We start from the raw sequence: 112516 nt of genomic DNA on the forward strand, positions 1-112516 counted from the left end.
CATCCGCCAGATCCGTGGTCCAAACCAGGGCTGAGTTACAATTTCGGGTCCGGGTTGACCGTGTGGCCATCGACCGCAATCACCTGTCCTGAAACCAGACGTGCCGCATCTGAGGCAAGGAAGACTGCCATATTGGCGACATCCTGCGCTTCGACGAAGCGCCCCATTGAGGTGCCCGAGGCATAGCCCCGATAGACCTCATCACGGGTCATGCCCTTGGCTGCGGCCTCGCGGGTCAGGACGCCCTCCATCCGAGGGCCTTCAACTGCGCCCGGACAAATGGCATTGGCACGGATGCCATAGGGCCCCAGCTCCATCGCCAGTGTTTTCATCAACCCGATGACCGCCCATTTTGCCGACGCATAGGGCGCCCGGAACGGGTAGCCATGTTGCCCGGCTGTCGACGAGGTCAGAATGATACTGCCCGCCCGTGCCGTTTTCATCAGCGGCGCTGCATATTTTGCCGCCAGAAAAGCACCGTCCAGATTGACCGCGACACAAGCACGCCACGCGTCCAGATCAATATCCTCAATGGCATTTGTCGGGCCGGCAATACCGGCATTGGCGCAGAGCACATCCAACCCGCCCGTCGAACGGACGGCGTCAAATACCGTGCGCATGTCTGCTTCGTCCGCAACATCGGCTCGGTGCCTGGTCCAACGTTCGGGCAAAGTATCCAACGCCGCCTGATCGATATCAGTAACCCGGACGTCATAGCCAACCGCGTCAAACGCCTCGGCCATGGCCAGGCCGACGCCTGACGCGCCAGCCGTCACCAGAACCCGGCGCGTCATGAAGGCTTCCTGATCGCTGCGCCTGCGCCCTCGGGATAAGGCAATCCGGCCTGAGCCTCTGCAACCCGCGCCATAGCCGCTTCGATTTCAGCGGATGGCGCGCTCGGGCGGCGGGTTTCCAGGCTGACATGCAGCAGAAAACTTTCACCCGTGGCCAGCAGCTTGTCGCCCTCATACATGCTGTGGAACACATGCAGCTTCTTGCCCTGCCCCAACAGCATCTGCGTGCGCACGGCGATTTTTGCACCGGCATGAGCTTCATCCACATAGCGAATGTGGTTCTCCGCTGTGAAATAGCTGCCGCCCGAGGCGATGTAATCCGCATCGCATCCGATGATTTCCATGAACCGATCGGTGGCGGCGGCAAAGGCCTCCAGATATTTCGCTTCGTTCATGTGGCCGTTGTAATCCGTCCAGTCCAGCGGAACGGCCCGCGACAGGGTCAGGATGGGCTGGCTCAGATCCGCTTGATCCAGCGTCGGCAACGCAACGGGTTTCAACCGTGCGTCATGTTGGTTCAGCACCGCCCCCGCGCCGTAATTCTGCGCCTTGAGGGCCCGCATCATACCAACAAGGTTGTTATCGCGAATGCGTTCCAATTCTCGGATCGAATGCATCCCGGATTGTGCGTCAGATTGATTGGCGATCAAATCGACCAGTTCGTCAGTGAACTCAGGAACATCCATCAACTTGGTCCACGGCCATTTCAAAGCAGGCCCGAACTGCGCCATGAAATGGCGCATCCCCGCCTCGCCCCCGGCCACGCGGTAGGTTTCGAACAGACCCATCTGCGCCCAGCGGATGCCGAACCCCATACGGATGGCCTCGTCAATCTCTTCGGTCGTCGCAATGCCATCCTTGACCAGCCACAGCGCCTCGCGCCAGACAGCTTCCAGGAACCGGTCGGCAATATGCGCATCGATCTCTTTCTTGACGTGCAGCGGGAAAAACCCGAGCGATTTCAACAGGTCCTGCGCCTGTTTGATCATCTCGGGCGGGTTCTTATCCGTTGGTACAAGCTCGATCAAAGGCAGCAGGTAAACCGGGTTGAAGGGGTGCGTCACCACGATCTGCTCGGGGCGCAGCGCCCCGTCCTGAAGTTCGGACGGCTTGAACCCGCTGGTCGAGGATCCGATGATCGCGCCCGGATCGCAAGCCTCCTGCAAGCCTTTGTAAACCTTCAGTTTCAAATCCAGTCGTTCTGGCACACTCTCCTGTATCCAACGCGCACCCTTAACCGCTTCGGCCATGTCGCTGTGAAAGCTCAGCGAGCCCTCGGCTGGCAACGGAACGTCACTCAGCCCCGGCAAGGACCGTCTTGCGTTGTCCAGCACCTCGCCAATCTTGCGTTCCGCCTCGGGGTCGGGATCAAACACCCGCACATCCCAGCCATTGAGCAGGAACCGCGCGGCCCATCCACCGCCGATAACTCCGCCCCCAATAATTGCTGCCGTTTTCATGATTTCCCACCTACTGGCTGCGCGTGTTTCATCTTTTTAGAAATACTCCGGGGGCTTGGGGGCTGGCCCCCAAAAAACCCGCGTGTCCATTATTTTGCAACAGGTGCCTGCTTGGTCAGCCCCAGCTTCGCACGTACTTCGTCAGGGCCGATCACGCGCGCGCCCATATTCTCGATGATGGATCCTGCACGTTCCACCAGTTGCCAGTTCTCGGCCATTACGCCCTTATCCAGCCACAGGTTGTCCTCAAGCCCAACGCGCACATTGCCGCCCGCCAGAACCGAAGCCGCGACAAACGGCATCTCGTTCCGTCCCAGCGAAAACGCGCTGAAGGTCCAGTCATCCGGCACGTTGTTCACCATCGCCATAAAGGTATTCAGATCATCCGGCGCGCCCCACGGTACCCCCATGCACAGTTGGACCAGAGCGTTGGGTGCCAGAATCCCTTCCTTCACCAGTTGCTTTGCAAACCACAGGTGGCCAGTGTCAAAGGCTTCGATCTCGGGTTTGACACCCAGGTCGGTCATCATCTTGCCCATGGCGCGCAATGCCCCGGGCGTATTCGTCATAACATAATCTGCCTCGGCAAAGTTCATTGTGCCGCAGTCCAGAGTGCATATTTCGGGCAAACATTCTGCAATATGCGCCACGCGTTCCGACGCGCCGACCATGTCCGTGCCCGCGGCCACTGGAAACGGGTTTTCAACACCGCCGAACACGATATCGCCGCCCATCCCGGCCGTCAGATTCAATACGACGTCCACATCAGCGTCGCGGATGCGGTCCGTTACCTCGCGATACAGATCCAGCCGGCGGCTTGGCGCACCGGTCTCGGGGTCGCGCACGTGGCAGTGAACCACTGCCGCCCCGGCCTTGGCGGCGGCAATCGCGCTGTCGGCGATCTGCCGCGGTGACCGCGGCACATGCGGGCTGCGGTCCTGCGTTCCGCCCGAGCCGGTTACGGCACAGGTAATGAAGACTTCGCGGTTCATTTCCAGAGGCATGGTGTTTTCCCCAAGTTATACCCGGTTCTGCCTTGGGTTTTCCCCAGGCTTTTCCCCGGATTCCGATTTGCGTTCTGACCCGACTCTGGCGCAGCTTTGGGAAACCCACTTGGCAATATGCGAATCAAACTTGATGAAATCCGCAAAAAACATACTGCAACCGGAACACCGCGCCCTAAAAACTGCGGTGCTTGTACTGGACGAATGCAACACGCTCAGCTTTGCCTCTGCGGTGGACCCGATGCGGGCCGCGAACCGTCTGGCGGACCGCCCGGCCTTTGATTGGGACTATGTGACCGCAACGCCAGAGCCCGCGGTGCTGACCAGTGCGTTGCAAGTGCCCGGTATTCCACTGGCCCGGTTGCAATCCTGCGACCTGATGATCGTGGTCGCCGGGTTCCAACTGGCCCGCCACGCCACCCCAAGCCTGCTGGCTGGTCTGCGGCGCATCGCAGGCACAGGCGCAACGATGGCAGGCATTGATGGCGGCCCGTGGCTCCTGGCCGAGGCCGGGCTACTGGATGGCCATCTGGCAACAACCCACTGGGAAGACCTAGAAAATTTTGCCACGCGGTTTCCCGAAGTTGATGTGCGCACCGACCGCTTCACCGTTTCGGGCAATCGACTGACTTCGGGTGGCGCAATTCCGGCTGTCGAGATGATGCTGCACATCATCGCCGCCCGTCATGGCGCAAGTTTCGCCGCGCGCGTTGCGGGCCTGTTCCTTTACGATGGTGCTCCCGACCCTGGAAAACCGCAAAGCCGCACAGGCGCGCCACATCGCCACACGGCGCTGACCGCCAAGGCCAACTCGATGATGCAGGCGTCACTGGATGATCCTCTGCCGCTGGCCTACATCGCAGACCGCCTGGGCACCAGCCCACGGACGCTGCAACAACAGTTCCGACTGCGCCTGAACACGACGCCGCAGGACCACTATCTGCAGCTGCGCCTGGCCGAGGCCCGCCGTCTGGTCACCGACACCGACATGCCACTGATGGATGTGGCGCTCGCCACCGGCTTTGCCTCGCAATCCAGCTTTGCCCGCGCTTTCCGCACCGCCCACGGTCAATCGGCCCGCGACCTGAGACACGAACGCGCGCATCCCACCCATCACTGACCGGATCCTTCTTCATCTGGCCAAAAATATCCCGGGGGCGTCGCCAAAGGCGACGGGGGCAGAGCCCCTAAAACGGCATCGGGTGCGCCCGATGTGCCCTACTGATCTCGGCCAACACATGCTTGGATAATTCAAGATCCACGCCCGCCAGAATATGATCCAGCTGTGCAACGGTCGTGGCCCCGAAGATTGCCGACATCATGAACGGGCGCGTCCGGCACCACGCCAACGCCATATGCACCGGATCCAGACCATGCCGTGCGGCGATTTCCAGATAAGCTGCAACCGCCTCGAAAACACGACCGGATTTCCGGCCTCCCATCTCAGGCACAAAGGACATACGCGATCCGTCGGGAACGCAGTCATTTTGGTACTTTCCGGTCAGAAAGCCTGCCGCCAACGGGGAAAACGCCATCAGCCCAACATCTTCATGCACACTCAACTCACCCAGGTCGGTGTCAAAATGGCGGCACAGCAATGAATACTCGTTCTGCACCGATGCCACGCGCGGCGCCCCCATCTGGTCGGCCAGCCGCAGCCATTGCGCGGTTCCCCAAGCGCTTTCATTCGACAGGCCAAAGGCACGGATATTGCCCTTGTCTACCTGAGCCTGCAATGCCTCAAGGCATTCTTGCATGTTGCTCAGCACTTCATCTGTGTTTTCGCCAGACGGCGCATAATCCCAGTTCTGCCGAAACATATAGCTGCCCCGATTGGGCCAGTGAAACTGATAGAGGTCAATGTACCCGGTCTGCAAACGTCGCAAAGACCCCTCAACTGCTTCGGGTATTGTGCGGGCAGTGATCGGCGCACCATCGCGGACAAAGGACAGCCCCGCGCCGGAATGCTTGGTTCCCAGAACATAATCGCCCCGGCGGGTAGGATTGGCGGCATTCCAGTTTCCCAAAATCTCTTCGGTGCGCCCGATCGTTTCTTTCGCGACAGGGTTCACCGGATACATTTCCGCCGCGTCGACAAAGTTGATCCCCGCGTCCAACGCCATATCCATCTGCCGGTGCGCATCCGTTTCAGACGTTTGAGAGCCAAATGTCATCGTACCAAGGCACAGATCGCTCACCATAATTCCGGTACGGCCCAAAGGCTTTTTCTGCATTGTCGTATCTCCTGAAAATTGCGGGCCGGTCAGGCTTCAGCCTTTTTTTCCCACCGCCCGGACTCCTCCGACCAGTATTGTGCGGAGCATCCGGCATCCGTCAGCGCTTTCCACTGCCCGCGCGCGTGTTGTACCGCCATGTCGTCATTGCCATCGAACAGGATACAAACTCGTTCCAGCGCGGCGACTTCTTCCGCTTCAACCGGCGCGCCATCCACAGCCATGATACAGGTCGCACCATTTCCCGCCACGGCGCTGGTGGTCAGCAGGATCGGCTGGTCCGCGTCATGCGGACCGCCTGCGCGACCATGCGGCAGGAACCCGTCCTCGGGGCCCAGCCACAGTTTTTCATCCAGCCAGTCCATCCGCGCAGGGTCAGTACCCCGCACGGCTATCCGCCACCCGGCTTGCCGCGCCTTGTCCAGCAGCGCGGGCAAGGTATGCTCCAGCGGCTGGCGGGTCAGGTGGTAGAAATAGACAGCGCCCATATGCTTACTCGAAATTGTCCTGCACAAACCGGCTCAGCGCGCGCACGCCCCAGCCGGTGGCGCCTTTGGGCGCATAAGAGGTCTCTTCAGCCACCGAGGCGACGCCTGCAATGTCCAGATGAATCCACGGCGTTTCCTCTTTTACGAACCGCTGGAGGAACTGCGCGGCGGTGACTGAACCGGCGGGGCGACCGCCCACGTTCTTCATGTCGGCAATGCGCGATTTCAGCAACTTGTCATAGGCGTTGCCCAATGGCATCCGCCAAGCGCCTTCATCCTCGGCCTTGGCAGATTTCAGGAAGGCATCACAGAACGTGTCATTGTTCGAAAAGACACCAGCGTTTTCATGGCCCAACCCGATGATGATCGCACCGGTCAAAGTTGCCAGGTCAATCATACCGACCGGCTTGAATCGTTCCTGCGCGTACCACATCACGTCACACAGAACCAAGCGGCCCTCGGCGTCGGTGTTGATGATCTCGACCGTGTCGCCCTTCATCGACCTGACCACATCACCCGGACGGGTGGCGTTACCTGATGGCATATTCTCGACCAGACCAACCAGCCCCACGACATTGGCTTTTGCCTTGCGCTTGGCCAGCGCGCGCATGGTGCCCGCAACAACGCCGGCGCCGCCCATGTCCATGGTCATCTCTTCCATGCCGACAGCGGGTTTGAGCGAGATACCACCTGTGTCGAACACCACGCCTTTTCCGACCAAAGCCAGAGGCGCGTCGTCCTTGGCCCCGCCATTCCACTGCATCACCACGACTTTCGAAGGGCTGTCCGAGCCCTGCCCGACGCTTAGCAATGTGCGCATCCCCAACTCGGCCAGCTTGTCTTCGTCCAGCACTTCGACCTCAAGACCCAGCTCCTGCATCTCAACCAGACGGTCCGCGAATTCGGTAGTGGTCAAAACATTTGCCGGTTCATTGGTCAGATCGCGCGTCATCCGAACGCCATCAGCAATTGCATAGAGAGGTGCAAAATCTGCCTCGATCTCTACAGGCTTTGCGTGGCTGATTGTCACTGTGCCAGCCTTCTGGCTTTCCTTGGTTTTATGCGCGTCGAATTCATAGCTGCGCAGAACAATCCCCAGTGCCAGATCCTCGGCCCGCGCCTGATTTCCCACCATCACCAGCATGTCCTTGCCGCCTGCCAGCTTAGCCAGCGCCGCACCTGCCTTACGGGCTTCGGCGGCCTCGGGGCGACGTGGCAGAACCAGAACATCCAGCGCCTCAGCCGCCATCCCTGTGGGCCATGCCATCGAGATGACATCACCTGTCTTGGACTTTCCGAAACTCTCGCTTTCAACAAGCCGCGCCAACCCGCCCTTCGTCAGACGGTTTGCCCGGCGGGCTGCCGGGCTCATCTTACCGTCATCCGGAATGATGATGGCGATGCGCCCTTTGGCCTGCGCCATAGCCTCCAGGTCAAATTCCTGAAAACGGATCGGTATCAGACTGCTCATTGTACACTCCTCGAATTCTGTTCCCCAAGACCTAGCCCGCGGGGCACGCATTGACCAGATAGCAGTTTTCCCCGCCTTTCAATTGCATTAAGGTCCCGAAAAAATGACCGGCAGGCTCGGGGGAGAAAGACGTGGTACGAGAGGGCAGGCATACGCCGTCGCGCACAGCATTGCGCAGGCGCGATATCAGCCCGACGCCCCGCACTACAGGCGCAGCGGGGTTGTGCCTATGATCCTGGACCGTTATTTCGCTCGCCGGTTCCTGCAAAGTTTCATGGTCATCGGAGGTATTTTCCTGACCTTGATGATTCTCATCGATCTGATCGAACAGATTCGCCGCTTTGACGATTTCGACCTGTCTTTTGCCCAGTTGCTGCACCTCACACTGCTGAATACACCAGCCGCCATCAGCGAAATGCTGCCTTTGCTGGTCATCCTGTCCACCATCGCGCTGTTCGTTGGGCTGGCACGTACGTCCGAACTTGTGGTGACCCGTGCAACTGGCCGCTCGGGCATCCGCGCTTTGGTCGCCCCTGTCCTGTTGTCGCTGATCATCGGCGCTCTGGCCGTTGCACTTTTGAATCCCATCGCAGCGGCCACATCCGAAGAGTTCCGCCGCTTGTCGGATTCATACCGAAACAACGGCAGTTCGGCCCTTTCGATCAGCAGCGAGGGCCTGTGGCTGCGCCAATCCGCCGAGAATGGGCAGGCCGTTATCCACGCCCGGGCCACATCGAACCAAGACAAGCTGCGGCTGGACGGTGTTACCGTCATCACCTTTGGGCGGGATGGCAAACCAACCCAGCAAATTGTTGCGGATCGGGCAGAGTTGGAAGACGGGAACTGGGTTCTGTATCAGGCAAAAATCTGGGCCTTGCAGGATGGGCAAAACCCTGAATCCAATTCAGTTGTGCACGAGCGTCTGGAGCTGCCGACCTCGCTGACCCGACAGCGGATCATGGATACGTTTGGGCAACAGGATTCGGTTTCTGTTTATGACCTGCCCCAGTTGATCAGCGACCTGCGCGAGGCGGGATTTTCGACCAAACAATATGAGGTTTGGCTGCAGGTACAGCTGGCCCGGCCTTTCTTTCTGATCTCGATGGTTCTGATCGGGGCCGCGTTCACCATGCGCCACGTTCGGTTCGGCGGCACAGGGATCGCCGTCCTGACAGCCGTCCTGCTTGGATTTGCCATCTATTTCGTGCGCAATTTCGCGCAAATCCTCGGGGAAAACGGACAATTGCCCATCTATATCGCTGCCTGGGCACCGCCCTTTGCCGCAATTCTGCTGTCTCTTGGTCTGCTACTGCATGCGGAGGACGGCTGATGCGGCATATCGTTCCTGTGTTGCTTACCAGTGCACTGGCTTTGTCCGTCCCGGCGGGAACTGCAGCACAGACATCCCAAGGCCAGCCACAACCACAGGGTACACAAGCGCAACAAGAGCCTGCCTTGCTGGTGGCCGACAAGGTATTCATCACGCCTGAGCGCAAACTTGTGGCTGAAGGCAATGTCGAAGCCTTTCAGGGCGACACCAAATTGTCCGCCCATCGTATCACATATGACCGCGAGACTGGCGAGCTGACACTGGAAGGCCCCATTCGTATCGATCAGGGTGGTCAAACCACCCTGTTGGCGGATTCAGGGCAACTGGACAGCGGAATTCAGAACGGACTGCTGATCGGTGCACGCATGGTGTTTGAACAGCAGGTACAGATCGCCTCGGTTCAGGCGAAACGGGCCGCAGGACGTTATACGCAATTCAGCAAGGTTTCAGCCACATCCTGTCATGTCTGCACCGACGGCAGGCCGCCTCTGTGGCAGATCAGGGCGCGCAAAGTCACGCATGATCAACTGGAACGGCAACTATATTTCGAAGGCGCGCAGCTTCGGGTCCTGGATTATCCGGTATTCTACTTTCCCTATCTGCGCTTGCCCGACCCAACGCTAGAGAGGGCAACCGGCTTTCTGGTTCCTTCGATCCGCAGCACCTCGCAATTGGGCACTGGCGTTCAGGTTCCGTATTTCTTCAAACTTGGCGATCACAAGGACCTGACACTTACGCCTTACGTCTCAGCCAAGACGACAACCCTGGGATACCGCTATCGTCAGGCCTTTGTGAACGGACGCATTCAGGTGGAAGGCGCTTATACACGGGATGATGTGCAACCCGATCAGGATCGCGGCTACCTGTTTGCCACCGGCTGGTTCAATCTGAAGAACGATTTCCGTCTGACCTTCAATCTGGAAACTACATCCGACGATGCCTATCTGGCCGATTACGGCTTGCCGGATCTGGACCGCTTGCGCAGCGAAATCGCACTGGAGCGGATCAAGCGCGATAGTGCGTTCAAAACCGGCCTGATCTACTACAAAACACTTCGGGACAGCGAAAATCAGGACGAAATCCCGTCCCGCGTCTTCGACCTCAACTATGAAAAACGCTATTTTCCCAGCACGCTAGGGGGCGAGGTTCGGCTGGCATTCATCGGTCATGCGCACGAACGCACCAGCGATACAGATGTTGTTGGTCGCGACATGGCACGGGCCACCTTCGATGCCGAATGGCTACGCAGCTGGACTTTCTCATCGGGGTTGCGGGTCGATACCACGTTTGGGGCGTCGGTTGACACTTTCAACATTCGTCACGACAGCAACTACCCCGACAACGTGACCCGATCTACGCCGCGCGCGGCTTTGACTCTCCGTTATCCAATGACCCGGCGCGAGGAATCGGGGGCTGTTCAGTTCCTCGAACCGATTGCGCAGTTCGGATGGACACATGTATCGGACACCGATGTTCCGAATGATGAAAGCACTTTTCAGGAATTCGATCAGGGTAACCTTCTGTCCCTCTCGCGGTTCCCTGCTGAAGATCAGCGCGAGAACAGTGCCACTGGTGTGGTTGGCCTGAACTGGGCCCGGTATGGCGCGGGTGGCTGGCAGGCCCAAGCGACTGTGGGCCAAGTGTTTCGGGCCGACGCCGATCCAAACTTCACGCTGACATCGGGATTGCAGGGCACATCGTCGGATTTGCTGGTGGCCGGGCAGATCAGCACGGCCAATGGCTGGTCACTTGCCGGACGCGGTCTGATCGACGGGGATTTCAGCTTTGTCAAAGCCGAACTGCGCGGCGCATGGGCATCCGAAAATGCCGGCCTGTCTGGTAGCTATATCTGGCAGGAACCGGACCCGGCGGAAAACATCACCGAAGAAATCTCGGAAATTCTGCTTCTCGGACGCTACCAGGTCGATCAGAACTGGCTGACCAATGCCCTGGCGCGCTACGATCTGGCTGAGTCGGAGCCGATCCGGCTGGGTCTGGGTGTGACCTATCAGAACGAATGCGTTCGGGTTAACATGTCCGTAAGTCGGCGCTTTACTTCAACATCCACTATTGAGCCTTCGACAGAATTCGGCTTTACCCTTTCTTTGACAGGGTACGCCCTTGAAGGCGGTGGCAAGACATACAAGAGAACATGCAGTTGATATCAGGTTTCTCCAGGTTTCTCCGTTCCGGTTGGCTTAAACCGGTCACACCGGCACTGGTTGCCGCAGTTTTTGCAATCGCGCCTCTTCAGGGAAGCGCGCAAAGCCTGTTCTCACCCGCGATCCGCGTCAATCAGGATATTGTCACCTGGTACGAGCTTGAACAGCGCCTGCAATTCCTGAATGTTCTGGGTTTGCCCGGTGGTAACGAAGCTGACGTCAGGGATGCCCTGATTGATGAAAAACTGCGCAGGCAGGTCATGCGCAGCGCCGGCGTACAAGCGACGCCCGAGGCCGTTCAGCTGGGCATCGACGAATTCGCCTCGCGCGGACAATTGTCATCCGAACAATTCCTGAAACTTCTCGGCGACGCGGGCGTCGACCCTGAAACGGTCCGGGATTATGTCGCGGATCAACTGGCATGGCGCGACTACATCAGCTCGCGCTATCTGTCGCAGGCGCGCCCGACCGAGGATGAGATTGATCGCGCGCTGGGCCAGACGGGCGGTGGCGGATTGCAGGTCCTGCTGTCCGAAATCATTATCCCGGTAAACCCGCAAACGGTTGCCCAGACCGAGCTTTTGGCCGAAGAAATCTCGCGCCTTGAAGGGCAGGACGCGTTTTCTGCTGCCGCGGCCCAGTATTCCGCAGCCGCAACACGGGGTCAGGGCGGACGTCTGGAGTGGCTGAACATCTCGAACCTGCCCCCGGCGCTTCAACCTGTCATCCTGGGGCTTCAGACCGGTGAAATCACCGACCCGATCACCCTTCCGAACGCGGTTGCCCTGTTTCAGATGCGGGGCTTGCGCGAAGTCGCAACCGGCGCTCCGCGTATTTCAAAGTTGGATTATGCCGCCTATTACCTGCCGGGCGGGCGCAGCGCCGAAACCCTTTCGCGGGCCGCGAAGTTGAAAGAAGAAATCGACACTTGTGATGATCTCTATGGCATTGCCAAGGATCAGCCCGCCGAAGTTCTGGACCGGGTCGAAGCCGCACCTTACGAGGTGCCCGGTGATATTGCCGTGGAACTGGCCAAGCTGGACCGGAACGAAGCGTCGGCGACTCTGACCCGCAACAATGGTCAAACGCTTGTGTTTCTGATGCTGTGCAACCGCACGCGGGATCTGGGCGAAGACACCTCTCGGGGCGATGTCGCCAACGCGCTGGCGCAGCAACGTCTTCAGGCCTTTGCGGCCAGTCTGGTGGAGCAGCTGCGGGCTGACGCTGTCATTACTCAGGAATGATGCGGCCCGTCGCGCTCAGCTGCGGCGAACCGGCCGGTATCGGTCCGGAAATCGCGGCCAAGGCGTGGGCTGAACTGCGCGATGCCTGCCCGTTCTTCTATATCGGGGACGCCAGCCACCTTCCAGCAGGCACACCCGTTGCTAAAATCGAACACCCAAGTCAGGTTGCTGAAGCCTGTGGCCGGGCCCTGCCCGTTCTTCAGATGGATTTTCCCGCCGCGAACGTATTCGGCCAGCCGAATCCGGCCAACGCGCCATCGGTGGTTGATGCCATCGAAACTGGTACCGAACTGGTACAGACCGGTGAGGCCGCAGCACTTTGCACCGCACCGATCAACAAGAAAGCTCTGATTGACGGCGCAGGGTTCACCTTCCCTGGCCATACCGAGTTTCTGGCAGCCCTTTCCGGAACCCGCCGGGTAGTCATGATGCTGGCCAGCGAGCAGTTGCGCGTCGTTCCCGCGACAATTCACATTCCATTGTCACAGGTTCCCGCAGCACTTACCCCTGATCTTCTGCGCGAAACGATTGAAATCACCGTGCGCGGTTTGCGTGATCAGTTCGGTATCGCGCATCCCCGCATCGCAGTTGCAGGCCTGAACCCGCATGCAGGTGAAGGCGGCAAGATGGGCACAGAGGAGCTCGACTGGATTGCTCCGATGCTGGCTGATCTGAACCCCGAGGACGCGACGATTACAGGCCCCCACCCTGCGGATACGCTGTTTCACGCAGCCGCCCGCGCCCGCTATGACGCCGCCATCGCCATGTATCACGATCAGGCCCTGATCCCGATCAAGACGCTGGATTTCGACCGGGGCGTGAATGTCACCCTTGGCCTGCCGTTCATCCGTACCTCACCCGACCACGGAACAGCACTGGACATCGCGGGGAAAGGCATCGCCAACCCCTCCAGCCTTATCGAAGCCCTGAAACTTGCCCAACGCATGGTAAAAAGCTCTTGATCCTTCACCTGGCTGAAAATATCCCCGCCGGAGGCACAAAAATCTCGGGCACAGCCCCTTTCACAGGCGCCAAGGTATTCCGATCATGAGCGCTATAGACACGCTTCCCCCTCTGCGCGAGGTCATCGCAACCCACCAGCTTTCGGCGCGCAAATCGCTGGGGCAGAATTTCCTGTTGGATCTGAACCTGACTGCCAAGATCGCCCGACAAGCCGGCGATTTGTCAGAATGCGATGTGCTTGAAATCGGCCCCGGTCCCGGTGGGTTGACACGAGGCCTGCTGTCCGAAGGCGCGCGCAAGGTCGTGGCCGTCGAAAAAGATACACGGTGCATTGCCGCCCTGAACGACATCGCCGCCGCGTATCCGGGTCGGCTTGAGGTGATCAACGGCGACGCACTGGAGATCAACCCGCTTGAATATCTGACACCGCCAATCCGCGTCGCCGCCAACCTGCCCTACAATGTCGGCACCGAGCTGCTGGTGCGTTGGCTGACACCGCCCGAATGGCCCCCATTCTGGCAGAGCCTGACGCTGATGTTCCAACGCGAAGTGGCCGAGCGTATTGTTGCCCAACCCGGCAGCAAAGCGTATGGACGCCTTGCCATCCTTGCCCAATGGCGGGCAGAGGCACGTATCGCCATGTTGCTTCCCCCCGGGGCCTTCACTCCGCCGCCCAAGGTTTCAAGCGCCGTGGTCCACCTGACCGCCTTGCCCGAGCCACGCTATCCCGCCGATGCCGCCACCCTGTCGCGCGTCGTGGCTGCCGCCTTCAACCAACGCCGCAAGATGCTGCGCGCCTCACTCAAAGGCATTGCCCCGGATATCGAAGACCGCCTTCTGGCCGCAGGTATCAAGCCCACGGACCGTGCCGAGCAAGTCCCGCTGGAAGCGTTCTGCGCTTTGGCGCGCGAAGTTAAGAAAACCTGATCAAACGAAAAAGCCCCGAGTTAAACCTCGGGGCTTGGTTCTTTTGACATCGGCTTTATTCTGCCGCCTCCGGTGCGTCCCCCGTGTCGGCAGGAGCATCCTCTTTTGCCTCGGGCGCAGCTTTGGGCTTCCGGGCGCGTGGCTTACGCGCGGGTTTTTCCTTGCGCGGAGCCTCTTCCGGTGTTTCAGCCGCCGGGGTTTCTTTGTTTTCCGGGGTCTCCACCAGACCGCTATCGGGCTCTGAAACTTGCTGAGACAGGTCCATTACATCAGGCTGCGGTGCTTCGGCCGGATCAGCCTGGCGGGTCGCTTCGCGTTCCTGACGTTCGGCACGTTCACGGTCGCGCTCGGCCTGGCGTTCGCGGTTCTGGCGCTCCTGCTCTTCACGGCGCGCGTCAATCTCGCGCTGCGCTTCGCTCAGCATCCGCAGGTAGTGTTCCGCGTGTTGCTGGAAGTTTTCTGCCGCCACGCGGTCATTCGACAGCTGAGCGTCACGTGCCAACTGGTTGTATTTATCAATAATCTGCTGCGGCGTGCCACGGACCTTGCCTTCGGGACCCGAGCTGTCAAAAACCCGGTTTACGACGTTGCCGCCAGAAGGACGATTGCGGTTATTCTTGGCCCGCGAACGGGGTTTGGAAGATCTCATCTTACTTTACGTCAGCCTTATCTATGCGATGTCGTTCAACCCGTGTTTTGCACTGCTCTAAGGCGTTTGCCGTGACGGGAAGTCGACTTTTTGGGCTTGGCGTCAGGGGTGCGCTGCAACAGCGTCAACCTCGCCGACTAATCCTGAGTAAACATGTCCTGACGGCGCAGACAAGAGGAATCTCGGGTTTTCACCAGCTTTTTTGTTCAGGTCGGCGTTTTTTGCCGCAAACCCGCCGCTCATCCCGGCATTCTTGCGCCGACGACACGATCGCGACCGTCCAGATCGGGGATTACCCGGACGTCCACCAACCCAGCGGCATCGAACAAGGCTGACACTTTTGCCGCCTGCGTCGGACCGATTTCGACAAGAATTCGCCCGCCCGCCAACAGAAAATCCGGGGTCGCCGCCGCGATCCGACGATACGCGCCCAACCCGTCCCCCTCATCCGTCAGGGCCATGCGCGGCTCGTGCTCACGCACTTCGGGCGACAGTTCTTCCATCTCACACACTGAGATATACGGAGGGTTGGAAACAATCAGGTCGAATTTGTCTTCAATGTTTTCGAACCAGTTTGATCGAAGGATCTCAATCCGCGTCTCTACCTGATGCTGAACCGCATTGGCACTGGCTTGCAGGCAGGCGGCTTCGCTCAGATCAACACCCACGCCCGTGGCACTGCTGCGTTCGGCCAGAAGGGTTATCAGGATACACCCCGAGCCCAGCCCTAGGTCGAGGACATGATCAAATGGTTCGCTCAACGCCGCTTCGATCAGGGTTTCAGTTTCTGGGCGCGGATCAAGGACATCCCGGCTGACGCGGAACCTGCGGCCGTAAAACTCCCGCTCACCCAACAGATGCGACACCGGAACCCGGATGGCCCGCAAGGAGATCAACTGGTCATAACGCTCGGCGATTTCGGGCTGTAATTCTTCCGGGGCAATCAGTGTCACGCGACTGGCTTCAATCCGTGCAGCGTGGGCCAGCAACAGACGCGCGTCGCGTGCCGGATCGTCCACACCGGCCGCACGCAGACGCGCTGTCGCTGCCACCATGGCCTGTGCCGCTGTTTGCAGACCTGTCATTGTGCCATCTCAGCCAGCAGCCGGGCCTGATCATCCGCCGTCAGCGCATCAATCACCTCGTCCAGATCACCCTGCATCACCTGATCCAGCTTATATAGCGTCAGGTTGATCCGGTGGTCGGTCATGCGCCCCTGCGGGAAGTTATAAGTACGAATGCGTTCCGAGCGATCCCCCGTGCCCACCTGACTGGCACGATCTGCCGAGCGTTCACTGTCAATCCGCTGCCGTTCCAGATCGTACAAGCGCGTCTTCAGAACCTGCATGGCGATCTCGCGGTTGCGATGCTGGGACTTCTCGGAACTTGTCACCACCAATCCCGTCGGAAGATGCGTGATCCGCACTGCCGAGTCGGTCGTGTTCACGTGCTGTCCGCCCGCGCCCGAGCTTCGCATCGTATCGATTCGGATATCATTGGCGTCGATCTGGATGTCTACATCCTCGGCCTCGGGCAGAACCGCCACAGTCGCCGCCGAGGTGTGAATGCGCCCGCCGCTTTCGGTTTCGGGCACGCGTTGCACCCGATGGACGCCGGATTCGTACTTCAGTCGCGCAAAGACGTTGTCGCCTTTGATATGGGCTACTACTTCCTTGATGCCGCCCAGATCCGAGGCCTGTTCTTCGATAATCTCGAATTTCCAGCCACGCGCCTCGGCGTAACGCTGATACATGCGCAACAGGTCACTTGCGAACAAAGCGGCCTCGTCCCCGCCGGTGCCAGGGCGAATTTCCAGCATCGCCGGACGGGCATCTGCCGCATCCTTTGGCAACAGTGCCAGTTGGAGCGCGTTTTCCGCCTTGGGGATGCGGGCCTGCAACTCGGGGATTTCCTCCTCGGCAAGCTCTTTCATGTCCGGGTCAGTCAGCATCGCCTGCGCTTCGGCCAGATCCCCCACCAGCTGTCGCCAGGCCATGATCTGATCGACCACAGGCTTGAGGTCGGAATATTCTTTGGCCAGCGCCGCAATATCACCACCCGATGCGCCATCTGCCATGGCAGCTTCGAGGTACTGAAAACGCTGGGTGATCTGTTCAAGACGTTCTTCGGGGATCATCCCGGCGGTGTCTCTCATCCGGGGGCTTTGGTCAAGGGCAACGTCATGCTAAGCTCGCGGCCATGAAACGGTTTTTTCTTACTCTGCTGCTGACAACCACGCCTGCCCTCGCCGATTACATCGGCCCTGACGGCAAGACGCGGGATTGCTATTGCACCGACACATCCGGGTCTCGCATCGAACTGGGTGAGATGATCTGCCTTCAGGTCGACGGACGCATGTTCACCGCGCAATGCCAGATGTCCCTGAACGTTCCTATGTGGCGCGAGGTTCAGGAAGGGTGTTTGTCGTCTGGATTACACTCGGACTGGCCAAATTTGGATACACCACCAGATGGTGACAACGCTCTCTGAGCGCTACAAGTCTTCCCACTTGCTCAAATTGTATGCCCTGCGTTGGAACAGTCTTAGTGCGACTGTTAGCAAAGTAAGTGGTACGGCGGCCAACACTGCGGGGCCAAATATATTGGGAAGGCAAAAGTTCTCACCAAGAATGACAGTTACCCCGGCCTGAAACGAAGCAACTATCAAGGTCACCAAGACAAACACAGCAACATTGGTTAATGGCGATGCCCAATACAGAAAGGGTCTTGGTTCAAAGCCAAGGGCTTTCAATCGTTCAAGCTCAGACTCAATTCTTATGTGCTGCTTAACACCGGCCTGCTCAATTTCAGCCAATGCATTATGGAACTTTTTCTCATAGTCACTCATACGTCCAATCTAGGAACTTTCCCCTTGGTTTCAATCTATTGAAGTGCCGCCAACCACCCATCGACTCGCGCCCTGTTCACCCCGAAATCCTTACGACCAAACCGCAAGCGGCCGTGAATGCGCAGGGTGTCTCCGTCCTGCTGAGCCGTGGTGTAGTCGGGAAAGCCGATCCATTTCGTGCGGGTGATATAGGTGATCATGCCCTCGCTGACCGAGCCGGCCAATACCGTAGTGCGCGGCGTGGTTTGGGCAATCTCATCAAGACGCTGCAACCCGTCGGGGCCGGTTTCAACAACGCGCAACACACCACCGGGCAAGTTCTGGCTTTCGGTCGAAACCAAAGCGACGTGCCACCGCGCAGGGTCTGACGGTGCCAGCCGGACATAGGCGCCCGCCCCAACCACAAGCGCAACCACCGCCCACAAAGCCATCCTTCTCATCCCGCTCTATCCTTTTTGGTGAACCCTAAGCGGAACAAAACCGGCGGCAAGACATTCCACCGCGTCTTACCGCGACGTCACACCCGGCAGGATACACAGCATCTCATAGATCAGGTTGGCTGCTGTCAGTGCAGTGTTGCCCGATGGATCATAAGGAGGTGAGACCTCGACCAGATCGCATCCCACTACGTTTACCCCATGCAGTGCATGGATCAGTTGCAGCGCTTGCGGTGTCGTCAGACCAGCGATTTCCGGCGTGCCGGTGCCCGGAGCGTATGCGGGATCTAGGCTGTCGATGTCATAGGAGATGTAAACCGGGTGGTCCCCAATGATCTTGCGAACCTGCGATCCGATCTGGGTCAGATTCTGCTGCCACAGCTCCCATGCGGGGAACTGGCGGAAGCCCCAATCCTTGGCTTCGGTAAAATCCGAGGCTGCATAACCCGAGCCCCGAATGCCGATCTGGAACGTCTTGTCGGGAACAATCAACCCCTCTTCATAGGCGCGGCGGAAAACGGTGCCGTGGGTTTCGCGTTCACCGAACATCTCGTCATTCACATCGGCATGGGCGTCCACATGCACCAACGCCACGGGACCGTGTTTGGCCTTGATGGCTCGCAGGATCGGCAGGGTGATCGAATGATCGCCCCCCATCGCCACAGGGATCACGCCTTTCGCCAAAATGGCGTCATAGCTTTCCTTGATGATCCTGAGGCTGTCTGCAAGCGAGAAGGTGTTGATCGCCAGATCCCCAATATCGGCTATCTGCAAGCTGTCGAACGGGGCCGCTCTGGTGGCCATGTTATAGGGTCGGATCATCGCGCTTTCGCCGCGGATCTGCTTGGGGCCAAAGCGCGTGCCCGACCGCCACGACGTGCCAATATCCATCGGCACCCCCAACACCGCCACATCCAACCCCTCAAGCGAGGTGGCCTGCGGCAGGCGCATGAATGTGTTCGGCCCGGAAAACCGGGCCAGATCATTCCCGCTAAGTGGTTGGTTGAATTCGGTCATGTGCGTAATGGTCCCGTCCCTGTTCGTCACTTGATCCAGCACATACCTTAAGCATGGCTAACTGTTGGTTAACGTGAACCCTTGCGGGTTTACCCATCTGCTTTATCCAGCTTGTTCCACCCCAACAGGCAAATGATCTGCGTCGCCACATGGGCCCCAGCAATCGCTGTCGCACCTGAGGTGTCAAAGGGCGGCGATACTTCGACAACGTCCCCGCCCTTGATATTGATCCCGGCAATGTCGCGCAGGATGATTTGCGCCTGAATCGAGCTTAACCCACCCCAGACTGGCGTGCCCGTACCAGGGGCAAAAGCCGGGTCAAGACCGTCGATGTCAAAGCTGAGGTAAACGGGGCTGTCACCAAGAATGTTCTTGATCTTCTCTGCCACTGCAGCTGGCCCCGATTCATAAACCTCGCGCGCATCAATGATGTTCACGCCCAGCGTATCCTCGTTCGTCGTGCGAATACCCACCTGGACCGAGCGTTTCGGATCGACAATGCCCGACTTTACAGCCTTGTAGAACATTGTCCCGTGATCCACGCGGGACATGTCGTCGTCGGCCCATGTGTCGGTATGCGCATCGAACTGCAGCAGGGACATTGGCCCGAATTTCTCGGCATAGGCCTTGAGGATCGGAAAACTGATATAGTGATCGCCACCCAGCGCAACCGACGCCACATCAGCAGCCAGAATGGTTCGGATGTGGTCGGTCAGCGTGTCAGGAAAGGCCGGGATATTGGCGTAATCATAAGCCATATCGCCATAATCCACGATCGCCAGTTCACTCAGCGCATCAAAGGGCCAGCCATAAGGCGCATCGGGCGACTGAAGCGCGCTGGCCTCACGGATCGCCCGAGGGCCAAGGCGCGTGCCGGGCCGGTTTGTAACCGCTTGATCAAACGGCACGCCAGTAACGGCGATGTCCACTCCCTTCAGGTTCTTGGTGTAAAGCCGCCGCAGAAAAGACGTCGCCCCGCCGAACGTATTTTCATAAGACAACCCCTTGAGGTCCGGATTGGTGAATGCCTCATCCACCTGGTTTCTTGCGTCTTCCAGTGCCATGTCTTCTGTAGTCCCTTTCCCGAACCTTTATCAGCTCAACGGCTGCGCTTTTTCCACGATCCGCGCGAAAAACGACGCGCCCACCGGTGCGATTTCGTCGTTAAAGTTGTATTTCGGATGATGCAGCCCTGCGCCTTCGCCCTGCCCTAGGAACAAATAAGCACCGGGGCGCTTTTGCAGCATGTACGAGAAATCCTCGGCCCCCATCTCGCGCCCGGTATTGCCGGTGACGCGGTCGTCACCGGATATTTCACGCGCCACCTCGGTCGCAAAGCCCGCCTTTTCGGCATCATTGATGGTGGCTGGGTAATCGACATTGTATTCCAATCGCGCCTCGACCCCATAGGATTTGGCTTGTCCTTCGACAATCTCGGCCATGCGCCGCATCACCATCTGCTGGACGTTCGGATCGAACGTTCGAACGGTACCGTTGATATAGGCCGTATCCGGGATAACGTTGTTGACCGTGCCGGTGTGGATTTGCGTGACCGAAACGACAAGATCATCCAGCGCATAATGGTTGCGGCTGACAATGGTCTGAATGGCCTGCGCAATCCCACAGGCCGCCATAACCGGATCACGGGTTTCATGCGGCATGGCACCGTGGCCGCCGACACCCTGAATATGCACTTCGAACGTATCGACAGCCGCCATGATCGGCCCCGGCGTGGTATAGAATGTCCCTACGGCAAATCCCGGCGCGTTGTGCAGCGCATAGACCTGCGAGATGTCGAACCGGTCCATGATGCCTTCTTCGACCATCACACCAGCACCACCGCCATCTTCCTCGGCGGGTTGAAAGATCAGCGCCACGCGACCGCTGAAATTTCGCGTCTCGGCCAGATAACGTGCCGCGCCCAGTAGCATGGTAGTATGCCCGTCATGGCCGCAGGCATGCATCTTTCCGGGGTTCTGAGAGGCATAGTCAACGCCCGTTTCCTCGGTAATTGGCAACGCATCCATATCGGCGCGCAAGCCAATCGTCGGCCCGTCGCCCTGCCCGTTGATGATCGCGACCATCCCGGTCTTTGCGATCCCCTCATGCAACTCATCAACCCCGAACTCACGCAGACGTTCGGCCACAAAGGCTGCCGTTTCATGGCATTCGAATTCCAACTCGGGGATGGTATGCAGATACTGGCGCCATCTGGTCATGTCGGCAGAGAAATCGGCAATTCGGTTGACGACGGGCATCTGGGGTGGACTCCTGATCGGGACTGCGGAATGGATGCATCTGACACCGGAATGAAAGGGTTCGCAATGGCTGAAAATCCTCTGATCCATGACAGCAATGCAGGTATCGAACGGCTGCTGGAAATCATGCGCCGCCTGCGCGATCCGCAATCCGGCTGCCCGTGGGATATCGAACAGGATTTCGCGACCATCGCCCCCTATACGATCGAAGAGGCCTATGAGGTCGCTGACGCCATCGAACGCGAAGCCTATGACGAGCTTAAGGGAGAGCTGGGGGATTTGCTGTTCCAATCCGTGTTTCACGCCCAAATGGCAGAAGAAGCAGGACATTTCACCTTTCAGGACGTGGTGCGCACCATGTCCGACAAGATGGTCAGCCGCCATCCGCATGTGTTTGGCGATGAATCCCGCGACAAGTCGGCCGACCAGCAAACCAAAGATTGGGAAGCCATCAAAGCCGCCGAGCGGGCGGGCAAAGAACAAAAAGGTGCACTGGACGGTGTGGCCGCAAACCTGCCCGCCCTGTTGCGCGCGCATAAGCTGCAAAAACGTGCCGCTCGGGTGGGGTTCGACTGGCCTGACGCCAGCCATGTGCTGGCCAAGATCACCGAAGAAGCCGCCGAACTGGAAGAGGCGCGCGACAAAATGGATACCGACGCGCTGGAAGACGAGTTCGGCGATCTGCTGTTCGTGATGGTCAATCTGGGCCGTCATCTTGGCATCGAACCCGAAGCCGCCCTGCGTCGCACCAATGCCAAGTTCACCCGTCGCTTTGAAAAGGTCGAAGCCCGGCTGGCCGAACGGGGCAAGACCCCCACGCAAAGCGATCTGGCCGAGATGGATGCGCTGTGGGACGAGGTCAAAACGGAAGAGCATCGCGCCAATGGCAAACTCCCGCCGGTGGATGCACTGGCGGCGACCAGAAACGGGTAGACAAGCGATCCGACACTTGCGAGTGTCCCACCTTCACGACCCCCGGAGACGCCCATGCCCCCTCGCAAGATCATCATCGACACCGATCCCGGACAGGATGACGCCGTCGCCATCCTGCTGGCGCTGGCCAGCCCGGACGAGATCGAGGTTCTGGGTATTACGGCCGTCGCGGGCAACGTCCCGCTCGCCCTCACGGCCAAGAACGCCCGAATCGTTTGTGAATTGGCCGGACGTACGGATGTGCCGGTTTATGCGGGCTGCGACAAACCGCTGAACCGCCCGCTTGTAACCGCAGAACATGTGCACGGAAAAACCGGGCTGGATGGCCCGGTCCTGCCGGATCCGCAGATGCCCTTGGCTGAAGGTCACGCTGTGGACTTCATCATCGACACCCTGCGCGCTGAAGAATCTGGGACGGTGACCCTGTGTCCACTGGGGCCGCTGACAAACATCGCGACTGCATTTCGCAAAGCCCCAGATATTATCGACCGCGTGCAGGAAATCGTCTTGATGGGCGGGGCATATTTCGAAGTTGGTAACATCACCCCCACCGCTGAATTCAACATCTATGTCGACCCAGAAGCTGCTGATATCGTTTTTAAATCCGGAAGGCCAATCGTTGTCATGCCATTGGATGTCACACACAAAGCGCTGGTGACCAAATCACGAAACGACGCGTTCCGCGCATTGGACAGCAAGGTTGGACATGCCGTGGCCGAGATGACGGATTTCTTTGAACGCTTCGATAAAGAGAAATACGGCAGCGCAGGCGCCCCCCTGCACGACCCTTGCGTCACTGCCTATCTGATCCGCCCCGAGCTGTTTTCGGGTCGCCACGTGAATGTCGTGATTGAAACAGGGTCCGACCTGACCCTGGGCATGACCGTTGCGGATTGGTGGGGTGTCACCAACCGCGCACCAAATGCGTTGTTCATGGGGGAAATCGACGCTGACGGCTTTTTCACCTTGCTGACAGAAAGGCTGGCCAGATTATGAGCGCCGCCCTCCGCCTTGCGCGCCCCGAAGATCTGGATCGCCTTATGACGCTGGTCACCGCCTTTCATACAGAGGCCGGGCTGACACAGGACGCGGACAAGACACGCAATGCCCTCGCCCCCATGCTGGATGGAATCCCTCATGGCTGTGTCTATCTGATCGGGCCCGGGCGCGCGCCTTTGGGATATATCATCCTGACCTTTGGCTGGTCAGTCGAGTTCGGCGGCATGGACGGTTTCGTGGACGAGATCTATATACGCCCCGCCGTTCGGGGCCGCGGCATTGCCACCGAGGTTCTTTTGGACCTGCCCAAAGCTCTTGCCGGGGCAGGCCTGATGGCTCTTCATCTGGAAGTCGACCGAAACAATGAAACTGCCCAAAAGCTCTATCTGCGCACCGGGTTCAGACAACGTGACAGGTATATGCTGATGAGCAAGGTACTTTAGCGCGACTCGCCGCGGAAGATATTTGCCGGATTCATGTCCTGAACCGGGTCAGTCGACGAAACCTGTTCTCCGGTTATCGGATACGTTCCTGGACCCGCGCAGGCGGACAATACTGTGATGGACGCTGTGGCGATTATCAGAAGGAATTTGGATACAGACATCGTAGTCTCCTTTCTGCAATGAAGACAAACTACGGCATTCGGTGTGGACGTGATAAGTAACAAGTTCACACATAAGAATAGATAAGCCATCTTTTTATTGTCAAACACCTCCAAAACAGACGGATATATCCCTGAAAACTTTAACTTTTCTCAGGCCCGTGTGTGTCTTTCTCAAATAGCGGCATCTCGAAAAAAAGCAGGTGGTCGCGTGCGATTTCAGGAGTTTGGTAATAGGCGTCGCGCAGGTGAAAGCCCAAAGACAGGTATAACCGAGTCGCCGCTTCCAGGGGTTTGCCGGTGTCCATTCGAATATAGTCGAACCCAAGATCTCGACACATTTCGATCAGCGAAAGCATGATGGCACAGCCTGCGCCGGTCCCTCTTGCTGCGTCAGTTACAAATACGCGTTTGATTTCAGCCACACCAGGCTCGTTGGTGTGAAACATGCCACAGCCGACCGGTTCCCCATGCAGCAATGCCAGTTTGATCCCACCGTTCGGCGGCGTGTGTTCCGCGTCGATGTTGTCCATTACACGGGTGTATTTTTCGCTTGGATAGAAGGTCTGAACGATTTGGGCGGTTCTTTCATCCAGTGCCAGCAGGAAATCCCTGTAATCCCAACACAAACGCCGAACCGCTTCAAACTGGTCCGGCGTTTCCGGTTCGATGATGTTCAGCACAATGCGACCCCCGGATTAAACCCAGGGGCCAGCCTAGCACCACGCGCGTTATTTGCGAAGGATCGACGCGCCCGCGTATTCCGCAACCTCGCCCAGTGATTCCTCGATGCGGATCAACTGGTTGTATTTGGCCAACCGGTCCGACCGCGCCAGCGAGCCAGTTTTGATCTGACCGCAATTGGTCGCCACCGCCAGATCAGCAATGGTGGCATCCTCGGTCTCGCCCGAACGGTGCGACATCACGTTTGTGTAACGCGCACGGTGCGCCATATCGACGGCGCGCAGGGTTTCAGTCAGCGATCCGATCTGGTTCACCTTGACCAGCATCGAGTTCGCGCAGCCGCGCTTGATGCCTTCGGCCAAGCGCGCTGGATTAGTCACAAACAGGTCGTCGCCCACCAGCTGCACCTTGTCGCCGATGGCGTCGGTCAGGGCTTTCCAGCCGTCCCAGTCATCCTCGGACATGCCGTCTTCGATCGAGATGATCGGATAGTCATTGACCAGCGCCGCCAGATAGGCTGCGTTTTCCTCGGACGTCAGGGTGATCCCCTCGCCCGCCAGAACGTATTTGCCGTCCTTGTAATACTCGGTCGCCGCGCAATCCAAAGCCAGGTGGATTTCTTCACCCGGTTTGTAGCCCGCCTTTTCAATGGATTTCAGGATGAAATCCAGCGCCTCGCGGGTGCTGGCGATGTTCGGGGCAAAACCGCCCTCGTCACCGACACCGGTGGCCAGACCGGCAGCCGACAGCTCTTTCTTCAGGGTGTGGAACACTTCGGACCCCATGCGCACCGCCTCGCGAATATTCGCGGCCGAGGTTGGCATGATCATGAATTCCTGAATGTCGATCGGGTTGTCAGCGTGTTCGCCGCCATTAATGATATTCATCATCGGCACCGGCAGCACGCGGGCCGAGGTGCCGCCGACATAGCGATAAAGGGGCTGCGTGGTGAAATCGGCTGCCGCCTTTGCAGTGGCCAACGAGACGCCCAGAATGGCGTTGGCACCCAGACGGCCTTTGTTATTGGTTCCGTCCAGTTCAATCATCGCCTGATCGATGGCCACTTGTTCTGTCGCGTCAAAGCCCACCAGTTCCTCGGCGATCTCACCATTCACGGCGGCCACGGCTTCCAGAACCCCTTTGCCCATATAGCGGGATTTGTCGCCGTCGCGTTTTTCAACGGCTTCATGTGCACCGGTGGACGCACCGGACGGTACGGCGGCGCGGCCCATGGTGCCGTCTTCCAGAATCACGTCGACCTCGACCGTCGGGTTGCCCCGGCTGTCCAGAATTTCGCGCGCGTGGATGTCAATAATGGTGCTCATGAGGTCTGTCCCTATGGCTGCAGTCGGTTGCACGCGTCATAGCAGCAACCGGCCAAAAGTAAACCGGTTCCGTTATCGCTAACACGCATATTTACCGACCTTTAGGGCTAACAGTTTGCTGTTTGCGCCAACAGGTTCACGCCGGGACCAGATTGCGCGCCAAACGTCGCTCGCGGATAAAGGTATACAGGCCAGATCCGATGATGAGGCTCGCCCCTGCCATTGTCAGCGCGTCAGGGCGTTCACCGAACATCAGCATTCCGGCAAGGATCGAAAACACCAGACGCGTGTAACGGAATGGCATCATGGCCGAAGCCTCGCCAACCCGCATGGCCGTGACGATGCCGTAATACCCTAGAACACCAAAACCGATCGCCCCCAGATACGGACCTGCCTGGCCGCTTTGTACCGGCACGAAGGGTGTTCCTGAAACAACCATCAACAGCAACCCCGCCAGCGCCACTGCGATATACGCCTGCATCGCCACAACGGATGAAGCCACCCGAACATCCAGCTTGCGGGTTATCAGATCACGCGCCGCAATCGCAAACACGGTCAGAACGACAAACAGTGAATCTGGCTGAAACCCTTCCAATCCGGGGCGAATGATCATCAGAACACCGACAAAGCCGACGCCAATGGCACTCCAGCGGCGCCAGCCGACCTGCTCTCCCAGAAACAGGGCCGCGCCCATGGTCACGGCAAGCGGCATGGCCTGAAACACGGCGGCGACAGTGGACAGATCGATCAGCGACAGCGCGGTGACAAAGGTCACGGCACCGAATCCTTCTGTCCCTGCGCGCAGCATCGGCAGCAGTTTCCACGCCACGGGATCGAAGATGCGTTTGCGGGTGACCACCGACATCACCGCAAAGACAAGCCCGCAGAACACACCCAGACACACCATGATCTGACCGGTCGGCACAGCGCCCGACAGGAACTTGATGAACATATCCTCAAGCGAAAAGGCCGCCATCGAGCCGATCAGCAAAAGGATGCCGTTTACGTTATTCATGCGCGCGTCCACAGGAAAAGGGTACTTGGGGTGCAGTGTCCGGGCACATGAACCGCAACCAGCGACGTCTGGCAAGCCATTTCCCGACACGTTCAATGAATTAACGTGTTGGGGCCGTTCGCGATTTGTGATGGATCACTCCTGCTTGAGCGGTACGCCGTACAGCTCAAGCCGATGCCCTTTCAGCTTGTACCCAAGCTTGGCGGCGATCTTTTCCTGCAGGGCTTCGATTTCGGGATCGACAAATTCGATGACCTCGCCCGACTGCATGTCGATCAGGTGATCGTGGTGATCACGCTCGGCATCCTCATAACGGGCCCGCCCATCGCCGAACTCCAGACGCTCCAGAATACCGGCCTCTTCGAACAGTTTGACCGTACGATACACCGTCGCAATCGAGATGCCTGTGTCGATGGCAGAAGCACGCGCGTACAGTTCTTCGACATCCGGATGGTCGTCGCTTTGTTCCAATACCTGCGCGATGATCCTTCTTTGACCGGTCATGCGCAGACCCTTGGCCTCACAACGTCCAATAATCGTTTCCGACATGATGCCCCTCAGAATTGCTCGGGTGTCTGTCTTAGTATGTCTGCGCACTTTGCGCCACAGGGATTTCTTCTTTTCCGTTGAAGTTAAGCCACGCGCGCCAAATCAGCCCAAACCGGCAAATGATCCGATGCGATATGTGCGGGGCGCGCGTCATGGACACCATGCGCAGTGGCCCTGACGCCCGCGCCCAGCGCGATCCGATCCAGCGCGCCCAGCGGCTGCGCGGCGGGAAAACTTGGCTTGGGGGGCAGGAAACGCATTTCGGGTGCCAGGTGATCCAGAATCGGCTGTCGGGACCATTCGTTGAAATCCCCCGCCCAGACAGTCGGCATCTGCTCCAGCTCTTTATCAAACCGCCTGATATGCGAGATCTGCTGACGTCGCGATGCAGGCAACAGGCCCAGATGCATTCCCATCACCCGCAACGGCCCGATATGAGTATCAAATTCGACACGGACCGCCCCGCGCGGTTCAAGCCCGGGCAATTCGTGATGTCCGGTCCGCCGGACCGAAAGGTGCTGGCCACGCCAGATCACCGCGTTGCCATGCCAACCCAGACTGCCGGCACCGCCCAGATCGACGATCTGCCACCCGGCTTCATCCAGCATGAAATGCGGCAGGGCCGCCGGGCGCGGCGGCAAACGTTTGTCGGCCTCCTGCAACACAACGATATCGGCCTGCATATGTTCGATGACCTGCAAAATGCGCTGCGGCTGGCGCCGGAAATCCAGCCCGAGGCATTTCTGAATGTTATAGCTGGCAATGCGAAGGGTGGAAGATGACTGCATATAGATCTGACCAGTGGGCTTGACCCAAAGTGACACGCCTGCCGCCGGACGCAACCCTTCAGTTTCACTTCGCAGCAACGGCAACCGGGGAAGTCGCCTTTGCATGGTATATCGCTTAAAAACCCGGCACGTGACGCGGCCGGAAACAAATGGGTTTCCCCTCAATTCATTCGGGTGCGGCAGGACGGAAGTGCCGCAGTTTCAGCGCATCCAACACCGATTTAAACCGGACAAAACAATTCGCCCCTCCCGGTGAAACCATACCGCACCGAGCGACTACCAAAGATGTTTGACCGTCACGTACCACAGAACGTGGCGTGCACGACCTCGTTATCAGCCGGGGGCCGTTTCAGATCCTCCGCATCTGCCTGATCGTCGTAAGGCCGCGCGAGGACGGCGTTCAGCCGATGGAACGGCTGGTAATCCCCCGCCACCGCTGATTGGATCATCTGCTCGACACGGTGATTGCGCGGAATATAGGCCGGGTTCGCTGCGGTCATCGCGTCATGCGGTGACGCCTCACGCGCCAAACGCGCACGCCAGCCCTCTGCCCAGCTGTCAAAGGCCTGCGGGTCGATAAACTGGTCGCGCGCGGTATCTTTGCCCAGCGCACGGAAGGTGTTGGTGAAATCAGCCTGCCCCTTGGCCATGCGTTTTAGCAGATCGGTGATCAGCGCCTGATCGCCTTCTTCAGAGGTCGTCAGTCCGACCTTTGCCCGGAACCGAACCAACCAGTTCTGTTGCAGCAGGTCCGGCATGGCATGCACGATCTCGGTCGCCTCCTCAACAGCAGCGTCCTTGTTGTCCATCTGCTGGATCAAAGAGGTTGCCAGCTGCGCAAGATTCCAGACAGCAATATCTGGCTGGTTGGAATAGGCATAACGGCCCATCCGATCTATCGAGCTGTAGACCGTATTGGGGTGATAAACGTCCATGAAGGCACAGGGGCCATAATCGATGGTCTCACCCGCGATCGAGCAATTGTCGGTGTTCATGACCCCATGGATAAAGCCCACGCCCATCCACTGCGCGATCAGGCGGGCCTGCGCATCCCGAACGGCCCGCAGCAGGCCCATTGGACCTTGGGCTGCGGGATAGTGGCGCGCGATGGCATAGTCCGTCAGACGCCGCAGATTGTCCAACTGCCCCCGCGCAGCAAAGACCTGAAAGGTGCCTACCCGCAAATGGCTGGTTGCAACCCGGGTGAGCACCGCACCAGGCATCGGGCCTTCCCGGAACACGGTTTCACCGGTCTCTACCGCCGCCAGTGCGCGTGTTGTGGGGATGCCCAGCGCGTGCATCGCCTCGGACACCACGTATTCGCGCAGAACCGGACCCAGCCAAGCCCTGCCGTCGCCCCGACGCGAAAACGGCGTCGGGCCCGAGCCTTTCAGCTGAACATCCCGCCGCACGCCATCCGTTCCGACAGTTTCACCCAACAGCACCGCGCGCCCGTCCCCAAGCTGCGGGTTGTACTGGCCAAACTGATGCCCGGAATAAAGCTGCGCGATGGGGTCCGCACCATCGGGGATGTGATTACCTGCAAAGGCTTCCGCCATCTCTTGCACGTCGCCCGGATGGACCTGCAACAGCCGTGCCAGATCATCATTGAACGCGATCAACTTGGGCGCGCGTACAGGCGCAGGTTCCTGTCGCGCAAAAAACGCGTCCGGCAGGCGGGCATATGAGTTATCGAATGGAATGGTCAGTGTCATGCGGCATACATATTCCCCGTGCGCACGAATACCATAGCGGATCACACCTTGCCGTGCATAATTGCGCCAAACACACGGGGGCCACATGACCGCACAAGAGATCATCGACCGCCTGAACCTGCAACCTCACCCCGAGGGCGGCTGGTACGCGGAAACCTGGCGCGCCGAGAACAAGGGCCGCCCGACCGGCACCTGTATCTACTTCTTGCTGCAGGCGGGGGAAAGCAGCCACTGGCACCGGGTCGACGCGACCGAGATCTGGCTCTACCACGCGGGCGCGCCATTAATCCTGTCCTTGAGCGCAACAGACAAGGGCCCGGCGGTTGACCATGTGCTGTCACTCGATTTGTCTCGGGGCGCACCGCAACTGATTGTTCCCACCGGCCATTGGCAGGCCGCGCGCAGCACCGGTGATTACACGCTGGTCAGTTGTACAGTGTCTCCCGGATTTCAATTCGATGGGTTCCAACTGGCAGAACCTGGGTTTGATATCCCTCGGGGATAGGCTGGTCTGGGGATGCTCTGAAAAGGTGAGTTTACAGAAAGTTACACATTTATCATTCTGTAAACGCTACCGCAGGTATCGGAGCATCGGGTGATTGCGAAACACATCTTTCTGGTCCTTCTGCTTCTGTTCGCAAGCACCGGTCTTGCAAACGCCGAGACCGCCTGCGCAGAATCCCCCCTTTCATCCGAATTGGCACTACCCGATCTGGAGGAGGAAGTCGCAACCGAACACATCGAACCTGCAGCGACTGTTGAACCTGCGGTGCTGATCTCGAAACGCCCTGCGCTGCGCCCTTGCAAGTTCCGCCAGTTTGAAGTGGGTCGTCAGCGTATGCGCGACCGCGGCGCGGTCTGTGGTGACTGGACCATTCTGGGCGAAACCCGCGCGTCTTTGGCTGGAAAAGCGCTGGGTTGCGGCATCGCCAACCCGGTCCGGATTTACAGAATTTCGGACATTGCGCTCAGCCAGTTTTCGCTGATGGACTGTCAGACAGCTGTCACGCTGAAAACGTGGATCGAAAACGTCGCCAAACCCGTCTTCGCTGATCTGGGTGGTGGGCTCAAGGGGATGCGCGTTGTTGGCCACTATGCCTGCAAGACGCAGAACAACCAGCCCTATGCGCGCATTTCCGAACATGCGCGGGGTCGGGCCATCGATATCTCGACCTTCGTGTTGCAGGACGGAACGCAGATCACCGTTCAGGACGGATGGAGCGACACCGATCAAAGCACCGTGTTACGAGAGTTGCACAGCGGAGCCTGTGGCCTGTTCGGGACTGTTCTTGGTCCTGACGCTGACCGGTATCACAAAGGGCATTTTCACTTCGACACAGCCCGACGCAGTGGCAAGCCTGTGTGTCGATAACGCGTTAGCCAGTACCTGGATGTAGCCTCAACCCACCGGTTGAACGTTCACTGAACTGACCATGCCGCCGCCTACCAGCGCTTTCACCCCAGTTGTTCCGGGGCACGAGGTTGGCAATCCCCGCGCCACGCGCACGGCCAGATAAGCAAAAGCCTGCGCCTCGAGCATATCGCCGTCCAGCCCCACGGCCTCGACCGGTTCGACAGGGCAGTCGAGAGATACGCGCAGCATCTCCATCAACACCGGATTGCGCCGTCCACCGCCTGTAACCAGCACGCAAGACGGCGGTTGCGGACAGTGTTCCATCCCCTGCACCACCCCCGCTGCGCACATCCCGGTCAGGGTCGCCACCGCGTCAGCGTCACCCAGTTCTTTCACCAGGTCGATCATCTCAGAGAAATCATTCCGGTCCAGCGACTTGGGCGGCATGCGTGCGAAGAAAGGCTCAGCCAGGAACAGCTCCAGCGCACCCATTTCGACGGTGCCATTGCGCGCAACCGCACCATCCCGGTCCATCGGCTGCCCCAGCCGGGCCTGCATCAGGTCATCGACCGGTGCATTCGCCGGCCCCGTATCAAAGGCAAGCAGCGCCCCCGGCGCCTCGGGACCATCAAAGCTTGGGTCCACATAGGTCAGATTACCAACACCGCCCAGGTTCAGAAAGCACAACGGGCGGTCCGCACCAAACCACTTGGCGCAAGCAAAGTGAAAAAACGGCGCCAGCGGAGCGCCCTCGCCCCCCATCGCCACGTCGTCGCTCCGAAAGTCCCAGACCACCGGGCGCCCCAGCGCCTGCGCCAGACCAAGACCATCACCCACCTGCAATGTGCCACGCCCGCGCGGTTCATGCGCCAGCGTCTGGCCGTGAAAGCCGATCAGATCCACATCTTCGAACTCGGACAGCGCCTCGGCATGGGCAAAGGTCACCATCTCAGCCGCCGCATCGACCTGCGGGCCGTGCCATTGCCCCAAAGCCGCCCGCAGCACTTCGCGCTCGGCTTCGGTATAGGCGCGATAGCCGCTTTTCCCGAATCCAGCGATGGAATGCCCGTCGGTTTCCACCACCGCAGCGTCCACCCCGTCCAGCGACGTACCGGACATCGCGCCCAATGCCCGAACCATTCCGTGTTTCTTGATGGTTTGGCCCACGCCCGCCTCCTGATCTGGCAATGTTTCCGCCGTGCCCGGAGTTCTGGACTTCACCTCTGGGTTGCAGCTTGGTCAAGGTGCTTTTGTTATGCCGCCTTGGCAAGCCTTCTGATTGGGGGCGTCGGTTTTTTTCCGACTTCGCGCCTCAGGATCAACACCCCGGCCACCTAGTTGCGCGCGCATATCACAGCACGCGCTTTTAGATTGAAAAGGTGGCTTTTCCTCATCCGCAGCGCCGCCTATACAGTGCCGCGCAACACAAACCCCGAGGGCACGATATGACCTACCACCCCAAATCGGATTTCATCGCCACGATGATCGAGCGCGGCTTCCTCGCCGACTGCACCGATTATCAGGGCCTTGACGACGCGCTGATCAGTGGGTGCAAGCCGGCCTATATCGGCTTTGATGCAACGGCCAAGTCGTTGCATGTGGGCAGCCTGATCCAAATCATGATGTTGCGCTGGTTTCAGAAGACCGGCCACCAGCCGATCACCCTTATGGGTGGCGGCACCACCAAGGTGGGTGACCCTTCGTTCCGCGCGGATGAACGCCCCCTGCTGGGACCCGAACAGATCGACGAAAACATCGCGGGCATCAAGAAAGTGTTCGCGGCCTATATCGATTACGACACTGACGCCGAAAACAAGGCACTGATGTTGAACAATGCCGAATGGCTGGATGATCTGAACTACCTCGATTTCCTGCGCGACATCGGGCGGCATTTTTCGGTCAACCGGATGCTCAGCTTTGAATCGGTGAAATCCCGGCTGGATCGCGAACAGTCGCTGTCGTTTCTCGAGTTCAACTACATGATCCTGCAAGCCTATGACTTTCTGGAGCTGAACCGCCGCTATGGCTGTGTTCTGCAAATGGGCGGCAGCGACCAGTGGGGCAACATTGTCAACGGTATCGACCTGACACGCCGGGTGCTGGATCACGAAATCTACGGCCTGACCTCTCCCTTGTTGACCACCAGCGACGGCAAGAAGATGGGCAAATCGCAGGATGGCGCGGTCTGGCTGAACGCCGAGATGCGCTCGCCCTATGAATTCTGGCAGTTCTGGCGCAACACCACCGACGCGGATGTCGGTCGGTTCCTGAAGCTCTATACCGAATTGCCGGTGGATGAATGTGACCGTCTTGGCGCGCTTGCCGGGTCCGAGATCAATGAGGCCAAAATCCGCCTCGCCAATGAGGTGACAGCCCTTCTGCACGGGGCGCAAGCTGCGGCAACGGCCGAGGCCACGGCCCGTGAAGTGTTCGAAAAAGGTGGGGTTGGAGACGATCTGCCCACCCTGACCCTCAGCGCGGATGAACTGGGCGACGGCATGTCCATCGTGCAGATCATTGTCAAGTCAGGCCTGGCCAAATCCGGCAAAGAGGCCAAGCGCCTGATTGCCGAAAACGGGGCCAAACTGGACGACGCTCCGCTGACGGATGCGGGCTTGATGATCGACGCGGGTGCATTGACGTCTCCGATCAAGCTGAGTGCAGGCAAGAAACGCCACGCATTGGTGCAACTGGGCTGACGCCCCTTTCACCTTTGATTGCAAAGCAGGAAACGGCCACCCGATTGGGTGGCCGTATCTAATTTGGAATGGGCAAGGCTACTGACGTCCCTTTCCGCGACCGGGCCGGTCGCTTTCGCCTTCATCGTCATTGGCGTTGTTTCCGCGACCCGGACTACTGCCTTCGCCGCCATTGCCGCCGCCATTGTTACCCTTATCGCCACCTTTGCCGCCGCCGTTATGGCCCTTTCCGCCGCCGTTATGGCCTTTGCCACCGCCGGGTTCACCATCGCCACCGCCGGGTTCTCCACCGCTGCCGCCGGGCTCTCCGCCACCGCCGCCGGGCTGTCCACCGCCACCACCGGGTTCTTGGCCGCCACCGCCGGGCTCTCCGTCACCGCCGCCGGGCTGTCCACCGCCACCACCGGGTTCTTGGTCGCCGTTGTCAGGTTCTCCGCCACCACCGGGGCCGTCTGGACCAGCCGCGTTCGCAAATCCCGCCCCGCCGGGTTCTGAACCGCGACTTTCACCCCGATTCTCTGCCAGACCGGACAGGCTTGCCGTTGGCACATCTGTCAGCAAAGCGGCCAGGCCCGGGCATTGCGCCCCGGCAATGCTCAGCGTTGTCTCAAAATCCGGTCTCTTCTGAAGTCTGTCCAGAAAGCTGGGGGTCACCTGAACACAATCGCAAAGCCCGGCATAGTCGCCTGCATTCGCAAGATTTCGAGCCGTTTTCCAGTTACAGGTTTCCGGCGCTGCAACAGCACTGCCGGCAACCACAATCCCAAAAACAGGTGCAGCCAGAACCGCGCCCAGTGATCTATTCTTACCATTTACCATATCAGAACCTCCTGACGAAAAAACACGCAATGGCTGTGATTACTTCGTTCACGAACAGGCGCGTTTTCGTGAAGCGCGGATTAAGATGCCTTAAAGATGCGTATTGGCCCGGCAGCGGTCAGTCCGCCCCGCCCCTTTAGGCGTTCAGGCTCAAAGATGTAGACACCGACCCTGCAATGCAGTTATTGAACATTTGTTCATATCCCAGGGAGGAGTTCCGATGCACTTGTCCACCACAGCCGCTCTTGTCACCGGCGGCGCATCCGGTCTGGGCGAAGCCACCGCCCGTCACTTTGCCGCGCAGGGTGCGCAAGTCACTATTCTGGACCGTGACGCGGACCGTGGCGCTCAAGTCGCCTCCGAAATCGGCGGGTATTTTGCGCTGACGGATGTAACCGACGAAACCTCGGTCGCAGCTGCCGTGCGCCACGGCATGGACAAGATGGGCAAGATCACCGCGACTGTGAACTGCGCGGGTATCGCTTATGGAATCAAGACAGTCGGCAAGGATGGGCCCCACCCGCTGGACGCGTTCCAGCGTACGATCGACATCAATCTTGTCGGCACATTCAACGTCTCAAGGCTGGCCGCGGCTGAGATGGCAAAGAACGAACCCGAACCGGACGGGGCGCGCGGTGTGATCATCAACACTGCATCTATTGCCGCATTCGACGGCCAAAAGGGACAGGCGGCTTATGCTGCATCGAAAGGCGGCGTGGTTGGCATGACCCTGCCAATGGCCCGCGATCTGGCCTCGTCCGGGATTCGCGTCATGACCATTGCGCCGGGTATCTTTATGACCCCGATGTTGGCGGGCCTTCCTGAAGACGTGCAGCAACAACTGGCCGCCGACGTCCCGAACCCGGCCCGCCTGGGTGACCCCAAGGAATACGGGCGGCTGGCCGGTTTCATCGTTGAAATGGGCTACCTGAATGGCGAAGTCATCCGCATCGACGGCGCTCTGCGGATGCGGTAAGACAGCCCCATGTCGGAGCGCCAGAAAATGCAGTCCGGGCAGTGGTATTGCTGTCTCGATCCTGAATTGGATGATCTGCGCGCGCGGGCACGACGGGCTGTTCACGCTCACAACACCTGTCCGCCCGACACACGCGGCGCGATGGCCCCGGAACTGCACGCGCTGCTGGGCCATGTCGGCGAGGACTGTTTTCTCGAAGCCCCTTTTCACTGCGCGTATGGAATGAACATCCATCTGGGCAGCCGGGTTTATTTCAATGCCGGATGCGTGGTTCTGGACACGGCCCCCGTTCGGGTCGGCGACGACACGATGTTCGGCCCTAATGTTCAGATTTACTGCGCCCATCATGCCAAGGACCCGGCTGATCGGGCGCAAGGGCTGGAAATAGGCCTGCCCGTAACCATCGGCAGGCACGTTTGGATTGGCGGCGGTGCGATCCTGTTGCCCAGCGTAACCATAGGCGACCACGCCACAATCGGCGCAGGCAGCGTCGTTACCAAAGACGTCCCCGCCAGAGAAACCGTGGCAGGTAATCCGGCAAGGCGTCTGGCGCGCTAAGCGCTTTCAGCCCTCTCTTCGAGCGTCAGCCATTCCTCTTCAGCGGCCGAGAGTTTCTCCTGCCTTTCAACCAGCGCCTCGGTCGCTTTTTGGAACTTCACCGGCTCACGCGTGAACAGCTCGGGATCGGACATCAACTCTTCCAGCTTGGCGATCTCGGCCTCAAGACGCGCGATCTCGGCAGGCAGTTTCTCCAGCCGGTGCTTTTCCGAGAAGGACAGGCCGGATTTCGGCTTTTCTTCCTGCTTGATCTTTGGCTTTGGAGTCTTTGCTTTTTCTACACTTTTTTCGATTACGTCACCGCGCTGCGCGATGTAATCCGACCAACCGCCAGCATAGACTGTCGCCCGTCCGTTCCCCTCCATAGCGATGGTGGTTGTCGCCACGCGGTCCAGAAAATCTCGGTCATGGCTCACCAGCAGAACGGTGCCGTCGTAATCGTCCAAAAGCTCTTGCAGCAGGTCCAGCGTCTCGACATCCAGATCGTTGGTCGGTTCGTCCAGCACCAATAGGTTCGAGGGTTTCGCCATCAGCTTGGCCAGAAGCAACCGGGCTTTTTCCCCACCGGACAGGGATTTGACGGCTGCTCGGGCCTGCCGTTCGTCAAACAGAAATTCCCTGAGATACCCTACAACATGTTTGGGCTGCCCGCCCACCATAACCTGATCGGCCTTGCCCGACACCCGCATTTCCGGATCGCCGGTCAGACTGTCCCACAGGCTCATCTCGGGGTCCAGTTGGGCGCGGGTCTGATCGAACACCGCGATTTCAAGGTTCGTCCCCAAGGAAACCGAGCCCGCGTCCGGCTCCACCTGCCCCAGCAGCATCTTCAGCAACGTTGTTTTTCCAACACCGTTCGGCCCGACAAAGGCCACCCGGTCACCGCGTTGTACCAGCAGATCAAAGTTCCGAACGATCTGAGTGGTATCAAACGCTTTGGCCAGCGCCCTGGCCTCAATCACTTTACGGCCTGATTTTGGCCCGGCCTCCAGTGCCATTGCAGCCGAACCCTGACGTTTGATCTGCGCCGCCTTTTCGGCCCGCAACGCCTGCAAGGCCCGCACCCGGCCTTGGTTACGTTTGCGTCGGGCGCTAATGCCCTCAACCGCCCATTTCGCTTCGGACTTAATCAGGCGGTTCAGCTTGTGGCGTTGCTGGTCTTCTTCCTCCCAGACCTTGTCCCGCCAGGCCTCAAAGGCTTCAAAGCCCTGCTCCTGTCGCCGAACAGCCCCCCGGTCGATCCAAAGTGTTGCCCGGGTCAGCGCCCTTAGAAAGGCCCGGTCATGCGAGATCAGCACAAAGGCCGCTCGGGTCGCGCCAAGTTCGCGTTCCAGCCACGCGATGGCTTCGATATCCAGATGGTTGGTCGGCTCGTCCAGCGACATCAGATCCGGAGCTTCTGCCATCAGCTTGGCCAGCGCAGCCCGCCGCCTCTCTCCGCCCGAAGCCGTCTCAACCGCCCGTGAAGGATCGAACTTCAACCCTTCACCGGCCCGTTCAACCTTGTAAAGTTCTCCCGGCTCCAACCCGCTGGAGGCGTAATCCCCCAACGTGGCAAAGCCTTCCATTGTCGGATCTTGCTCCATATAGCCAACGGATTTTCCGGGCGGCACGACAATCTCGCCCCGATCCGCCTCGACCAGACCGGCCATCACTTTCATCAGCGTGGATTTTCCGGACCCGTTTCGCCCCACCAGCGCAACACGATCACCGGGTTGAACCACCAGATCCAGTTCGGAAAACACCGGGTCACCCCCGAAAGTCAGGGAAATGCCGGACATCTGCAACAAAGGAATTCTCGCCATGTGCGCCAGCTAAACCGGCTGACACATTGCGTCAACGCCCCGTCTTCACCTTTTCAAAAATACTCAATCTACCCGGCCACCGCCCGCAACAGACGTTTGCGTGCCGGGGGGATCGCACCGATTTCCACCCCTGTGAAAACGTGCAGCGTGTTCATGTGGCGATCCACCACTGCATGATCGCTGACCCAACCGCCCATCATCAGATAGGTCCGCAACAAGGGTGGCATCCGCAGCATTGCCTTTTTCACATCTGGTCTGCGCCGCAGACGCGCAGCAAAACGAAACACATCCGGAGCCTTCACGCGTGGCAACCAACGTTTCGGGCCCAGATGGCGGTGTTTGAGCATCGCAAACGCATCCAGATACTGCTCAGTTTCGGTTCCGGCAAAAGAGGAACATCCAAACAGCATCTCGACGTTGTTCCGGTCAACGTAGGCCGTCATTGCCCCCCAGGCTATACGCAGGATGTCGGGGTCGCTGTGATCGGGATGGATACAAAATCGTCCCATTTCAACCATCCGGCCTTCGAAGCCTTCGAGCGAGGTCAGGTCGTAGAACTGTGCCGAATAACTTCGCCCGATCTCGCCGCCACTATCCATGGTCAGCATCCGAAAGCAGCAGACCAGCCGGTCTGCCGAGCGCATATCCTCGATCAGGATATGGCTACAGCGTGCATCAAACTCGTCGCAGTCCGGTTGCTCTGTGCCAAAAGCCAAGGTCCGCAATGCCTGAGCTGTTCTGATATCCTCGGGCGATTGCGCCAGTCTGGCGCGATAGCGCCCCTTGCTTAACAAAACTGCCGTTGCCACGGTCGCGTCCTCCACGGTTGCCGACCCTCAGGCGTCGGTACGACACCGTTAGCACAAGACATGTGACTGCCCTGTGACTACCGCAAGGTTTTGGCGCAAATTAGTTGGCGCCCGGAATGTTGGCCGGATTGAAGTTGCCGATATTGCCCAGCAGCTGACGCAGGAAGCCTTTGTCCTGAACGTTGGAATCGGTAACGCGGCGCTCCAGAGCAATCACATTCCCGTCTTCAAGACCAAAGCGTTCGATATTTCTGACGATACCGCGCTGATCAAAACTGATGGCAACCAGTTCGCGGGATACCACCTCGGGCCGTTTCGGACCGTAGTGGCGCACGCGAGAGCGGACGTAGTAATAGCCCGAATCCCGAACCACGCCGGATGCGCCCGGCGCGCCGATGGCCTCTTGCACGCTGTCCCGCGTGTCTACGCCCACTTTGATTTCCGCCAGTTCCTCGGCCGGTGGCACATAGCCGTGATTCTTGAAGACAGCCGTACAAGCTCCGGTCGCAGCCAGACAGGCAACAAACACAAGCGATTTCGCAGCTGGTTTCAACCGGTTCACTACCTTCAACATCTGCACCCTCTTGCCTTGGCCTTCTTCGGCTTCTATCCGATTACATAAACCGCTGCCACGGTTCAACACATAGAAAGGCTCACGAATGAGCAACGCGACATCATTTCGGGTGTCTGACCTGCCGCAGAACGCCCCGACACGGTTCGATCTGCGCCCTGCAACCACCGTGCTTGAGCAAATCAGGCAAGACCTTGGGCTGCTGGGGCTGCGCAAGCTCAGCTTTTCGGGCGACCTGCGGGCGCAGGGCAAACGGGACTGGGTTCTAAACGGCAAACTCGGCGCAACTGTCACCCAACCTTGCGTGGTGACGCTGGAACCGGTGACGACAAGGATCGACATTCCAGTGCACCTGACATTTCTTGCGGATTGGGCAGACCCTGATGATCCAGAGTTCGAAATCCCGGAAGATGACGAATCTGAACCTTTGGGACCGGAAATTGATCCGGCCCTTGTCATGATCGAGGCCCTGTCTCTGGCTTTGCCACAATATCCACGGAAAGACGGCGCGGAACTGGGTCAGGCTGCCTACACAGAACCGGGCAAACAGGCGATGACGGATGACGATGCCAAACCCTTTGCGGGATTGGCAGGATTGCGCGATGTGCTAAAAAAAGACGAGTGACAGGTGCCGGATTTCCTGTCATAGCAGGCGGTCAGAAAAATCGCTTGAACATGCCGAGAATCGCAGTATTTTCGCGCGCTCATCGGATTTTGGGTTGGACATTGCGGGGCTCGTCGCCTAAACGCGCGTCAAACCACGATAAACGAACTACGAAACCCGGGTCGGCAGCGAATCTGCGGCCCCCAGTCAGACAAAGGTTGAGACCATGGCCGTCCAACAGAACAAAGTTTCCAAGTCGCGTCGCAACAACCGCCGCGCACACGACGCTCTGGTTGCTGCAAACCCGAACGAATGCCCGAACTGCGGCGAGCTGAAACGCCCGCACCACGTTTGTGCATCTTGCGGCCACTATGACGATCGCGAAGTCGTCGCACAGGCCGACGAAATCGATCTGGACGAAGACGCAGCCTAAGCCTGATCGAGCGCAGGCCAAGGCATGAACGATCAGCCCACGCACGCCGGACGGATCACCATCTCGGTTGACGCAATGGGAGGGGACGCAGGCCCCGCTGTCGTCGTTGCAGGTCTGGCAAAATCGGCTGGCAAGAACCCGAATATCGGGTTCCTGCTGCACGGGCCCGAACAGGTATTGCGCAAGCTGGTTGCTAAACGACGTGTCCTTGAAGGGCGCGTCGTTTTTCGTGATTGCCCCGACGTTGTCACGATGGAGGACAAGCCCAGCCAGGTTGTGCGCAACGGCAAGCAGACCTCAATGTGGTCCGCGCTGGAAGCGGTTCGTCAGGGCGAAGCTCATGGCGCAGTGTCCTGCGGAAACACCGGTGCCCTGATGGCCCTGTCGATGATGCGTCTGCGCAAATTGCCGGGTGTGAACCGCCCCGCAATCGCGATCCTGTGGCCTTCGCGCAACCCGCAAGGGTTCAATGTAATGCTGGATGTGGGCGCCGATGTACGCGCCGACGCCAAGGATTTGCTGCAATTCGCCCTGATGGGCGCGTCTTATGCGCGCAACGGCATGGCCCTGAACCGCCCCCGGATCGGGTTGCTGAACGTTGGCACCGAAGAGCATAAGGGCCGGGCCGAACTGAAAGAAGCGCATGCCATGATTTCGGAATACTCCGAACAGGCGAATTTCGAGTTTGTTGGCTTTGTCGAAGGCAGCGACATTCCCGGCGACAAGGCAGATGTCATTGTTACAGATGGGTTTACGGGCAATGTTGCGATCAAAACGGGCGAAGGCACAGCCAGGCTGATCGGAGATCTTCTGCGTGAGGCGTTCAAATACTCTCCGTTGTCGCGATTGGCTTCGGTCCTGGCCATTACGTCACTACAGCGCCTGAAAAAGCGCATTGATCCGCGGCGTGTGAATGGTGGCGTGTTTCTGGGTCTGAACGGGACAGTTATTAAATCCCATGGCGGGGCAGATGCGACCGGAGTGTCGGCGGCGATCAAACTGGCCTTTACCCTGGCACAGTCCGGCTTTGCCGAAAAATTAGCTGCGCGGGTTGCATCCACGGCCCAGCTTGCACAAGATGCCGCGCAAGCAGCGCCGCAGACCGATAAATAACAAAAAAGGCAGTACCCCAAAAATGGCAGGCCGTTCAGTTGTAGTAGGTGTCGGGCATTATTTGCCGGAACGTATTGTTCCAAATTCCGAGTTCGAGAAAACGCTGGACACGACGGATGAGTGGATCAGAACCCGGTCGGGCATCGAACGCCGTCACTTTGCCGCCGATGACGAAACTACGTCTGACCTGGCCACCAAGGCTGCCGAGGCTGCGCTGGCCGATGCGGGCCTGACAGCGGATGATATCGACGCGATCGTCCTGGCGACCTCGACCGCAGACCTGACCTTTCCTTCTGCCGCGACCATGGTTCAGGCCCGACTGGGCATGACCAAAGGGTTTGCCTTCGACGTACAGGCTGTCTGCGCTGGATTCGTTTTCGCCCTCAGCAACGCAAATGCTTTGATTCTGTCAGGTCAGGCCAAACGCGTGCTGGTCATTGGTGCCGAAACCTTTTCCCGGATTATGGACTGGACCGACCGCTCGACCTGCGTTCTGTTCGGAGATGGTGCCGGCGCATTGGTACTCGAAGCGCAGGACGGCGAAGGCACCTCTGCGGATCGCGGCATACTCGCAACCGATCTGAACTCGGACGGGCGCTACAAGGACCTGCTTTATGTCGATGGGGGGGTTTCGACCCAATCCACCGGGCATCTGCGTATGCAGGGCAATCAGGTCTTCCGACATGCCGTTGAAAAGCTTACCAAAACCGCTGAGACAGCCCTGGGCCGCGCGGGGCTGAGCAGCGCTGACGTAGACTGGATTGTTCCTCATCAGGCAAATATTCGCATCATTCAGGGCACGGCCAAAAAGATGGGCCTGCCAATGGAAAACGTAGTTGTGACCGTTCAGGATCACGGCAACACCTCGGCTGCATCCATCCCATTGGCATTGTCGGTTGGTAAACAACGCGGGCAGATCAAACCCGGCGACCTGATCGTGACCGAAGCGATTGGCGGCGGTCTGGCCTGGGGCGCGGTGGTTCTGCGCTGGTAACCGGCGCAATCCAGCTTACACAGCTTCTTGCAATTCATTGATATTGACAGCGAATTTGCCGTACCCGTATGCTTTGACAGCAACAGGGGAAATGACATGGGCGACAATACACTGACTCGAATGGATCTGAGCGAGGCCGTCTTTCGCGAAGTTGGGCTTTCGCGCAACGAAAGTGCGCAGCTGGTCGAAAGCGTTCTGAACCACATGTCCGACGCTCTGGTGCGTGGCGAGCAGGTGAAGATCTCGTCCTTCGGTACGTTCAGTGTTCGCGACAAGACCGCGCGAGTCGGACGCAACCCCAAAACCGGCGAAGAGGTTCCGATACAGCCCCGCCGCGTACTGACCTTTCGCCCGTCGCATCTTATGAAAGATCGCGTCGCCGTCGGGAATCGCAAGTAACCCCAGGGTCACGCGGATATGAGCAAATCCCGCGACGCGTTTCGCACGATCAGTGAAGTAGCGGATTGGCTTGGTGTTCAGGCCCATGTTTTGCGTTTCTGGGAAAGCCGCTTCACTCAGGTCAAACCGGTCAAACGCGCGGGCGGGCGTCGGTATTACCGCCCCAATGACATGCGTCTTCTGGGCGGCATCAAGAAACTGCTTCACGAGGACGGGATCACAATCAAAGGTGTGCAGCGCATCCTGCGCGAGCAAGGCGTCGCACATGTCGCAGCACTGTCTCCGCCTCTAGACGAACCGGGCCCTGCCCTGATTGAACCCGTTCAGGGCAAAGTGGTGCCGTTCGAACCGAAACCCGCTGCCGCCACCGAACAAATCCTTATGGATCTGGACGAACCGGCCGAGCAGCCGGTGAACGAAGGCGTGCAGGCTGACGCACTTCCCGCGTCTGTGTCAGAACAAGAGCCAGAGCCAGACCTGAACACTGCGCCCCTGATGGGTGGGATCGCGTCGCTGGCGTGGAAGCGCGCCGAGTTTGACGACGAACTACTGCGCCGGATTGCACCAATTGCAAAAGACCTGCGCCGCTGGCTGGATCGTGTTGAAACACAGGCGACGGGTTAGGAAAAAAGGCAGTGTTTTCCTCTTGCCCCTGCCGGGAAAATCTTTATGAACGGCCCAACGTCGGGCTATGGCGCAGCCTGGTAGCGCGTCCGTCTGGGGGACGGAAGGTCGCAGGTTCGAGTCCTGCTAGCCCGACCAAATCACACCGACGTTTATGGCACAAAGGCCAGATCCCGCTCTGGCACATGAGGGGATCGAGATGACAGGTGTTTGCGCGAACCAGCAAATCGAAGCAATGATCGCGCGCGGAGAGATTGCCGCCAACCCCGATGTCCTGCCAGCGCAAATTCAACCAGCTAGCCTTGATTTGCGTTTGGGAACAGTGGCCTACCGGGTGCGCGCCTCGTTCCTCGCGGGCGAAGGACGGACCGTTACGGATCGGTTGGCCGAGTTCGAAATGCACCGCATCGACATCTCGGACGGCGCTGTTCTGGAAAAGGGCTGCGTCTATCTGGTGCCCCTGATGGAATCACTTGCCCTACCCCGCGACATAACCGCCGTCGCCAATGCCAAAAGCTCGACCGGGCGGCTTGACCTTCTGACCCGTACCATCACCGATGGTGGCACAGAATTCGATCGTGTTCCTGCGGGCTATAAGGGCCCGCTGTATGCCGAGATCTGTCCACGTTCGTTTTCGGTTCTGGTCCGCCCCGGTATGCGTCTGAACCAGATCCGTTTCCGTCAAGGTCAGGCCGTCTTGTCTGACGCCGAACTGACCGCCCTGCACGCCGAATCGCCGTTGGTAGACGGCCCTGCTGTGATTCAGGACGGTCTTGGCTTTTCGGTCGATCTGCAACTGCCCGAAACCGATCTGGTCGGCTATCGCGCCAAGCCCCATACCGGGGTAATCGATCTGGACCGAATTGGCGAATACGACCCCCAGGACTATTGGGAGGAAGTGCGCACCAAGGACGGCCGCATCATACTTGACCCCGGAGCATTCTATATCCTTGTCAGCCGCGAGGCGGTCCACATCCCGCCGATGTATGCCGCCGAAATGGCGCCGTATCTGGCGATGGTTGGTGAATTCCGGGTGCATTATGCCGGATTCTTTGATCCCGGCTTTGGCCATGCCGCCGCCGGGGGGGCCGGGTCACGTGGCGTGCTTGAGGTGCGATGCCACGAAGCGCCTTTCGTGCTGGAGCACGGACAGGTGGTCGGGCGTCTTGTCTATGAGAAAATGGCTGAAATGCCCACGCAGCTATATGGTGCCGGGATTGCATCGAACTATCAGGGCCAAGGCCTGAAGCTGTCCAAGCACTTCAAAGCGGCCGTCTGATCCTCAGAATTTCTTTCAACGGTGCATGTGTCGTATAACCCGCGTTTACTGCCACAGGTTCCGCGCCTGACCTGTTGTGACCTGTCCGGGTTATTACTCCTCAAACAGTTCCGACTGGTCCTCGTCCACTTCGTCCTCGCGCCCCTCACCCAGCGGGATCGCCCCCGGTGGAGGCCGGTTTTCCAACAATCCCGCAGCCCTTAGTTCCTTGAGACCTGGCAGATCGCGGGCGTTCTCCAGACCAAAATGATCTAGAAACTCGGACGTCACCACAAATGTCACCGGACGACCCGGTGTCATGCGGCGTCGGCCCAGCCTGATCCACTCCATCTCTAGCAATTGATCAATCGTCCCGCGAGAGACTGATACGCCGCGAATTTCCTCAATCTCGGCGCGGGTGCAGGGCTGGTGATAGGCCACGATCGCCAATGTCTCAATCGCGGCGCGGCTGAGTTTGCGAGTCTCAACCGTTTCCTTCTGCATCAGAAAACCCAGATCAGGGGCCGTACGGATCGCCCAGGCCTCCCCCACGCGTACCACGCGCACGCCGCGCCCCTCGTAACGTCTCTGAAGCAATTCAACGGCTTGCGCGGCGTCGCTTCCATGCGGCATCCGCGCCTCAAGGTCGGCAATCGTCACCGGATCGGCGCTGGCAAACAAAACGGCCTCGACCATACGCTCCTGTTCCGCCAGCGGTGGCGCCTCGAACAGGGTGCCGGTTTCTTCTGGGGCGTCAGTCACGTGTCTGGGTCCTCTTGCGCAAATGGATCGGCGCGAATGTCTCGCTCTGCTTGATCTCCATATGTCCTTCTTTCACCAGTTCCAGCGAGGCCGCAAAAGTCGCAGCCGTCGCAGATCTGCGGCGCACCGGGTCAGTATCCCAACCATCGGGCAGATAGGTTTCCATATCGGTCCACGTCCCCGCAAAACCGATCAGCGGGCGCATCCGCTCCAGTGCCTGCTCCATCGTGAACACCGCATCGCGGTCCATCACAAAGGGGCGGAATTCGTCACGGGTGCGGATACGGGCATAACCCTGCATCAGGTCCAGCAGCGTGGCAGAATAAGTCACGGTGCGAATGCGGGTGACGTCCTCGCCCTGCCCGCGTTTGAAAAAATCACGCCCCAGTTGGTCGCGGGCCATCAACCGTGCAGCGACGTCACGCATCGCCTGCAGGCGTTCAAGTTGAAACGCCAGATGCGCGGCCAGCTCTTCACCCGATGGCCCGTCGTCATCCGGGTCTGGCGGTAGCAGTAGACGGGACTTGAGAAAGGCCAGCCACGCCGCCATGACCAGATAATCGGCGGCCAGTTCAATGCGCAGCGCACGCGCCTTTTCAACAAAGGCCAGATATTGCTGCGCCAGCGCAAGAACCGAGATCTTGCGCAAATCCACTTTTTGCGTACGGGACAGGGTCAGCAGAACGTCCAACGGGCCTTCGAAGCCGTCGACATCAACAATCAGCGCTTCGGCCGCAAGACGATCCGCGACCGAGACAGGGTCTTCGCTAAAAAGATTATCGTTCATATACCTGCCCGCCCATTAGGGCAGATAGTTCCGCTTCGGCGGCTTGGATGTCAAGTTCCCGCGGGGGTTTCCGCATCGCCAGCGCCCGTTCTGCGCGGGCTTGTGCCACATCCGACATCTCCCCGGCAGTTTCCAACACAGCGGCACGTTTAGAAAAGCTGCCATTGCAATGAAGGACCACATCACAGCCCGCCTGCAAAGATTGCCGTGTGAGGTCCGTCAACGCCCCACTGAGCGCTTTCATCGAAATATCGTCGGTCATGATCAGCCCGCCAAAGCCGATATTGTCTCGGATCAGGCCCATCATGGCCGCAGAAATGGTGGCTGGCCGGGGATCGATCTGATCGAAGACCAGATGTGCTGTCATCCCCATCGGCAGGTCATTCAAGGCGCGGAACGGCGCGAAATCGCTGTATTCCAACTCTTCCAGTGGCAAATCAACGTGCGGAAGGTCATGGTGACTGTCCAGAGTGGCACGGCCATGGCCGGGAATGTGCTTGAGAACCGGAAGAACACCCCCATCCAGATGACCCTGTGCCACGGCCCTGCCGACCCTGGAAATCTGTTCGGGGTCAAAGGCATAACAGCGGTTTTTCAGAAACGCATGGGTCTCGGGCCGCGCCACATCGACCATGGGGGCACAGTTGCTGTCGATGCCCAGACCAAACAGCTCATCCGCAATCAGGCGGTACCTGAGGTACATGGCGCGTTCCGCTTGATCACCCGCCCTGATCACATGATCCAGCGGCGGCAGCCATTCGCGAGCCAAGGGTGCGCGCAAACGCTGTACGCGCCCACCTTCCTGATCAATGGTAATGGGACAGTTGCGCCCAACGGCCTCGCGGAAATCATCACACAAGGCCCGCACCTGATCGGCGCTTTCAATATTGCGGGAGAACAGGATGAACCCAAACGGGTTCATCTGGTGAAACAGGTCTCTTTCCTCCTGCGTCAGGCGCAGTCCTTCAGCATCTGTGATCGCTGCTCCGAACTTCACCTCACGGCCACCGGGATACAATCAGCGCCTTGCGCGACCAGAGCAGCGCAGAACTGGCGCGAGTCGCTCAGGTCTTCGAACCCCAGAACACGCAAGCGGTAAAAGGTCCGTCCACCACTTGAGGTTTTCTGGATAACTCGTTGTTTTCCCGACAAATAATCACCAAACTGACCATTCAATCGGTCCCACTCGGCCTGTGCCACTTGCGTGCTGTCATAAGCTCCAAGCTGCGCCAGCCGGGTTCCCTTTGCCAACGTATCCGGATCAACATCCACCCCGACCGCGGCTTTCACCGCTGCATTGATGGCGTCTTCGGAATTCTCGCTGGGCGCGACCTGACTGCGGGTGGACCGTGCCGGACGCGTCACAGGGCGCAACGATCGGCGCACACCCGGCAACTCTGCGAAGCTCGGGTCCGGCAAGGCCGCAGCAAAATCTGCCGGGTCAATGGCGGGTTCTTCATCAGAGGTGGTCAGCGATGCCAGTTGCACACCGTCTTCGAACTCTTGCTGCGTTTCTGCTGCCGCACCCGCCAATTCCGCAACCAGCGCATCTACTGCGTTCTGGCGCAAGCGCGCGGCCTCCTGCGTGGTGATCGGTTCTTCGACCACATGCAGCGCAGGGGTCGGCTTCAGTTCTCCGGCGGGCAGATCTTCGTCCGTCAAGGACACCGGGCGCGGCGCAAGGATCAACCGGTCGGCCGGCGCCGCAGCACTGCCTTCGGCGGCGACGGCATTCACGGCAAAGCCCTGATGATCGGCCGGAGTTCCACCCGGATTTTCCGGCTGTACACGCATCGGCCCTTCGGCGGCACGAACAACCGGCACGCCGCTGACATCGCGCATGATCAGTTGATAGCCCCAGACCCCGACACCGGCGACCAGCGCCAAGGATGCAACAGCCCCCAGAAAATTGACCGCCCTGCCCAGACCAAACGAGCCACGCGGCGCGTCATCTTCCTGCATGTCTTCGGGAAAATCATACACATCATCAGAATGCGCTTGATTCGGGTAATGAATCTGCCCGGGGCGTTGATGCCCCGAGTAATCGTAACTCGCCATGTCCGCCTCACTGCCCGTTTCGCGCCTGAAAATAAGGCCCGCGGGTCATTTCTTGCCTACCTCGTACCGGCGGTTCGGGCGATATTCGTTACCGCATCTCCTGCGCCGGAGTAACGCCAAGAATACCCAAGCCCGCTGAAATCACAACAGAAACGGCCCGGGCCAAAGCGATTTTTGACTGGCTTGTGGCAACATCGCCATCCTGGATGAAACGCAGTTGCGTCTCGTCATTGCCCTTGTTCCACAACGCGTGAAAGTCGCCTGCGAGTTCATAGAGATAAAAGGCGACCCTGTGCGGTTCATTGGTTCGGGCCGCAATCTCGACCAGCCGTGGCCATTCTGCCAGCTTCTTCGCAACAACCAGTTCCGAGGCATGATCGTTCTTGCTCAGGTCAGCGCCCTCAAGGGTCGCATCATCAGCCGCAATCCCAGCCTCGGCCGCACGACGCAGCACGCTCATGACACGGGCATGTGCATACTGAACGTAGAACACGGGGTTCTCGCGGCTTTGTTCCAGCACCTTGTCAAAATCGAAATCCAACGGCGCATCGTTCTTGCGAGTCAGCATAACAAACCGCGTCACGTCCGGGCCCACCTGATCGACCACATCGCGCAGAGTGACAAAGTTCCCTGCCCGCTTGGACATCTTGAACGGCTCACCATTCTTCCACAGCTTCACCAGCTGTGTCAGCTTGATATCAAGCGGCACCTTACCGTCGGACAGTGCCGAAACAGCCGCCTTCATCCGTTTGACATAGCCGCCATGGTCGGCGCCAAACACGTCGATCAGTGCGTCAAAACCACGGGTCACCTTGTCATAGTGATAAGCAATATCCGGGGCAAAATAAGTCCAGCTACCATCCGATTTCTTGACAGGGCGGTCGACGTCGTCGCCATGTTCGGTCGATTTGAACAGCGTCTGTTCGCGTGGCTCCCAATCCTCGGGCTTTTTGCCTTTCGGCGGCTCGAGCACGCCTTCGTAAATCAGGCCCTTGTCAGTCAGCGATTGCAATGCGGCCTCAATCCGACCAGTGCCATAGAGAGATTTTTCCGAGAAGAACACATCCATCTCGACGCCCAGCGCTTTCAGGTCAGCGCGGATCAGATCCATCATCGCGTCAGTCGAGAACTCACGCACCTCTTCCAGCCAGTCACTTTCCGGCTTGTCGATCAGGCTGTCGCCGTATTTCTCTTTCAACGCCTCACCGATCGGGATCAGGTAGTCGCCAGGATAAAGACCTTCGGCAATCTCGGGGCTCAGACCATTGGCCTCGCGATAGCGTTCGTAAGCCGAGCGCGCCAGCACATCCACCTGCGCACCGCCGTCGTTGATGTAATACTCACGGGTCACGTCATGGCCGGAATAGGCCAACAGGCTTGCCAGAGCATCCCCGAAAACCGCGCCCCGTGTATGACCCACGTGCAGCGGACCGGTTGGGTTGGCCGAAACATATTCAACGTTGACCTTCTGCCCATGACCCATAGTCGAGCGGCCATAATCGGTGCCCTTCTCCAGCACGGCCGCCAGCACACCTTGCCAGACCGACGGCGCCAACCGCAAATTGAGAAAACCGGGACCCGCCACATCGGCGCTGGTGATCCGGTCATCCGCCGCCAGCTTCCCTGCCAATGCCTCGGCAATGTCGCGCGGTTTCATCCTGGCCGGTTTTGCCAGCACCATCGCCGCGTTTGTCGCCATGTCGCCATGCGCTGCATCGCGCGGCGGTTCGACCGCCACGTTGTCAAAACTCAGCCCCTCGGGCAACGCGCCTTCGGACTGCATCTGCGCCAGCGCGTCCAGTACAAGGCCGCGGATCTCGGAAAACAGGTTCATTTCGGATGTCCTTTTGCTTGCCCGGCGGTTTACCACGCATCACGGCAAGGTCAATGGACGCCTAATGTTTGGACTTGGTTTGCGCCCAATGTCTGCCAATCTCGCCCGGATATCCACTGTCAGAGATTTCAAATACCCTGCGCGCTGTCTGTCGTACGGCTTCTGATCATCGCTTCCCGCCTGCGCAAGGCACCAATCAACCCACAAAAAATGTCGCAAACATGGACCATTACCCGTGTCATTGCGGCCCAGTCAGCCAGTCAGCCGCGCGTGATCCTGCAAAGCGAAACGGTCGGTCATTCCTGCAATATAGTCCGATACGATCCGGGCCAGAGCAGTCTCGTCCGCCGCAGCTTCAATATCTTCGTGCCAGCGTGTGGGCATCTGTTTCGGATCGTTGAGGTAGATCGGGAACAGGTCTTCGACAACCGTTGCAACCTCGGCCCGCACCTTCATGACGCTGGGCGCGCGATACATCCGGGTGAACAGGAACGCCCTGATTTGTTTCAGATCCGCCCAAGTCCCGACCGAGAATTGGATGACAGGATGCCCAAGATGGCGAACCTCTTCGACCGACTGCGCGCCCGAGGCCGCGATCAAGTCGCGCGACGTTGTGATGACGTCCGCCACCATGACCCCAAAAACCCGCCGCAGTGCTTCATGACGCCGCCGATACGGGTCAAGACAGGGGTATTTCGCATCCACATCCGCGTAACACGCCCCCACGATCGGAAGGTGGCGCAGATCATCATCTTCAAACAACCCCGCACGCAACCCATCCAGAAGGTCGTGATTGTTGTAAGCAATGTCATCAGACAAGGCCGCCACCTGCGCCTCGGCACTTGCATGGGTATGAAGTTCAAGATCAAAGCCCTGGTTGCATTCAGCCAGGGCCCAGGGCAGATCGCCAACAACCGGACCGTTATGCTTGGCGATACCCTCCAGACACTCCCAGGTCAGGTTGCATCCGTCAAACCCGGCATAATGCCGCTCCAGCTTGGTTACGATCCGAATGGCCTGAGCATTGTGATCAAACCCCCCGTAAGGCGCCATCAGCGCGTGGAGGGCGTCCTCACCCGTATGACCAAAGGGCGTATGACCCAGGTCGTGCGCCAGCGCAACAGCTTCGGTGAGTTCAGGATTCAGGCCCAACGCCCCTGAAATTGTTCGCGCGACCTGAGCGACTTCGATGGAATGGGTCAGCCGTGTTCGATAACTGTCACCTTCATGCTCGACAAAGACTTGCGTCTTGTGCTTGAGCCGCCGAAACGCACTGGCGTGAATGATCCGGTCGCGATCACGCTGAAAGCATGACCGGAAGCTGCTTTCTTCCTCTGGCACCAGCCGCCCCCTTGCGCGGTCTGGGTCCGAAGCAAAACCCGCTCTGTCCAAAGGCCTTGTCCTTGTCGCCTGTCTTTTGGTTTCATATATTGTAGGACGCTTGGGAAATAAACCTTTGGAGACCGGCATGAATCTGCCCCCATCAGTCACCGAACGCGCCTTTGACCGCCTTGCCGAAATCGGTGCCGCGGAACAGGGGCAAGCCCTGCGTGTCGCAGTGGAGGGCGGTGGATGTTCCGGTTTTCAATATGAAATCGCTCTGGACACGCCAAACACCGACGACCTCATTCTTGAAGGCAAAGGGCAGAAAGTCATCGTCGACCCGGTCTCTCTGCCCTTTCTTGAAAACGCGGTGATAGATTTTACTCAGGAACTTATTGGTGCGCGGTTTGTGATCGACAACCCCAACGCCACCTCTTCCTGTGGCTGCGGCACGTCGTTTTCGATGTAACCGGTGGGGGCTTTGCCCCCACACCCCCAGGATATTTTCAGCCAGATGAAGCAGGGATCCGCTCTCTGACCAAAACGACCAGAGAGCTTCACCTGGCGCGGTCATCGGCGTCCCCGCCTGTACCGCCCTTTCAAGTATCGAAAAAATGGTTAAGGATCCGTTTCTTCATCTGGCTAAAAATATCCCGGAGCGCGAGGCAGAGCCTCGCTAATCCGATCTCCGACTTGCCGCTGGGCCCGTTCTGAGCGATAGGTTGCCACAAGGTTTCGGAGGATCGCGCATGAAAATCGCCACGTACAACATCAATGGCATCAAGGCGCGAACCGAGGCGCTGCCCCGTTGGCTGGACGACGCCCAACCCGACGTTGTTCTTCTTCAGGAAATCAAATCCGTCGACGAGAACTTCCCCCGCGAGATGTTTGAAGATCGCGGGTACAACGTGGAAACACACGGTCAAAAAAGCTTCAATGGTGTTGCGATCCTGTCGAGGCTTCCGCTGGAGGATGTATCACGCGGCCTTCCCGGTGATGACAATGATGAACAGGCGCGGTGGATCGAGGCGACCGTCGTGGGCAAAAAGGCCTTGCGCCTCTGTGGGCTGTATCTGCCCAACGGGAATCCGGCACCCGGACCGAAATACGATTACAAGCTGGCCTGGATGGAACGGCTTTATGAGCGCGCAAAGGGTCTGATGGAATCAGAAGAGATGGCGCTAATGGCGGGTGATTATAACATCATCCCACAGGCCGAGGATGCCAAACGCCCCGATGCCTGGCGGGAAGACGCGTTGTTCCGCCCGGAAAGCCGGGCCGCCTTTCGAAAAATTCTGAACCTTGGCTATACCGAGGCCTTCCGCGCGACAACGCAGGGTCCCGACCACTATTCTTTCTGGGATTATCAGGCTGGCGCGTGGAACCGGAATGACGGAATTCGGATTGATCATTTCCTGTTGACGCCACAAGCGGCCGACCTCATGCGGGATTGCCAGATTGATGCGGCTGTTCGGGGGCACGAAAAGCCATCCGATCACGTTCCCGTCTGGATTGACCTGGATCTTTGAGGCCCTAAGCAGCCGTGACGTCGTGACTGTAGATCCATTCATAGCGTTGGGACAACCGGGCACCAACGACTCTCAGCACACATTGCGCAGCCAATCGGACTGGACCGCGGAGATGAAAGTTCCGTGCGTTTGCCCCGGCCGCCGCGACAACGCGCTGCGCCCTTGGTTTGCGGGTTGTTTCATAGGTTGCCAGCGCGCTGGTGATACCCGATCGTTCGTCAAACGCGCGCGCCAGCACCCAGGCGTCTTCAAGCGCCAGACATGCACCCTGTGCCATGAATGGCAATGTTGGATGGGCCGCGTCCCCTAGCAGAACCAACCGGCCATTCTGCCAGTTTTGCGCGACAGGCCGCAGAAACAATGCCCACAGATGCACATCCGTGACTTTCGACAGAATGTCGCGCACGGGGCCACCGAAATCTGCAAATCGCTTGCGCAGCTCTTCAGGGTCGCCCGTCTGACGCCATCCTTCTTCCCGCCAGTCCGAACGTTCTTCGACCGCGACAATGTTCATCATGCTTTCGTCGCGCAACGGATAGGTCACCACATGCCGCCCAGGCCCCATGGTCAGGGACGCCGAAACCGGGTCGCGACCGGGCTGCCAGGGGATGGTGGCGCGCCACGCCACCTGATGCGTGAACTCCGGCGCCTCTGCCCCGTTCAGAGCCGGGCGGAGCACGCTGCGGCCGCCATCGGCCGCAATGGCGCATTCTGCGCGAATTCGCTCGCCTGACGCCAAGACCACCTCTGCCTCGTTGGGGTGCTTTTGCGCATGCGAAACTTTGGCACCCAACCGGAGGTCCACACCTGCGTCACAGGCCGCATCATGAAGAAGGTTCAGAAGGTCGGCACGGTGGTAGTAGTAGGTCGGACCAGCTGCGGGGCCTGGCAGCCGACTGACCACGCGCCCATTTCGGTAATCGCGCAAGACAGTTCCATGGGATTTCTGCCCGACAGAAAGACCTGTGACGCCAAGTGCATGAAGAACGCGCATCCCGTTCTCGCTGATCTGCAAACCAGCACCGACTTCGGTCAGGGCCGGGGCTTGCTCCAGAAGCGTGACATGCGCCCCACGGTGTTGCAGCGCCAGTGCCGAGGCCAGGCCGCCGATTCCACCGCCGATTACACAGAATTTCAATCCGTCTATCTTCATGACACCCACATAACGCAAAAACGCCGGAGCCACAGGCCCCGGCGTTTGGATTCCTTACACATACCCGGCGATTAATCGTCGCGGTGGACCTTTTCGCGACGCTCGTGGCGCTCTTGCGCTTCAAGTGTCATGGTTGCAATCGGTCGTGCGTCCAGACGTTTCAGCGAGATCGGATCGCCCGTCATTTCGCAATACCCGTATTCGCCATCATCAATCCGGCGCAGGGCCGAGTCGATCTTGGCGACCAGCTTTCGCTGACGATCACGGGTCCGAAGTTCCAGCGCACGGTCTGTTTCTTCGCTGGCGCGGTCCGCGACGTCCGGAATGTTACGGGTGTTGTCTTGCAGCCCTTCGATGGTGTCGCGGCTACCAGCCAGTAACTCTGTCTTCCAATCCAGCAGCTTGCGGCGAAAATACTCAAGCTGACGATCATTCATGAAAGGCTCATCTTCGGCCGGACGGTAATCTTCCGGCAGAAAAACTTCCTGCTTCATATTTGCTCCCTCGGTATGGCCAGTAACGTCGTTCGAGGCTGTTTCAGCTGACATTTGGCTCTCCCTTCTGCGCAGCGTTTAGCCGACGGGCGGTGGAATGTCACTACACAAACGTTGCGCAACAGTGCACCCCCGCGGATTTGTCTAACTATGAGACAAACATCAACAAAACCTTGTATTTCTATGAAATTTGACAGGCTTTTTTGGGGCGAGAGGCACGGCGCCCGGGATTGGTCTATTTCGGAATCAAGCAAAAGGGCTTGGAGTTGCAGCACAATTCCCGCCGGGCGACGCAGGGACGCGGGTTGTAAAAAACCTTGCCGCTCTGTAACCCGGAAACCACAACCTGCCCGTCCAACACAATATACGCACGAGAGGCCCATGACCGCACGTTTCCAAGGTACAGCCGAATATGTCGCCACCGACGATCTGACCATTGCCGTGAACGCCGCTGTCACGCTGGAACGCCCCCTGCTGGTGAAGGGCGAACCCGGTACCGGCAAGACCGAGCTGGCTAGGCAGGTGGCCGGTGCGCTAGGGCTGAGAATGATCGAGTGGAATGTGAAATCCACCACCCGCGCGCAGCAGGGTCTTTATGAATATGATGCCGTCAGCCGCCTGCGTGACAGCCAATTGGGCGAAGAGCGCGTCCATGACGTGTCGAACTATATCCGCAAGGGCAAGCTGTGGCAGGCCTTTGACGCCGACGAAAAGGTTGTTCTGCTGATCGACGAAATCGACAAAGCGGATATCGAGTTCCCCAATGACCTGTTGCAGGAACTCGATAAGATGGAGTTCCACGTCTATGAAACGGGCGAGACGGTCCGGGCCAAGCACCGCCCTATCGTCATCATAACTTCGAACAACGAAAAAGAGCTGCCCGACGCCTTCCTGCGCCGCTGTTTCTTCCACTATATCCGCTTTCCGGATGAGGCGACGATGCGCCGGATCGTCGATGTGCATCACCCCGGCATCAAGGACGCACTTCTGACCGCCGCGCTGACGCAATTCTATGAAATCCGCGAGACGCAAGGGCTCAAGAAAAAACCCTCGACCTCAGAGGTGCTGGACTGGCTGAAGCTGTTGCTGGCCGAAGACCTGACGGCGGAAGACCTCAGGCGTGACGGGGCCAGCGCGCTGCCGAAGCTGCATGGCGCCTTGCTGAAAAATGAACAGGATGTGCATCTGTTCGAACGTCTTGCATTCATGGCACGTGGCAAACGCTAGCCTGCGTGTGAACAATCTGTGATCACGGCTTGCCATTGGGTATCTCGGGTGTCAGCATCGAGATACCTGACGCAACCGCGTTGCAAAGCAGCAGTATTGGGGTCATCACTTGGCGAACGCTCAGACTATCCGGACCCTGCGGGCCGAGGACAAAGATCAGTGGGCCGAAATGTGGCGGGATTATCTGGCGTTTTATGAAACCACCCTGCCTGAAAACGTGTATGAAACGACCTTTTCCAGATTGGTGGGCGACGACCCGCAGGATTTTTCCTGTTTTGTCGCGGAACAGGATGGCGTTTTGGTCGGGCTGACGCATTACCTGTTTCATCGCCACGCTTGGAAAGTGGAAAAGGTCTGTTACCTGCAAGACCTGTTCGCCCGACCTGAAACCCGAGGAACGGGCGTCGGTCACGCCTTGATTCAGGCGGTTTATGAAGAGGCGGATCGCCAGGGCGCCCCATCCGTTTACTGGCTGACGCAAGAGTTCAACCACACGGCACGCCACCTTTATGATCGCATCGGCACCCTGACACCGTTCATCAAGTACGCCCGCCCATGATGCGTTTGGGCGCCCTTTTTCTGGCGCTGGTTATCGCTGGCTGCACGTCTGTCGAGACAATCGAACTCGGGAACGATGTATCATATGTCGAAGTGGCGTTGCCACCAGCCAAGTCTTTTGCGGCACCGCGTCCCTCGCCACCGGCACGGTCCAACACGAACATCGCGGCGGATTTCCTGTCCCTGCATTTCGAACTGGAAAGCGGGGCCGCCCTGCCCGTTTTCACCCGGTTCGAAATGCCGATCACCGTTCGCCTGACCGGATCGCCGACACAAAGTATGCAGCAGGATTTGACCCGCCTGCTGAACCGCCTGAAGCGCGAGGCGGGTATCAACATCCGACAAATCAACGACGGTCAGGCCAATATCACGATCGAAGCGGTCAGTCAGAAGGAAATTCTGCAAATTCTGCCAAACGCGGCCTGTTTCGTGGTGCCAAACGCGTCCAGCCTGGCTGAGTATCAGCGCGACCGCCGCAAGACCAAAAGCAGTTGGGTTGAGCTGCGCCAGCGCGAACGATTGGGGATATTCATCCCCTACGATGTCAGCCCGCAGGAAATGCGCGATTGTCTGCACGAAGAACTGGCGCAAGCCCTTGGTCCGCTGAACGACCTCTATCACCTGCCGGATTCCGTGTTCAACGACGACAATATTCATACGGTTTTGACCGGGTTCGACATGCTGATTCTGCGCGCGGCCTATGCGCCCGAACTGCACACCGGTATGACACGGGATCAGGTCGCCGCCGTCATCCCCGATGTTCTCAGCCGCCTGAATCCACGCGGTGACCGATTAGCCGCGCAACGGCCAACGGATACCCCCCGAGAGTGGATCAACGCGATCCAGAAATCACTGGGACCAGGGCCGGGTTCCCCCCGGCAGATACGCGCCGCGCAAAAGGCAGCCCGCATCGGGCAGCAATTGGGATGGACGGATCACCGCCGCGCCTATCCCCACTACCTGATGGGTCGGATGGAGCAGTTTCGTGACCCGGCGGAAGCCCAGCGGCAGTTCAAGATCGCGCAACAGTTTCTTCGCGCAACGCCCGGAACCGAGGTTCATCAGGCTTATGTCTCAACGCAAACCGCAGCCTTTGCGCTTGCGCAGGATCGCGGGCCAGAGGTCCTGCCCGAACTGGATCAGGCCATCGACGTGATGACCCGCGCGGAAAACGCTTCGCTTCTGGCAACCTTGCTGCTGTTGAAATCCGAGGCCTTGAAACAGGCCGGTCAATTACAAAAGGCACGTGCCGTCAGACTGGACAGCCTTGGATGGGCGCGATACGGGTTCGGTTCTGATTTGGTGGCTCAATCTCTGGCTCAAAACAGTGGCCGACGCCCCGCTGACAGCACGAAAGACGGATGAAACGCATATGTTGCTAGTACTGGGAATGGCGATACTGGGTGCAATCCTGGGTGCTTTGACCGCAAAAAAACGCAATGGAAACGGCGCTGACATGGCACAGTATGCCGCCGGATATGGGATCGCTTTTGCGCTTGTGGGGCTGGTGATCTCGCTGGTTCTGCTTCGCATGGTGGCATGACGCAATGTTCTTGCCCTTTTTCAAAAACCTCCGCAAAGCGGGCATCCCGGTATCACTCCGGGAGTATCTGACTTTTCTGGAAGGCATGAAAAAGGGTCTGGTCACCTATGATGTCGAAGCGTTTTATTACCTTGCCCGGGTGTCGATGGTGAAGGACGAGCGCAATATCGACAAATTCGACCGCGCCTTTGCCGCCAGCTTTGAGGGCTTGGGCGAGATCAGTTTCGATCAGGTGTTGGAAGCTGTCGATATCCCTGCCGATTGGCTCGCCAAGATGGCCGAGAAACACCTGTCGGAGGAGGAAAAAGCCGAGATCGAAGCGCTTGGCGGGTTCGACAAGCTGATGGAAACACTGCGCGAACGGCTCAAGGAACAACAGGGCCGTCATCAGGGCGGCAACAAGTGGATCGGCACCGCAGGAACCTCTCCGTTCGGGGCCTATGGGTACAACCCCGAAGGCGTCCGTATCGGTCAGAAAGAAAGCCGCCACCAGCGTGCGGTCAAGGTCTGGGACAAGCGGGAATTCAAGAACCTCGACGACACGGTTGAACTGGGCACCCGCAACATCAAGGTCGCCCTGAAACGCCTGCGCCGCTGGGCGCGGGAGGGAGCAGCCGAAGAGCTGGATCTGGACGGCACCATCCGTGCCACGGCCGAGCATGGCTATCTGGATGTCAAAACCCGGCCCGAGCGCCACAACGCGGTGAAGGTGCTGTTGTTTCTGGATGTTGGCGGCTCGATGGACCCGCATATCAAGGTGGTTGAAGAGCTGTTTTCCGCTGCAAGAACCGAGTTCAAGCATCTGGAATATTACTACTTTCACAATTGCCTGTATGAGGGTGTCTGGCGGGACAACCGCCGCCGCTGGAACCAACAGACCCCGACCCACGAAGTGCTGCGCACCTATGGGTCCGACTACAAGTGCATATTTGTCGGCGACGCTTCGATGAGCCCCTATGAGATCGCCTATCCCGGCGGTGCCAATGAACATTGGAATCAGGAGGCTGGTCAGGTCTGGCTGCAACGCGCGCGCGAACAGTGGGCGTCAAACCTGTGGATCAACCCGGTGCCCGAGAAATACTGGGAATATACTCACTCCATCGGCATGATCCGCGACATCTTTGAAGATCGCATGGTGCCCATGACACTGGCTGGTCTGGAAAAGGGAATGCGCGAGCTGACGCGGTGACACACGCCATCAGGTATTCCTGCTGATTAATACCTTGACCTCAAGCAGGGTTGAGCTTTCACAGTATCCCGGTTGCCGTTTGAAAACCTGAGGAGCTTACTGTGCATCTGCTGACAATCCTGGATCACCCAAAGCCGAACTCCTTTACGGCCGCCGCTGTCGCGAAACTCAGCGAAGGCGCAAAGGCGGCTGGCCATACTACCGAGATTGCGGATTTGCATGCAGAAGGGTTCGATCCACGCTGGTCAATGGCGGACATAGAAGGCGAAGCAGGCACTGGCGCACCGCAAGACATACTTGCGGAACAAACACGGATTGCGCGCGCCGATGCAATCTGCCTGGCGTTTCCGTTGTTCTGGTGGGGAATGCCTTCGATGATGAAAGGCTGGGTCGACCGCGTGTGGATGTGGGGCTGGGCCTACGATCAGTTGGACAACCCGGAAAAGTCCCTCCAGCGGTCCCGAACTGGACTACTGTTAGTGCCAGCCGGCGCGCGTTCTGACGAAATGGAAGCCAAAGGATATACCGACGCTCTTGAGACACTCTGGACCAAAGGCACGTTCGGGTATTTCGGGTTTTCACCCCGGAAACTCGAGCTGTTGCATGGTGCGACCGGGTCAGCCCTGCGGCGACAGGCGATTTTGGAACGTTGCTATGAAATTGGACTTACGCTTTCGCAACCTGAAAGCGATCCATGAACACGGTTACATCGACAACCTCACTTCGAAATAAGCAGAACAGAGAAAAGCTGTTATTTTCCATTTGCTCTTGGGGTGTTGAAAACCCATATCTAACCCATGCTTCGCCTGACCCCTATCCTGCTGGCCATTGCCTATGGAATTGTGATGTACCGGATTTCCGTCTGGCGCACCCATCGGGAACTGGACGCAAAGTCGACCGAACTTGTTGACCCGGCCCTCAAGCGCATGACCGACCGGCTGGCTGCCGCGCTCGAGATCGAGCGGGTCCCGGTTTATATCTACGAGATCGACCCGGTGAACGGGCTGGCCGCACCGGACGGGCGGATATTCATCACCCGGGGATTTTATCGCAAATTCCGCAACGGCGAGGTTTCGGCTGAGGAAATGGCCAGTGTAATCGCGCATGAGTTGGGCCATGTAGCGCTGGGTCACGCGCGGCGGCGGATGATCGATTTTTCAGGGCAGAATGCGATGCGAACGGCGCTGATCATGGTCCTCAACCGGTTCATCCCTTTTGTCGGGGCAATGATTGCCAATGCATTGACCGCGCTGATCGCCTCGCGCCTGTCGCGGGGGGATGAGTATGAAGCGGATGAATACGCAGCCGCTTTGCTGACAAAAGCCGGTATCGGAATCGGTCCGCAGAAATCACTGTTTCACAAGCTGGAAGAGTTGACACAGCAGCGCGCCGGGGTGGTCCCGGCATGGCTGATGAGCCATCCCAAGACAGATGAACGTGTTGCGGCGCTGGAAAAGCTTGAACAGCGTTGGGCACAGTGGTGATGCCTGTGCTGCGAGAGGCCAGCCTCTCGCGCTCTCCGGGATATTTTTGGCCAGATGAAGCTGGACCCCACTCAGGTGGCGAGTGCCTTGCCCAATCGCGGAAGCCGGGCTTTTTTCATGAGCGCGCGAAGGGTCCATTTTTCGGCTGAGAGGCGATTGGCCTCTGTCAGGACCCGAGTGGCAAGTGTGCTCATGCCTTCTGGATTGGATTGCCAGAAGCCGTACAGCAGGCTGTCGGGGCCTTGCCGGTCAAGCCCTTCATCAGTCAGGATATTTCTGGGAAAATCCTTGGCATTAACCGTGACAATCAGATCAGCGGAAGCAGCTATTCCTGTAGCCAGCACGTGGATATCTGCGGCGTCCGGCAGCCACAGGCGGTTTTGAAGACCCTCGTTCGTTGGACGTTCAGCATCCGGCCAGGCCGCTTGCACCAACGCGATCTCGGCGCGCGCCTGCGCCTCACCCGTCGGGCCTAGCTTGCGGGCGGCGCGGGCCCATTCTTCGAGGATGCGGGCGGACCAGAGCGGGGTGAAATGCCCCAATCGCGCAGCACCCAACAGCATCTCGCGCATGACCGTGGGATAGAGGACACAAGTGTCGAGAACAGCCTTCATAGGCGGTAGAACACCGCTTTGAGGTAGCCGCTTTCCGCCAGTTGCGGCAGTTGCGGATGATCCGGCCCGGCAAATCCGGTGTGGATCAGTTGCGCCTGTCGGCCCGCGCGGCCAATCCCGCGGGAGGAGGCATCGCGGAACCGCCCCAGATCGGCGGCATGAGAACACGAGCACAGCCCCAGATAGCCGCCGGGTTTGACCAGAGGTGCGGCAAGCCGCGCGATACGCTCATAAGCGCGCAATCCCGCATCCAGCGCTTGTTTTGACGGGGCAAAGGCAGGTGGGTCACAGATGACCACGTCAAACGCCGCACCCTCGTCCCCCAATTGGGTCAACACATCGAACGCGTCGCCCTGCCGTATCTGGAACCTGTCGGCAAGGCCCGAAGCCTCGGCGCCTTTGGTGGCCAGTTCCAGCGCGGCAGCAGACCCATCGACGGACAGGGCTTGTCCGGCACCTGCGGCCAGCATCGCCAGGCCAAAGCCGCCGACATGGCTGAACACGTCCAGCACCTGCGCTCCGGGATGTACCAGCCGTGCGGCAAAGGCATGGTTGGGGCGTTGATCGTAAAACAGGCCGGTTTTCTGACCTCCGGTCAGGTCGGCCATATACGTGGCACCATTCATCGGCACAGGCAGGGGTGCGTCGGGTGCGGTGCCGTGCAAAGTCTGGTTCTCATCGTCCAGCCCTTCCAGCCCGCGCGTACGGCCCGAGGCGTTTTTCAGCACCGTCGTCACGCCTGCGACCTTGATCAGCGCGTCGGTGAGCGTATCCAGATGCATCTCTGCCCAGGCCGCGTTGGGCTGGATGACACAGCTATCGCCAAACCTGTCGATGATCACACCGGGAAAGCCATCGGCCTCGGCATGGACCAGACGGTAGAAAGGCGCATCAAACAAGCGTTCACGCAGTGCAAGGGCGCGGCTAAGGCGGGTTTCGAACCAAGTATTGTCCAATTGTGCGGTGGTATCACGATCCAGCACCCTGCACATGATTTTTGATTCAGGGTTGACCGCCACCAGCGCAAGCGCCGCGCGGTTGTCATCCTCGAGAATCGCCAGAGCGCCTGCGGGGATCTTGCGCGTGCGGCGGTCGGTGACAATGTCATTTGCATAGACCCAGGGGAAGCCATGGCGCAGCCCGCGCGCGTTGGCTTTGGGTTTCAGGCGGATACGGGGGCGGTCGGCAGTTTGGGTCATGGCGCCCTCTTAGTCGCGAATGTGCCGATGGAAAAGCCCTAGCGGTTCCGAGAGCGCCAGCCGCCACGCCGTTTCGGGGTTTGGGCCGCCTGAAGGCCCTCGGACAGAACCTGAGTCATGGGATGATCCGGGCTGTGCAGCGCGTATGCCGCATGCAACTCGGTCAGCGCCGTGTTCTGGTCACGCTCTTCGGGCAGGCTGAGCGCCCAGTCCAGAAATATGCTGCGGCATTCCGGCAGGGTGATGCCTTCGATGCGATAAGCTTCCTGGATCAGACCTTTGTGGTCATTGGGATCAGTGCTGCGTGCCATCTTCGCCCTCTTGGATCACGCTGCCGATCAGGTCGGCCGCAGTTGTGTAACTCTCCTGCAATGCCCGTTGCAGTGCATCGACCTGTTCAAACCCGGTGGCACGGCACAGGAAATCCACACCTCCTTCACCGATCTGCTCCGCCTCGATGACTTTGCCCGATAGAAGCCGGGCCGCACATTGCACCGACCAGCATAGGCTGTAGCAGTCTTTCAGGGATTGCGCCTGCGCGACATCCAGCAACCCGGCAGCGACGGCTCCATCGAGGCCCGAGGACACATCGCGTGCCGTAGTCCCTGCCAGCAAGGCACCGGTTTCGGCCATCAGTTCGATGTCCATCAGGCGGCCGGGCCCGTTTTTGGCATCCCAAATCCCGGCAGGTGCCTTGGCTGCGGCCAGGCGCGTTCGCATCTCGGCGACTTCGCGCAAGACATTGTCCCGCTCGCGTGGGCGCGACAGAAACCCGGCGCGGAACGCTTCGATATCATTTGCCAAACCGGCATCACCCGCAACGACATGAGCACGGGTCAGGGCCAGATGTTCCCACACCCAGGCCTCGTTCTGCTGATAATTGGTAAAGCTGGCCCAACTGGTGGCGACCGGCCCCTGATTGCCGGACGGGCGCAGGCGCATGTCAACTTCATACAGCCGCCCCTGTGACATCGGAGCTGAAAGTGCTGTGATCAGCGCCTGCGTGAACCGCGCATAATAGGTGCGCGTGGCCAGAGGGCGCGGACCATCGGACATGTCCTGATCCTGCGGGTCATAGATCACAATCATGTCCAGATCGGATTGCGAATTGATCCGTCCTGCGCCCAGCGACCCCATGCCCAACACCGCCGCTCCGCGCCCCGGTGCGGGCCCGTGTTTGCGGGCGAAATTTTCGGCAACATATGGCAGGATGGCGGCAATCACCGATTGTGCAAGCTCTGCATATTGCCGGCCTGCCTGTGCCCCGTCGATCAGACCCCGCAAGTGGTGGACGCCGACCCGGAAATGCCATTCCTTACACCAGCGCCGCGCAAAGTCGAGCCGGGTTTCATAGTCAGACTCTTCCGCCAGCGCACGGGCCAGTTCGACCTGCAATTCCTTCTGCCCCGGCCAATCGGCAAAGAAACTGCCGCCGATCACCGCGTCGAAAACCGAGGCATTGCGCGACAGATGCGAGGCCAGAGCGTGAGACGTGCCAACGATATCGACCAGTAGGTCGATCAGTTGCGGATTGGCCTCGAACAAGGAAAACAGCTGAACCCCGGCGGGAAGGCCAGACAGAAACCCATCCAGCGCCATCAACGCCTCATCCGGTTTGGCTGTCTTGGCAAGACGCGACAGCAACTCGGGCCGCAACCGTTCGAATATCCGCGACCCGCGCTGGGACCTTAAGGCCGGATATGTCGTCCACCGGGCCAGAACACTCTGGTCAAATTCTACATCCTGCGCCGCCACAGGTGCAGGACCGGGCCCGGGCGCAAAAAATCCTTCGGTCAGTTCGTGCACTTCGGTCAGGCGGTTCTTCACGTCCTGTTTCAGTTCATCACTTTCGATCCCCATCAGACAGGCGATACGTTCAATGCCTTCAGGTGATTTCGGCACCTTATGCGTCTGTGCATCATGAACCATCTGAATGCGGTGTTCGACTTCGCGATGCGCCCGGTAATGATCGGTTAGTTTGTCCGCAACATCCTGCGGCACCCAGCCTTTTGACGCCAACGCCGCCAACCCCGGAACCGTTCCACGCACCCGTAAATCCGGATCGCGACCACCTGCGATCAGCTGACGGGTCTGGGTGAAGAACTCGATCTCGCGAATACCGCCCTGCCCCAGCTTCATGTCGTGGCCGGGAATCGACAAGGCCCCGCCCGTACCTTTATTTTCGCGAATCCGAAGACGCATATCATGCGCGTCCTGAATGGCGGCAAAATCCAGATGGCGACGCCAGACAAAGGGGCGCAATGTGTCCAGAAACCGCTGCCCCGCAGCCAAGTCTCCGGCACAGGGACGGGCCTTGATATACGCCGCGCGCTCCCACGTGCGGCCGAGGCTTTCGTAGTACCGTTCAGCGGCCTCCATCGCCATGCAGACCGGTGTTACGGCAGGATCTGGCCTCAGCCTCAGATCGGTACGGAAAACATAGCCATCGGCAGTCTTGTCGCTGAGCGTCGCGCAGAAGTTCCGCGTTGCCCGCACCATGCCCTGCCGGGCCTCGTAGAAGTCATCGGGGTCAAACCGCGTCTCATCAAACAGCACAATCAGATCGATATCCGAGCTGTAGTTCAGCTCATGCGCGCCCATCTTGCCCATGGCCAGAATGACCATCCCGGCGGCAGTTTCGATATCGTCCTCGGTCATACCCGGCAGTTTGTTGCGCCGGATCAACGTCGCAATCTCGGCCTTGGCCGCAGTATCCGCGGCCAGTGCCCCGAAATCGGTCAGTGCCGCGGTGACTTTTTCAAGCGGCCAAGCACCTGCAATGTCGGCAAGCGCGGTCAACAGCGCCACCCGCCGCTTGGCCTGCCGCAAGCCGGATTTCAGCTGATCCGTCGGCAGCTTACGCGCATCCGCCATGACTTCAGACAGTGCCTGATCCGGGCGCAATAAGGCATCAGGCAGCCATTCCCTTTCACGCTCGATCAAGCCTTTCAGATATGGGCTGGACCCGGCGGTTCCCGCCACCAGCTCTCCCATCTCCTGCGACAGATCAGGTATCAGAGCGCGGGTTTCATCGCCCAGAGACGGATCAAACGCACGCGGAAGGCGGGTAATGGCAAGAGCGTCAGTCATGCGCGCACCCTGCGCATTGCGGCGCGTAATCGTCAATGGGGCATTCTGATCAGGTTACCTGAACCGGCGTATCCTGACTGAAGCTGTTGATCCAAACGTCGTTTCTTCTTTCCCACAAAGATGAAATCAGCATTGCCTCGCGCCGATCTGCGCCCGGGCGCAGGTAGTCGGCACGGTAGGACAACAAGACGATATCCGGGGTCAGAATGCGTAACCGGGCATCACTCAGATCAAACTCGGCCATCGTTGGCGCATCTGCAAATTGCCCGACGTGATCGTCCCGATTGGCAAAACCCGTGGGATAAACGCCCAGAAAATCCGCGCTCAGCAAGGCGCGGTCGGCGCTTGCATCGCCTTCAACCAGCGCCACCCAGACCTGCGTTTCCAGTTCAAGAATGTCCTTTAGTGCAGGGGCAGCTTTGTTGTCCGTCATATCCATACCCAGAACCTGCGAGCCAGATCCTGAAACGTCAACCGGATTGCTTAATGTAAATCTTTTTCACATTACCCCTTGCACCCAACCAAACGATACCCCATCTATGCAATGTGAATAGAGTTTACATCAACCCTGGAGAGCTCAAATGACCGCATTGTCCGACCCCGCCGTCCCCGCGAATCCGGGATGGCTTTATCGAACCGAAGCCTGGCTGGATGACAAAGGCAAAGGGGCCTGGATCGCCGCCATGGTTCTTGGATTTATCTTCTTCTGGCCCGTTGGACTTGCCCTGCTGGCCTATATGATCTGGAGCAAACGCATGTTCAGCAAATCCTGCAACCGCCGCAAATCCTGGCACAGCCACATGAGTGCAATGAAGCCCTCGGGCAACAGCGCCTTTGACGCCTACAAAGCAGATACACTGGCCCGCCTGGAACGCGAACAACAGGATTTCGAAGCATTCCTGCGCCGCCTGCGTGACGCCAAGGACAAGGCCGAATTCGACCAATTCATGGATGAACGCGCCCGCGAGAACCATGACGAAGACGGCAAGGGCGAGCCCGCCTGATTGACCTTGCCCTGCCCCGGTGTTTCGGGACAGGGTGCCCCTACCCCAGTTTTTCGGACCTATCGAATGAACCATCTGCCCAACCCGGACACCCAACCCGATTTCTATCGTTCCGTGACAACCAAACGCTTTGTCGCCTGGCTGTTCGATATCGCCTTCATTTCGCTGCTTTGCACGGTGGCAATCCTCTTTACTGCGTTTCTGGGTCTGTTTTTCCTGGCCCTGATCTACGCCGTTGTCAGTTTCGTCTACCGGGTGGTGACCATCGCCAACGGCTCAGCCACGCTGGGAATGCGCTTTATGGGGATCGAGCTGCGTGACGCGTTCGGAGAACGAATGGACTTGGGCAAGGCGCTTGCCCACACTGCCGGCTATTTTGTCAGCATGGCCTTTCCCGTGGTCCAGATCATCTCGGTCATCATGATGATGACCAGCGCCCGTGGCCAGGGTCTGACCGACAGTTTTCTGGGCACCGTGATGATCAACCAACGGGCCTGACGCAAGGTTGCGTGAAACACTTGGCGGTCTCGGGAACGGTTGCTATCATCCCTCCCTAGGTTGGATGGGGATTTCATGCGACATACGCTGCCAATTGCGCCACAATTCTATGTCACGGCACCGCAGCCCTGCCCTTATCTTGGCGGCAGGATGGAACGTAAACTGTTCACCGCCCTGCAAGGCGAAGGGGCTGAACAGCTGAACAACTCCCTGTCTCAACAAGGATTTCGCCGGTCTCAGAATGTACTCTACCGTCCTTCGTGTACGGATTGCGCAGCCTGCCTGTCGGCCCGGATCGATGTTTCAGCCTTCAGGCCGACCAAAAGCCAGAAGCGCGCAGCAAGGCGGAATGGTTACCTGGAACGCCGCGCAACCTCGCCATGGGCCACGGATGAGCAATACGAGCTGTTCCGCCGTTATCTTGATACCCGTCACGCCGATGGCGGCATGGCTGACATGGATGTTTTCGAATTCGCCGCGATGATCGAGGAAACACCGATCCGCAGCCGCGTTGTGGAATATGCCGATCCTGAAACGGGCGAGTTGATCGCCGTCAGCCTGACCGATGTGCTCGATGACGGGCTAAGTATGGTCTATTCCTTCTACGACCCGGAACAGCCGCAGAACTCACTCGGCACCTACATGATCCTCGACCATATCGACATCGCACGTGAGGCGGGCCTGCCCTATATCTATCTGGGGTACTGGGTCCCCGGCAGCCCCAAGATGGGCTACAAAGCCAAGTTTTCAGGGCTCGAGGCCTATATTCAGGGGGGCTGGCAAAAAATCAGTGATCCGGATGCCTATACCGGCACATCGCATCACCCCTTGTCGGCGCCGCCAATCGCCGAACAGGTCGCCAATATCCAGCTCCCTGACCGGCACCCGACCAAAGGCTGACCGCGCGATGAAACAAAGCCTGCATGCCGTCACCCTTGTGGTGCCGGATTACGACGACGCCATCTTGTTTTATACAAAGACGCTCAGCTTCCAACTTATCAAGGACATAGACCTCGGCAATGGCAAGCGCTGGGTTCTGGTCGCGCCTCCCGGTTCGGATAGCGGCTGTCTTCTTCTGGCAAAGGCTGACGGACCCGAACAAACCGCCGCCATAGGCAACCAGACCGGCGGGCGCGTTGGGTTCTTCCTGCAAACCGATGACTTTTATCGTGACCACGCAGATATGCGCGCCGGGGATGTCCATTTCGAAGAAGACCCGCGCCACGAACCCTATGGCATCGTCGCTGTCTGGCGTGATCCCTTCGGCAATCGCTGGGACCTGATCCAGTTCACCTGATCCGCATCTTCATCTGGCTATAAGTATCCCGGGGATGAATTGGCCGCAGGCCAAGAAGGGGCTGGCCCCTTGCCCGAAATAAACAGAAAAGGGGGCCAGCCGGCCCCCTTTGCAATATTCTCTTCCGGATCGGATCAGTTTGGCATCAGGTCCGGAACGATCGTGACAATCGTCGGGAAGAACCACAAGATCGCGATCCCCATCACCTGGATCAGAACAAACGGAACGATCCCGCGATAAATATGACCTGTTGTGACCTCTTTCGGCGCAACCCCTCGAAGGTAGAACAACGCAAACCCGAAAGGTGGCGTCAGGAACGACGTCTGAAGGTTCACCGCCACCATGATCGTGACCCATTTCGGATCGAACGAGCCGCCATAGATCACCGGGCCCACGATGGGGATCACGATGTAGATGATCTCGAGGAAATCCAGCACGAACCCCAGAATGAACAGCACCAGCATCACGATCAGGAAAACCGTGAACTCGTTGTCAAAGCTCTTCAGGAATTGCTGGATATAATGCTCCCCTCCGAATGAAATCACCACGAGGTTCAGCAACTGCGATCCGATCAGGATGGTGAACACCATCGAGGTCACTTTGGCTGTCTCACGCACCACCGGGGTCAAAACACCGCTGGAATAGAGCACCCAGCATCCGTACAGCAGCCCGAACAGGGCGTACAGATAGGCCGCATAAGCAATGATGAAGGCGATCCAGGTTTCCACCGTCACACTGCCTTGATTGATACGCAGGTCAAAGTTGACCCCCATCAGCAGTGCAATGACAACGGCGAAGGTCGACCAGATGACCACTTTGCCCGAACGGCCCTGATCCTGCAGCTTGCGATAGGCCGCCAGCATGATCGCGCCACCCGCGCCCAGCGCAGCCGCTGGTGTCGGATTGGTGACACCTCCCAGGATCGAGCCCAGCACCGCTATGATCAGAACAAGCGGCGGGAAGACCACGCGGATCAGATCGTTTGTGGCACAGCGGGCCGCAGCCTCTTTGCAACCATACATGGCCAGCGCGAACGGCAGGGCGAGCAGCACGAAAGTCACGCCAGAGGATGTGGTCGGCGATATCATCAGGATATCGACCAGTGCCATCAGCAACAGCCCGATCGCGCCAAGGATCAGCGGCTGCGGTGACCGCGACGGTGCGATACCACGGCCTAGAACCAGTGTCAGACCAAGCAGAACAAGGGTTACCGCCACTCCGGTGCCGATCGGCGCCGCATCGGCAATCCTTTTTTGCTGTTCGGCCGCCAGTTCCTCTTCTGTCAGGCGATGCGCTTCGGCTGTGCCGCCAGCGGCATCAATTGCCTCCTGCTCGGCAACAGCCTGATCCCAGGCAACCTGCCCGTGCAGATCGATCATCGACGCCTTGCACTCTGCCGACACGTTGGTCCGCAGCGACGCACCCTCGCCAATATCCGAAAAGGCCGAGACCGAGATATTCTGGCTTCCGATCACACCGACATTGCCCAGAAGGACCGCACCGACGATCAGGGCAACCGGCGCACCCAGCAACCATGTCAGGCCTTCTGACCGCGTTATGGGTTCCCCGGAGCCACCGGACACAGCCACTGCAGGCGCTTTGTGCGGGTTCAGCAGCGCATAGCCAAAGGCGTAAAGCGCGTAGAGCAACGCGAGCATGATCCCGGGCAGCAGCGCAGCCTGGAACAACGTCCCGACCGAGACAACCGCAGGCTCACCCAGATAGGTCAGCGCGTCGGTACAACCGGCTTCAACAGCCCGGGTTTCCTGCGCTGTCGAATACAGATCCCCCGCCAATGTGCCCAGCAGGACGATCACGATCGACGGTGGAATGATTTGCCCCAAGGTGCCCGATGCCGCGATCACACCGGTCGCCAGTTCCGGCGAATAGTTGTTGCGCAACATGGTTGGAAGCGCCAGCAGGCCCATCGTCACAACGGTCGCGCCAACGATACCGGTCGAAGCCGCAAGGAACGCCCCCACAACCACAATCGACACGGCCAGACCACCCGGAAGCGGGCCAAAAACGCGCGCCATTGTGGTCAGAAGATCGTTGGCAATCTTTGACCGCTCCAGCGTGATGCCCATCAGAACGAACATGAGCACAGCCAGAAGGGTCTCGATGGATTGCCCGGCCAGCACGCGCTCGTTCATGCGGTTCACGATGAACGACACGTTCCGGTCCAGCGCGGTTTCCCAGCCCGAGGCAAAAACCGGTTCGGCGAGCCTTGGCAAATCCGGGTATCGGAACACGGATATGGTGTCCGGCTTGATCCCGGAGTTCACAAGGTCCCGATAACTTTGCGATCCGACGTCAATCGCCTGGTGGATCAGCAACCCCGCGCTGTCCAGCGCGGCGATGATGCCAAAGGATATTATCCCTGCCCCGCCGATGGCAAAAGCCACCGGAAAGCCGGAAAGAATGCCCCCGAAAAGGCAAAAGAATACGATAATGAGGCCTATCTCGACGCCATCAAGTCCGAATAGCATTGTCTTTGTCTCCGCCCTTAATGCGCGCCTTCATAGGCTTCTTCGCCCTCACCAAGGCTGTCCTTGTCGAGGTATTTTCCGATGCTGTCCGGTCCTTCCACGTATTCCAGATACGACCGGTACAAAAACGCGATGGCGTGCAGGAACACCATGGCTGCAAACGCCACCAGCAGGATCTTGAACAGGAAGTAAGCATTGAACCCGTTGGGGCTGAACCCGATGGTTTCCACGTTCCAACGCAGGGCGCGGGATTTGGCAACCAGACGGTCCAACGCATCACTGGCGGAAGGGTTCGGCACGATCAAGTGACGCCACAGGAAGAACCAGCCGTACATCCAGGTCAGCACCGCCATTGGCATCATGAACAGCAACGCGCCGCACATATCGACCACACGCTTGGCGCGGTGGCTGATACCGGCATAGATCAGATCAACGCGCACATGCCCGCCCTGCACAAATGTGTAGGTACAGCACAGGCAGACGACCATGGCGTTATACAGTTTCAGCTCTTCCGCGAACCAGCTGATATCCATCTGGAACGGTATGCCCAGACCGAAGGACATATCAGGACGGGTAAAGACCCGTTGCATGAATACGATGACAATTTGCTGAATCACCATCAGCAGACCCGCCCAGGCAAAGAACCGCCCGGTGGTGTTTGCAAAACCTTCCAGGCCGCGCACGATGGCCCACATGAAGTTCCGATAATACAACCCGACGGCTGTCAGAACCAAAAAGAAGGTGAACACCACAAAGAAGAACTCGACCGAGCCGCCGTAATATACAAAGCGCATGATCGACGCCTTGTCAGACCAGTCCAGCCAGAGCTGCGGATGCGTGACCGCATATCCGAAATTATAGAAGGCTTCGGCAATGTTCTGAATGAACCAGACCAGTCCATTCCACAGGGCGCCGAAGAACGAGATACCGTTTTCGTCCTGCATGTTGTCCCCAGGTCGTCTCAGTTGCGCGCAGGCCTATTGTGGCTTGCCCAAGTCCCTTCACGCAACGGGAAAGGCTTCCCCGCAAGGCGCGGGGAAACCGTTTTTCCTTTGATCAGGAAGGCTTAGCCGCGAACACGGTCACGCTGTGCGGTGTAGACACCCGACGACAGGTTGTTCCATGCCGACGAAGCCGCCATCGACGACATCGCGCTGTCGTGGATCTTCTTGAACAGCTCATCGCTCATGTTCTCGTCCAGAACTTCCTGGCTGGCCTTGCCGAACGCATCCCAGACACTGTCGGGGAATTCCAGGACCTTGACGCCACCGGCCTGCAGGCGCTGCAGCGCTGCACCGTTGTTGGCCAGGAATTGCGCCAGGTTCCACTGGTGTGCTTCTGCGGCAGCGATCTCGATGATCTTCTGCTGGGCCGGGGTCAGTTCATTGAACACGTCGCGGTTGGTTGCCAGCGACAGACCTGCGCCCGGCTCGTGGAAGCCCGCGGTGTAGTAGGTCTTGGTGATTTCCTGGAAGCCCGCTTTTTCATCGGCCCAGGGTCCGATCCACTCGGTTCCGTCAATCGCGCCGGACGACAGCGCCTGATACACTTCAGAACCGGGGATGTTCTGAACGGACGCGCCCAGTTTGCCCAGTGCTTTACCGCCCAGACCGGGCATACGGAACTTCAGACCATTGAAGTCTTCGGGGCTGTTGATTTCTTTCGAGAACCAGCCGCCCGCCTGCGCACCGGTGTTACCGGCCAAGAAGGACTTCAGGCCAAAGATTTCGCCCAGCTCATCATGCAGCTCCATACCGCCGTCATGATAGTACCAGTTCACCAGTTCCTGTGCGGTCATGCCGAAGGGCACGGCCGTAAAGAACGCATAGCCCGGGTGCTGACCGACAAAGTAATAGTCAGCGGCGTGATACATGTCGGCCTGACCGGACGACACCGCGTCAAACACCTCGAACGCGCCAACCAGTTCGCCTGCCGCTTTGATCTCGACATTCAGGCTGCCATCCGACATCGCGTTGATGCTGTCGGCACAACGCTGCGCGCTGTCAAACACGCCAGCCAGACCACGACCCCACGAGGTCACCATGGTCAGTGTGCGCTGTCCCTGTGCATAGGCCGGAGCCGCCAGAGCGGTTGCTGCAGCTGCCGAGCCGCCCAGCGCGGATTTTTTCAGAAATGAACGACGATCCATATGAGTGTTCCTCCCCTTCATAGTCACGATCCGGCAGTACCGGACCTGTCGCATTCAGTGCGCGTCAGCCTAATGTGAGCGAAGCGAAAGGGAATACCTACTACTGCGTAGAGAATCGATTTCTTTTGGGGATGCGGTGAAATTTCCGAATGAAAACTCCAACAAAAACGGCCCAAATACCGGAATTTCACAGACCAACGCCAATCTTTTTGCATTTTTGCCGCCGCTTGCGTATCGATTCGTCCATGCAAAGACTTCGACATCTGGTCTCGCTGACCTATGCGCAGAAACTGTCGCTGGTGGCCGCAATCCCGCTGGTTGTGGCCGTGGCCGCAATCGCTGTGCTTGTCGCATATGAGGCGCGTGCGACCGCCGAGCGCGAGATCGAAGCTCTGGAGCGCAGCCTGATCGAAGCCAAGAAAGAAGAACTGCGCAACTACGTGACGCAGGCGCGCAATGGTTTTGCCTATATCTATGGCCGCGCTGAACCGGATGACGAGGTATCAAAGAACCTTGTCTCGCAGATACTCTCGGCAATGATCTATGGGCAGGACGGGTTCTTTTTTGTTTACGACTATGATGGCAACAATCTGGTCAGCCCCCGTCAGACACAATTTATCAACCGCAACTGGGAAGGTCTGACCGACAGCGATGGCACGCCCATCGTTGACGAGTTCATTCGCCTCGCCCGTCAGGGGGCCGGGTGGCACAGCTTCATGTGGGAAAAACCCTCGACCGGGGATGAGGCGCAAATGATCGCCTATGTCGTCGGGTTGCAGGACTGGCGCTGGGTCGTGGGTACCGGGGTCTTCATTGACGACATTGTCGCCACGGTCGCCAACGCAAGGGCCGAGGTCGAGGCCCGCGTGCAGCGCACCTTCATGTATATCGGCGCTATTGTCGTGGCCGCCGTTCTGATTGTCTTTGCCTCGGGCATGTTGCTGAACATTCGCGAGCGACGGTTGGCAGATGCCAAGCTGAAGGAACTGACGCAACGTGTCTTCGACGCGCAGGAAGAGGAACGCGGCCGGGTTGCCCGCGAACTGCATGATGGCATCAGCCAGATCCTTGTGGGGGTACGCTATGCGCTGGACAATGCGCGCCGCCGGCTGTTGCGCGGCGATGATGCAGGCGCGCGCGATCCGCTGGACAAAGGCATTGACCATCTTCGCACCGCTATCACCGAGGTGCGCCGCATCAGCCGCGACCTGCGCCCCGGCGTGCTGGATGACCTTGGCCTTGGACCTGCGTTGAAGGCTCTGACCGACGATTTTCGCGAACGAACCGGGATCGAGACCGAGTTTTCCACCGTCGTATTCCGCAACCGGCTGGATCAGGACAGCAAGATCGCACTCTACCGCATCGCCCAAGAGGCGCTGACAAATATCGAACGCCACGCCGACGCCTCTTATGTGACGATTGACCTGCGCGGCCACAAGAAAGGCGCAACCATGCGGATCACCGACAATGGCCGTGGCTTGCGCGCAGAATCCGGGACCCCGACCACCGGCATCGGTCTGCGCAACATGCAGGAACGAATTGAGCAACTTGACGGATCGCTGCGTATTCTGTCATCACGCGGGCCGCGCGGCGGTACGGTGATCGAGGCCAGTCTGCCGCTGAGCCACCTGTTGCCACCGCAGGAAGACGCAACTCCGAACCGAAAGGCCGGTACATGAGCGCCAAGAATATCCGAGTTCTAATTGTCGACGATCATCCCATGGTGGCCGAGGGCATTCAGTCGATCCTTGAAAGCTACGACGATATCGAAGTGGTTGGGACACTCGGAAGCGGTCAGGCTGCGGTGGATCATGCGGTTGGCCTTTCCCCGGATGTCATCCTGATGGACCTGAACATGCCTGGCCTCGGCGGCCTCAGCGCCACGGAGATCATTCTGGAACGTCTGCCCGATACGTGCATCCTGATCCTGTCGATGCATGACAGCCCCGAATATATTTCGACCGCGCTCAGCCACGGTGCAAAAGGCTATGTTCTCAAAGATGTCCCAACCGAAGAGATCAAACAGGCCATCGATGCGGTCATGCGGGGTGAGCAGTATCTGTGCACCGGCGCAAGTGGATCCCTGAAGCCCAAAGGCGGCGACGCACGCGAGGCGCTGACAGGGCGCGAGCAAACAATTCTGCTGGAACTGGCGCAGGGCAAATCAAACAAAGAGGTTGCACAAAAGCTGGATATCTCGGTGCGAACGGTTGAAACGCATCGCAAGAACATCAAGCGCAAACTGGGAATTTCCTCGACCGCCGGGCTGACCCGCTATGCGCTGGAACATGGCATGCTGCAAGGCACCGGGGTTGGTTTCTGAAAGCCTCGACAATCGCTGCGTGCTTAATACGCTTCCGTAAGGCACGTCCCCAAAAAAACTCAGTATTCCTATGTTTCGCAGCCCGTCGCCATCGACGAAACACTGTCGGCGGATTAAACGGAACTTTGAAAAGGGAGAGATTTGTGGTACCAAAATAATAGGTTTTTCGTTTTTGGTACGAACCGCGCATTTTTCTGTTTGATCGTTACAATGAGGTTATCACAATGAAATTCGTTGTTCTCTTGAGCGCAGTCGCTACTCTTGTGAGTGTTCAATTCGTTCATGCTCAACAAGCGGTAAGATTTTCTGAAGCGCCGAAGTACACCACAACAGAATGCTCTGGGGATGGCAAAAAAAAGCTAGGTTACAAGAAACCACCGGCAAACTCCGAAGCTGGCTACAAAGCTTTGTTTGGTGTGTGGTGTGGAGCGGACGAGGCAAGTCGCACCGAGTACAGACTGGCGGTTTCCAGCGATGGCTCTGCCTTCCCAGGGAAGCAGGCACATCCTGTACTAGTGACAATGGTCACTGATACAGGGCCTAGTGAAGGTTTTGGTGTCGCAATGTTTGATACACGCCAAAAACGCTGGACTATTTTACTCGGCAAAGGCCAAACATGGGTAATGTGGCCGGAAAGTGGAGGTCGTCTTGGGATGGGGCGGGGCAACTACAGTGGCTCAAAGATCAAAATGCACAAAGGCAGCAAACAGAACTGGATTCTGCTAAGCAGAAGATAATTCGTTTTTTTCGCCCAATTCCCTGACCGATCTGGGCCTCCAGCCCTTTGAACATGAACAAAAAGGGACCGTACCGAGAAAGCGGTCCATAGTTAATCCAGCAACTGATCCTTTCGCAGACCCGCACGCTCATAATGATGCGGCAACACGCGTCCATAAAGCTGCTGCGTCCGTTCGATCCCGCCGCACATGCCTTCGGCCTCGACAAATGAAAAGATGCCCACATACCGCCGCCGCGTGCCCTTGACCGGGGCGACCCTGTGCAGGGAATAGCGGCCTTTGAATATCTGCAAATCCCCAGGTCGCAATTCCAGCCGATGAACACGCGCCGTGTTTCCATCCAGAACCGAAGCGACCTGATCGAAATTCTCATCCTCGGCTGAGCGCAGATTGGGCGCGTATTCGAATGCACCGCCCTGCTCGCCATTCTGGATCGCCAGTGTCACGGTGTAGTTGTTGGTGTCGAAATGCCAGGGAAAGCCCTGCCCCTCTTCCACGACATTGATGATCACGTCTGCCAGTGGGTCGTCGTAACGAAAGAAGCGGTCCTCAGGCTCATCCAGCGCATCCCGAATGAAGGGAAGAAATCCGCTAAACTCGTAAATCCTGCGCAGAGGACCGGAATGCGCAAAATTGTCGGCAGGAACAAACGCGTTCGAACGGTCATAGAACCGTCTGATCGGATGGGCGGCGTCGAACCGTGGGTCGTCTTTGGTGAAATAGGCATTTGTACGATTGAAAGACCGGTGTGCATTGGGCGCCACCTCGTCGGCCTCTTGCACCAAAAGCTCGATCCCTTGCGCATGTGCGAAACCCGGTAGAACCGCACATCCGTCCTGTTCCAACTCGCGCCGCAAATCCTCGATCAATCGCCTGTAAGCTGGCGAATCCGGGCGATCGATCGGATATCGTCCCAGATCTACCAGGTCCTGTAACATGCTCCGCCTCCCTCGTTTGCGACCACAAGGTCAGCGTGACCCAGACAAAACGCCGGATCATGCCAGTTTCAGACATCGGCCTGCCGCATTCAGACCTTCATAAATGTCCCACCCTCAGGAGAATGCCCACCCTTTTCCCGGAAATTCCGGGCATGCGGCAATCTGCGCAACAAAATTTCGCAAAATACCGCCATTGAGATAGAAAATTGGTAGATTTGCCTGTTGACGCTCCTCCCCCCCGACCATAATGTCCCCTGCAAGCAAAAAGGAGCCTCTGGCGATGAGAACGCTAGTCGTAATCGTAGGAACCACGCGCATGGGCCGGTAACGGTAAACCATAATCGAACCCATGCGCCTCCGAAAATTCGGGGGCTTTTTTTTGTCAAACGCAAGACACATGTCGCGAACGGAGCAAAGCAGATGACACGTGAGATGACCGGCGCAAAGATGGTGGTTCAGGCCCTCAAGGATCAGGGCGTGGACACGGTATTCGGATACCCCGGTGGCGCCGTCCTACCGATCTATGACGAGATCTTTCTGCAAAACGACATTCGCCACATTCTGGTGCGTCACGAACAGGGTGCAATCCACGCCGCCGAAGGCTATGCGCGGTCGACCGGCAAGCCGGGTGTTGCGCTTGTAACCTCTGGTCCCGGTGCCACAAACGCAGTTACCGGCCTGACCGATGCGTTGCTGGATTCGATCCCGATTGTGGTTCTGACCGGACAAGTCCCGACCTTCATGATCGGATCGGATGCCTTTCAGGAGGCCGACACTGTTGGCATCACGCGCCCCTGCACCAAACATAACTGGCTGGTAAAGGACACGAATTCGCTGGCCGAGACGCTGCACGAGGCTTTCCATGTGGCCAAATCGGGTCGTCCCGGCCCGGTTCTGATCGACATTCCCAAGGATGTGCAGTTTGCCACGGGTGAATACAACAGTCCGAAACCTTCGACCTCGCACTACCAGCCTGTGCTGAAAGGCGATCTGGAGGAAATCAACGAGCTTGTTGCAGCCATTGAGAAAGCCAAGAAGCCGGTTTTCTATACGGGCGGTGGTGTCATCAACTCTGGCCCCGCAGCCAGCCAGTTGTTGCGCGAACTGGTGGATTCCACGGGCTTCCCGATCACATCTACCCTGATGGGTCTGGGTGCCTATCCCGCGTCGGGTGAAAACTGGTTGGGTATGCTGGGGATGCACGGCCTCTACGAGGCGAACCTTGCGATGCATGGCTGTGACCTGATGATCAACATCGGCGCACGGTTCGACGACCGGATCACCGGGCGCATCGACGCGTTCTCTCCAAAGTCGAAGAAAGCCCATATCGACATTGATCCGTCTTCGATCAACAAGGTCATCCGTGTGGATATTCCAATTGTCGGCGACGTGGCGCATGTTCTGGAAGACATTCTGAAGGTGTGGAAGTCACGTGGGCGCAAGACCGAAGCAGCGGCTGTCAAGAAATGGCAGGCGCAGATCTCTGAGTGGCGTAAGATCAACTGTCTGTCCTACACCAACAGCGAAAAGTCGATCAAACCGCAATATGCGCTGCAACGGCTTGAAGAACTGACGAAAAAGCATGACCGCTATATCACCACCGAGGTCGGCCAGCACCAGATGTGGGCGGCACAGTATCTTGGGTTCGAAGACCCCAACCGCTGGATGACCTCAGGCGGGTTGGGCACCATGGGCTACGGCTTCCCCGCTTCGATCGGCGTGCAGATGGCACATCCGGACGCGCTGGTGATCAACGTCGCCGGTGAAGCCTCGTGGCTGATGAACATGCAGGAGATGGGCACGGCCGTTCAGTACCGCCTGCCCGTCAAGCAGTTCATCCTGAACAACGAACGCCTCGGCATGGTCCGTCAGTGGCAGGAACTGCTGCATGGCGAGCGCTATTCGCACAGCTGGTCCGAAGCCCTGCCCGATTTCGTGAAACTCGCCGAGGCGTTTGGCGCCAAAGGTATCCTGTGTTCCGACCCCGCCGATCTGGACGACGCGATCATGGAAATGATCAACTATGACGGTCCGGTAATCTTCGACTGTGTGGTAGAGAAGCACGAGAACTGCTTCCCGATGATCCCGTCGGGCAAGGCACATAACGAGATGCTGCTGGGCGAGGCCGAGACGCAGGGCGTGATCGACAGCAAAGGTTCGGTTCTGGTCTGATACCGTCCGAGGATTACCGCCGGGCGACCGTTGCGCCCGGCAAACACAGGATGATGAAAGGGACATAAATGTCTGCCCTACATATCAAAAAAGGCTCCAACCGCCATTCGGCCTATAACCTACGGCCTACTTTTTCGGACGTGCAGGAACGCCACACCATTGCCGTGCTGGTCGAGAACGAACCCGGTGTCCTGGCCCGTGTGATCGGTCTGTTCTCGGGGCGCGGATACAACATCGAAAGCCTGACCGTGGCCGAGGTGGATCACACAGGACACCTGAGCCGCATCACCATTGTCACCACCGGCACACCGCAGGTGATCGAACAGATCAAGGCGCAGCTGGGCCGGATCGTGACTGTCCACGACGTGCATGACCTGACGGTCGAAGGCCCTTCGGTTGAACGCGAACTGGCCATCATCAAGGTCGTGGGTGAAGGCGACAAACGCGTCGAGGCGCTGCGCCTGGCTGACATCTTCCGTGCCAATGTGGTCGACAGCACCCTGAACTCTTTCATCTTCGAGATCACCGGCGCGCCGGACAAAATCGACGCTTTTGCTGACCTGATGCGCCCGTTGGGCCTGATGGAAATCGCCCGCACCGGCGTGGCGGCCCTGCTGCGCGGCGACTGAACAATATACCCGCCTTGGGGCTTTTCCTGCATCCAAGGCGGGAGCACATCTTTAAGTTGGTGGGCATTTGCAAAATCAACCCACGCGTCCTTCTATGCGCTAAATTTGCCATAGGGTAAGCTTTTCCGGATAAAGATTAGGCATTTTCAGATAAAGCCTATTGCCATTGCGCTTTATGGCATTAGCCTCAACGCGCAACGCGACGTGGGGATACGTTGCTTGGGGTCAATCTGTACGATTTTTCACTGCGCGCCGGGGCTTGGTTCCAGTGCTGCGATGGTTTTTCAGGAATCTCAGCAAGACGTGGGCATCCATGACCAACGACATTCGCAGCCCGGCTGAAGTTCGCGCGATGTTTGGCGCGAACCTGCGGCAATTGGCACGAAGGTATCGGTCGGTCTCGGCACTGTGCCGCAAGCTTGGCGTAAATCGCACGCAATTCAACAGGTATCTTTCGGGCGAAAGTGTTCCACGGCCAGATGTTCTGGATCGCATCTGTCGGTTTTTCGACGTGGATGCGCGCATTCTTCTGAAGCCGCTGGACGAAATTGAAAAGGTCGAGGATCACGCCGCGAAAACTGCCTTGACCGAGTTTCTTGGGTCAGGTGTGGACATGATCGCCAGAACTGCGTTTTCTCCGGGGTTTTACGCCGTGATCGAAAGCGTCTCGGCCTCGCACCGTATGACCCTTCTGCACGCCCGGCCACAGGCCCAATGCACATTGATACGCGGATATGTGTCGCGCGCCGCGATGCCCGAAGCAACACCACAGGCGCGCGAAATACAAGGGATCGTCGCCTGCACCGGCAGTTCCGTCTATATGCTGACCTCTCAGCGAGCGGGTCAGAACAGTCGTGTTTATATGATTGCACCCGATCCGACGGGAACAGCAGTTCAGTGGCGCGGCACGGTCATAAGCCCGGCCAACCCTTCGACACCGGAACCCGTGGTTCTAAAATATCTCGGGCACGATGCAACGGCGATTTTCGCCGCTGCACGGTTGTCGACCAACAATCCGGCACAGTATCCCTGACCGGTTTTCTCAGGACGATGTGCCCTCGCCTTCGACTTGGGTGATTTGCCTATACAGGTGCCAACTGGCGTGGCCCAACAGTGGCAGGACCACCAGAAGGCCCAAAAACCAGGGCACCATGGCCAGAAACGTCAAAACAGCGATGATCACCCCCCAGGCAAGCATCACCGGAAAGTTCCCGGACACATAGGTAAAGCTTGCAATCATTGCCGTGACAAAATCCAACTCGCGATCCAGCAGCAGTGGGATCGACAAAACGGTGATCATATACAGAACGGTTGCGAAAACCGCCCCGACCACCGTGCCCACAGCCAGCATTGTCAGGCCATTCGCCGTCAGAAAGACCTCAAGCGAGGATGACACGTTTGTCATCGTGGCCAGCCCAAGGAACAGGGCAAAGATCATGTGCCCCAGAAAAAACCAGAACAGAAACACCACGACGATGATGGCGCAGATCGACGGCAATTGCCTACGGCTTTGTTGCAGCACGACACCAAAGATTGCGCCAAGATCCAGCGGTTCACCCTGTTCCAGCCGGTGCGACACCTCGTAAAGGCCAACAGCGGCAAACGGGCCGATCAACGGAAAGCCAATGGCTGCCAGAACCAGCCAGAAGGTTGTACCGGTCTGGATGGTGACCCATGCCATCGCCCATCCCGCAAGCACGTAGAACCCGGCAAAGATCAACCCGAACTGCGGCGCACGCCGAAAGTCGGCCCAGGCGCGCCCCAACGCGGCGCGTAGCATGGCAGTATCTACCGGACGCATGTCCGGAACGCCAAATGGCTTTTCCATTAAGTCTCCTCCCTGATCGGCGTTATGACATCGCCGGCCTCTTGTTGGGCCAGTCGGTTTCGGCGTGATAGGCCGCCCCGACCGACAGTAATTTCTGATCCGACCCTCTTGGTCCAAACAGTTGAAAGCCCATGGGCAGGCCCTGCACACCATATCCGGCGGGCGCGGCCAGACAAGGCAAGCCAATCAGGCTGACCGGTACCGTGACATGCATCCAGCGATGATATGTATCCATTGCGCGGTCCGCGATCCGGGTGGGGTAAGGTGTTTCGATCCCAAACGGCCAAACCTGTGCGGATGGCAGGACCAGGGCATCAAACTGCTCGAAGAGTTCCGCCGCGCACCGGAACCATTCTGACCGGATTACGCTGGCGTGATGCACGTCCATGGCACTCATCGTCAGACCCCGATCCAGCTCCCACTGGGCTGTGTCCTTCAGATGGTCCCGTCGTTCAGCCAAGGGTTCCAGCCCCGCAGCAACACTCCAGGATCGCAGGGTGATCCAACTGGTCCATAACCGTTCGGCATCAAAAGGCGGGACGACATGTTCAACGCGCGCGCCCCGCGCTTCGAACACCTTCATCGCATCTTGGCACAGCTCAAGAATTCCGGCCTCTGTTGGAAAGGCCCCGCCCCAATCGCCCAGCCAGCCAATGCGCAACCCGTTCAGATCTGCTGCGACCACCGGGGAAACCGGTGCGTATTCTCCGACCAATGGCAGGCGCGGATCGGGCCCCGAGATCACATCGAGCAGGACGCCCAGATCTTCAGGACTGCGCGCCATTGGACCCAATGTGGACAGCTGATGCAGGAAACTATCGCCGACCGGATCAGACGGCACCCTGCCCCAGCTTGGGCGAAAGCCGTAAACATTGTTCCAGGCCGCCGGGTTGCGCAGGCTGCCCATCATATCGGACCCGTCGGCCAATGCGACCATACCCGTCGCCAAAGCCACTGCTGCCCCACCTGATGAGCCACCGCAGGTGTAACTGGCGTCATAAGGATTGCGCGTCGCACCATAGACCGGGTTGAACGTGTGCGAGCCCAGCCCGAATTCCGGCGTATTGGTCTTGCCGATCAGGATGGCGCCCGCGGCCCGCATCCTGGCGGCAATCAGATCATCCCTGTCAGGGACGACATCCATGAAAACAGGCGATCCGTGCGACGAAACAATACCTGCCACATTGACCAAATCCTTGACCGCAATTGGCAGGCCGTGCAGCGGGCCAGTGACAGGACCGCTGTCGCGGGCCTGCGCTTCGGCCATCAGCTCGCCCTTGTCCCGCAGCGCCACGATGGCGTTCACGTCACCGTTGACTTTGGCAATGCGATCCAGCGTGGCCCGCATGACTTCTGTGGCCGAAACCTGCCGGGTAGCCAGTTGGTTCAGAAGCTCTGTGGCAGATATCCGGGTCAGGTCCATAACACGCCAGTCTGTTGTTGGTCTTCAACAGCCTAGCGAGCGGTTCACCTCATTTAAACCCACTGTTTAGATGTATCTTTTCTTGTCTCACAAACAACAGCATCACAACGCTCTGCGGTGCAATGGCAGGTTGCTGTCCCGGCCCAACCAATACCGTAGACAAAGGGCAATGGCGCCACCACTCAACACCAGCCAGACCCCACCCCACAGCATCGCGGTGCCGCCGAATTCCTCGGCCAACAGGAACGCGTCCGAGCGTGCGCCGGATCGTCGGATGGTGTCATCAAAGATATCAAACGGCACGTAGATCATGCTGGTCAGCCCGACAACGCGCAGCACCAGATCACTGACCTCGTGGCTCATGAACCACGCTGTCGCAATCATTGCCGCCCCGACGCCTGCGCAAAACAGCAAGGCGAAAGCATCGCGTATGTACAGCAGTGCGATCAGACACATGATTGCGCCGAAAACAGCCAAAACAGCCCGGTCAGCATTTGTCCTCAAGGCAATGATCAAAAGCGCAATACCAAACACAAGCGAGCCGAGATAGCCGGCGGACAGGCTGAGAAACCTGCTGCCGCCCCGGCCGATCACCATTCCGCCTTGCTGGGGTGAGATCGTGAAACTCTCGACCGAGCCGCCAGTCAATAGGATTGTCACGGCATGAGACAGCTCATGCAGAAAGACAACCAGAATTTTTAGCGGAACAACAAACGGCGTGTTCCAGAGCGCAAAGACCAGACCGGTGATCAGGATTAGCTGCCAGTGCCCTTTCAGCAGGTCCGGAAAGGAACGCTGGCGTGTCACCTTAGCTGTCGCCCTGCGCCTCGGATCGGCTTTTGCCTGCCACGTTCAGGGCCAAGGTTGCCGCCATGAATCCGTCCAGGTCCCCGTCCAGAACACCTTTGGTATCCGAGGTTTCGTGATTGGTTCGCAGATCCTTGACCATCTGATAGGGCTGCAAGACGTAAGACCGGATTTGGTTGCCCCAGCCCGCATCACCCTTAGCCTCGTGCGCCGCGTTGATATCCGCGTTGCGGCGATCCAGTTCCTGCTGGTACAAGCGCGATTTCAGGGCTTTCATGGCAATATCGCGGTTCTGGTGCTGCGACTTTTCCGAGCTGGTCACAACAATCCCGGTCGGGATGTGCGTGATCCGAACGGCCGAGTCGGTGGTGTTCACGTGCTGGCCGCCAGCCCCTGAAGAGCGGTAGGTGTCGATGCGGATATCGGCCGGGTTCACCTCAATCTCGATATTGTCGTCGACCACCGGATAGACCCAGACCGAGCTGAAAGACGTATGGCGCTTGGCTGCCGAGTCATAGGGCGAGATCCGCACCAGCCGGTGTACGCCGCTTTCCGATTTCAGCCAGCCATAGGCGTTGTGACCGGAAATCTTGTAGGCTGCGGATTTGATCCCCGCTTCTTCGCCCGGTGTCTCTGATTGCAGCTCGACCGTGTAACCCTTTTTCTCGGCCCAGCGCACATACATGCGCGCCAGCATCGACGCCCAGTCGCAGCTTTCGGTTCCCCCCGCGCCCGAGTTGATTTCGAGGAACGTATCATTGCTGTCGGCCTCACCGTCCAGCAGCGCCTCAAGCTCTTTTTTGGCGGCTCTGGCTTTCAGCGTCTTGATCGCCGCTTCGGCATCCTGAACGACTTCTTGGTCTTCCTCCATCTCGCCCAACTCGATCAGTTCGATATTGTCGTTGAGGTCGGTCTTGATGGATTCATACGTCTCGATTGCATCGACCAGCATCTGCCGCTCGCGCATCAGTTTCTGCGCGTTTTCAGGGTTATCCCAAAGGTTGGGGTCTTCGACGCGCGCGTTGAACTCCTCAAGGCGATGCGGTGCGGTTTCATAGTCCATACGCTGCGCCAGCAGCTCCAGTGACTTTTTGATATCCGCCACGATGTTCTGGGTTTCGGCGCGCATGGTCTTGTCCCAACTTGCTCAATCAGGCCTGCGTGATAGCAAGAGGTGCGAGACACCACAAGACAGGCTGGATGCTGAAACAGCTATCGTGCTTTCAATCAGAAAGATGCGCAATCGCCCGAATTTCCACCAGCGCCCCTTCCCGTCGCAATCCCGCAACTTCAACTGCGGTCCAGGCCGGGTAAGGCGCGGTCAGAACCTCAAGGCGCACGCGGTCAAACAAGTCGAAATGATCTCGCATTTCAACATGGTAGGTCGTCATCTCGACCACTGCATCCAATCCAAGGTCGGCTTCCTTCAAGACCTCTGCAATCTTTGCAAAGGCGTTTCGGAATTGTTCTTCCGGATCGCTTGGCATCGAGCCGTCCGCCGCGCTTCCGGTCATGCCGGTGAGAAACACGTGCTGGCCCGAGAGGACGCCCGGTGAAATGCGCAACTGTCCGGGCGCCCCCAGCAAAGAATGCGGAATCAGCGGGGTTTTAGCCAATTGGAACGCGCCTTATCAGTAAAGCCCACCGGTGCTCAGGTCCCCTTGGGAAGCTTTCGGACCAACGGTCACGGTCTGGCCCGTCGACGTCTGAACCTGTACACCCGCGCGCTGGACTTCTTCAAACAATGGCAGGTCCGATCCGATGGCAAAACCACCATCATAGACACGGTCGATAAAACCATCGACGCCGTCGCGGAAGAATTCGGCCACAACATAGTCACCGGTGGCATCATCGGGCAGACGGGCACCGCTGAAGCGGTCGATCTTGATGAAATGGCCGCCTTCGGGCACTTCGAACGGACCGCCGCCGTATTTTTCGACCGCTTTTTCCATGAAGCTCTGGAACACAGGGCCACACAGCGTGCCACCATAGGCCCCACGTCCCATCGGACGCGGTCGATCATAACCGATGTAGCAACCGGCCACGATATTCGACGTAAAGCCGATGAACCACGCATCCTTGGAGTCGTTGGTGGTTCCGGTTTTGCCCGCTGTTGGCACGGGCAGATTCACAACGCTGGATGCCGTCCCGCGATCGACCACACCCTTCATCATCGATGTCAGCTGATAGGCGGTGATCGCATCCATGACCTGCGCGCGATCCGTGACAAGGGTGGGCGATTCATCTGGTTCCAGCCAGGTCGAGTTACAGTCCAGACACTGACGGTCATCGTGGCGATAGATGGTTTTTCCGAACCGGTCTTGAATGCGGTCGACCAGAGTGGGTTCCACACGCTGGCCGCCATTGGCGAACATCGCATAGGCCGCGACCATCTTGTAAAGCGTGGTTTCTTCGGCCCCCAGCGAGTTGGCCAGAAACGCGCCCATCCGGTCATAGACACCGAACCGTTCCGCATAGCCGGCAACGACGGGCATTGTAACTTCCTGCGCCAGACGGATGGTCATCAGGTTCCGCGACTGTTCGATCCCAGTACGCAAAGGAGTTGGACCGTAGAATTTGTTGGAAGAGTTCTTGGGGCGCCACAGACCCTGCGGCGTGTTCACTTCGATGGGTGCATCGACAACGATGGTCGCGGGGCTGTATCCGCTATCCAGCGCAGCAGCATAGACAAACGGCTTGAACGACGATCCCGGCTGACGCTGTGCCTGTGTGGCCCGGTTGAACACGGTATCCTGATACGAGAACCCGCCCTGCATCGCCAGAACACGACCCGAGTTCACATCCATCGCGACAAAGCCGCCTTGTACCTCGGGCACCTGGCGCGCCGACCACTGCCCATCTTCACCCGCAACGACAAAAATGACGTCACCGCGCTTGAAGTTGGCCGCAAAATCACCCTGCATCCACTTGATGTCCGCGCGCGGGATAGTCCCATCGGCAGGACCTTCTTCGACACCAACGGTCAGTTGCTGGTCGGTCACGCCCAGAACCACGGCGGGATACCAACGGGTTGGCAGAATAACGTCGCGCGGAATTTCCATGGCCGCCAGCGCCTCGCGCCATTGCGCCTCATCCGCCAGTTTTTCTTCCGGGATCACGTCACCTGTTCCGCGCCATTTGCCACGGGAGCGGTCGTATTTCTCAAGCGCCTCGCGCAGGGCCCGTGCGGCCTCAACCTGCATTTCCTCATCCACCGATGCACGCACGGTGAAGCCGCCGGTAAAGAACTCGCCCTCACCAAAATCTTCGCTCAGCTGGCGACGGATTTCATCGGTGAAATAGTCGCGGGGCGGCAGGGCCGTACGGAAGCTTTCAAAATCTCCGTTCTGGACCGAGCGCAGAGGCAATTCGACCTCGGCCTCATAAGTCGCCTGATCGATGTAACCGTTCTGCTGCATCTCGCGTAACACGTAATTGCGGCGGGCCAGAAGGCGCTCTTTTTGCCAAACGGGGTGGTAATCTGACGGCGCTTTGGGCATGGCAGCCAGCATGGCGGCCTCATGCGGGGCCAGTTCCTGGAGGGTCTTGTTGAAATAGGTCTGCGCGGCGGCAGTCACACCGTACGAGTTCTGGCCCAGAAAGATCTCGTTCATATAAAGTTCGAGGATCTGTTCCTTGTCCAATGTATCCTCGAGCCGGGTCGCAAGAATGATTTCCTTGATCTTGCGCTCGGCCCGGCGGTCACCGGACAGCAGAAAGTTCTTCATGACCTGCTGCGTGATGGTCGACGCACCGCGTACGGTTTCGCCCTTGGTCCGCACCGCCTCGACCCCGGCGGCAATGATGCCGCGCGGGTCATAGCCCTGATGGTTGTAGAAATTCTTGTCTTCCGCCGAAATAAACGCCTGCTTCACCAGATCCGGGATTTCCTCGGACGGGGTGAACAGGCGGCGTTCCTGCGCGAATTCATCGATCAGCTTGCCTTCACCCGAATAGATCCGGCTGATTGTGGGTGGTTTGTACTGTGCCAGCGACTCGTGGCTGGGCAGGTCGCGCCCATACATCCAGAACACCGCGCCGATCACCAGCGCGGCCATGAAAATACCCAATGTCACGAGGCTGAAAATCGCCCCGAAAATCGAAAGAATAAACCGGATCACGTTACTGCCTTTTTCTCGCGGTGCCGCCTATATAGTGATGCGCCGCCCAAGGGTCAAAACACCGAGCGTATTCTAGCCGTTTTGCGCCGCAAGGTCACTGGCCAATAAGGGATTTGCGGATCACATCCTGCTGGCGCCAATCTTCAAGCCCCCGATGAATTCCCAGCGCCATTCTCGCCCGCCAATCAGGATCATTGAGGTTCTTCAGGTCTCTGGGGCTGGACAGAAACCCAAGCTCGACCAGAACCGACGGGATGTCCGCCGCCTTGAGCACTGAAAAAGACGCGGTACGCAAGGGTTTGCCGTTCATCGGCCCCCCTTGTTGTGCCAGACCGTTTGCAATGGCCTTGGCCAGCGCGCTTGTGCGTGGCATCGTTTCCTGACGGGCCATGTCCAGCAGAACATCCGTGATCTGATCATCTGCCCCGTTCAGATCGACACCGGAAATCAAATCCCCGCGGTCGTGCCGTTCCGCCAGCTTCGCACTGGCCACATCGGAGGCATCGTTGGACAGGGTATAAACCACCGCACCATGCGCCCGCCCTTCGGACAGGGAATCAGCGTGCAGCGAAATGAACAGGTCCGCACCGGCCCGGTGCGCCAGCGCAATTCGGCGCTCCAGCGAGACGAACTGATCGTCGACCCGTGTCAAAACCACCTCGTACCCGCCTGATCTTAGTAGGATTTCGCGCAGCTCACGCGCGAAAGTCAGCATAAGGGTTTTTTCATCAATCGCGTCAGTCTCGGCCCCCGGATCAATGCCTCCGTGGCCCGGATCCAGCATGACACGCAAGGGTCGGTCGGCACTGCGCACCGCGGCTTGCGGCACATCCGCCGGTTCCGGCAAGTCCCAGCCCGGGTTTCGCGGCGCACCTGCCGAGGCGTTGAAAGCATCGAAATCCGTCCCCTTGAGGTCGAGCGACAACAATGCAGCCCCCGAATCCTCTGCCACCGACATTTCTGCTTTCGTCACTGCCATCGGTGCCCCCAGTTCCAGCACCAGACGTGACCAACCCGGAACATATGCGCCGAACTGCACGCCGCTGATGCGATTGGATTGCAGGAAATCTTCGCGGGTCAGCCCGGCCCAATCCACTTCGTTGAAGTCCAGAACCATACGGTAGGGATCCTGCAAGGTGAAAATCCTGTAGGGAACGCCCTGACTGAGGGCGATGTCCACCCGAACACCGGTACGCCCGACATCCGTAATACGGCTCTGGTCAGGCTGGACACGCGCCAACGCGCTGAAATCCTGCGCAATGGCACCACCAGCCAACGCCCAACACAGCGCAATGCTAAAGAAGATCCTGCTCATGGCCTCAAGTTATCCCGAGATCGTTTGTCCGGCACCCTATACCACAAGGGGCGGTTTGTGAACGGCTCAGGCCGGTTCCCTGACTGCGCCGCGCCGCGTCATAAACAGGCGCAAACGCTCAAGCCCTTCCTGAATGTCATCCGTCGCGCGCGCATAGGAAAATCGCAATGTGGTATGGCCGCGCTGTGGGTCAAAATCCAGCCCAGGTGTCACGGCCACACCGGCATGCTCCAGAATCTCGGCCGCAAATGCGCGGCTGTCATCGGTCAGATCAGACACATCGGCATAGACATAAAACGCCCCGTCGGGTGGCGCGATGTTCGAAAACCCGGCTTTGGGCAGCCCGTCCAGCATCAGCGCGCGATTGCGGCGGTACACGTCCAGATTGGCTTGCAATTCGTCATCGCAATCCATGGCAGCCAGCGCTGCGACCTGACTGGCATGGGGGGCGCAGATGAACATGTTCTGAGCGATCCGTTCGACCACGCGCACCTGATCCTCGGGCACCACCATCCAGCCTACGCGCCATCCGGTCATCGAAAAGTACTTCGAGAATGAGTTGATCACATAGCATTCATCTGTCAGTTCCAGCGCCGTCACGGCCTTGGCTTCGTATTCCAGCCCGTGGTAAATCTCGTCACTGATGAACGACGCGCCCTGCCCGTGCGCCGCCTCGATCAGGGCGCCCATGGCGGCCCGGTCCAACATCGTACCGGTCGGATTTGCAGGTGAGGCCACCATCAGCCCCTTCAGATCCATCCCCTGAATATCCGCCGCCACGGGCTGCAACCTGTTTTCCGGCGCGGTCGGCAGGTCGACCGGAACCAGACCCAGTGCCTTCAGGATCTGGCGATAGGACGGATAGCCGGGCGCGCCGATACCGACACGGTCGCCACTGTCGAACAATGCGGTAAAGGTCAGCAGGAATCCGCCGGACGAGCCAGGTGTGATCACCACCCGCTCGGGGTTCAGATCGACATTGTACCAATCGCCATAAAGCCGGGCGATCCGCTGCCTCAGGGCGGGCAGACCCAGAGCAACCGTATATCCCAGCGGGCCTTGCTCCATCGCCGTGGCCAAAGCTTCGGTTGCACCCTTGGGCGCGCCGGTTCCGGGCTGGCCGACTTCCATGTGGATCACGTGGCGACCCGCTTCTTCGGCCTTGCGTGCCGCCTCCATCACATCCATCACGATGAAGGGATCGACCCCGGACCGGGTTGAGTTTCTCATGCCCATCTCCCATGTTGCAGTCATGGCTTTTGAGCGCGTATCCCGGTTGGCGTCAATCCCGGCCCTGATGGTTGCCGTTGTCGTCTGGCTGGCGGCAGCGATGCAATCGCACGCGCAAAGCCTGATCCGCGACCCTGATATCGAACATGGCCTGCGTGAACTGGCCTTTCCGGTGTTGCGGGCTGCGGGGCTGAACACGAACCGGGTTCAGATTCTGGTCGTCAACGACAACACGTTCAACGCATTCGTCATCGACTACAACGCGATCTATGTGAATTACGGGCTGATTCTGACCGTCGAAAGCCCCGAGATGTTGCAGGCTGTCATCGCGCACGAGGCCGCCCATATCTCGAATGGTCATCTGGCGCGGCGGGCTGAGAACCTGAAAGCCGCGCAGCGCAACGCCAGTCTCGGCACGGCATTGGCCCTGCTGGCAGCTGCGGCGGGTGGGGGCGAGGCCGCCATCGGAATTGCCGCTGGCACCCAAGGCGCGGCAATTCGCGGTTTTCTGGGTCACACCCGCGCAGAAGAGGCATCCGCCGACCGCAGTGCGGCAAGTTACCTGCGATGGGCCGAAATCTCACCCAGCGGGATGGTGGAACTGCACCGGAAGTTCGCCGGTCAGGAACTGCTGAGTGTCGCCAATCAGGACCCCTATATGCGCTCACACCCAACAAGCCGTGATCGTCTGCGCGCCGCCGAGGCGTTCCTGGACGAGTTTGGTGACCGCGCCGTTCCAAACCCCAATTCGGATTACTGGTTTGCGCGGGTTAAAGGTAAGCTGTCGGCCTTTCTGCGGTCACCCAGTTGGACCTTGCGGCGTGCCGGTGAAGAACCCTATCGCGACATCCGCCTGATGCGAGAGGCTTCGGCCTATCATCAGAACCGTGATCTGTCCCGCGCCCGTGCCGCGATAGACGCGGCACTTGCCGAACGTCCTGATGACCCGTTCTACTACGATCTGAAAGGACAAATCCTGTTGGAAAACAGAAAGGTAAGCGAGGCTGTTAACGCTTACGCAAGCGCTGTTGAAATGGCCCCGAACAATGCGTTGATCCTTGCGGGCTATGGGCGCGCCCTGCTGGCGCAAGGGGAAACAAAACAGGCATTGAATGCATTGGAACAGGCGCGTGCGCGCGACTTTCGTAATGCACGCCTGATGCAAGACCTGGGTGTGGCTTATGCACAGGTCGGAAATAACGGTATGGCTTCGACCGTGACGGCAGAGCGTTATGCGCTGCAAGGTCGGATGGAGGATGCCGGAATTCACGCGAAACGGGCCGTGGCGCAATTGCCCGAAGGCTCTCCGGGTTGGCAAAGGGCACAAGACGTGTTGATTGCCTCAGAACGACTCAAGAAAGATAAAAGGAAACGGAAATGATCCTCAGACATGCTGCACCTGCCCTTCTGGGGCTTTCCATGGCGGCGACCTCAGCACAGGCGCTGGACCTGAACGCGATGAATGATGCCGAAAAGGCAGAGTTTGGCGCTCAGGTACGCGAATACCTGCTGGAAAACCCCGAAGTCATTATCGAGGCAATCAATATCCTCGAACAGCGAAATGCAGTGGCCGAAGCGGCCGCCGACAAAGAACTGGTCGCCGCCAATGCGGCCGAACTGTTCGACGATGGCTATAGCTGGGTCGGCGGCAACCCGGATGGCGATATCACGCTGGTCGAATTCATGGACTACCGCTGCGGCTATTGCCGCCGTGCGGTGCCCGAAGTGGCAAACCTGCTGGCCAGCGACGGCAATATCCGGTTTGTGATCAAAGAGCTGCCAATTCTGGGCGACGCATCTGTTTTGTCCTCGCGCTTTGCAGTGGCCACCAAACACGTCGCTGGTGGTGACGCCTATAAACAGGTTCACGATGCCCTGATGGCCTTCAACGGCGAACCGTCCGAAGTTACCCTGCGCCGCATCTCAGACGGGCTGGGCCTGGACAGCGACGCGATCATCGCCGCGATGGACAGCGACAGCGTCACGGATGAGATCAGCCGCACCCGTGCCCTGGCGCAACGGATGCAGATTTCGGGCACGCCCTCATTCGTGTTGGGAACCGAGTTGCTGCGCGGCTATCTGCCCGCCGATCAGATGCAGCAGATTGCAGATGGCGTTCGCGCAGAACAGGGTTGATAGGTATTGGGGGCGGCACAGCTGCCCCCAGACAAAAAGGCGGACTGATCACTGACCTCAGCCGTCTACCGGTTCCACGGCCCTTTGATAGAGATGCCACGTGGTATGGCCAAGGATCGGCAAGGTAAAGATCAAGCCCATAAACGCCGGAACCATCGACAATAACATTGTGACCGAGATGATCGCTGCCCAGCCGAGCATGACCACAGGGCTTTCCGAGACGACGCGTAAAGACGTCAACATGGCTGAAACGAAATTTGTCTCCCGGTCCAGAAGCATAGGCATGGCGACGACAGTGACCGAAAACAGGACAGCCGACAGGAACGCCCCGACACAGGTGCCGATTGCAAGGAATGTCCAACCCTGCGGAGTGAACAAGATGATGTTCAAGAATCCGTCAAAATCCGAAAAGGATGAATTCTGCAGGATGATCGCAAGCCAAAGCCGGACCTGATAAACCCAAACCCAGAAAATGAACAGCGTGACAAAGGCCATCCAGCCCATTTCGCGCTTGCGTTGATCGGCCATGACAGTGAGGATTTCATACCAACCAAAACTCTCGCCCTTCTGTAACCGCCGGGACATCTCATAAAGTCCTGCAGCGGCGAAAGGCGCGACCAGAGGAAATCCGACAATCGCAGGAATGATCATCCAGATCTTGCCAAGCCAGACCAAGCTCCAGACCATCAGGATTCCGAAAGCTGCATAGAAAAGCCCGAAGAAACCGCTCATGAAGGGGCGCGCCAGAAAATCGGAAAACCCAGCTTTCAGTGACGCCTTTATATCATCCGAAGTAACCCGAATGACATTGGGCATGGCCTGTTGGTCTGGCGTCAGGTTCTCAGGTGGCGTAGGGCCTGCGGTCTTGGATGTCATGACACACTCCTCCCAAAGCATGGGTCCGCGCGGGTCTGTTTACCGACAGAACCGGCGGCGAAACAGGCATCGTTCAGTCACGAAACAAGTTTGCAACAGCTCAGGCATCAGGGCAAGGGATGAGTAAGGTCGCTATGCCTGCCTTACCGACACAGCCAACCCCACACTACTCTGCGGCTTCCGCAGCCGCATCCAGTTCCGCGGCTTTCTGTTCGACCTGTTCCACGATGTGGTCGATCATCTGATCGTTGGACATCTTGTGGCTGGCCTTGCCTGCCAGATAGACCATCCCGGACCCTGCCCCGCCACCGGTAAACCCGACATCGGTCATCAACGCCTCGCCCGGTCCGTTGACCACGCAGCCGATGATCGACAGGCTCATCGGTGTCTTGATGTGTTCCAGACGGCGTTCCAGCGCCTCGACGGTCTTGATGACGTCAAACCCCTGCCGTGCGCAGGACGGGCATGAGATGATGTTGACGCCCCGGTGGCGCAGACCAAGGGACTTGAGGATTTCAAAGCCGACCTTCACCTCTTCCACCGGATCGGCAGACAGGCTGACGCGGATCGTGTCGCCGATCCCCATCCACAGCAGGTTGCCCAACCCGATGGCAGATTTGATGGTGCCGGACACCAGTCCGCCCGCCTCGGTGATACCCAGATGGATGGGCGCATCAGTGGCTTCGGCTATGCCCTGATATGCGGCGGCGGACAGGAAAACGTCGCTGGCCTTCACACTGATTTTGAACTCATGAAAATCATTGTCCTGAAGGATGCGGATATGTTCCAACCCGCTTTCGACCATCGCTTCGGGGCACGGCTCGCCATATTTCTCAAGCAGGTGCTTTTCCAGACTGCCCGCATTCACGCCTATCCGGATCGAGCAATTGTGGTCGCGCGCGGCCTGAATGACTTCTTTCACCCGGCGTTCATCGCCGATGTTGCCGGGATTGATGCGCAGACAGGCAGCGCCTGCCTCGGCCGCCTCGATACCACGGCGATAGTGAAAATGGATGTCCGCAACGATGGGCACCGGGCTTTCGCGCACGATCTCTTTCAATGCCTTAGCCGAAGCCTCATCGGGGACTGAAACGCGCACGATATCCGCGCCAGCCTCCGCCGCGGCCTGAACCTGCGCCACCGTTGCCGCCACATCGGTGGTCAGGGTGTTGGTCATGGTCTGAACAGCGATCGGGGCATCGCCCCCGACAGGGACGTTGCCGACCATGATTTGACGGGATTTACGACGATAAATGTCGCGCCAGGGGCGCACGTGATTAAGGGACATAAGGACGGATCCGCGTCTGCCTGAGTTGCGACAGTAGATAGTCCGGCAAAGGGGTTACCGCAATGGCAAGATCACTCGGCGGGCGCTTCTGTCGCCGCGGTTTGCAGTTCAGCCACCAGCTGCTTGAGCGCGCTGTTCTGATCCGCTTCAAGATCAGCAACGGCATAAACTTCCGAAACTGCGTCTTTCGAAAGGATCACCCCTTTGGCAACCGTGCCGGGTGCCCCTGCCGGGCCATAGTGCTCGCCGTTCATCGAGAAATAAACCGATCCCGACGCCCCTGCCCGCAACAGCGGCGGTTCTTCTGTCAGAGGAACCTCAAAGACACTGCCTTGCTCGACCGTTCCAAGCGTCCCTTCGAAAATGACACTGCCATCTGCCGCCGTTACCCGCATCCAAGAAGGATCGACAGCAACGATTTTCAGCGTGGTATCAACCTGTTCCACGACCTGAGGCAAAGCTGGTCGTTCAACCGTGTGCACTTCGGCAACTTCGAACTGCGGCAGGCTTGGCGGGCGGAAGGTTCCGACATCGCGCGGATCAAGGGTCGAAATCGGCGCATCGCGGGCAACCAGAACCGGAACATCCAACGCCTGCGGACGATAAAGGCGGTCCAGTGCCTCGGTATTCGCCGCAGCAACCACATCATCGACAACGCCGCCGCGCACGGCATCCAGCGGATCAAGGTCGGACAGCACCATAGGCGCTTGTTCGACCGGGCTGACCTGCACCTGCTGGATCTTGTTCAGAACGGCCCACCCGCCATAGCCGATGCCGCCAATTACCGCCAACAGCACCAGCGACGAGCCGATGGCGCGCGGTTCAATCTGACTGACCAGAGATTCCTTGCCCGGAATGTACGGCGTATTGGGCGAGATGAAGGGATCGCGCCCCATTGGCCCACGCGCCGGAAGCGCGCCGGTCGGCTTTCGCACCACCGAAGCCTCGGCCGACATGCCATGCGCGACCGAAAAACCGCTTTCCGCGCAGAAAGTCGAGAATGTTTCATCCGGGTTCATTCCCAGATAACGCGCATAAGAACGCACATACCCGGCGATAAAGCCGGGCGTGTCAAAGGCGTCGGGATCCGCGTTTTCGATGGCAGCAATGTAGTTGGCTTTGATCCTCAACTCGCGCTGAACATCCAACAGGGATTTGCCCATGGTTGCGCGTTCGCCGCGCATCTTGTCACCAAGGCGTACCTCGTAGTCATCAAACCCTTTGGGTCTGACATCTACGTCCTCATCAGATTCGCGCTGTGATCTGCGCCCGATCATTCCTGCTGCCCCATTCTGCCTGTCGCGTGTTTCGCGTTAGCGGCGAATCATCCCCAAAACGATTCGTCTGCCAATTTTGTTAGCGTAAGCTTAACACGCGGCAAATACGTTGCACACTTTGGCGTGAGGTTAACCGGCAAGTTCGGCGCGATTTAGCGCACAATGTGACCAAAGTTCGTCCATCGCCTGTACCAGACGGTTCATTTCGTCAGGTCCATGCACCGGAGAAGGGGTAAAGCGCAGACGCTCGGTTCCGCGCGGAACGGTCGGGAAATTGATCGGTTGCACATAAATGCCGTAATCATCCAACAGCATATCGCTGAGCTTCTTGGTATGGACCGGGTTTCCGACGATCACGGGCACGATATGGCTTCCGTGGTCGATCAGCGGCAGTCCCATCCCCTTCAACCGCAGCTTGAGGATTTTGGCCTGCGTCTGATGCTGCTCGCGCAGTTCAGGTGCAGTTTTCAGGTAGGCAACAGATGCGGCAGCCCCGGCCGCAACCGCAGGTGGCAGGGACGTGGTAAAGATAAAGCCCGGTGCGTATGACCGCACGGCGTCGCACATCTTGGCGCTGGCCGCGATATAGCCGCCCATCACGCCATAGGCTTTTGCCAGCGTGCCGTTAATGATGTCGATCCGGTGGGCAAGGTTATCGCGCTCGGTCACACCGCCGCCGCGCGGGCCATACATGCCCACGGCATGCACTTCATCAATATAGGTCAGCGCGCCGAATTCATCTGCCAGATCACAGATTTCTTCGATTGGACCAAAATCGCCATCCATTGAATAAACCGACTCGAATACGATCAGTTTGGGCGCGGCGGGGTCATCCGCCTCAAGCAGTTCGCGCAGATGCGCCACGTCATTGTGCCGGAAGATGCGCTTAGCTCCGCCATTCCGGCGTACGCCTTCGATCATCGAGGCATGGTTCAGCGCGTCAGAATAGATGATCAGGCCCGGGAACAGTTTGGGCAGCGTGCTGAGCGTTGCGTCATTGGCGATATAGGCGCTGGTAAAAAGCAGCGCGGCTTCCTTGCCGTGCAGATCGGCCAGTTCAGCCTCAAGCCTTTTGTGATAAACTGTGGTGCCCGAGATATTGCGTGTACCGCCCGAACCTGCACCGGCTGCATCAACGGCTTCGTGCATTGCATTAAGAACGACCGGGTTTTGCCCCATGCCCAGATAATCGTTGCCGCACCATACGGTGATATTCTGCTGTGACCCGTCCGGACGCGTGCGCACCGCATGGGGGAAATGTCCATTGCGACGTTCGATATCGATAAAGGTCCGGTAACGACCTTCATCATGCAGCCTGGCAATCGCTGAATCGAGCTGAGCAGTATAGTCCAAAGGACCCTCCTTGAACGCCCGTATCCGGTTTCCCATTGGGCGATATTTTCGCCACCTCCCACAGCTTACCCTGTTTCGGTGGCTTTGTGTTCCCTTATTCAGCTGGTTACAGCCGTAAAGGTGAACCCAACTTTGATTTGCATCAAATATAAGTTTGCACCCCGTCCGACAAGTAAAGTTACGGCCATCGGACGCGTGGAAACGACGCAGGTCTCGCCTCCCTACCCAAAGCTTACGCTGCCGGGCCGCAATTCGTGTCAACAACTCTGGACGGCGCCGACAACGCTGCTAGGGTTCGCGGGAACAATAAACAGGCAGGAGCCCCCCATGTCGCTAGACGCCGTGTTGAACCGGATTGACGAAGATTTGCAAACCTCGATCGACCGCCTGATGGAACTGCTGCGCATCCCGTCGATCTCGACCGACCCCGCATACAAGGCCGAGGTCAGCCGCGCCGCGGACTGGCTGGTCGCCGATCTGAACAGCATCGGGATTGCGGCAGAGAAACGGGAAACACCGGGCCACCCGATGGTTGTTGGCCACGTGGGTGAGGACGCGACTGCGCCGCATTTCCTGTTTTATGGCCACTACGATGTGCAGCCGGTCGATCCGTTGAACCTGTGGAACCGGGATCCATTCGATCCCGCCATTGAGGACACCGAAACCGGACCGGTCATCCGCGGACGCGGAGCGTCAGACGACAAAGGCCAGCTAATGACTTTTGTCGAAGCCTGCCGCGCCTGGAAGGCCGTGCACGGATCCTTGCCCTGCCGCATCACTTTCTTTTTCGAGGGCGAAGAAGAATCAGGCTCGCCCTCACTGGTTCCTTTCCTCAAGGAAAATGCCGCCGAACTCAAAGCGGATCTGGCGCTGGTCTGCGATACATCCATGGTGTCACGCGGCGTTCCGTCGATTGCGGCGCAGTTGAGGGGCATGCTGAAGGACGAGTTTACCATTGTGGGGCCGCGCATCGATCTGCATTCCGGCCACTATGGCGGCCCGGGCCTGAACCCGCTGCGCGAACTGTCGAAAATCGTGACCTCTTTTTATGACGACGAAACCGGGCGGGTAGCGGTCGACGGGTTCTACGAAGGCGTGCATGAAGTACCCGAAGACCAGTTGCGCCAATGGCAGAATTGCGGCTTCGACGAAGCGGATTATCTGAATTCGGTCGGCTACACCCAGCCGCATGGCGAAAAGGGTTACTCCACCTTGGAGCAACAATGGGCACGACCAACGCTCGAAGTGAACGGGCTGTGGGGTGGTTATAACGGTGCGGGCTCCAAAACCGTTATTCCGTCCAAGGCCCATTGCAAAATCACCTGCCGTCTTGTTGGTGACATGGACCCGGACGCGCTGCGCGCCAAAATCCGCAAACATGTCGAGGATCAGCTATCCCCGGACGCCAAAGTGGTCTGGGATAACGATATGGAAGGGTCTCCCGCTTCGGTCATGAATATCACCCGCCCCGAATTCGAAGCCGCGCGCGGCGCATTGTCGGATGAATGGGACCGCGAGGCGGTGTTCACTGGAATGGGGGGATCAATCCCTGTTGTCGGCTATTTCAACACCGTTCTGGGGCTCGACTCGATGCTGGTTGGCTATGCAAACGAAGATGATGCCATCCATTCGCCGAACGAGAAATATGACGTGAAAAGCTTCCACAAGGGCATCCGGTCATGGGCGCGCATTCTGGATGCTTTGAACAAATAGGTCTTATGCGAGGCTCTGCCTCGCGCTCCGGGATATTTGCAGCCAGATGAATAAAGGATCCCTGCTTCATCTGGCCTAAAATATCCCGGGGGAGGCGCGCGGCACGCGCGGCGGGGGCAGAGCCCCCAACCCTGACGGGGAACTACGCCGATCTTACATATGGATCACGCGACCATAGGCATCCAGCACACTTTCGTGCATCATCTCTGACAGTGTCGGGTGCGGGAAGACGGTGTTCATCAGGTCTTCTTCCGTTGTCTCCAGCTGGCGACCGACCACGTAACCCTGAATCAGTTCGGTAACTTCGGCACCGATCATGTGGGCGCCCAGCAACTCGCCTGTTTTGGCATCGAACACGGTTTTGATCAGCCCGTCAGGCTCACCCAAAGCGATGGCCTTGCCATTGCCGATAAAGGGAAAGCGGCCGACTTTGATGTCGTAACCCAGCTCTTTGGCCTTTGCTTCGGTATATCCAACCGAGGCAACCTGAGGCTGGCAATAGGTGCATCCCGCGATGCTTTCGGGTTTGACCGGGTGCGCATGTTGACCCGCGATGAGGTCCGCGACCATGACACCCTCGTGGCTTGCTTTATGTGCAAGCCAGGGCGCGCCTGCGATGTCACCGATCGCATAAAGGCCCTCAACGCCGGTGCGGCAATACTCGTCCGTAACCACATGTGTCCGGTCGATCTTGACGCCCAGAGGTTCCAGACCAAGGTTTTCGATATTGCCAACGATCCCGACGGCCGAGATCACTGTGTCGAACTCGTGTTTTTCAACCTTGCCTTTAACCTCGATATGCGCGGTCACTTTCCCCTTGCCACGGTCCAGCTGCTTGACCATGGCTTTTTCCATGATGGTCATGCCCTGTTTGGTGAACGCCTTCTTGGCCAATGCGCTGATTTCGGCGTCTTCGACCGGCAACACCCGGTCCATCACCTCGACAACTGTGGTGTCTGCGCCCAGCGTATTGTAGAAGCTGGCAAACTCGATGCCGATCGCACCGGACCCGATGACGAGCAGTTTTTTCGGCATCCGCGGCGGTTGCAGCGCGTGCTTGTACGTCCAGACCAGATCGCCGTCAGCTTCAAGGCCCGGCAGTTCCCGCGCCCGTGCCCCGGTTGCGAGAATGATGTTCTTGGCGGTCAGTTCCTCGGTGCCTTTGTCGGTCTTGACGCTGACCCTGCCCTTTGCTGGGATCGTGGCCTGCCCCATCACGACGGCAACCTTGTTCTTCTTCAACAGGTGGCCGATGCCACCTGACAGCTGTGCGGCCACGCCACGGGATCGTTTGACCACCGCGTCCAGGTCATATCCGATCTTTTCGGCTTTCAGACCGAAATCCTTGGCGCGCTCCATCAGATGAAACACTTCGGACGACCGCAACAGCGCCTTGGTGGGAATACAGCCCCAGTTCAGGCATATCCCCCCCAAATGCTCGCGCTCGACAACCGCGGTTTTCAAGCCCAGCTGGGCTGCGCGGATTGCAGCGACATAGCCGCCGGGGCCAGCCCCGATTACGATCAGATCATAGGATTGTGCAGCCATGTGTTCCTCTCGGCGCAGGAGTTGAAAATTTAGTTTACCATTAAACTATTATTCGGAACGCATCAATATACCCGTCCCGCGACAAATAGGACGCAGGGTAAGCGATGCCTGAACTTGCGGATTTCAGCCTATACCCCGGGCCATGCAATGGCTAGAAAAGAAACGCCGACACCGGTCGGACCTATTCTTTTCTCAACCCATTCAAGAGGCTGACCATGGCCAAAACTCTGAAAGATCTGCTGCTTGCCCTGCTCAACGCCACATTGATACTTGTTGCGCTGTGCCTGTTTCTGGGCTGGAAACTGGCGTCGAAAGCCGAAAGCATCACTGCTGAAGTCTCGCAAACGGTTCAGGCCGTGGCCCCCCTCCGGGATGAGGCGAAGGGCATTCGGGATGAGCTTGCGGCGTTGCGGACTGATTTGACGGTACTTTTACAACAAGACACGTTGGCAGACAGCCAAGCCGCGCAAAACCTCCGGGCAACGCTGGGGCGCCTGAATGCAGCAGAACAGAAGCTGCAAACGGTTCAGGAGCGGATTTCGGAACTTGCTGACACGCCAGAAGTGCTGATTGCGCAGGCGATCCAAACCGGTGCCGATATCGCGGCGGAACGCGTTTTGGAATTGCGGGGATGTACACCGGAGTCATAAAGCGCAGCCGCGACCAAAGCGCGGTTGCGGCTTCGCGCTCAGCCCGTTGCCTGTAGTTCGCGCACGGTCGTGCCGTACCCGCCCATATCGACATAGGCAGTTTCATGCGGGGTCGAGCTGCGGGACAGCGCCGCGTTCCGATACGGGAAACGACCGAACTTTCGGATCACCTCGCGATGCGCTCTGGCGTGCAGCAGGTTGCTTGCGTCGCTGCTCATGTTTTGGCAGATCAGACGCACACAGCGTTCCTGATCGCACAGGTTTTCCGAGTGCATCATCGGCAGGTAAAAGAACTGTCTGGCTGGTTCGTCGATCTTCTTGTCCCAGCCTTTGTCGACTGCGCATTTCGCCGCCGCCAATGCCGCACGATCGGTCGAGAAGGCACGCGCCTCACCTCGGAACATGTTACGCGGGAACTGATCTGTCAGGATGATATAGGCCAGCGCCCCGCTGGGATAAGTCAGCCAGAGCGAGAACCGACCCGCTGCCGCTGCTTCCCAAGTTGACTGAAACCGCGCCCGAATGTCTGCATCCAGCGCCTCATCTTCAAGATACCAACCCTTAGGGCCAACTTCATCTAACCAAAAACTCAATACTTCTTCAGGCGTTACCATTGCCTTAAACTCCGTCAATTGCCCGCGCCCCAGACGTAACGTCATTTAAGTCCCTTTTACAGAACTGTTACAGTAACATATTGCAACACAACCGACATAATTCCGTGTCTCAAGCGGTTTCGCGCGCACCCTCTTCGAACTCGGCTTCTGCCGCCTCTATCGCAACTTCCTGTGCAACCTCGAATGCAACGGGCGATGCGGTTGGATAAAGCGTCGACATGGTGCTGGTTTCATCAACAGGAATGGCTGCACGCTGGGTCATCCGGTAGACCGAATAGGCGGCCAACGCGACAAGCAACACGGCGATGATCAGGAAAAAGCCCGGCGGGCCAAACACTGCATCCCCCATCAGCCAACCTGTGATAACAGGTCCGGTAATTGCCCCAAGGCCGTTGATAAAGATCAGGCCGCCGGATGCCGCGGCCATATCTTCGTATTCCAGAAAATCGTTGGTGTGCGCAATCAGCAATGAATACAAAGGGTTGGTCATTCCGCCGATCACAAAAGCAGACGCCAGAAGGATTTCGAAGGAAAAGCCATAAAGCATACCACTGACGGCGCCAACAGCCCCGGTTGCCGCAACCAACAGGATCAGGAAACGCCTGTCCATCCGGTCGGAAAACCAGCCCAGCGGGTATTGCAGGACAATTGCCCCAACATAGAACGCCGCCACAAATGCCGAGATTTCAACCAAGGACAATCCGGCCTGAGCCCCATAAACCGCCGACATCCCGAACTGCGCCGAAAACACGCCCCCCAGCAGGAACATGCCGACACACCCCAGCGGAGAGCTTTTCATCAACTCCCGCAGCGTCATCGGCTTGGTAGTATCGAACGCCGGAGTTGGTGAGATCGACAGCAAAATCGGTGCGAAAGAAACCGAAACAAGGATCGAGGCGATCACGAATGTTTCGTACCCGGCCGGGTCGCCCAACAGGAAAAGGCCCTGCGCGCCGATGATACCCAACATCTGAACGATCATGTAAAGCGACAGGGCCTGTCCGCGGTTTTCATTATTGGCTGCATTGTTGAGCCAGCTTTCCGCAGTGACGTAAACGCCCGAGAAACAGAACCCGATCACCACGCGCCCCAGAACCCAGGCAATCGGGTCTGCCAGCATCGGATACATGATCATCACGGCGGAAATGAAAGACGCCAGTGCCGCAAAGACCCGCACATGGCCAACACGCCGGATCATCTCGGGCGCAAGCCGTGAACCGCCCAGAAAACCAACGAAATAAGCTGACATTACAAAAGACATCTCAAGGGTCGAAAATCCCTCAAGCTGCCCACGAACACCCAGGATCGTGCCCTGAAGGCCGTTTCCGACCATCAGCAACCCCATGCCGAGCAACAATGCCCATGCGCTGGACAGAACCTGAATCATTTGGGCCTCCGATAGGTGCCAACCTTGTTTGAGTTTTGTTCTGCGATCAAAGACCGCTTCCATCGCGCTTGTCTACGACATTCCCTGTCGGTGATGCCGTATGCGCGCCTATCCGGGGATCAAAAGCGACGCATCGCCATAAGAAAAGAACCGGTAATTCTGCGCGATGGCATGGGCGTAAATATCACGCATCCGGTCCTGACCCATCAACGCCGAAACCAGCATCAGCAACGTGGATTTCGGCAGATGAAAATTTGTCATCAGCGCATCGGTAACGTGAAACCGGAAACCGGGATAGATGAAGATATCGGTGTCACCTTCCCACGGTTCGATCGTGCCCGAACGCGCAGCACTTTCGATCAGGCGCAGGGCAGTGGTGCCCACCGGGATGACACGCCCGCCAGCAGCTTTGGTGGCCTGTATCTCGGCGACAGCCTCGGCGCTGACCTGCCCCCATTCGGCATGCATCTTGTGGGTTGTCACATCCTCGACCTTGACCGGCAGGAAGGTTCCGGCGCCAACATGCAGGGTCACATGTGTGACGGCGACACCCCGTTCCGACAAAGCCTGCATCAGGGCATCGTCAAAATGCAACGAGGCGGTCGGCGCTGCCACCGCACCGGACTTGCGGGCCCAGATGGTCTGATAATCCGTCTTGTCCTGCTCATCGGCCGGACGTTTGGCGGCGATGTAGGGCGGCAGCGGCATCGCACCGGCCTGATCCAGCGCCTTGTCGAAATCCTGACCGCTGAGATTGAAGCGCAAAAAGGCCTGCCCGTCTTCCACCCGATCCAGCGTCGCGCTCAGATCGGCGGAAAATACAATCTCTTCCCCCGGCTTCACTTTCTTCAGCGGCTTGATGAGCGCAGACCAAGTGCCATCGGCCTGCGGATCCAGCAGAGTGGCCTCGACCCCGGCGGTAACCAGGCCTTGCGCGCTGTCCCTGTGGCGCCGCCCGTTCAGACGCGCCGGGATAACGCGTGTGTCGTTCAACACCAGCCGGTCACCCGGACGCAGGAAATCGGGCAGATCGAACACGTGGCTGTCCACTGTACCACCCCCCTGCGCCACAAGCAGGCGCGCAGAGGATCGCGGGCAGGCAGGCCGCGTGGCAATCAGGTCGTCGGGCAGGTCGAAATCAAAATCGCTGAGCTTCATGACCGCGCCTTACAACCCCAAAAAAGATTCTGCCATATCTCCTCAGCGATCACTGGGAGGAGAGCCAAAAGTCGGTTTCGGCTCGTCAGGTTCCACCGGCGCAGCATTGGGGCCATCCGAGACCGTTGGCGCAGGCTGACGCAAGAGATCACGCAGAAACAGGGGCGCCAGACCGGACAGAGGGTTCACCGCGACTTTGGGCGAAGATATCGGCCCGGTCAGCGTGTAATTGAACCCAATGACGCCTTCACCCTTGCGGGTAAACACGCTGCCAACGGCATTGAGAAGGTAAATCGGTGAAATCGCCCCCCGCAGGTTCAGCAGGCTGTTCACGGTGTCGATTGTGCCATCAAACGAAAGCCCCATTGACGGGCCAACAGCGCTGCCACTCAGCACTTTGATGTCGGTGGGCGATATCCTCATGCGGCTGTCAATCGCCGAAAAGAAGATCCCCTGCCCGGCCATCTCGTCCAGCAGACCAACAAGGCTGATCGCGTTCAGGATCGCGGCCATGGCCGGGGCATCGGTGATCCGGGTATTAACGATCTTCAGGATCACGTCGTAACTGCCGGGCGCAGCTACTGGCTCAAGCTTCAGGTCCAGATCACCGCCGCGCGCCTGTGTCAGAACCCCGGCTGATCGCAAAACGGCCCCCGCGTCTTTCGACGTCAGGTCAACGGCGCTTCGATTTCCTCGCGGGGTCACTTGACCGGAAACAGCCGCACCGCCGTTCACCCGCGCTGTGAAGGTGCCATTTACGCCACCGGTTGTCTGGAACGCCCCCCGGAAACCTGTCAGCGCAACAGTTTCGGTGACCTGAAGACGGTCCAATGTCACGTCCAGTTTTGGTCCGGCACCTCCGCCTCCGCCCGATCCGCCGCTTTCCCCGAAGTTTGCACGCCCCATGTTCAGCACACCGCCTAAGACGCGGATATCCGGGACAGCAGCCCCCCGCCCGATCAGTTCCGCCGGAACCGCCAGCCAGTCCCCCAGATCGAACGAGCTGAACTGGACACGGTCATATTCACCGTTTTCGTGAAAAGAAATGGATGCGGTTGTGCGCAGTCCCGCTGCGTTGATCCGCAGGTCGTCCACTTTCAGCTGCGCGCCCAACGTCGCGTCGGCAGTCAGCGATCCTTTGGTGTTCGCCGCCTTGCGCCAGCCGAGTTCAGGGATAGCTAGCGCCACGCCCTGAAGGTCCGAAGCAACAGACAGTTTCGGAGGTGCCCCAGCGCCCAGGCCCAGTGTAATATCGGCAACCCCTTTGCCCGTCAGCATCCCCGGCGGCAGGCCGGCCTTGATCTCATCCATCAGACGCGGGGACAGTTCGATCTGGCCGGTCAAGGTGCTGCGCTGTTCGGTTTCGCCGTCAATAGGCTGCTGCCAAAGTGCTTCTAGCGGAACATCGCCGAACTGACCCAGCCCCTGAATCTGAACACCCGACTGATTGCCGGAAATATCCAGCATCGGGGCACTTACAGAAAATCCCGGTACCAGACGGTCACTGGACAGATTGGCCAACGTTCCGTTGAAGTGAAATTCGGTATCCTGAAACTTTAGTTCTTTTATCAACGGCAGGGACAGCGTTCCGGTCAACGCAACCGTGCCTTTGGCAACGTCAACGGGCAACCCGGCCTTGCTCAGCAATTCCAGCGGTGGTCGGTCCAGCAGCGACAACGCAGAGGTCACGCTGCCCCTTGCCTGAATACGCGCGATGCCGGGTGCGGATTTCTTGATATCCGTGTCAGGTATGATGAAGGACGTCCCCGCGGCATCCACACTCCCCCCGTCATCGGCGACCACCACCCCCTGCTGCGCGGTGACCGTAAACCGGCTGTCGATCAGACTGGCCTGACCTTGTGCATCTTCGATTGGCGGCAGGGTCTTTGCAAAGCGAACCTTGGCTTGCTCGAACCCGAAATCAAGATACAGGTCCGGTTTGGAACCGGGCTCCAGACGCAGGGCGAAATCCATGTCCGACAAAACCCCCTGATAGAGGTTTTCCGTCACCCATTCCCGTGGCTTCGGCGCCAGACGCTCGGGCCAGTAACTCAGAACATTGTCCGAGCTCATCTGATCCAGATGGGCATCCAGCGCCACAGCCCAGCCATCGGGACGACCGTGCAAAACCCCGAAGGCGCGCACGGTATGACCCGGATCCTCGATGGTCATCTGGCCAAGGCGCAACTGGAACGGGTTGAACGCCATCTTGAAATCCACGCTGGCACGCGACAGCTGAATCGGCTCCGGGAAAAGATTTGCCGGGTTCACATTGATCCCGGACAAGCGCAACTGCGTCTCCAGACTGTCCAGCACACCGTCCTCAGCCCCTTGCAGAAACGCCTTTCCATCGGCCTGAACTGTGCCCCAGGCCGACACCACCGATACCTCATTGAAGTCCAGCATCTGGGCTTTCGGGTCATAGGTGAAATACGTGCGGGCAGATTCGAAAGGAACCGGGCGCGTTTCCGGGTTGGGCTGCACCGCCCCGGCCCCCAGATTGAGGGTTGCGAACACGGTTCCTGTGGCCCCGTTCTCATCGACACTGCCCCGCAAAGCCCCTGAAATCGGTGCGCGCAGAACCTGCAACCAGGCAAGGGCCGGGCTTTGGCCTGCTATGTCTTCGGCCGGAAGATCGGTGACCGAGATGCCAAAGCTGGCGGCAGGCGTGCCCAGTACGCTGGTATAGTTGGCCTCGATACTGCTGACATAGTCACGCCCGGCCAGAACCGAAAACCCGGTCGCAAGCCGTACTTCGTTGTCACTGCGGTTCGCCTGAATATGCCCACCGTCCAGAACCCACGACCGCCCCTGCCGCAGGTCGCGGTAATCCAGCGTAATCGCATCAAGTTCGACCGAGGTCAGCGCCGACAGGAGCGGAGACTGAAACACCTCGTCCGATCCCTCGATCAGCTGTGCAAGGTCCGGCGCTTCCTGCACCGGCGCGCTGCCCGATCCCACGGTCAGGGTCAGCGCCCCGTCCTGATCGCGGGTCATGGCGATCTGCGCGCCACTCAGAATGATGCGCTTGGGCCGGACCTGACCGCGCAGCAAGGGGCGCATGGCCAGGCTGGCGCGCATGTCGGATACCTGCGCAATCTGCTGGCCTGTGGCATCACTGATGGCAACATCGGTCAGCCGCAGACGGGGGCGCCAGCCTTCGTGGATGATGAAACTGACGTCTCCAAACCGGATTTGCAGCCCGCCCAGCGCCCGTTCCAGCCGGGCTTCGACCCTGTCGCGCAGCCAGACCGGCGCGTGCATCCTCTGCCCCACGACCATGAAACCAGTGAACATCGCCAGAAGCACCAGCACGATGGCCCCACGCATGGCCCACAGACCAGCGGTGCGGCGGCGCGACCGACGGCGCACAGGCTTGCCCGGCTTTGCTTCGTCGTCTTCGTGCTGCTTCAATTTGCTATCCACGCCTTCCAACCCGCACGCGTTGCCCTATGATGACGGGCAGCCTTTAAAAACCTTTAGCGGAGTTTCCAATGCCCGACGTTTCAGACATCGCCCCCGACTTCACTTTGCCGCGCGACGGCGGTGGCGAGGTGACGCTTTCGGCGTTGCGCGGTGGCACCGTGGTTTTGTTCTTCTATCCCCGTGATGATACGCCGGGCTGCACCAAGGAATCCATCGGTTTCTCAGAGCAGCTTCAGGCGTTTACCGATGCAGGGGCTCACGTTTTCGGCATTTCGCGGGACAGCGTCGCCAAGCATGACAAGTTTGTCGCCAAACACGGGCTGACCACTCCGCTCTTGTCGGACGAAGGTTCGACCGTCTGCGAAGACTATGGCGTATGGGTTGAAAAGAACATGTATGGCCGGAAATCGATGGGGATCGAGCGATCGACCTTTGTCATTGATAGCGAAGGACGTATTGCCAAGGTCTGGCGCAAGGTCAAGGTGCCCGGCCACGTGGAAGAGGTGCTGGAAGCGGTGAAGGCGCTCTAAGCCCCCCTCGACCTGCCGCGCCATCCGGTCTATCACCCGCGCTGACATGCCTAAGGCGGAGCGACCCGGTGCCCAAAACACTGACACAGATGGCGACAGAGGTTCTGACAACAGCGGACGGGCGGGCCAAAACCGCCCTGTCCAAAGCCCATGCCGCCGCGTGGTTTACCTCCCGCACGGCCGAGGGTGAGCCGATCGAGATCGGCACCGCATCACCGCCCCTGTCCCCCGCGCGCCCGGACAAGCCCGAGCTGTTGTCCCCGCGTGAGGTACCCAAACGGAAACCGGGTACCGAAGCCGGGCGCATTGCCCTGCTGCACGCGGTTGCCCATATCGAGCTGAACGCCGTCGATCTGCACTGGGACATCATCGCGCGTTTTGGCCATGTACCCATGCCCATCGGGTTCTACGATGACTGGGTGAAATGCGCCGAAGAGGAATCGCGCCATTTCGAGATGGTCTGCGATTGCCTGCAACAGATGAACAGCTTTTACGGCGCCCTGCCCGCCCATGCCGGAATGTGGCGTGCCGCCGAAGATACTGCGCAAGACCTGATGGGCCGTCTGGCCGTGGTGCCCATGGTGCTTGAGGCGCGCGGGCTGGACGTGACCCCGGGCATGATCGACATATTCCGCAAGGCGAGGGCTGACGACGCCGTTGCCGCGCTGGAAGTGATCTATGCCGAAGAGGTCGGCCACGTCGCTTACGGCTCAAAATGGTTCCACTTATATGCCAACCATTTCGTTCCAGAGGAAGTTTCGAGCACCTAAATCTTTGTAAATTATTAAAAATATTTTCATCAGGTCAGGTTCTCTCTTCAAAAGACTTGCTCCATCACTTGGGCTTACAGAACAAGTATTTTTCGGATGGAACTTTCGAAATGTGCCCATTTACAAATATGCAGCGCCCACAAAAATCTAATCATCACAATACTTTAAAAGATTGGGCGTTTTGGGAACAAAAATGACCGACAGCACTCAATGCCACTAAATTAGGTGCTCGTTGCTGACTAGATTTGACTTACAGTCACGGACGGAGACTCAGATGGTCTCAACTACTTCAGGCGTCTTCGTTTTTGGACTGCCAACAGCGGTATGATTTCCGACCACTGGGAGGCGCAATACCCTGCCATTTCAGAGTGACTGGCACCTTGGCACGCGCGCTCTCCAAATAGCTGGCGTGTGCCAAGGTGCCTTGGTCCGTCAGGACCAATCGAAATTCCATTTCAAGAGTTGTCTTTGAGCTGATTTGCCTGCTTTGCGTCAAGCTATAGCTGTCATCGTTCACCTTAAGAATTCTGACATGATTGGTAAGCCTGCTGAGGCCGCTTGGATCCGTGCCTCCAAGTTGGTTTGGCTGTCGAGGTTGTTGCCTTCGATCATTTGCAGTTGCGGGCTCTCCGGTGATTCGCAGCGCTGGTCAAAACTGGCGCCGACAATGCTCAAAAACGCGTTAGACCGGCAAAAAAGATTTTAGGGGCCTCATCGCCAAGAATAGACATTCGTAGGGCACTATCGCCTCTCTACTCTTATTTTATCCTTGGAACCAAGAACAGTCCTCTCATCTATCCATTTAGGAGCAAGAATAGTATAAGCATTTGTTCTTGCTAAATATTTATGACCACACCAAGCGCGAGAAAGTTGAAGATTGGCCCCCATTCGAGTATCGTTTGGAGACCATCAACTGCCTCGGAGAAACCCTTGAAGCCCATTTCAACACTAGGCCGACAACCTGTGAAACAGACTCAAACTCGAGCTGGCGAAACCCGATTTTCGATTTACCGTGAAGATGGCAGCATCGCTCTGTGGCCTTGGGCTTGGGTTGTCAGCGAGACACGTCAGCGGAACTACACCCCTGATACTATTTCCACTCGACTGTCTCACATCACCATTCTCGAACTTTGGGCAATTCACCGAGGTATCGACCTTTACACCATCATGCTAGATGGAGAATGCCTGAGCTTAGAGCAAGTCGCAGACTTAAACTACTTCCTGAATTTTCAAATCCAGGATTTGCGTAAGCTGGCGTGGGTTTTGCCCATGAATGAGCAGAAGTTTCTTACCAGGTGTCTGGAAGAGCGAAGCGTTCAAGCTGGCACAATAATCCAACGGCAGATTGGTATTGAAGAATACCTCCAGTGGCTCGGCGAGTATGGCAATCGCTTGCTTCGAAAAAAGTCAAGTCCAGGATCCGGACGGAAACTGTGCCGTCGCAAACAACTCTTGGAACCAGCGATCAAGCTAAGTGACGGCGGCTACCACACAGCGCCGGGGAGTTATGCGCATTACTTTCGAAAGATTCGCAAAAGTATGCCACAAAGCCGGATCAAGGCATACGATCATGAGGAAGCTGCTGACCGCTTTTACCTATGGTTAGCGATATGCAATCCGTATGATGTTTGGCCTAAGAACCGAATTCGAGCACTACGAAACTACCTAATTTTATTGATGTTTGCCGAACTTGGTTTGCGCGCTGGCGAGTTGGGTCAAATGAAGACCGAAGATTATAAGAGCGAAGATGATTTGATCGAGGTCGTTCGCCGCCACAACGACCCAGAAGACCCTAGGAAACGTCAGCCAAACGCAAAGACCTTCGACCGGAAAATCAGTTTGAAAGCGTCGCCGTTGCTGATCGAGACCCTCGATGAATGGATGGATGTGAGGGACGACATCGATTTTCAAAGCGGCAGAAACTCAAACTCCTTCATGTTTGTGAACTTGGCACGTGATCCCGCTGAGTATGGCAAACCCATGTCCAAGACCGCAATTGACGATGTGTTCAGAGACGCCTCCAGAGCAGCTGGAGTTCGAAAACTGACGCCGCACCCTATGCGACACAAAAAGGCTCGAGAAATGGCCAAGCTTCTAAACGAACTTGGAACCAGCGGCGAAGAAGCTCGAAAGGTCTTCACCTATCACTTTGGATGGTCGGCAACATCTCAGATGATCTCTCGCTATCTCGGAGGAGAGTCCGACATTGGCGCAGCGAAAAGCATCCGAACGATCTGGGCGGAACAGGAAGCTCGAGCCGCTGCCAAAGATACGGAATTCCTCAACATAATTGGCTCGGAAACAAGTGAGTACATTAGCCTGCTCGATCACCGCGAAAAGTTGGCCGACGAAGCCGCGACAAAAAAGAAAGGTTAGAAATGAACAAGCACAAACCGTGCTCTCACGGCATTCCTGCATTGCGCCCGACCAATATCCGCCGAGCTGCCAACGGTGAAACCTTCGATATCACTTCTGACTATTGGGAATTGAGCGCAACTGGTAGCGTTGCTACCTTCAATTTTGAATGGTGTACTGACGTACTGTCGCCGTTGATGAAAAACGCGCTCAAGGAAGTGGTGGCTTATCGGCTCGAAACCAACCTTGCTTCTTCGATTCTTGCAGAGTTGACAGCCTTCAAGCGACCCTGTGTCTGGCTCAGGCGCGAAAACAACGACCTGGTCGGTCGGATCAACCGTAAAGATATTGCCGCCTACCGATTGGGTGATCCGAGCGGCAACGATCACAGCATGCGCAACATTGTTTCTTCATGGCAAGAAATTGGATTTCCGGGGATTGCCCCGGATGCGGCTGAACTAATCGACGGCTTCCGAAAAAAAGAAAACGAAAAAGCACATATTCTGACCCTAGATCCAGAGTCGGGTCCCTACTTGGATGGCGAAATCGCCATGGTGGATCGCGAACTCCATGAAGCTTACGAAAGCGGCGCCATCAATGATGCTCAATATGTGCTAGTTCAAACTTTCCGCCTCTATGGCCAACGAGCCTCAATGAATGCCAACCTGAAACTTCGGGACATAAGAACTCCGAAGCACCACGGTGTGGAGACCTCTATCCG

Annotated in this window: 111 protein-coding genes and 1 tRNA gene (2 of these 112 cut by a window edge); 51 read left to right on the forward strand and 61 right to left on the reverse strand. The window is 58.4% G+C overall.

Annotated elements, in window-relative coordinates:
* Nucleotides 1-34: the end of a hypothetical protein gene (locus tag ACR0BZ_RS05620; protein ID WP_267366128.1), read on the forward strand. The gene continues 149 nt to the left of window position 1, outside the view; only the last 34 of its 183 coding nucleotides appear in the window; its start codon lies off the left edge, out of view; it ends in the stop codon at nt 32-34.
* A 1-nt stretch (nt 35) separates the two neighbouring features.
* Here the strand turns inward: ACR0BZ_RS05620 and ACR0BZ_RS05625 are convergent, their stop codons facing one another.
* From ACR0BZ_RS05625 to bcoG, 3 genes are all read right to left on the reverse strand, one after another.
* Complete coding sequence (locus tag ACR0BZ_RS05625; RefSeq protein ID WP_480919672.1) at nt 36-794, reverse strand: SDR family oxidoreductase; 759 nt, start codon at nt 792-794, stop codon at nt 36-38.
* Complete coding sequence (locus tag ACR0BZ_RS05630) at nt 791-2257, reverse strand: carnitine 3-dehydrogenase (RefSeq protein ID WP_480919754.1); 1467 nt, start codon at nt 2255-2257, stop codon at nt 791-793. The genes ACR0BZ_RS05625 and ACR0BZ_RS05630 overlap by 4 nt, the downstream gene beginning before the upstream one ends.
* An 86-nt stretch (nt 2258-2343) precedes the next feature.
* Entirely contained in the window at nt 2344-3258 is a 915-nt protein-coding gene (bcoG, locus tag ACR0BZ_RS05635) for a 3-dehydrocarnitine:acetyl-CoA trimethylamine transferase BcoG (protein ID WP_480919673.1), read from the reverse strand.
* A gap of 133 nt (nt 3259-3391) precedes the next feature.
* Here bcoG and ACR0BZ_RS05640 point away from each other — a divergent pair, with 133 nt between their 5' ends.
* Nucleotides 3392-4378, forward strand: coding sequence for a GlxA family transcriptional regulator (locus ACR0BZ_RS05640; protein WP_480558036.1), 987 nt, complete (start codon nt 3392-3394; stop codon nt 4376-4378).
* Between the two features lie 67 nt (nt 4379-4445).
* On the opposite strand, the gene ACR0BZ_RS05645 is transcribed toward ACR0BZ_RS05640, so the two are convergent.
* Genes ACR0BZ_RS05645 through ACR0BZ_RS05655 form a run of 3 tightly spaced genes read right to left on the reverse strand, consistent with a single transcriptional unit; the run spans nt 4446 to nt 7451 of the window.
* On the reverse strand, nt 4446-5492 hold the full coding sequence (locus ACR0BZ_RS05645; protein ID WP_480919674.1) for an aldo/keto reductase: 1047 nt from the start codon (nt 5490-5492) through the stop codon (nt 4446-4448).
* Nucleotides 5493-5521: 29 nt separating this feature from the next.
* Nucleotides 5522-5980 (reverse strand): DNA polymerase III subunit chi, encoded by a 459-nt coding sequence (locus ACR0BZ_RS05650; protein ID WP_480480592.1) that lies wholly within the window; start codon nt 5978-5980, stop codon nt 5522-5524.
* A gap of 4 nt (nt 5981-5984) precedes the next feature.
* Nucleotides 5985-7451 (reverse strand): leucyl aminopeptidase, encoded by a 1467-nt coding sequence (locus ACR0BZ_RS05655; RefSeq protein ID WP_480919675.1) that lies wholly within the window; start codon nt 7449-7451, stop codon nt 5985-5987.
* Between the two features lie 229 nt (nt 7452-7680).
* Here ACR0BZ_RS05655 and lptG point away from each other — a divergent pair, with 229 nt between their 5' ends.
* The 5 genes from lptG (at nt 7681) to rsmA (ending at nt 14077) form a co-directional block, all read left to right on the forward strand.
* On the forward strand, nt 7681-8781 hold the full coding sequence (gene lptG, locus ACR0BZ_RS05660) for an LPS export ABC transporter permease LptG (protein ID WP_480830685.1): 1101 nt from the start codon (nt 7681-7683) through the stop codon (nt 8779-8781).
* Complete coding sequence (locus ACR0BZ_RS05665; RefSeq protein WP_480919676.1) at nt 8781-10943, forward strand: LPS-assembly protein LptD; 2163 nt, start codon at nt 8781-8783, stop codon at nt 10941-10943. Before lptG ends, ACR0BZ_RS05665 begins: the two co-directional genes overlap by 1 nt.
* Complete coding sequence (locus ACR0BZ_RS05670; protein WP_480919677.1) at nt 10934-12187, forward strand: peptidylprolyl isomerase; 1254 nt, start codon at nt 10934-10936, stop codon at nt 12185-12187. Before ACR0BZ_RS05665 ends, ACR0BZ_RS05670 begins: the two co-directional genes overlap by 10 nt.
* Nucleotides 12184-13149: a 4-hydroxythreonine-4-phosphate dehydrogenase PdxA gene (gene pdxA, locus ACR0BZ_RS05675; RefSeq protein ID WP_480830681.1), complete on the forward strand. Its 966-nt coding sequence runs from the start codon at nt 12184-12186 to the stop codon at nt 13147-13149. The genes ACR0BZ_RS05670 and pdxA overlap by 4 nt, the downstream gene beginning before the upstream one ends.
* A gap of 85 nt (nt 13150-13234) precedes the next feature.
* Nucleotides 13235-14077 (forward strand): 16S rRNA (adenine(1518)-N(6)/adenine(1519)-N(6))-dimethyltransferase RsmA, encoded by an 843-nt coding sequence (rsmA, locus tag ACR0BZ_RS05680; RefSeq protein ID WP_480485400.1) that lies wholly within the window; start codon nt 13235-13237, stop codon nt 14075-14077.
* A gap of 55 nt (nt 14078-14132) precedes the next feature.
* Here the strand turns inward: rsmA and ACR0BZ_RS05685 are convergent, their stop codons facing one another.
* From ACR0BZ_RS05685 to prfA, 3 genes are all read right to left on the reverse strand, one after another.
* Complete coding sequence (locus ACR0BZ_RS05685; RefSeq protein ID WP_267364566.1) at nt 14133-14726, reverse strand: DUF4167 domain-containing protein; 594 nt, start codon at nt 14724-14726, stop codon at nt 14133-14135.
* A gap of 239 nt (nt 14727-14965) precedes the next feature.
* A complete protein-coding gene (prmC, locus tag ACR0BZ_RS05690; protein WP_480485398.1) occupies nt 14966-15811 on the reverse strand; it encodes a peptide chain release factor N(5)-glutamine methyltransferase in 846 nt (281 codons plus the stop codon).
* The gene (gene prfA / locus ACR0BZ_RS05695) at nt 15808-16863 is read right to left on the reverse strand and encodes a peptide chain release factor 1 (RefSeq protein ID WP_267364571.1); all 1056 of its coding nucleotides are present in this window, start codon (nt 16861-16863) and stop codon (nt 15808-15810) included. The genes prmC and prfA overlap by 4 nt, the downstream gene beginning before the upstream one ends.
* 62 nt (nt 16864-16925) lie before the next feature.
* Between prfA and ACR0BZ_RS05700 the strand changes: the two genes are divergently transcribed.
* Entirely contained in the window at nt 16926-17216 is a 291-nt protein-coding gene (locus ACR0BZ_RS05700; protein ID WP_480919678.1) for a hypothetical protein, read from the forward strand.
* Nucleotides 17217-17219: 3 nt separating this feature from the next.
* Here the strand turns inward: ACR0BZ_RS05700 and ACR0BZ_RS05705 are convergent, their stop codons facing one another.
* The 5 genes from ACR0BZ_RS05705 to ACR0BZ_RS05725 all read right to left on the reverse strand — a co-directional run bounded on the left by ACR0BZ_RS05705 (nt 17220) and on the right by ACR0BZ_RS05725 (nt 21285).
* Complete coding sequence (locus tag ACR0BZ_RS05705; RefSeq protein ID WP_480919679.1) at nt 17220-17573, reverse strand: DUF6404 family protein; 354 nt, start codon at nt 17571-17573, stop codon at nt 17220-17222.
* A gap of 35 nt (nt 17574-17608) precedes the next feature.
* Nucleotides 17609-18013, reverse strand: a complete 405-nt coding sequence (locus ACR0BZ_RS05710) for a DUF1499 domain-containing protein (protein ID WP_480919680.1) — start codon at nt 18011-18013, stop codon at nt 17609-17611.
* Between the two features lie 66 nt (nt 18014-18079).
* Entirely contained in the window at nt 18080-19027 is a 948-nt protein-coding gene (speB, locus tag ACR0BZ_RS05715) for an agmatinase (RefSeq protein ID WP_480919681.1), read from the reverse strand.
* An 89-nt stretch (nt 19028-19116) separates the two neighbouring features.
* Entirely contained in the window at nt 19117-20091 is a 975-nt protein-coding gene (gene speB, locus ACR0BZ_RS05720; RefSeq protein WP_480480570.1) for an agmatinase, read from the reverse strand.
* A 30-nt stretch (nt 20092-20121) separates the two neighbouring features.
* Nucleotides 20122-21285, reverse strand: coding sequence for a M20 aminoacylase family protein (locus ACR0BZ_RS05725; protein WP_480564418.1), 1164 nt, complete (start codon nt 21283-21285; stop codon nt 20122-20124).
* 66 nt (nt 21286-21351) lie between these two features.
* Between ACR0BZ_RS05725 and mazG the strand changes: the two genes are divergently transcribed.
* Genes mazG through ACR0BZ_RS05740 form a run of 3 tightly spaced genes read left to right on the forward strand, consistent with a single transcriptional unit; the run spans nt 21352 to nt 23660 of the window.
* Nucleotides 21352-22218 (forward strand): nucleoside triphosphate pyrophosphohydrolase, encoded by an 867-nt coding sequence (gene mazG / locus ACR0BZ_RS05730; RefSeq protein ID WP_480919755.1) that lies wholly within the window; start codon nt 21352-21354, stop codon nt 22216-22218.
* 54 nt (nt 22219-22272) lie between these two features.
* Nucleotides 22273-23214 (forward strand): nucleoside hydrolase, encoded by a 942-nt coding sequence (locus ACR0BZ_RS05735; RefSeq protein ID WP_480919682.1) that lies wholly within the window; start codon nt 22273-22275, stop codon nt 23212-23214.
* Complete coding sequence (locus ACR0BZ_RS05740) at nt 23211-23660, forward strand: GNAT family N-acetyltransferase (protein ID WP_267364554.1); 450 nt, start codon at nt 23211-23213, stop codon at nt 23658-23660. Before ACR0BZ_RS05735 ends, ACR0BZ_RS05740 begins: the two co-directional genes overlap by 4 nt.
* Here the strand turns inward: ACR0BZ_RS05740 and ACR0BZ_RS05745 are convergent.
* The 7 genes from ACR0BZ_RS05745 to ACR0BZ_RS05775 form a co-directional block, all read right to left on the reverse strand.
* Nucleotides 23657-23821 (reverse strand): hypothetical protein, encoded by a 165-nt coding sequence (locus ACR0BZ_RS05745; protein ID WP_480919683.1) that lies wholly within the window; start codon nt 23819-23821, stop codon nt 23657-23659. The two genes, ACR0BZ_RS05740 and ACR0BZ_RS05745, sit on opposite strands and share 4 nt — an antisense overlap.
* Before the next feature lie 140 nt (nt 23822-23961).
* Complete coding sequence (locus ACR0BZ_RS05750) at nt 23962-24501, reverse strand: GNAT family N-acetyltransferase (RefSeq protein WP_480919684.1); 540 nt, start codon at nt 24499-24501, stop codon at nt 23962-23964.
* A 48-nt stretch (nt 24502-24549) separates the two neighbouring features.
* On the reverse strand, nt 24550-25827 hold the full coding sequence (gene eno, locus ACR0BZ_RS05755; protein ID WP_480830670.1) for a phosphopyruvate hydratase: 1278 nt from the start codon (nt 25825-25827) through the stop codon (nt 24550-24552).
* A 136-nt stretch (nt 25828-25963) separates the two neighbouring features.
* Entirely contained in the window at nt 25964-26842 is an 879-nt protein-coding gene (locus ACR0BZ_RS05760; protein WP_267364551.1) for a DMT family transporter, read from the reverse strand.
* 135 nt (nt 26843-26977) lie between these two features.
* The gene (locus tag ACR0BZ_RS05765; protein WP_209503686.1) at nt 26978-27391 is read right to left on the reverse strand and encodes a Fur family transcriptional regulator; all 414 of its coding nucleotides are present in this window, start codon (nt 27389-27391) and stop codon (nt 26978-26980) included.
* An 83-nt stretch (nt 27392-27474) separates the two neighbouring features.
* Complete coding sequence (locus ACR0BZ_RS05770; protein ID WP_480919756.1) at nt 27475-28179, reverse strand: endonuclease/exonuclease/phosphatase family protein; 705 nt, start codon at nt 28177-28179, stop codon at nt 27475-27477.
* A 296-nt stretch (nt 28180-28475) separates the two neighbouring features.
* Nucleotides 28476-29894 (reverse strand): protein adenylyltransferase SelO, encoded by a 1419-nt coding sequence (locus ACR0BZ_RS05775; RefSeq protein WP_480919685.1) that lies wholly within the window; start codon nt 29892-29894, stop codon nt 28476-28478.
* Nucleotides 29895-29979: 85 nt separating this feature from the next.
* On the opposite strand from ACR0BZ_RS05775, the gene ACR0BZ_RS05780 reads away from it, so the two are divergent.
* Together ACR0BZ_RS05780 and ACR0BZ_RS05785 are read left to right on the forward strand one after the other, a co-directional pair.
* A complete protein-coding gene (locus ACR0BZ_RS05780; RefSeq protein ID WP_480564409.1) occupies nt 29980-30399 on the forward strand; it encodes a cupin domain-containing protein in 420 nt (139 codons plus the stop codon).
* A 90-nt stretch (nt 30400-30489) separates the two neighbouring features.
* Nucleotides 30490-31266, forward strand: coding sequence for an extensin-like domain-containing protein (locus ACR0BZ_RS05785; protein ID WP_480919686.1), 777 nt, complete (start codon nt 30490-30492; stop codon nt 31264-31266).
* A 27-nt stretch (nt 31267-31293) separates the two neighbouring features.
* Here the strand turns inward: ACR0BZ_RS05785 and ACR0BZ_RS05790 are convergent, their stop codons facing one another.
* Nucleotides 31294-32388 carry an anhydro-N-acetylmuramic acid kinase gene (locus tag ACR0BZ_RS05790; protein WP_480919757.1) on the reverse strand — a complete coding sequence of 365 codons (1095 nt, stop codon included), beginning with the start codon at nt 32386-32388 and terminating at the stop codon, nt 31294-31296.
* A 305-nt stretch (nt 32389-32693) separates the two neighbouring features.
* On the opposite strand from ACR0BZ_RS05790, the gene tyrS reads away from it, so the two are divergent.
* A complete protein-coding gene (tyrS, locus tag ACR0BZ_RS05795) occupies nt 32694-33947 on the forward strand; it encodes a tyrosine--tRNA ligase (protein WP_480473227.1) in 1254 nt (417 codons plus the stop codon).
* 78 nt (nt 33948-34025) lie between these two features.
* On the opposite strand, the gene ACR0BZ_RS05800 is transcribed toward tyrS, so the two are convergent.
* Nucleotides 34026-34766, reverse strand: a complete 741-nt coding sequence (locus ACR0BZ_RS05800; protein ID WP_480919687.1) for a hypothetical protein — start codon at nt 34764-34766, stop codon at nt 34026-34028.
* Between the two features lie 220 nt (nt 34767-34986).
* Between ACR0BZ_RS05800 and ACR0BZ_RS05805 the strand changes: the two genes are divergently transcribed.
* Nucleotides 34987-35742, forward strand: a complete 756-nt coding sequence (locus ACR0BZ_RS05805) for a 3-hydroxyacyl-CoA dehydrogenase (protein WP_480538033.1) — start codon at nt 34987-34989, stop codon at nt 35740-35742.
* A 9-nt stretch (nt 35743-35751) separates the two neighbouring features.
* Nucleotides 35752-36300, forward strand: a complete 549-nt coding sequence (locus tag ACR0BZ_RS05810) for a sugar O-acetyltransferase (protein ID WP_480564397.1) — start codon at nt 35752-35754, stop codon at nt 36298-36300.
* Here ACR0BZ_RS05810 and ACR0BZ_RS05815 read toward each other — a convergent pair.
* From ACR0BZ_RS05815 to ACR0BZ_RS05825, 3 genes are all read right to left on the reverse strand, one after another.
* A complete protein-coding gene (locus ACR0BZ_RS05815; protein ID WP_480919688.1) occupies nt 36297-38105 on the reverse strand; it encodes an ABC-F family ATP-binding cassette domain-containing protein in 1809 nt (602 codons plus the stop codon). The two genes, ACR0BZ_RS05810 and ACR0BZ_RS05815, sit on opposite strands and share 4 nt — an antisense overlap.
* Before the next feature lie 68 nt (nt 38106-38173).
* The gene (locus ACR0BZ_RS05820; RefSeq protein WP_480919689.1) at nt 38174-38914 is read right to left on the reverse strand and encodes a GNAT family N-acetyltransferase; all 741 of its coding nucleotides are present in this window, start codon (nt 38912-38914) and stop codon (nt 38174-38176) included.
* Nucleotides 38915-39014: 100 nt separating this feature from the next.
* On the reverse strand, nt 39015-39488 hold the full coding sequence (locus tag ACR0BZ_RS05825; RefSeq protein ID WP_480919690.1) for an outer membrane protein assembly factor BamE: 474 nt from the start codon (nt 39486-39488) through the stop codon (nt 39015-39017).
* 85 nt (nt 39489-39573) lie between these two features.
* Between ACR0BZ_RS05825 and ACR0BZ_RS05830 the strand changes: the two genes are divergently transcribed.
* From ACR0BZ_RS05830 to ACR0BZ_RS05865, 8 genes are all read left to right on the forward strand, one after another.
* Nucleotides 39574-40110 (forward strand): YceD family protein, encoded by a 537-nt coding sequence (locus ACR0BZ_RS05830; protein WP_480919691.1) that lies wholly within the window; start codon nt 39574-39576, stop codon nt 40108-40110.
* 205 nt (nt 40111-40315) lie between these two features.
* Entirely contained in the window at nt 40316-40522 is a 207-nt protein-coding gene (gene rpmF / locus ACR0BZ_RS05835; protein WP_008756996.1) for a 50S ribosomal protein L32, read from the forward strand.
* A gap of 24 nt (nt 40523-40546) precedes the next feature.
* Nucleotides 40547-41635 carry a phosphate acyltransferase PlsX gene (gene plsX / locus ACR0BZ_RS05840; protein ID WP_480919692.1) on the forward strand — a complete coding sequence of 363 codons (1089 nt, stop codon included), beginning with the start codon at nt 40547-40549 and terminating at the stop codon, nt 41633-41635.
* A gap of 22 nt (nt 41636-41657) precedes the next feature.
* A complete protein-coding gene (locus ACR0BZ_RS05845; RefSeq protein ID WP_480919693.1) occupies nt 41658-42629 on the forward strand; it encodes a beta-ketoacyl-ACP synthase III in 972 nt (323 codons plus the stop codon).
* A gap of 96 nt (nt 42630-42725) precedes the next feature.
* The gene (gene ihfA, locus ACR0BZ_RS05850; RefSeq protein WP_209503673.1) at nt 42726-43028 is read left to right on the forward strand and encodes an integration host factor subunit alpha; all 303 of its coding nucleotides are present in this window, start codon (nt 42726-42728) and stop codon (nt 43026-43028) included.
* Between the two features lie 18 nt (nt 43029-43046).
* The gene (locus tag ACR0BZ_RS05855) at nt 43047-43652 is read left to right on the forward strand and encodes a MerR family transcriptional regulator (RefSeq protein ID WP_480919694.1); all 606 of its coding nucleotides are present in this window, start codon (nt 43047-43049) and stop codon (nt 43650-43652) included.
* A 61-nt stretch (nt 43653-43713) separates the two neighbouring features.
* Nucleotides 43714-43790 (forward strand) — tRNA-Pro (locus ACR0BZ_RS05860).
* Between the two features lie 61 nt (nt 43791-43851).
* Complete coding sequence (locus tag ACR0BZ_RS05865; protein WP_480919758.1) at nt 43852-44931, forward strand: 2'-deoxycytidine 5'-triphosphate deaminase; 1080 nt, start codon at nt 43852-43854, stop codon at nt 44929-44931.
* 93 nt (nt 44932-45024) lie between these two features.
* Here the strand turns inward: ACR0BZ_RS05865 and scpB are convergent, their stop codons facing one another.
* The 6 genes from scpB to ACR0BZ_RS05895 form a co-directional block, all read right to left on the reverse strand.
* On the reverse strand, nt 45025-45672 hold the full coding sequence (scpB, locus tag ACR0BZ_RS05870) for an SMC-Scp complex subunit ScpB (RefSeq protein ID WP_267363960.1): 648 nt from the start codon (nt 45670-45672) through the stop codon (nt 45025-45027).
* Complete coding sequence (locus tag ACR0BZ_RS05875) at nt 45665-46459, reverse strand: segregation and condensation protein A (protein WP_480538046.1); 795 nt, start codon at nt 46457-46459, stop codon at nt 45665-45667. Before ACR0BZ_RS05875 ends, scpB begins: the two co-directional genes overlap by 8 nt.
* Entirely contained in the window at nt 46449-47456 is a 1008-nt protein-coding gene (nagZ, locus tag ACR0BZ_RS05880) for a beta-N-acetylhexosaminidase (protein ID WP_480919695.1), read from the reverse strand. The genes ACR0BZ_RS05875 and nagZ overlap by 11 nt, the downstream gene beginning before the upstream one ends.
* On the reverse strand, nt 47453-48517 hold the full coding sequence (locus ACR0BZ_RS05885; RefSeq protein ID WP_480919696.1) for an SPOR domain-containing protein: 1065 nt from the start codon (nt 48515-48517) through the stop codon (nt 47453-47455). The genes nagZ and ACR0BZ_RS05885 overlap by 4 nt, the downstream gene beginning before the upstream one ends.
* Nucleotides 48518-48605: 88 nt before the next feature.
* Entirely contained in the window at nt 48606-50351 is a 1746-nt protein-coding gene (gene argS, locus ACR0BZ_RS05890) for an arginine--tRNA ligase (protein WP_480919697.1), read from the reverse strand.
* A gap of 252 nt (nt 50352-50603) precedes the next feature.
* Nucleotides 50604-51743, reverse strand: coding sequence for a deoxyguanosinetriphosphate triphosphohydrolase (locus tag ACR0BZ_RS05895; protein WP_480919698.1), 1140 nt, complete (start codon nt 51741-51743; stop codon nt 50604-50606).
* A 76-nt stretch (nt 51744-51819) separates the two neighbouring features.
* On the opposite strand from ACR0BZ_RS05895, the gene ACR0BZ_RS05900 reads away from it, so the two are divergent.
* Together ACR0BZ_RS05900 and xth are read left to right on the forward strand one after the other, a co-directional pair.
* Nucleotides 51820-52143 carry a HesB/IscA family protein gene (locus tag ACR0BZ_RS05900; RefSeq protein ID WP_267363969.1) on the forward strand — a complete coding sequence of 108 codons (324 nt, stop codon included), beginning with the start codon at nt 51820-51822 and terminating at the stop codon, nt 52141-52143.
* A 280-nt stretch (nt 52144-52423) separates the two neighbouring features.
* Nucleotides 52424-53203 carry an exodeoxyribonuclease III gene (xth, locus tag ACR0BZ_RS05905; RefSeq protein ID WP_480919699.1) on the forward strand — a complete coding sequence of 260 codons (780 nt, stop codon included), beginning with the start codon at nt 52424-52426 and terminating at the stop codon, nt 53201-53203.
* 4 nt (nt 53204-53207) lie between these two features.
* Here xth and ACR0BZ_RS05910 read toward each other — a convergent pair whose 3' ends face one another.
* Together ACR0BZ_RS05910 and dksA are read right to left on the reverse strand one after the other, a co-directional pair.
* A complete protein-coding gene (locus ACR0BZ_RS05910) occupies nt 53208-54356 on the reverse strand; it encodes an FAD-dependent monooxygenase (protein ID WP_480919700.1) in 1149 nt (382 codons plus the stop codon).
* A 71-nt stretch (nt 54357-54427) separates the two neighbouring features.
* Nucleotides 54428-54850: an RNA polymerase-binding protein DksA gene (gene dksA, locus ACR0BZ_RS05915; protein WP_209504868.1), complete on the reverse strand. Its 423-nt coding sequence runs from the start codon at nt 54848-54850 to the stop codon at nt 54428-54430.
* 381 nt (nt 54851-55231) lie between these two features.
* Here dksA and ACR0BZ_RS05920 point away from each other — a divergent pair, with 381 nt between their 5' ends.
* From ACR0BZ_RS05920 to ACR0BZ_RS05950, 7 genes are all read left to right on the forward strand, one after another.
* Nucleotides 55232-56077, forward strand: a complete 846-nt coding sequence (locus tag ACR0BZ_RS05920; protein WP_480504831.1) for an AAA family ATPase — start codon at nt 55232-55234, stop codon at nt 56075-56077.
* A 109-nt stretch (nt 56078-56186) separates the two neighbouring features.
* On the forward strand, nt 56187-56636 hold the full coding sequence (locus ACR0BZ_RS05925; protein ID WP_480919701.1) for an N-acetyltransferase family protein: 450 nt from the start codon (nt 56187-56189) through the stop codon (nt 56634-56636).
* Nucleotides 56633-58000 (forward strand): DUF2927 domain-containing protein, encoded by a 1368-nt coding sequence (locus tag ACR0BZ_RS05930; protein ID WP_480553740.1) that lies wholly within the window; start codon nt 56633-56635, stop codon nt 57998-58000. The genes ACR0BZ_RS05925 and ACR0BZ_RS05930 overlap by 4 nt, the downstream gene beginning before the upstream one ends.
* Nucleotides 58001-58007: 7 nt before the next feature.
* Complete coding sequence (locus ACR0BZ_RS05935; protein ID WP_209503658.1) at nt 58008-58178, forward strand: hypothetical protein; 171 nt, start codon at nt 58008-58010, stop codon at nt 58176-58178.
* Between the two features lie 4 nt (nt 58179-58182).
* Nucleotides 58183-59367, forward strand: a complete 1185-nt coding sequence (locus tag ACR0BZ_RS05940; protein WP_480919702.1) for a vWA domain-containing protein — start codon at nt 58183-58185, stop codon at nt 59365-59367.
* 101 nt (nt 59368-59468) lie between these two features.
* Nucleotides 59469-60065 (forward strand): NAD(P)H-dependent oxidoreductase, encoded by a 597-nt coding sequence (locus tag ACR0BZ_RS05945; RefSeq protein WP_480919703.1) that lies wholly within the window; start codon nt 59469-59471, stop codon nt 60063-60065.
* 99 nt (nt 60066-60164) lie between these two features.
* Complete coding sequence (locus ACR0BZ_RS05950) at nt 60165-60851, forward strand: M48 family metallopeptidase (protein ID WP_480919704.1); 687 nt, start codon at nt 60165-60167, stop codon at nt 60849-60851.
* A 71-nt stretch (nt 60852-60922) separates the two neighbouring features.
* Here ACR0BZ_RS05950 and ACR0BZ_RS05955 read toward each other — a convergent pair whose 3' ends face one another.
* From ACR0BZ_RS05955 to ACR0BZ_RS05975, 5 genes are read right to left on the reverse strand one after another with little or no spacing between them, the layout of a single operon-like run.
* Nucleotides 60923-61465: an RSP_2648 family PIN domain-containing protein gene (locus ACR0BZ_RS05955; protein ID WP_480919705.1), complete on the reverse strand. Its 543-nt coding sequence runs from the start codon at nt 61463-61465 to the stop codon at nt 60923-60925.
* Complete coding sequence (locus ACR0BZ_RS05960; protein WP_480919706.1) at nt 61462-62664, reverse strand: RSP_2647 family RNA methyltransferase; 1203 nt, start codon at nt 62662-62664, stop codon at nt 61462-61464. Before ACR0BZ_RS05960 ends, ACR0BZ_RS05955 begins: the two co-directional genes overlap by 4 nt.
* Nucleotides 62665-62702: 38 nt before the next feature.
* Nucleotides 62703-62975 carry a hypothetical protein gene (locus ACR0BZ_RS05965; protein ID WP_480504821.1) on the reverse strand — a complete coding sequence of 91 codons (273 nt, stop codon included), beginning with the start codon at nt 62973-62975 and terminating at the stop codon, nt 62703-62705.
* Complete coding sequence (locus ACR0BZ_RS05970) at nt 62959-65754, reverse strand: [protein-PII] uridylyltransferase family protein (RefSeq protein ID WP_480919707.1); 2796 nt, start codon at nt 65752-65754, stop codon at nt 62959-62961. The genes ACR0BZ_RS05965 and ACR0BZ_RS05970 overlap by 17 nt, the downstream gene beginning before the upstream one ends.
* Before the next feature lie 49 nt (nt 65755-65803).
* Nucleotides 65804-66187 carry a DUF4440 domain-containing protein gene (locus ACR0BZ_RS05975; protein WP_480545449.1) on the reverse strand — a complete coding sequence of 128 codons (384 nt, stop codon included), beginning with the start codon at nt 66185-66187 and terminating at the stop codon, nt 65804-65806.
* A 148-nt stretch (nt 66188-66335) separates the two neighbouring features.
* On the opposite strand from ACR0BZ_RS05975, the gene ACR0BZ_RS05980 reads away from it, so the two are divergent.
* The 4 genes from ACR0BZ_RS05980 (at nt 66336) to ACR0BZ_RS05995 (ending at nt 68553) form a co-directional block, all read left to right on the forward strand.
* Entirely contained in the window at nt 66336-66758 is a 423-nt protein-coding gene (locus ACR0BZ_RS05980; RefSeq protein WP_209503649.1) for a DUF2852 domain-containing protein, read from the forward strand.
* Nucleotides 66759-66824: 66 nt separating this feature from the next.
* The gene (locus tag ACR0BZ_RS05985) at nt 66825-67256 is read left to right on the forward strand and encodes an RDD family protein (protein WP_209596678.1); all 432 of its coding nucleotides are present in this window, start codon (nt 66825-66827) and stop codon (nt 67254-67256) included.
* Between the two features lie 75 nt (nt 67257-67331).
* A complete protein-coding gene (locus tag ACR0BZ_RS05990; RefSeq protein WP_480480490.1) occupies nt 67332-68156 on the forward strand; it encodes an arginyltransferase in 825 nt (274 codons plus the stop codon).
* A gap of 7 nt (nt 68157-68163) precedes the next feature.
* Nucleotides 68164-68553, forward strand: a complete 390-nt coding sequence (locus ACR0BZ_RS05995; RefSeq protein ID WP_480480488.1) for a VOC family protein — start codon at nt 68164-68166, stop codon at nt 68551-68553.
* Nucleotides 68554-68687: 134 nt separating this feature from the next.
* On the opposite strand, the gene ACR0BZ_RS06000 is transcribed toward ACR0BZ_RS05995, so the two are convergent.
* The 3 genes from ACR0BZ_RS06000 to ACR0BZ_RS06010 form a co-directional block, all read right to left on the reverse strand.
* Entirely contained in the window at nt 68688-71042 is a 2355-nt protein-coding gene (locus ACR0BZ_RS06000) for a TRAP transporter large permease (protein ID WP_480504811.1), read from the reverse strand.
* 17 nt (nt 71043-71059) lie between these two features.
* Nucleotides 71060-71986 (reverse strand): TRAP transporter small permease subunit, encoded by a 927-nt coding sequence (locus ACR0BZ_RS06005; protein WP_480919708.1) that lies wholly within the window; start codon nt 71984-71986, stop codon nt 71060-71062.
* Between the two features lie 122 nt (nt 71987-72108).
* Nucleotides 72109-73191, reverse strand: coding sequence for a TRAP transporter substrate-binding protein (locus tag ACR0BZ_RS06010; protein ID WP_209503643.1), 1083 nt, complete (start codon nt 73189-73191; stop codon nt 72109-72111).
* Nucleotides 73192-73436: 245 nt separating this feature from the next.
* Here ACR0BZ_RS06010 and ACR0BZ_RS06015 point away from each other — a divergent pair, with 245 nt between their 5' ends.
* From ACR0BZ_RS06015 to ACR0BZ_RS06025, 3 genes are all read left to right on the forward strand, one after another.
* Nucleotides 73437-74870 (forward strand): cache domain-containing protein, encoded by a 1434-nt coding sequence (locus ACR0BZ_RS06015; protein ID WP_209503642.1) that lies wholly within the window; start codon nt 73437-73439, stop codon nt 74868-74870.
* Nucleotides 74867-75514 carry a response regulator transcription factor gene (locus ACR0BZ_RS06020; protein ID WP_209503641.1) on the forward strand — a complete coding sequence of 216 codons (648 nt, stop codon included), beginning with the start codon at nt 74867-74869 and terminating at the stop codon, nt 75512-75514. Before ACR0BZ_RS06015 ends, ACR0BZ_RS06020 begins: the two co-directional genes overlap by 4 nt.
* 224 nt (nt 75515-75738) lie before the next feature.
* Complete coding sequence (locus ACR0BZ_RS06025) at nt 75739-76251, forward strand: hypothetical protein (RefSeq protein WP_480919709.1); 513 nt, start codon at nt 75739-75741, stop codon at nt 76249-76251.
* A gap of 92 nt (nt 76252-76343) precedes the next feature.
* On the opposite strand, the gene ACR0BZ_RS06030 is transcribed toward ACR0BZ_RS06025, so the two are convergent.
* Together ACR0BZ_RS06030 and ACR0BZ_RS06035 are read right to left on the reverse strand one after the other, a co-directional pair.
* On the reverse strand, nt 76344-77189 hold the full coding sequence (locus tag ACR0BZ_RS06030) for a HalD/BesD family halogenase (protein WP_480919710.1): 846 nt from the start codon (nt 77187-77189) through the stop codon (nt 76344-76346).
* Between the two features lie 114 nt (nt 77190-77303).
* Nucleotides 77304-77540: a hypothetical protein gene (locus tag ACR0BZ_RS06035; protein WP_480492699.1), complete on the reverse strand. Its 237-nt coding sequence runs from the start codon at nt 77538-77540 to the stop codon at nt 77304-77306.
* Nucleotides 77541-77609: 69 nt separating this feature from the next.
* Between ACR0BZ_RS06035 and ACR0BZ_RS06040 the strand changes: the two genes are divergently transcribed.
* The 3 genes from ACR0BZ_RS06040 (at nt 77610) to ACR0BZ_RS06050 (ending at nt 81023) form a co-directional block, all read left to right on the forward strand.
* On the forward strand, nt 77610-79361 hold the full coding sequence (locus ACR0BZ_RS06040) for an acetolactate synthase 3 large subunit (RefSeq protein WP_480919711.1): 1752 nt from the start codon (nt 77610-77612) through the stop codon (nt 79359-79361).
* A 68-nt stretch (nt 79362-79429) separates the two neighbouring features.
* Nucleotides 79430-79990 carry an acetolactate synthase small subunit gene (gene ilvN / locus ACR0BZ_RS06045; RefSeq protein WP_209503637.1) on the forward strand — a complete coding sequence of 187 codons (561 nt, stop codon included), beginning with the start codon at nt 79430-79432 and terminating at the stop codon, nt 79988-79990.
* Between the two features lie 313 nt (nt 79991-80303).
* Entirely contained in the window at nt 80304-81023 is a 720-nt protein-coding gene (locus ACR0BZ_RS06050) for a helix-turn-helix domain-containing protein (RefSeq protein ID WP_480919712.1), read from the forward strand.
* A 9-nt stretch (nt 81024-81032) separates the two neighbouring features.
* Here ACR0BZ_RS06050 and ACR0BZ_RS06055 read toward each other — a convergent pair whose 3' ends face one another.
* From ACR0BZ_RS06055 to ACR0BZ_RS06090, 8 genes are all read right to left on the reverse strand, one after another.
* The gene (locus ACR0BZ_RS06055) at nt 81033-81818 is read right to left on the reverse strand and encodes a DUF2189 domain-containing protein (RefSeq protein WP_480553751.1); all 786 of its coding nucleotides are present in this window, start codon (nt 81816-81818) and stop codon (nt 81033-81035) included.
* A 22-nt stretch (nt 81819-81840) separates the two neighbouring features.
* Nucleotides 81841-83241: an amidase gene (locus ACR0BZ_RS06060; RefSeq protein WP_480919713.1), complete on the reverse strand. Its 1401-nt coding sequence runs from the start codon at nt 83239-83241 to the stop codon at nt 81841-81843.
* Between the two features lie 102 nt (nt 83242-83343).
* Entirely contained in the window at nt 83344-84048 is a 705-nt protein-coding gene (locus tag ACR0BZ_RS06065; protein WP_480538082.1) for a M50 family metallopeptidase, read from the reverse strand.
* A 1-nt stretch (nt 84049) separates the two neighbouring features.
* Nucleotides 84050-85177 carry a peptide chain release factor 2 gene (prfB, locus tag ACR0BZ_RS06070; RefSeq protein ID WP_267364019.1) on the reverse strand — a complete coding sequence of 376 codons (1128 nt, stop codon included), beginning with the start codon at nt 85175-85177 and terminating at the stop codon, nt 84050-84052.
* Between the two features lie 94 nt (nt 85178-85271).
* Entirely contained in the window at nt 85272-85664 is a 393-nt protein-coding gene (locus ACR0BZ_RS06075; protein WP_480919714.1) for a RidA family protein, read from the reverse strand.
* 15 nt (nt 85665-85679) lie between these two features.
* A complete protein-coding gene (locus ACR0BZ_RS06080) occupies nt 85680-88169 on the reverse strand; it encodes a penicillin-binding protein 1A (RefSeq protein WP_480504792.1) in 2490 nt (829 codons plus the stop codon).
* A gap of 94 nt (nt 88170-88263) precedes the next feature.
* Nucleotides 88264-89484, reverse strand: a complete 1221-nt coding sequence (locus ACR0BZ_RS06085) for an N-acetylmuramoyl-L-alanine amidase (protein ID WP_480485332.1) — start codon at nt 89482-89484, stop codon at nt 88264-88266.
* A 66-nt stretch (nt 89485-89550) separates the two neighbouring features.
* A complete protein-coding gene (locus tag ACR0BZ_RS06090; RefSeq protein WP_480830608.1) occupies nt 89551-90714 on the reverse strand; it encodes a pyridoxal phosphate-dependent aminotransferase in 1164 nt (387 codons plus the stop codon).
* Here ACR0BZ_RS06090 and ACR0BZ_RS06095 point away from each other — a divergent pair.
* Both ACR0BZ_RS06095 and ACR0BZ_RS06100 read left to right on the forward strand, forming a co-directional pair.
* Nucleotides 90713-92095: a M48 family metalloprotease gene (locus ACR0BZ_RS06095; protein ID WP_480919715.1), complete on the forward strand. Its 1383-nt coding sequence runs from the start codon at nt 90713-90715 to the stop codon at nt 92093-92095. The two genes, ACR0BZ_RS06090 and ACR0BZ_RS06095, sit on opposite strands and share 2 nt — an antisense overlap.
* Nucleotides 92092-92850, forward strand: a complete 759-nt coding sequence (locus tag ACR0BZ_RS06100; RefSeq protein ID WP_480558133.1) for a DsbA family protein — start codon at nt 92092-92094, stop codon at nt 92848-92850. Before ACR0BZ_RS06095 ends, ACR0BZ_RS06100 begins: the two co-directional genes overlap by 4 nt.
* Nucleotides 92851-92907: 57 nt before the next feature.
* Here the strand turns inward: ACR0BZ_RS06100 and ACR0BZ_RS06105 are convergent, their stop codons facing one another.
* From ACR0BZ_RS06105 to hemA, 4 genes are all read right to left on the reverse strand, one after another.
* Nucleotides 92908-93726: a DUF2189 domain-containing protein gene (locus ACR0BZ_RS06105; protein ID WP_480919716.1), complete on the reverse strand. Its 819-nt coding sequence runs from the start codon at nt 93724-93726 to the stop codon at nt 92908-92910.
* Nucleotides 93727-93892: 166 nt separating this feature from the next.
* Nucleotides 93893-95014: a flavodoxin-dependent (E)-4-hydroxy-3-methylbut-2-enyl-diphosphate synthase gene (gene ispG / locus ACR0BZ_RS06110; protein ID WP_480558137.1), complete on the reverse strand. Its 1122-nt coding sequence runs from the start codon at nt 95012-95014 to the stop codon at nt 93893-93895.
* 71 nt (nt 95015-95085) lie between these two features.
* Nucleotides 95086-96291, reverse strand: a complete 1206-nt coding sequence (locus ACR0BZ_RS06115) for a helix-turn-helix domain-containing protein (RefSeq protein WP_480919717.1) — start codon at nt 96289-96291, stop codon at nt 95086-95088.
* 129 nt (nt 96292-96420) lie between these two features.
* Nucleotides 96421-97644, reverse strand: a complete 1224-nt coding sequence (gene hemA / locus ACR0BZ_RS06120) for a 5-aminolevulinate synthase (RefSeq protein ID WP_267364005.1) — start codon at nt 97642-97644, stop codon at nt 96421-96423.
* 327 nt (nt 97645-97971) lie between these two features.
* Between hemA and ACR0BZ_RS06125 the strand changes: the two genes are divergently transcribed.
* Entirely contained in the window at nt 97972-99357 is a 1386-nt protein-coding gene (locus ACR0BZ_RS06125; RefSeq protein WP_480553761.1) for a M20/M25/M40 family metallo-hydrolase, read from the forward strand.
* Between the two features lie 153 nt (nt 99358-99510).
* Here ACR0BZ_RS06125 and lpdA read toward each other — a convergent pair whose 3' ends face one another.
* Entirely contained in the window at nt 99511-100905 is a 1395-nt protein-coding gene (lpdA, locus tag ACR0BZ_RS06130; protein WP_480919718.1) for a dihydrolipoyl dehydrogenase, read from the reverse strand.
* Between the two features lie 215 nt (nt 100906-101120).
* Here lpdA and ACR0BZ_RS06135 point away from each other — a divergent pair, with 215 nt between their 5' ends.
* Nucleotides 101121-101555, forward strand: coding sequence for a hypothetical protein (locus tag ACR0BZ_RS06135; RefSeq protein WP_480919719.1), 435 nt, complete (start codon nt 101121-101123; stop codon nt 101553-101555).
* A 38-nt stretch (nt 101556-101593) separates the two neighbouring features.
* On the opposite strand, the gene ACR0BZ_RS06140 is transcribed toward ACR0BZ_RS06135, so the two are convergent.
* From ACR0BZ_RS06140 to ACR0BZ_RS06155, 4 genes are all read right to left on the reverse strand, one after another.
* A complete protein-coding gene (locus tag ACR0BZ_RS06140; RefSeq protein ID WP_209504864.1) occupies nt 101594-102169 on the reverse strand; it encodes a DUF924 family protein in 576 nt (191 codons plus the stop codon).
* 109 nt (nt 102170-102278) lie between these two features.
* Nucleotides 102279-103556, reverse strand: coding sequence for an MFS transporter (locus ACR0BZ_RS06145; protein WP_480919720.1), 1278 nt, complete (start codon nt 103554-103556; stop codon nt 102279-102281).
* 108 nt (nt 103557-103664) lie between these two features.
* The gene (queA, locus tag ACR0BZ_RS06150; RefSeq protein ID WP_480919721.1) at nt 103665-104714 is read right to left on the reverse strand and encodes a tRNA preQ1(34) S-adenosylmethionine ribosyltransferase-isomerase QueA; all 1050 of its coding nucleotides are present in this window, start codon (nt 104712-104714) and stop codon (nt 103665-103667) included.
* A gap of 42 nt (nt 104715-104756) precedes the next feature.
* Nucleotides 104757-108140 carry a YhdP family protein gene (locus ACR0BZ_RS06155; protein ID WP_480919722.1) on the reverse strand — a complete coding sequence of 1128 codons (3384 nt, stop codon included), beginning with the start codon at nt 108138-108140 and terminating at the stop codon, nt 104757-104759.
* A 68-nt stretch (nt 108141-108208) separates the two neighbouring features.
* On the opposite strand from ACR0BZ_RS06155, the gene ACR0BZ_RS06160 reads away from it, so the two are divergent.
* From ACR0BZ_RS06160 to ACR0BZ_RS06175, 4 genes are all read left to right on the forward strand, one after another.
* On the forward strand, nt 108209-108670 hold the full coding sequence (locus ACR0BZ_RS06160) for a peroxiredoxin (protein WP_480919723.1): 462 nt from the start codon (nt 108209-108211) through the stop codon (nt 108668-108670).
* An 89-nt stretch (nt 108671-108759) separates the two neighbouring features.
* The gene (locus ACR0BZ_RS06165) at nt 108760-109440 is read left to right on the forward strand and encodes a ferritin-like domain-containing protein (RefSeq protein WP_480919759.1); all 681 of its coding nucleotides are present in this window, start codon (nt 108760-108762) and stop codon (nt 109438-109440) included.
* A 963-nt stretch (nt 109441-110403) separates the two neighbouring features.
* Nucleotides 110404-111816, forward strand: a complete 1413-nt coding sequence (locus ACR0BZ_RS06170; protein WP_480919724.1) for a tyrosine-type recombinase/integrase — start codon at nt 110404-110406, stop codon at nt 111814-111816.
* Nucleotides 111817-111818: 2 nt separating this feature from the next.
* Nucleotides 111819-112516: the 5' end (the start) of a hypothetical protein gene (locus ACR0BZ_RS06175; protein WP_480919725.1), read on the forward strand. 880 nt of this gene lie beyond the right edge of the window; only the first 698 of its 1578 coding nucleotides appear in the window; its start codon is at nt 111819-111821; the stop codon falls past the right edge of the window.

Source organism: Ruegeria sp. P8, assembly GCF_056534665.1.

Bases quoted from the DNA above. Each gene is read 5' to 3' on its own strand.
- ACR0BZ_RS05625 (WP_480919672.1), bottom strand. From the start codon at position 794: ATGACGCGCCGGGTTCTGGTGACGGCTGGCGCGTCAGGCGTCGGCCTG.
- bcoG (WP_480919673.1), bottom strand. From the start codon at position 3,258: ATGCCTCTGGAAATGAACCGCGAAGTCTTCATTACCTGTGCCGTAACC.
- ACR0BZ_RS05640 (WP_480558036.1), top strand. From the start codon at position 3,392: ATGAAATCCGCAAAAAACATACTGCAACCGGAACACCGCGCCCTAAAA.
- ACR0BZ_RS05645 (WP_480919674.1), bottom strand. From the start codon at position 5,492: ATGCAGAAAAAGCCTTTGGGCCGTACCGGAATTATGGTGAGCGATCTG.
- ACR0BZ_RS05650 (WP_480480592.1), bottom strand. From the start codon at position 5,980: ATGGGCGCTGTCTATTTCTACCACCTGACCCGCCAGCCGCTGGAGCAT.
- ACR0BZ_RS05655 (WP_480919675.1), bottom strand. From the start codon at position 7,451: ATGAGCAGTCTGATACCGATCCGTTTTCAGGAATTTGACCTGGAGGCT.
- lptG (WP_480830685.1), top strand. From the start codon at position 7,681: ATGATCCTGGACCGTTATTTCGCTCGCCGGTTCCTGCAAAGTTTCATG.
- ACR0BZ_RS05665 (WP_480919676.1), top strand. From the start codon at position 8,781: ATGCGGCATATCGTTCCTGTGTTGCTTACCAGTGCACTGGCTTTGTCC.
- ACR0BZ_RS05670 (WP_480919677.1), top strand. From the start codon at position 10,934: ATGCAGTTGATATCAGGTTTCTCCAGGTTTCTCCGTTCCGGTTGGCTT.
- pdxA (WP_480830681.1), top strand. From the start codon at position 12,184: ATGATGCGGCCCGTCGCGCTCAGCTGCGGCGAACCGGCCGGTATCGGT.
- rsmA (WP_480485400.1), top strand. From the start codon at position 13,235: ATGAGCGCTATAGACACGCTTCCCCCTCTGCGCGAGGTCATCGCAACC.
- ACR0BZ_RS05685 (WP_267364566.1), bottom strand. From the start codon at position 14,726: ATGAGATCTTCCAAACCCCGTTCGCGGGCCAAGAATAACCGCAATCGT.
- prmC (WP_480485398.1), bottom strand. From the start codon at position 15,811: ATGACAGGTCTGCAAACAGCGGCACAGGCCATGGTGGCAGCGACAGCG.
- prfA (WP_267364571.1), bottom strand. From the start codon at position 16,863: ATGATCCCCGAAGAACGTCTTGAACAGATCACCCAGCGTTTTCAGTAC.
- ACR0BZ_RS05700 (WP_480919678.1), top strand. From the start codon at position 16,926: ATGAAACGGTTTTTTCTTACTCTGCTGCTGACAACCACGCCTGCCCTC.
- ACR0BZ_RS05705 (WP_480919679.1), bottom strand. From the start codon at position 17,573: ATGAGTGACTATGAGAAAAAGTTCCATAATGCATTGGCTGAAATTGAG.
- ACR0BZ_RS05710 (WP_480919680.1), bottom strand. From the start codon at position 18,013: ATGAGAAGGATGGCTTTGTGGGCGGTGGTTGCGCTTGTGGTTGGGGCG.
- speB (WP_480919681.1), bottom strand. From the start codon at position 19,027: ATGACCGAATTCAACCAACCACTTAGCGGGAATGATCTGGCCCGGTTT.
- speB (WP_480480570.1), bottom strand. From the start codon at position 20,091: ATGGCACTGGAAGACGCAAGAAACCAGGTGGATGAGGCATTCACCAAT.
- ACR0BZ_RS05725 (WP_480564418.1), bottom strand. From the start codon at position 21,285: ATGCCCGTCGTCAACCGAATTGCCGATTTCTCTGCCGACATGACCAGA.
- mazG (WP_480919755.1), top strand. From the start codon at position 21,352: ATGGCTGAAAATCCTCTGATCCATGACAGCAATGCAGGTATCGAACGG.
- ACR0BZ_RS05735 (WP_480919682.1), top strand. From the start codon at position 22,273: ATGCCCCCTCGCAAGATCATCATCGACACCGATCCCGGACAGGATGAC.
- ACR0BZ_RS05740 (WP_267364554.1), top strand. From the start codon at position 23,211: ATGAGCGCCGCCCTCCGCCTTGCGCGCCCCGAAGATCTGGATCGCCTT.
- ACR0BZ_RS05745 (WP_480919683.1), bottom strand. From the start codon at position 23,821: ATGTCTGTATCCAAATTCCTTCTGATAATCGCCACAGCGTCCATCACA.
- eno (WP_480830670.1), bottom strand. From the start codon at position 25,827: ATGAGCACCATTATTGACATCCACGCGCGCGAAATTCTGGACAGCCGG.
- ACR0BZ_RS05760 (WP_267364551.1), bottom strand. From the start codon at position 26,842: ATGAATAACGTAAACGGCATCCTTTTGCTGATCGGCTCGATGGCGGCC.
- ACR0BZ_RS05765 (WP_209503686.1), bottom strand. From the start codon at position 27,391: ATGTCGGAAACGATTATTGGACGTTGTGAGGCCAAGGGTCTGCGCATG.
- ACR0BZ_RS05770 (WP_480919756.1), bottom strand. From the start codon at position 28,179: ATGCAGTCATCTTCCACCCTTCGCATTGCCAGCTATAACATTCAGAAA.
- ACR0BZ_RS05775 (WP_480919685.1), bottom strand. From the start codon at position 29,894: ATGACACTGACCATTCCATTCGATAACTCATATGCCCGCCTGCCGGAC.
- ACR0BZ_RS05780 (WP_480564409.1), top strand. From the start codon at position 29,980: ATGACCGCACAAGAGATCATCGACCGCCTGAACCTGCAACCTCACCCC.
- ACR0BZ_RS05790 (WP_480919757.1), bottom strand. From the start codon at position 32,388: ATGGTTCGGGCATTGGGCGCGATGTCCGGTACGTCGCTGGACGGGGTG.
- tyrS (WP_480473227.1), top strand. From the start codon at position 32,694: ATGACCTACCACCCCAAATCGGATTTCATCGCCACGATGATCGAGCGC.
- ACR0BZ_RS05800 (WP_480919687.1), bottom strand. From the start codon at position 34,766: ATGGTAAATGGTAAGAATAGATCACTGGGCGCGGTTCTGGCTGCACCT.
- ACR0BZ_RS05805 (WP_480538033.1), top strand. From the start codon at position 34,987: ATGCACTTGTCCACCACAGCCGCTCTTGTCACCGGCGGCGCATCCGGT.
- ACR0BZ_RS05810 (WP_480564397.1), top strand. From the start codon at position 35,752: ATGTCGGAGCGCCAGAAAATGCAGTCCGGGCAGTGGTATTGCTGTCTC.
- ACR0BZ_RS05815 (WP_480919688.1), bottom strand. From the start codon at position 38,105: ATGGCGAGAATTCCTTTGTTGCAGATGTCCGGCATTTCCCTGACTTTC.
- ACR0BZ_RS05825 (WP_480919690.1), bottom strand. From the start codon at position 39,488: ATGTTGAAGGTAGTGAACCGGTTGAAACCAGCTGCGAAATCGCTTGTG.
- ACR0BZ_RS05830 (WP_480919691.1), top strand. From the start codon at position 39,574: ATGAGCAACGCGACATCATTTCGGGTGTCTGACCTGCCGCAGAACGCC.
- rpmF (WP_008756996.1), top strand. From the start codon at position 40,316: ATGGCCGTCCAACAGAACAAAGTTTCCAAGTCGCGTCGCAACAACCGC.
- plsX (WP_480919692.1), top strand. From the start codon at position 40,547: ATGAACGATCAGCCCACGCACGCCGGACGGATCACCATCTCGGTTGAC.
- ACR0BZ_RS05845 (WP_480919693.1), top strand. From the start codon at position 41,658: ATGGCAGGCCGTTCAGTTGTAGTAGGTGTCGGGCATTATTTGCCGGAA.
- ihfA (WP_209503673.1), top strand. From the start codon at position 42,726: ATGGGCGACAATACACTGACTCGAATGGATCTGAGCGAGGCCGTCTTT.
- ACR0BZ_RS05855 (WP_480919694.1), top strand. From the start codon at position 43,047: ATGAGCAAATCCCGCGACGCGTTTCGCACGATCAGTGAAGTAGCGGAT.
- ACR0BZ_RS05865 (WP_480919758.1), top strand. From the start codon at position 43,852: ATGACAGGTGTTTGCGCGAACCAGCAAATCGAAGCAATGATCGCGCGC.
- ACR0BZ_RS05875 (WP_480538046.1), bottom strand. From the start codon at position 46,459: ATGAACGATAATCTTTTTAGCGAAGACCCTGTCTCGGTCGCGGATCGT.
- ACR0BZ_RS05885 (WP_480919696.1), bottom strand. From the start codon at position 48,517: ATGGCGAGTTACGATTACTCGGGGCATCAACGCCCCGGGCAGATTCAT.
- argS (WP_480919697.1), bottom strand. From the start codon at position 50,351: ATGAACCTGTTTTCCGAGATCCGCGGCCTTGTACTGGACGCGCTGGCG.
- ACR0BZ_RS05900 (WP_267363969.1), top strand. From the start codon at position 51,820: ATGAATCTGCCCCCATCAGTCACCGAACGCGCCTTTGACCGCCTTGCC.
- xth (WP_480919699.1), top strand. From the start codon at position 52,424: ATGAAAATCGCCACGTACAACATCAATGGCATCAAGGCGCGAACCGAG.
- ACR0BZ_RS05910 (WP_480919700.1), bottom strand. From the start codon at position 54,356: ATGAAGATAGACGGATTGAAATTCTGTGTAATCGGCGGTGGAATCGGC.
- dksA (WP_209504868.1), bottom strand. From the start codon at position 54,850: ATGAAGCAGGAAGTTTTTCTGCCGGAAGATTACCGTCCGGCCGAAGAT.
- ACR0BZ_RS05920 (WP_480504831.1), top strand. From the start codon at position 55,232: ATGACCGCACGTTTCCAAGGTACAGCCGAATATGTCGCCACCGACGAT.
- ACR0BZ_RS05930 (WP_480553740.1), top strand. From the start codon at position 56,633: ATGATGCGTTTGGGCGCCCTTTTTCTGGCGCTGGTTATCGCTGGCTGC.
- ACR0BZ_RS05935 (WP_209503658.1), top strand. From the start codon at position 58,008: ATGTTGCTAGTACTGGGAATGGCGATACTGGGTGCAATCCTGGGTGCT.
- ACR0BZ_RS05940 (WP_480919702.1), top strand. From the start codon at position 58,183: ATGTTCTTGCCCTTTTTCAAAAACCTCCGCAAAGCGGGCATCCCGGTA.
- ACR0BZ_RS05950 (WP_480919704.1), top strand. From the start codon at position 60,165: ATGCTTCGCCTGACCCCTATCCTGCTGGCCATTGCCTATGGAATTGTG.
- ACR0BZ_RS05955 (WP_480919705.1), bottom strand. From the start codon at position 61,465: ATGAAGGCTGTTCTCGACACTTGTGTCCTCTATCCCACGGTCATGCGC.
- ACR0BZ_RS05960 (WP_480919706.1), bottom strand. From the start codon at position 62,664: ATGACCCAAACTGCCGACCGCCCCCGTATCCGCCTGAAACCCAAAGCC.
- ACR0BZ_RS05965 (WP_480504821.1), bottom strand. From the start codon at position 62,975: ATGGCACGCAGCACTGATCCCAATGACCACAAAGGTCTGATCCAGGAA.
- ACR0BZ_RS05970 (WP_480919707.1), bottom strand. From the start codon at position 65,754: ATGACTGACGCTCTTGCCATTACCCGCCTTCCGCGTGCGTTTGATCCG.
- ACR0BZ_RS05975 (WP_480545449.1), bottom strand. From the start codon at position 66,187: ATGACGGACAACAAAGCTGCCCCTGCACTAAAGGACATTCTTGAACTG.
- ACR0BZ_RS05980 (WP_209503649.1), top strand. From the start codon at position 66,336: ATGACCGCATTGTCCGACCCCGCCGTCCCCGCGAATCCGGGATGGCTT.
- ACR0BZ_RS05985 (WP_209596678.1), top strand. From the start codon at position 66,825: ATGAACCATCTGCCCAACCCGGACACCCAACCCGATTTCTATCGTTCC.
- ACR0BZ_RS05990 (WP_480480490.1), top strand. From the start codon at position 67,332: ATGCGACATACGCTGCCAATTGCGCCACAATTCTATGTCACGGCACCG.
- ACR0BZ_RS05995 (WP_480480488.1), top strand. From the start codon at position 68,164: ATGAAACAAAGCCTGCATGCCGTCACCCTTGTGGTGCCGGATTACGAC.
- ACR0BZ_RS06000 (WP_480504811.1), bottom strand. From the start codon at position 71,042: ATGCTATTCGGACTTGATGGCGTCGAGATAGGCCTCATTATCGTATTC.
- ACR0BZ_RS06005 (WP_480919708.1), bottom strand. From the start codon at position 71,986: ATGCAGGACGAAAACGGTATCTCGTTCTTCGGCGCCCTGTGGAATGGA.
- ACR0BZ_RS06010 (WP_209503643.1), bottom strand. From the start codon at position 73,191: ATGGATCGTCGTTCATTTCTGAAAAAATCCGCGCTGGGCGGCTCGGCA.
- ACR0BZ_RS06015 (WP_209503642.1), top strand. From the start codon at position 73,437: ATGCAAAGACTTCGACATCTGGTCTCGCTGACCTATGCGCAGAAACTG.
- ACR0BZ_RS06020 (WP_209503641.1), top strand. From the start codon at position 74,867: ATGAGCGCCAAGAATATCCGAGTTCTAATTGTCGACGATCATCCCATG.
- ACR0BZ_RS06025 (WP_480919709.1), top strand. From the start codon at position 75,739: ATGAAATTCGTTGTTCTCTTGAGCGCAGTCGCTACTCTTGTGAGTGTT.
- ACR0BZ_RS06030 (WP_480919710.1), bottom strand. From the start codon at position 77,189: ATGTTACAGGACCTGGTAGATCTGGGACGATATCCGATCGATCGCCCG.
- ACR0BZ_RS06035 (WP_480492699.1), bottom strand. From the start codon at position 77,540: ATGGGTTCGATTATGGTTTACCGTTACCGGCCCATGCGCGTGGTTCCT.
- ACR0BZ_RS06040 (WP_480919711.1), top strand. From the start codon at position 77,610: ATGACACGTGAGATGACCGGCGCAAAGATGGTGGTTCAGGCCCTCAAG.
- ilvN (WP_209503637.1), top strand. From the start codon at position 79,430: ATGTCTGCCCTACATATCAAAAAAGGCTCCAACCGCCATTCGGCCTAT.
- ACR0BZ_RS06050 (WP_480919712.1), top strand. From the start codon at position 80,304: ATGACCAACGACATTCGCAGCCCGGCTGAAGTTCGCGCGATGTTTGGC.
- ACR0BZ_RS06055 (WP_480553751.1), bottom strand. From the start codon at position 81,818: ATGGAAAAGCCATTTGGCGTTCCGGACATGCGTCCGGTAGATACTGCC.
- ACR0BZ_RS06060 (WP_480919713.1), bottom strand. From the start codon at position 83,241: ATGGACCTGACCCGGATATCTGCCACAGAGCTTCTGAACCAACTGGCT.
- prfB (WP_267364019.1), bottom strand. From the start codon at position 85,177: ATGCGCGCCGAAACCCAGAACATCGTGGCGGATATCAAAAAGTCACTG.
- ACR0BZ_RS06085 (WP_480485332.1), bottom strand. From the start codon at position 89,484: ATGAGCAGGATCTTCTTTAGCATTGCGCTGTGTTGGGCGTTGGCTGGT.
- ACR0BZ_RS06095 (WP_480919715.1), top strand. From the start codon at position 90,713: ATGCCCATCTCCCATGTTGCAGTCATGGCTTTTGAGCGCGTATCCCGG.
- ACR0BZ_RS06090 (WP_480830608.1), bottom strand. From the start codon at position 90,714: ATGAGAAACTCAACCCGGTCCGGGGTCGATCCCTTCATCGTGATGGAT.
- ACR0BZ_RS06100 (WP_480558133.1), top strand. From the start codon at position 92,092: ATGATCCTCAGACATGCTGCACCTGCCCTTCTGGGGCTTTCCATGGCG.
- ACR0BZ_RS06105 (WP_480919716.1), bottom strand. From the start codon at position 93,726: ATGACATCCAAGACCGCAGGCCCTACGCCACCTGAGAACCTGACGCCA.
- ispG (WP_480558137.1), bottom strand. From the start codon at position 95,014: ATGTCCCTTAATCACGTGCGCCCCTGGCGCGACATTTATCGTCGTAAA.
- ACR0BZ_RS06115 (WP_480919717.1), bottom strand. From the start codon at position 96,291: ATGATCGGGCGCAGATCACAGCGCGAATCTGATGAGGACGTAGATGTC.
- ACR0BZ_RS06125 (WP_480553761.1), top strand. From the start codon at position 97,972: ATGTCGCTAGACGCCGTGTTGAACCGGATTGACGAAGATTTGCAAACC.
- lpdA (WP_480919718.1), bottom strand. From the start codon at position 100,905: ATGGCTGCACAATCCTATGATCTGATCGTAATCGGGGCTGGCCCCGGC.
- ACR0BZ_RS06135 (WP_480919719.1), top strand. From the start codon at position 101,121: ATGGCCAAAACTCTGAAAGATCTGCTGCTTGCCCTGCTCAACGCCACA.
- ACR0BZ_RS06140 (WP_209504864.1), bottom strand. From the start codon at position 102,169: ATGGTAACGCCTGAAGAAGTATTGAGTTTTTGGTTAGATGAAGTTGGC.
- ACR0BZ_RS06145 (WP_480919720.1), bottom strand. From the start codon at position 103,556: ATGATTCAGGTTCTGTCCAGCGCATGGGCATTGTTGCTCGGCATGGGG.
- queA (WP_480919721.1), bottom strand. From the start codon at position 104,714: ATGAAGCTCAGCGATTTTGATTTCGACCTGCCCGACGACCTGATTGCC.
- ACR0BZ_RS06160 (WP_480919723.1), top strand. From the start codon at position 108,209: ATGCCCGACGTTTCAGACATCGCCCCCGACTTCACTTTGCCGCGCGAC.
- ACR0BZ_RS06165 (WP_480919759.1), top strand. From the start codon at position 108,760: ATGGCGACAGAGGTTCTGACAACAGCGGACGGGCGGGCCAAAACCGCC.